The organism is Streptomyces sp. NPDC088147 (assembly GCF_044741565.1).
In the GTDB taxonomy this organism is placed as follows: Bacteria; Actinomycetota; Actinomycetes; order Streptomycetales; family Streptomycetaceae; genus Streptomyces.
The window spans coordinates 1-115,343 of the sequence record NZ_JBIUSY010000010.1; the positions used below are offsets into that span (position 1 = coordinate 1).

Annotated in this window: 95 protein-coding genes, 1 rRNA gene and 3 pseudogenes; 63 read left to right on the top strand and 36 right to left on the bottom strand. The window is 71.8% G+C overall.

Annotated elements, in window-relative coordinates:
- The 3 genes from rrf to ACIOGX_RS31055 all read left to right on the top strand — a co-directional run.
- Positions 1-92 (top strand): 5S ribosomal RNA (gene rrf / locus ACIOGX_RS31045); the annotation flags it as partial.
- A 223-nt stretch (positions 93-315) separates the two neighbouring features.
- Positions 316-1,509 (top strand): hypothetical protein, encoded by a 1,194-nt coding sequence (locus ACIOGX_RS31050; RefSeq protein ID WP_401917975.1) that lies wholly within the window; start codon positions 316-318, stop codon positions 1,507-1,509.
- Positions 1,509-2,330, top strand: a complete 822-nt coding sequence (locus ACIOGX_RS31055) for a hypothetical protein (RefSeq protein ID WP_401917977.1) — start codon at positions 1,509-1,511, stop codon at positions 2,328-2,330. The genes ACIOGX_RS31050 and ACIOGX_RS31055 overlap by 1 nt, the downstream gene beginning before the upstream one ends.
- 89 nt (positions 2,331-2,419) lie before the next feature.
- Here the strand turns inward: ACIOGX_RS31055 and ACIOGX_RS31060 are convergent, their stop codons facing one another.
- Positions 2,420-3,697 carry a DUF1015 family protein gene (locus ACIOGX_RS31060; RefSeq protein WP_401917979.1) on the bottom strand — a complete coding sequence of 426 codons (1,278 nt, stop codon included), beginning with the start codon at positions 3,695-3,697 and terminating at the stop codon, positions 2,420-2,422.
- A 71-nt stretch (positions 3,698-3,768) separates the two neighbouring features.
- Between ACIOGX_RS31060 and ACIOGX_RS31065 the strand changes: the two genes are divergently transcribed.
- Complete coding sequence (locus tag ACIOGX_RS31065) at positions 3,769-4,839, top strand: HAD-IIA family hydrolase (protein ID WP_401917981.1); 1,071 nt, start codon at positions 3,769-3,771, stop codon at positions 4,837-4,839.
- Positions 4,840-4,905: 66 nt separating this feature from the next.
- Here ACIOGX_RS31065 and ACIOGX_RS31070 read toward each other — a convergent pair whose 3' ends face one another.
- Positions 4,906-5,832: a siderophore-interacting protein gene (locus tag ACIOGX_RS31070; RefSeq protein ID WP_401917983.1), complete on the bottom strand. Its 927-nt coding sequence runs from the start codon at positions 5,830-5,832 to the stop codon at positions 4,906-4,908.
- 65 nt (positions 5,833-5,897) lie between these two features.
- Between ACIOGX_RS31070 and ACIOGX_RS31075 the strand changes: the two genes are divergently transcribed.
- On the top strand, positions 5,898-6,818 hold the full coding sequence (locus ACIOGX_RS31075; protein WP_401918296.1) for an ATP-binding cassette domain-containing protein: 921 nt from the start codon (positions 5,898-5,900) through the stop codon (positions 6,816-6,818).
- A gap of 40 nt (positions 6,819-6,858) precedes the next feature.
- Here ACIOGX_RS31075 and ACIOGX_RS31080 read toward each other — a convergent pair whose 3' ends face one another.
- Positions 6,859-7,206, bottom strand: coding sequence for an SCP2 sterol-binding domain-containing protein (locus ACIOGX_RS31080; protein ID WP_356518614.1), 348 nt, complete (start codon positions 7,204-7,206; stop codon positions 6,859-6,861).
- A 105-nt stretch (positions 7,207-7,311) separates the two neighbouring features.
- Between ACIOGX_RS31080 and ACIOGX_RS31085 the strand changes: the two genes are divergently transcribed.
- The 5 genes from ACIOGX_RS31085 to ACIOGX_RS31105 all read left to right on the top strand — a co-directional run bounded on the left by ACIOGX_RS31085 (position 7,312) and on the right by ACIOGX_RS31105 (position 13,322).
- A complete protein-coding gene (locus ACIOGX_RS31085; protein ID WP_401918298.1) occupies positions 7,312-7,722 on the top strand; it encodes a hypothetical protein in 411 nt (136 codons plus the stop codon).
- 36 nt (positions 7,723-7,758) lie between these two features.
- On the top strand, positions 7,759-8,574 hold the full coding sequence (locus tag ACIOGX_RS31090) for a TlyA family RNA methyltransferase (protein WP_356518613.1): 816 nt from the start codon (positions 7,759-7,761) through the stop codon (positions 8,572-8,574).
- Complete coding sequence (locus ACIOGX_RS31095) at positions 8,571-9,476, top strand: NAD kinase (RefSeq protein ID WP_129770131.1); 906 nt, start codon at positions 8,571-8,573, stop codon at positions 9,474-9,476. The genes ACIOGX_RS31090 and ACIOGX_RS31095 overlap by 4 nt, the downstream gene beginning before the upstream one ends.
- A gap of 173 nt (positions 9,477-9,649) precedes the next feature.
- Positions 9,650-11,404, top strand: a complete 1,755-nt coding sequence (gene recN, locus ACIOGX_RS31100; RefSeq protein ID WP_401917986.1) for a DNA repair protein RecN — start codon at positions 9,650-9,652, stop codon at positions 11,402-11,404.
- Positions 11,405-12,230: 826 nt separating this feature from the next.
- The gene (locus ACIOGX_RS31105; protein WP_401917988.1) at positions 12,231-13,322 is read left to right on the top strand and encodes a glycosyltransferase family 4 protein; all 1,092 of its coding nucleotides are present in this window, start codon (positions 12,231-12,233) and stop codon (positions 13,320-13,322) included.
- Between the two features lie 102 nt (positions 13,323-13,424).
- Here the strand turns inward: ACIOGX_RS31105 and ACIOGX_RS31110 are convergent, their stop codons facing one another.
- On the bottom strand, positions 13,425-15,053 hold the full coding sequence (locus ACIOGX_RS31110; RefSeq protein ID WP_356518610.1) for a PucR family transcriptional regulator: 1,629 nt from the start codon (positions 15,051-15,053) through the stop codon (positions 13,425-13,427).
- A gap of 80 nt (positions 15,054-15,133) precedes the next feature.
- Positions 15,134-16,960, bottom strand: a complete 1,827-nt coding sequence (locus ACIOGX_RS31115) for a glycoside hydrolase family 15 protein (protein WP_240045728.1) — start codon at positions 16,958-16,960, stop codon at positions 15,134-15,136.
- Positions 16,961-17,376: 416 nt separating this feature from the next.
- Between ACIOGX_RS31115 and ACIOGX_RS31120 the strand changes: the two genes are divergently transcribed.
- From ACIOGX_RS31120 to ACIOGX_RS31170, 11 genes are all read left to right on the top strand, one after another.
- Positions 17,377-19,095 (top strand): CTP synthase, encoded by a 1,719-nt coding sequence (locus ACIOGX_RS31120; protein WP_401917990.1) that lies wholly within the window; start codon positions 17,377-17,379, stop codon positions 19,093-19,095.
- A gap of 98 nt (positions 19,096-19,193) precedes the next feature.
- Entirely contained in the window at positions 19,194-19,820 is a 627-nt protein-coding gene (locus ACIOGX_RS31125; RefSeq protein ID WP_356518608.1) for an NUDIX hydrolase, read from the top strand.
- 857 nt (positions 19,821-20,677) lie between these two features.
- Positions 20,678-22,681, top strand: a complete 2,004-nt coding sequence (locus tag ACIOGX_RS31130; RefSeq protein WP_401918300.1) for a tetratricopeptide repeat protein — start codon at positions 20,678-20,680, stop codon at positions 22,679-22,681.
- 174 nt (positions 22,682-22,855) lie between these two features.
- A complete protein-coding gene (gene ald / locus ACIOGX_RS31135) occupies positions 22,856-23,971 on the top strand; it encodes an alanine dehydrogenase (protein ID WP_401917993.1) in 1,116 nt (371 codons plus the stop codon).
- Between the two features lie 382 nt (positions 23,972-24,353).
- A complete protein-coding gene (locus ACIOGX_RS31140; protein WP_030354916.1) occupies positions 24,354-25,475 on the top strand; it encodes a ParA family protein in 1,122 nt (373 codons plus the stop codon).
- Positions 25,472-26,074, top strand: coding sequence for a hypothetical protein (locus ACIOGX_RS31145; RefSeq protein WP_401918302.1), 603 nt, complete (start codon positions 25,472-25,474; stop codon positions 26,072-26,074). The genes ACIOGX_RS31140 and ACIOGX_RS31145 overlap by 4 nt, the downstream gene beginning before the upstream one ends.
- Positions 26,075-26,121: 47 nt before the next feature.
- Positions 26,122-27,264 carry a segregation and condensation protein A gene (locus tag ACIOGX_RS31150; RefSeq protein WP_401917995.1) on the top strand — a complete coding sequence of 381 codons (1,143 nt, stop codon included), beginning with the start codon at positions 26,122-26,124 and terminating at the stop codon, positions 27,262-27,264.
- Positions 27,265-27,386: 122 nt separating this feature from the next.
- Positions 27,387-27,953 (top strand): SMC-Scp complex subunit ScpB, encoded by a 567-nt coding sequence (scpB, locus tag ACIOGX_RS31155; protein WP_384769637.1) that lies wholly within the window; start codon positions 27,387-27,389, stop codon positions 27,951-27,953.
- Complete coding sequence (locus tag ACIOGX_RS31160; protein WP_129770123.1) at positions 27,953-29,158, top strand: pseudouridine synthase; 1,206 nt, start codon at positions 27,953-27,955, stop codon at positions 29,156-29,158. Before scpB ends, ACIOGX_RS31160 begins: the two co-directional genes overlap by 1 nt.
- A gap of 303 nt (positions 29,159-29,461) precedes the next feature.
- Complete coding sequence (locus ACIOGX_RS31165; RefSeq protein WP_356518606.1) at positions 29,462-30,202, top strand: NUDIX domain-containing protein; 741 nt, start codon at positions 29,462-29,464, stop codon at positions 30,200-30,202.
- Positions 30,199-31,221 (top strand): ADP-ribosylglycohydrolase family protein, encoded by a 1,023-nt coding sequence (locus tag ACIOGX_RS31170; RefSeq protein ID WP_356518605.1) that lies wholly within the window; start codon positions 30,199-30,201, stop codon positions 31,219-31,221. Before ACIOGX_RS31165 ends, ACIOGX_RS31170 begins: the two co-directional genes overlap by 4 nt.
- A 130-nt stretch (positions 31,222-31,351) precedes the next feature.
- On the opposite strand, the gene ACIOGX_RS31175 is transcribed toward ACIOGX_RS31170, so the two are convergent.
- On the bottom strand, positions 31,352-32,035 hold the full coding sequence (locus ACIOGX_RS31175) for a DNA polymerase beta superfamily protein (RefSeq protein WP_401917998.1): 684 nt from the start codon (positions 32,033-32,035) through the stop codon (positions 31,352-31,354).
- Positions 32,036-32,210: 175 nt separating this feature from the next.
- Between ACIOGX_RS31175 and aroH the strand changes: the two genes are divergently transcribed.
- From aroH to der, 5 genes are all read left to right on the top strand, one after another.
- A complete protein-coding gene (gene aroH, locus ACIOGX_RS31180; RefSeq protein WP_356518603.1) occupies positions 32,211-32,573 on the top strand; it encodes a chorismate mutase in 363 nt (120 codons plus the stop codon).
- Positions 32,570-33,655: a prephenate dehydrogenase gene (locus tag ACIOGX_RS31185; protein WP_356518602.1), complete on the top strand. Its 1,086-nt coding sequence runs from the start codon at positions 32,570-32,572 to the stop codon at positions 33,653-33,655. The genes aroH and ACIOGX_RS31185 overlap by 4 nt, the downstream gene beginning before the upstream one ends.
- Before the next feature lie 151 nt (positions 33,656-33,806).
- A complete protein-coding gene (gene cmk / locus ACIOGX_RS31190) occupies positions 33,807-34,520 on the top strand; it encodes a (d)CMP kinase (RefSeq protein WP_401918000.1) in 714 nt (237 codons plus the stop codon).
- Between the two features lie 107 nt (positions 34,521-34,627).
- The gene (locus ACIOGX_RS31195; protein ID WP_401765058.1) at positions 34,628-35,215 is read left to right on the top strand and encodes a lysophospholipid acyltransferase family protein; all 588 of its coding nucleotides are present in this window, start codon (positions 34,628-34,630) and stop codon (positions 35,213-35,215) included.
- Between the two features lie 73 nt (positions 35,216-35,288).
- Positions 35,289-36,749 (top strand): ribosome biogenesis GTPase Der, encoded by a 1,461-nt coding sequence (gene der, locus ACIOGX_RS31200; protein ID WP_356518600.1) that lies wholly within the window; start codon positions 35,289-35,291, stop codon positions 36,747-36,749.
- An 87-nt stretch (positions 36,750-36,836) separates the two neighbouring features.
- On the opposite strand, the gene ACIOGX_RS31205 is transcribed toward der, so the two are convergent.
- The gene (locus ACIOGX_RS31205; protein WP_401918002.1) at positions 36,837-37,295 is read right to left on the bottom strand and encodes a hypothetical protein; all 459 of its coding nucleotides are present in this window, start codon (positions 37,293-37,295) and stop codon (positions 36,837-36,839) included.
- Entirely contained in the window at positions 37,292-38,086 is a 795-nt protein-coding gene (locus ACIOGX_RS31210) for a hypothetical protein (protein WP_356518439.1), read from the bottom strand. The genes ACIOGX_RS31205 and ACIOGX_RS31210 overlap by 4 nt, the downstream gene beginning before the upstream one ends.
- A 638-nt stretch (positions 38,087-38,724) precedes the next feature.
- Between ACIOGX_RS31210 and ACIOGX_RS31215 the strand changes: the two genes are divergently transcribed.
- From ACIOGX_RS31215 to ACIOGX_RS31225, 3 genes and pseudogenes are all read left to right on the top strand, one after another.
- Positions 38,725-39,699 (top strand): hypothetical protein, encoded by a 975-nt coding sequence (locus ACIOGX_RS31215; protein ID WP_401918004.1) that lies wholly within the window; start codon positions 38,725-38,727, stop codon positions 39,697-39,699.
- A gap of 126 nt (positions 39,700-39,825) precedes the next feature.
- Positions 39,826-40,779: pseudogene (locus ACIOGX_RS31220) on the top strand (helix-turn-helix transcriptional regulator); the annotation flags it as partial.
- 348 nt (positions 40,780-41,127) lie between these two features.
- The gene (locus ACIOGX_RS31225) at positions 41,128-41,343 is read left to right on the top strand and encodes an I78 family peptidase inhibitor (protein ID WP_356518437.1); all 216 of its coding nucleotides are present in this window, start codon (positions 41,128-41,130) and stop codon (positions 41,341-41,343) included.
- 168 nt (positions 41,344-41,511) lie between these two features.
- Here ACIOGX_RS31225 and ACIOGX_RS31230 read toward each other — a convergent pair whose 3' ends face one another.
- The gene (locus tag ACIOGX_RS31230; RefSeq protein WP_356518436.1) at positions 41,512-42,513 is read right to left on the bottom strand and encodes a phosphatase PAP2 family protein; all 1,002 of its coding nucleotides are present in this window, start codon (positions 42,511-42,513) and stop codon (positions 41,512-41,514) included.
- 424 nt (positions 42,514-42,937) lie between these two features.
- Between ACIOGX_RS31230 and ACIOGX_RS31235 the strand changes: the two genes are divergently transcribed.
- Both ACIOGX_RS31235 and ACIOGX_RS31240 read left to right on the top strand, forming a co-directional pair.
- Complete coding sequence (locus ACIOGX_RS31235) at positions 42,938-44,674, top strand: MFS transporter (protein ID WP_401918007.1); 1,737 nt, start codon at positions 42,938-42,940, stop codon at positions 44,672-44,674.
- A gap of 214 nt (positions 44,675-44,888) precedes the next feature.
- Positions 44,889-46,130: an acyl-CoA dehydrogenase family protein gene (locus ACIOGX_RS31240; RefSeq protein WP_401918009.1), complete on the top strand. Its 1,242-nt coding sequence runs from the start codon at positions 44,889-44,891 to the stop codon at positions 46,128-46,130.
- Positions 46,131-46,166: 36 nt separating this feature from the next.
- Here the strand turns inward: ACIOGX_RS31240 and ACIOGX_RS31245 are convergent, their stop codons facing one another.
- Positions 46,167-46,601, bottom strand: coding sequence for a cell division protein SepF (locus tag ACIOGX_RS31245; protein ID WP_129770108.1), 435 nt, complete (start codon positions 46,599-46,601; stop codon positions 46,167-46,169).
- Positions 46,602-46,838: 237 nt separating this feature from the next.
- Between ACIOGX_RS31245 and ACIOGX_RS31250 the strand changes: the two genes are divergently transcribed.
- The 9 genes from ACIOGX_RS31250 (at position 46,839) to ACIOGX_RS31290 (ending at position 61,272) form a co-directional block, all read left to right on the top strand.
- On the top strand, positions 46,839-48,032 hold the full coding sequence (locus tag ACIOGX_RS31250; RefSeq protein ID WP_401918011.1) for a DUF5685 family protein: 1,194 nt from the start codon (positions 46,839-46,841) through the stop codon (positions 48,030-48,032).
- Positions 48,033-48,417: 385 nt separating this feature from the next.
- A complete protein-coding gene (locus tag ACIOGX_RS31255) occupies positions 48,418-50,628 on the top strand; it encodes an FAD/NAD(P)-binding protein (protein ID WP_401918013.1) in 2,211 nt (736 codons plus the stop codon).
- 15 nt (positions 50,629-50,643) lie between these two features.
- Complete coding sequence (locus ACIOGX_RS31260; protein WP_401918015.1) at positions 50,644-51,789, top strand: LLM class flavin-dependent oxidoreductase; 1,146 nt, start codon at positions 50,644-50,646, stop codon at positions 51,787-51,789.
- Positions 51,786-53,129, top strand: coding sequence for an NtaA/DmoA family FMN-dependent monooxygenase (locus ACIOGX_RS31265; protein WP_401918017.1), 1,344 nt, complete (start codon positions 51,786-51,788; stop codon positions 53,127-53,129). The genes ACIOGX_RS31260 and ACIOGX_RS31265 overlap by 4 nt, the downstream gene beginning before the upstream one ends.
- Complete coding sequence (locus tag ACIOGX_RS31270; protein ID WP_401918019.1) at positions 53,126-54,013, top strand: DUF1684 domain-containing protein; 888 nt, start codon at positions 53,126-53,128, stop codon at positions 54,011-54,013. Before ACIOGX_RS31265 ends, ACIOGX_RS31270 begins: the two co-directional genes overlap by 4 nt.
- Before the next feature lie 225 nt (positions 54,014-54,238).
- Complete coding sequence (locus ACIOGX_RS31275; RefSeq protein ID WP_401764954.1) at positions 54,239-55,321, top strand: S1 family peptidase; 1,083 nt, start codon at positions 54,239-54,241, stop codon at positions 55,319-55,321.
- 240 nt (positions 55,322-55,561) lie between these two features.
- A complete protein-coding gene (locus ACIOGX_RS31280) occupies positions 55,562-59,125 on the top strand; it encodes a DNA polymerase III subunit alpha (RefSeq protein ID WP_401918021.1) in 3,564 nt (1,187 codons plus the stop codon).
- The gene (locus tag ACIOGX_RS31285) at positions 59,122-60,162 is read left to right on the top strand and encodes a DNA polymerase thumb domain-containing protein (protein WP_401764948.1); all 1,041 of its coding nucleotides are present in this window, start codon (positions 59,122-59,124) and stop codon (positions 60,160-60,162) included. The genes ACIOGX_RS31280 and ACIOGX_RS31285 overlap by 4 nt, the downstream gene beginning before the upstream one ends.
- 204 nt (positions 60,163-60,366) lie before the next feature.
- On the top strand, positions 60,367-61,272 hold the full coding sequence (locus ACIOGX_RS31290) for an alpha/beta fold hydrolase (RefSeq protein ID WP_356518426.1): 906 nt from the start codon (positions 60,367-60,369) through the stop codon (positions 61,270-61,272).
- Between the two features lie 94 nt (positions 61,273-61,366).
- On the opposite strand, the gene ACIOGX_RS31295 is transcribed toward ACIOGX_RS31290, so the two are convergent.
- Positions 61,367-62,437, bottom strand: coding sequence for a lytic polysaccharide monooxygenase (locus ACIOGX_RS31295; protein WP_356518425.1), 1,071 nt, complete (start codon positions 62,435-62,437; stop codon positions 61,367-61,369).
- Between the two features lie 484 nt (positions 62,438-62,921).
- Here ACIOGX_RS31295 and ACIOGX_RS31300 point away from each other — a divergent pair, with 484 nt between their 5' ends.
- The gene (locus ACIOGX_RS31300; protein ID WP_401918024.1) at positions 62,922-63,716 is read left to right on the top strand and encodes a putative protein N(5)-glutamine methyltransferase; all 795 of its coding nucleotides are present in this window, start codon (positions 62,922-62,924) and stop codon (positions 63,714-63,716) included.
- A gap of 26 nt (positions 63,717-63,742) precedes the next feature.
- Here ACIOGX_RS31300 and ACIOGX_RS31305 read toward each other — a convergent pair whose 3' ends face one another.
- The 10 genes and pseudogenes from ACIOGX_RS31305 to ACIOGX_RS31350 form a co-directional block, all read right to left on the bottom strand.
- Entirely contained in the window at positions 63,743-65,062 is a 1,320-nt protein-coding gene (locus tag ACIOGX_RS31305; protein WP_401918026.1) for a polysaccharide lyase family 1 protein, read from the bottom strand.
- 18 nt (positions 65,063-65,080) lie between these two features.
- The gene (locus ACIOGX_RS31310; protein ID WP_401918028.1) at positions 65,081-66,418 is read right to left on the bottom strand and encodes an ABC transporter substrate-binding protein; all 1,338 of its coding nucleotides are present in this window, start codon (positions 66,416-66,418) and stop codon (positions 65,081-65,083) included.
- 37 nt (positions 66,419-66,455) lie between these two features.
- Positions 66,456-67,460 (bottom strand): annotated as a pseudogene (locus ACIOGX_RS31315) (pectinesterase family protein); the annotation flags it as partial.
- Positions 67,461-67,683: 223 nt separating this feature from the next.
- The gene (locus ACIOGX_RS31320; RefSeq protein ID WP_401918030.1) at positions 67,684-68,556 is read right to left on the bottom strand and encodes a PmoA family protein; all 873 of its coding nucleotides are present in this window, start codon (positions 68,554-68,556) and stop codon (positions 67,684-67,686) included.
- The gene (locus ACIOGX_RS31325; protein ID WP_401918032.1) at positions 68,553-69,749 is read right to left on the bottom strand and encodes a Gfo/Idh/MocA family protein; all 1,197 of its coding nucleotides are present in this window, start codon (positions 69,747-69,749) and stop codon (positions 68,553-68,555) included. Before ACIOGX_RS31325 ends, ACIOGX_RS31320 begins: the two co-directional genes overlap by 4 nt.
- Positions 69,746-70,648, bottom strand: coding sequence for a carbohydrate ABC transporter permease (locus tag ACIOGX_RS31330; protein WP_387012156.1), 903 nt, complete (start codon positions 70,646-70,648; stop codon positions 69,746-69,748). Before ACIOGX_RS31330 ends, ACIOGX_RS31325 begins: the two co-directional genes overlap by 4 nt.
- An 8-nt stretch (positions 70,649-70,656) precedes the next feature.
- Positions 70,657-71,628: a carbohydrate ABC transporter permease gene (locus tag ACIOGX_RS31335; protein WP_401764925.1), complete on the bottom strand. Its 972-nt coding sequence runs from the start codon at positions 71,626-71,628 to the stop codon at positions 70,657-70,659.
- 162 nt (positions 71,629-71,790) lie between these two features.
- A complete protein-coding gene (araD, locus tag ACIOGX_RS31340) occupies positions 71,791-73,680 on the bottom strand; it encodes an L-arabinonate dehydratase (RefSeq protein ID WP_401918034.1) in 1,890 nt (629 codons plus the stop codon).
- The gene (locus tag ACIOGX_RS31345; RefSeq protein ID WP_129772518.1) at positions 73,677-74,591 is read right to left on the bottom strand and encodes a dihydrodipicolinate synthase family protein; all 915 of its coding nucleotides are present in this window, start codon (positions 74,589-74,591) and stop codon (positions 73,677-73,679) included. Before ACIOGX_RS31345 ends, araD begins: the two co-directional genes overlap by 4 nt.
- Positions 74,588-75,232 carry a GntR family transcriptional regulator gene (locus ACIOGX_RS31350; protein ID WP_356518417.1) on the bottom strand — a complete coding sequence of 215 codons (645 nt, stop codon included), beginning with the start codon at positions 75,230-75,232 and terminating at the stop codon, positions 74,588-74,590. The genes ACIOGX_RS31345 and ACIOGX_RS31350 overlap by 4 nt, the downstream gene beginning before the upstream one ends.
- Before the next feature lie 191 nt (positions 75,233-75,423).
- Between ACIOGX_RS31350 and ACIOGX_RS31355 the strand changes: the two genes are divergently transcribed.
- Entirely contained in the window at positions 75,424-76,062 is a 639-nt protein-coding gene (locus tag ACIOGX_RS31355) for a LysE family translocator (protein ID WP_401918037.1), read from the top strand.
- A gap of 64 nt (positions 76,063-76,126) precedes the next feature.
- On the opposite strand, the gene ACIOGX_RS31360 is transcribed toward ACIOGX_RS31355, so the two are convergent.
- Complete coding sequence (locus ACIOGX_RS31360; RefSeq protein ID WP_193564147.1) at positions 76,127-76,810, bottom strand: response regulator; 684 nt, start codon at positions 76,808-76,810, stop codon at positions 76,127-76,129.
- 149 nt (positions 76,811-76,959) lie between these two features.
- Here ACIOGX_RS31360 and ACIOGX_RS31365 point away from each other — a divergent pair, with 149 nt between their 5' ends.
- From ACIOGX_RS31365 to ACIOGX_RS31385, 5 genes are all read left to right on the top strand, one after another.
- Positions 76,960-77,943 carry a tripartite tricarboxylate transporter substrate binding protein gene (locus ACIOGX_RS31365; protein ID WP_129772522.1) on the top strand — a complete coding sequence of 328 codons (984 nt, stop codon included), beginning with the start codon at positions 76,960-76,962 and terminating at the stop codon, positions 77,941-77,943.
- Complete coding sequence (locus tag ACIOGX_RS31370) at positions 77,943-78,524, top strand: tripartite tricarboxylate transporter TctB family protein (protein WP_356518409.1); 582 nt, start codon at positions 77,943-77,945, stop codon at positions 78,522-78,524. The genes ACIOGX_RS31365 and ACIOGX_RS31370 overlap by 1 nt, the downstream gene beginning before the upstream one ends.
- 3 nt (positions 78,525-78,527) lie before the next feature.
- Positions 78,528-80,060 carry a tripartite tricarboxylate transporter permease gene (locus ACIOGX_RS31375; protein WP_401918039.1) on the top strand — a complete coding sequence of 511 codons (1,533 nt, stop codon included), beginning with the start codon at positions 78,528-78,530 and terminating at the stop codon, positions 80,058-80,060.
- Between the two features lie 129 nt (positions 80,061-80,189).
- Entirely contained in the window at positions 80,190-81,401 is a 1,212-nt protein-coding gene (locus ACIOGX_RS31380; protein ID WP_401918041.1) for a methyltransferase domain-containing protein, read from the top strand.
- Between the two features lie 108 nt (positions 81,402-81,509).
- The gene (locus ACIOGX_RS31385) at positions 81,510-81,884 is read left to right on the top strand and encodes a GntR family transcriptional regulator (protein WP_356518406.1); all 375 of its coding nucleotides are present in this window, start codon (positions 81,510-81,512) and stop codon (positions 81,882-81,884) included.
- Between the two features lie 66 nt (positions 81,885-81,950).
- Here ACIOGX_RS31385 and ACIOGX_RS31390 read toward each other — a convergent pair whose 3' ends face one another.
- A complete protein-coding gene (locus ACIOGX_RS31390) occupies positions 81,951-83,060 on the bottom strand; it encodes a DUF5925 domain-containing protein (RefSeq protein WP_356518405.1) in 1,110 nt (369 codons plus the stop codon).
- Between the two features lie 479 nt (positions 83,061-83,539).
- Here ACIOGX_RS31390 and ACIOGX_RS31395 point away from each other — a divergent pair, with 479 nt between their 5' ends.
- Positions 83,540-84,349 (top strand): SGNH/GDSL hydrolase family protein, encoded by an 810-nt coding sequence (locus tag ACIOGX_RS31395; protein ID WP_356518404.1) that lies wholly within the window; start codon positions 83,540-83,542, stop codon positions 84,347-84,349.
- A gap of 245 nt (positions 84,350-84,594) precedes the next feature.
- Positions 84,595-84,858, top strand: a complete 264-nt coding sequence (locus tag ACIOGX_RS31400; protein WP_356518403.1) for a hypothetical protein — start codon at positions 84,595-84,597, stop codon at positions 84,856-84,858.
- A 333-nt stretch (positions 84,859-85,191) separates the two neighbouring features.
- Here the strand turns inward: ACIOGX_RS31400 and ACIOGX_RS31405 are convergent, their stop codons facing one another.
- Positions 85,192-85,974: an ABC transporter permease gene (locus ACIOGX_RS31405; RefSeq protein WP_401918044.1), complete on the bottom strand. Its 783-nt coding sequence runs from the start codon at positions 85,972-85,974 to the stop codon at positions 85,192-85,194.
- Positions 85,971-87,038: an ATP-binding cassette domain-containing protein gene (locus ACIOGX_RS31410; RefSeq protein WP_401918046.1), complete on the bottom strand. Its 1,068-nt coding sequence runs from the start codon at positions 87,036-87,038 to the stop codon at positions 85,971-85,973. Before ACIOGX_RS31410 ends, ACIOGX_RS31405 begins: the two co-directional genes overlap by 4 nt.
- A 64-nt stretch (positions 87,039-87,102) precedes the next feature.
- Between ACIOGX_RS31410 and ACIOGX_RS31415 the strand changes: the two genes are divergently transcribed.
- Positions 87,103-87,849 (top strand): TetR/AcrR family transcriptional regulator, encoded by a 747-nt coding sequence (locus ACIOGX_RS31415; protein WP_401918048.1) that lies wholly within the window; start codon positions 87,103-87,105, stop codon positions 87,847-87,849.
- Positions 87,850-87,874: 25 nt separating this feature from the next.
- Here ACIOGX_RS31415 and ACIOGX_RS31420 read toward each other — a convergent pair whose 3' ends face one another.
- The 3 genes from ACIOGX_RS31420 to hmgA all read right to left on the bottom strand — a co-directional run bounded on the left by ACIOGX_RS31420 (position 87,875) and on the right by hmgA (position 91,428).
- Positions 87,875-89,086 (bottom strand): type ISP restriction/modification enzyme, encoded by a 1,212-nt coding sequence (locus tag ACIOGX_RS31420; protein ID WP_401918050.1) that lies wholly within the window; start codon positions 89,084-89,086, stop codon positions 87,875-87,877.
- 181 nt (positions 89,087-89,267) lie between these two features.
- Positions 89,268-90,026, bottom strand: coding sequence for a GntR family transcriptional regulator (locus ACIOGX_RS31425; protein WP_356518398.1), 759 nt, complete (start codon positions 90,024-90,026; stop codon positions 89,268-89,270).
- A gap of 70 nt (positions 90,027-90,096) precedes the next feature.
- Positions 90,097-91,428, bottom strand: a complete 1,332-nt coding sequence (hmgA, locus tag ACIOGX_RS31430; protein ID WP_401918052.1) for a homogentisate 1,2-dioxygenase — start codon at positions 91,426-91,428, stop codon at positions 90,097-90,099.
- Between the two features lie 252 nt (positions 91,429-91,680).
- Between hmgA and ACIOGX_RS31435 the strand changes: the two genes are divergently transcribed.
- From ACIOGX_RS31435 to ACIOGX_RS31460, 6 genes are all read left to right on the top strand, one after another.
- Positions 91,681-92,295 (top strand): TetR/AcrR family transcriptional regulator, encoded by a 615-nt coding sequence (locus ACIOGX_RS31435; protein ID WP_356518441.1) that lies wholly within the window; start codon positions 91,681-91,683, stop codon positions 92,293-92,295.
- Positions 92,296-92,457: 162 nt separating this feature from the next.
- Entirely contained in the window at positions 92,458-94,758 is a 2,301-nt protein-coding gene (locus tag ACIOGX_RS31440; RefSeq protein ID WP_401918054.1) for a molybdopterin oxidoreductase family protein, read from the top strand.
- Between the two features lie 147 nt (positions 94,759-94,905).
- A complete protein-coding gene (locus tag ACIOGX_RS31445) occupies positions 94,906-96,366 on the top strand; it encodes a CitMHS family transporter (RefSeq protein ID WP_401918306.1) in 1,461 nt (486 codons plus the stop codon).
- Positions 96,366-97,760: an MFS transporter gene (locus ACIOGX_RS31450; RefSeq protein ID WP_401918056.1), complete on the top strand. Its 1,395-nt coding sequence runs from the start codon at positions 96,366-96,368 to the stop codon at positions 97,758-97,760. The genes ACIOGX_RS31445 and ACIOGX_RS31450 overlap by 1 nt, the downstream gene beginning before the upstream one ends.
- Positions 97,761-97,903: 143 nt before the next feature.
- Complete coding sequence (locus ACIOGX_RS31455) at positions 97,904-99,250, top strand: ABC transporter ATP-binding protein (protein ID WP_356518394.1); 1,347 nt, start codon at positions 97,904-97,906, stop codon at positions 99,248-99,250.
- A 67-nt stretch (positions 99,251-99,317) separates the two neighbouring features.
- On the top strand, positions 99,318-100,397 hold the full coding sequence (locus ACIOGX_RS31460; RefSeq protein WP_401918058.1) for a Zn-dependent alcohol dehydrogenase: 1,080 nt from the start codon (positions 99,318-99,320) through the stop codon (positions 100,395-100,397).
- 13 nt (positions 100,398-100,410) lie between these two features.
- Here the strand turns inward: ACIOGX_RS31460 and ACIOGX_RS31465 are convergent, their stop codons facing one another.
- The 3 genes from ACIOGX_RS31465 to ACIOGX_RS31475 are packed head-to-tail and all read right to left on the bottom strand — an operon-like array spanning position 100,411 to position 102,900.
- On the bottom strand, positions 100,411-101,430 hold the full coding sequence (locus ACIOGX_RS31465) for a DMT family transporter (protein ID WP_401918060.1): 1,020 nt from the start codon (positions 101,428-101,430) through the stop codon (positions 100,411-100,413).
- Between the two features lie 32 nt (positions 101,431-101,462).
- Positions 101,463-102,197: an ArsR/SmtB family transcription factor gene (locus ACIOGX_RS31470; RefSeq protein WP_401918062.1), complete on the bottom strand. Its 735-nt coding sequence runs from the start codon at positions 102,195-102,197 to the stop codon at positions 101,463-101,465.
- Between the two features lie 49 nt (positions 102,198-102,246).
- Entirely contained in the window at positions 102,247-102,900 is a 654-nt protein-coding gene (locus ACIOGX_RS31475; RefSeq protein ID WP_401918308.1) for a TetR/AcrR family transcriptional regulator, read from the bottom strand.
- Positions 102,901-102,970: 70 nt separating this feature from the next.
- On the opposite strand from ACIOGX_RS31475, the gene ACIOGX_RS31480 reads away from it, so the two are divergent.
- Together ACIOGX_RS31480 and ACIOGX_RS31485 are read left to right on the top strand one after the other, a co-directional pair.
- A complete protein-coding gene (locus tag ACIOGX_RS31480; protein WP_356518389.1) occupies positions 102,971-104,122 on the top strand; it encodes an acyl-CoA dehydrogenase family protein in 1,152 nt (383 codons plus the stop codon).
- Between the two features lie 59 nt (positions 104,123-104,181).
- Entirely contained in the window at positions 104,182-104,469 is a 288-nt protein-coding gene (locus ACIOGX_RS31485) for a YiaA/YiaB family inner membrane protein (RefSeq protein WP_356518388.1), read from the top strand.
- A gap of 99 nt (positions 104,470-104,568) precedes the next feature.
- On the opposite strand, the pseudogene ACIOGX_RS31490 reads toward ACIOGX_RS31485, so the two are convergent.
- A pseudogene (locus ACIOGX_RS31490) lies at positions 104,569-104,706 on the bottom strand (Lrp/AsnC ligand binding domain-containing protein); the annotation flags it as partial.
- A 156-nt stretch (positions 104,707-104,862) separates the two neighbouring features.
- On the opposite strand from ACIOGX_RS31490, the gene ACIOGX_RS31495 reads away from it, so the two are divergent.
- On the top strand, positions 104,863-105,489 hold the full coding sequence (locus ACIOGX_RS31495) for a TetR/AcrR family transcriptional regulator (protein ID WP_129772549.1): 627 nt from the start codon (positions 104,863-104,865) through the stop codon (positions 105,487-105,489).
- 67 nt (positions 105,490-105,556) lie between these two features.
- On the opposite strand, the gene ACIOGX_RS31500 is transcribed toward ACIOGX_RS31495, so the two are convergent.
- Positions 105,557-106,018: a MaoC family dehydratase gene (locus ACIOGX_RS31500; RefSeq protein WP_129772550.1), complete on the bottom strand. Its 462-nt coding sequence runs from the start codon at positions 106,016-106,018 to the stop codon at positions 105,557-105,559.
- Positions 106,019-106,203: 185 nt separating this feature from the next.
- Between ACIOGX_RS31500 and soxR the strand changes: the two genes are divergently transcribed.
- Positions 106,204-106,686, top strand: coding sequence for a redox-sensitive transcriptional activator SoxR (gene soxR, locus ACIOGX_RS31505; protein WP_356518387.1), 483 nt, complete (start codon positions 106,204-106,206; stop codon positions 106,684-106,686).
- A 151-nt stretch (positions 106,687-106,837) separates the two neighbouring features.
- Here the strand turns inward: soxR and ACIOGX_RS31510 are convergent, their stop codons facing one another.
- Positions 106,838-107,449, bottom strand: coding sequence for a hypothetical protein (locus ACIOGX_RS31510; protein ID WP_129772552.1), 612 nt, complete (start codon positions 107,447-107,449; stop codon positions 106,838-106,840).
- Between the two features lie 241 nt (positions 107,450-107,690).
- Here ACIOGX_RS31510 and ACIOGX_RS31515 point away from each other — a divergent pair, with 241 nt between their 5' ends.
- The gene (locus ACIOGX_RS31515) at positions 107,691-110,537 is read left to right on the top strand and encodes a penicillin acylase family protein (protein ID WP_401764855.1); all 2,847 of its coding nucleotides are present in this window, start codon (positions 107,691-107,693) and stop codon (positions 110,535-110,537) included.
- A 157-nt stretch (positions 110,538-110,694) separates the two neighbouring features.
- On the opposite strand, the gene ACIOGX_RS31520 is transcribed toward ACIOGX_RS31515, so the two are convergent.
- Together ACIOGX_RS31520 and ACIOGX_RS31525 are read right to left on the bottom strand one after the other, a co-directional pair.
- Positions 110,695-112,014, bottom strand: a complete 1,320-nt coding sequence (locus ACIOGX_RS31520; protein ID WP_401918310.1) for an MFS transporter — start codon at positions 112,012-112,014, stop codon at positions 110,695-110,697.
- 99 nt (positions 112,015-112,113) lie between these two features.
- Positions 112,114-113,433 carry an exo-beta-N-acetylmuramidase NamZ domain-containing protein gene (locus ACIOGX_RS31525; RefSeq protein ID WP_401918064.1) on the bottom strand — a complete coding sequence of 440 codons (1,320 nt, stop codon included), beginning with the start codon at positions 113,431-113,433 and terminating at the stop codon, positions 112,114-112,116.
- Positions 113,434-113,664: 231 nt separating this feature from the next.
- Between ACIOGX_RS31525 and ACIOGX_RS31530 the strand changes: the two genes are divergently transcribed.
- Positions 113,665-114,447 carry an SDR family oxidoreductase gene (locus ACIOGX_RS31530; RefSeq protein WP_401918066.1) on the top strand — a complete coding sequence of 261 codons (783 nt, stop codon included), beginning with the start codon at positions 113,665-113,667 and terminating at the stop codon, positions 114,445-114,447.
- 200 nt (positions 114,448-114,647) lie between these two features.
- A complete protein-coding gene (locus ACIOGX_RS31535) occupies positions 114,648-115,241 on the top strand; it encodes a TetR/AcrR family transcriptional regulator (RefSeq protein WP_129772556.1) in 594 nt (197 codons plus the stop codon).
- The last annotated feature ends 102 nt before the right edge of the window (positions 115,242-115,343 follow it).

The window sequence follows — 115,343 nt, forward strand, 5'->3', positions numbered from 1 at the left end:
CGCCCGGTTACATTCCGAACCCGGAAGCTAAGCCTCACAGCGCCGATGGTACTGCAGGGGGGACCCTGTGGGAGAGTAGGACGCCGCCGAACAATCTTTCATGGACCCGTGGTCCAGCGTTCACGCTGGATCACGGGTCTTTTTTTGTTTCCACCCCTTTTTGCCCGAAGCGCATCGGAAGGCCGACTGCGCGAGAATGACTGCGGTACCCGAAGACAGGAGCCCAACCGATGTCCCCCAACTCCTCCGACGACCGTCCTGAGCGCGACCAGCGCCGCAGGGACAGCGGTGACCGGGGCGGCTTCCGCGGAGGTCGTGACGACCGCGAGCGCGGACCGCGGCGTGATGATCGGGACCGTGGTGGTTTCCGTCGTGATGACAACAACCGCCGTGATGACAATCGCGGTGGCGGGTTCCGTGGTGCGCGTGACGACCGGCCGAGCGGCCCCCGTCGTGATGACCGCCCCGGCGGTCCGCGTCGTGAGGACGACCGTGGCGGTCGCCCCAATTCCGGTTTCAGCGGCGGCGGTTACGGCCGCCGGGACGACAGCCGCGGTGGCCGGCCTGCCGGTGGCGGTGGGCGGCCGACCGGTGGTGCCGGCGGCGGTGGATACGGGCGTCGTGACGACCGTCCGAGCACTCCGCGTCGTTCTGACGACCGTGGCGGCTTCGGGCGTCGGGATGACCGGCCTGCCGGTCCTCGTCGTGATGACCGGCGTGACGACCGTCCCACGTTCCGTCGTGACGATCGGCGTGATGACCGTTCGTCGGGTCCGCGTCGGGATGACCGTCGTGATGACCGGCCGGGTGGTTTCCGTCGTGACGACCGTCCCAGTGGTCCGCGTCGGGACAACGACCGTGGCGGATACCGGGGGCGTGACGACCGTCGCGACGACCGGTCTGCTGGTCCTCGTCGTGATGACCGGCGTGATGACCGTCCCACGTTCCGTCGTGATGACCGGGGTGACGACCGTCCCACGTTCCGTCGTGATGACCGGCGTGATGACCGTCCCACGTTCCGTCGTGACGATCGGCGTGATGACCGTCCGTCGGGTCCGCGTCGGGATGACCGTCGTGATGACCGGCCGGGTGGTTTCCGTCGTGACGACCGTCCCAGTGGTCCGCGCCGGGACAACGACCGTGGCGGATACCGGGGCCGCTACGACCGTCGCGACGACCGGCCCGGCGGCTTCCGTCGGGATGAACGTTCCGCCGCACCTCGCCGTGACGACAATCGCGGCGGCGGCGGTTACGGGCGCCGGGACGAGCGGCCCAGCGGCCCGCGCCGTGATGACCGGGGCGGGCGTCCCAGCGGTGGCGGTGGCGGCTACGGGCGTCGCGACGACCGGGGCGGGGACCGCGGCGGATACCGGGGCCGTGACGACAACCGCGGTGGCGGTTACGAGCGCCGGGACGACCGGGACCGCGACCGCGAGCCCATCAAGCGGCTGCCCATCCCCGAGGACGTCACGGGTGACGAGATCGACAAGAGCGTCCGGCAGGAGCTGATGAGCCTGCCCAAGACGCTCGCCGAGGACGTCGCCAGAAACCTCGTCATGGTCGCGAAGCTGATCGACGAGGACCCCGAGCAGGCTTACGCGTACTCGCGTATCGCGCTGCGGCTCGCCTCCAGGGTCGCCGCCGTACGTGAGGCCGCCGGCTTCGCCGCGTACGCGACGCAGAAGTACGCCGAGGCGCTGGCCGAGTTCCGGGCGGCGCGGCGGATGACCGGCGGTGTCGACCTGTGGCCCGTCATGGCGGACTGCGAGCGCGGTCTCGGCCGTCCCGAGCGTGCGATGGCGATGGCCGGTGAGCCCGAGGTGCAGAAGCTCGACAAGGCCGGCCAGGTCGAGATGCGACTCGTCGCGGCCGGTGCGCGCAGGGACATGGGGCAGATCGAGGCCGCCATCGTGACGCTTCAGAGCCCCGAACTGGCCTCGAACTCCGTACAGCCGTGGACCGCGCGGCTGCGGTACGCGTACGCCGACGCCCTGCTGTCGGCCGGGCGCGAGGACGAGGCGCGGGAGTGGTTCGGCAAGACGATCGAGGCGGACAAGGACGGGGCGACGGATGCCTCGGACCGTCTCGCCGAGCTGGACGGCGTCGAGTTCGTCGATGCCATGGGTGAGGACGAGGACGAGCCCGGCACGCCGGTCGATGCCGACGCCGAGGCCGACGTTGATGTCGACGACGACATCGAGGCGGACGTCGAGGCCGATGTCGACGACGACATCATCGACGAAGGCGAAGGCGAAGGCGCAGCCGAGGCCGCGACCGAGGCCGAGGCCGACGACAAGAACAGCGACAAGAACAGCCACGACAAAGGCTGAGTGACGAGACGAGTGGGCGGCACCCGGACCAGGGTGCCGCCCACTCGTATGTCGGCCCAGGGCCGGCCCCGGGAAGGCCGAGGCCCGGGTCAGCCGAGAGCCAGGCTCCGCAGCACCAGCCCCGTCGCCGGCTTCGGGCCGAAGGACGTCGACTTGCGTGGCATCGTGACGCCTTGGAGCGCCAGCTCCCGTACGACGTCCTCGTGCACCGGATGCATCAGGACCGCCGTGCTGCCGTCCTGTTCCGCCTTGCTGACGGCCGCCTCCGTGTCATGGATGTAGGCGATGTGCTCCGGGGTGTCCGGGATCCGCCAGATGTGGTCGAGCAGCGTGGCGTGGAGGACCGTCGCGTCCAGGCTCCGCCAGGGCGCCGGCCGGTCGGCCGGGACCGTACGCGCCAGCAGATCCCGGTCCGGCCGGTCGACCAGCTGGAACCGGCCGTCCCCGGCGAGCAGGAACGCGTTGCCCGAGGCAGCGGCGTCGGCCAGCGCGTCGAGTGCCTCCGGGAGCGGCCCGTCGACCGTACGGATCCGGAAGGAGCCCGCCAGGGCCGCCACCGCCCGGTCGACGGGCAGCCCGTGCAGCAGCCGGTGGATGGAGCGGACCTGGAGCGGGTAGCGGGCCGTGTCGATCAGGAGCACCAGACCGTAGCCCCAGGGCCCCGGCGCCGAGTGCTCGTCCCGCAGCCGCAGATACGTCGCCCAGCGGTGATGACCGTCCGCGATCAGAGCCTGGTGGTGGGCGAGGTCATCGGTGATCTCCGCGAGGTCGCCGGGGGCGGTGACCGACCACAGCCGGTGGCCGAACCCGTCCTCCGTGGTCGTCGCCAGGAGCGGGGAGCGGCGGATGACGCGTTCGATCACAGCTGCCGCGCCGCCCGTCTCGTCCCCCTTCCGGTATGTCAGCAGCAGCGGTTCCAGATTCGCCGCGGTCGTCCGCATCAGGGCCGCGCGGTCCGCCACGACATCCGGCATCACGTCCTCGTGCGGCAGCACGATGCCGTCCGCCGGGGCGGAGAGGGCCAGGGCCCCGATGACCCCGCGCTGGAGCAGCTCGCCCTTGCGCTGCTCGTACACGTACAGCGCGGGCTCCGGATCCGGGGCGAGGATGCCCTCCGACAGCCACTGTTCCAGCGTCGTCGCCGCCTGGCGGTGACGGTCCTCGGGGGTGGCGGCCTGCGGCAGGATCAGCCGGACGATGTTGTGCGGATCCGCCGACTCCAGATGGTGCAGCCCGTCCGGCCTGACGACCACGTCGTACGGCGGCGAGGTCACCGCGGAGAGACTGCCGACCCGCTCAGGGACGTAGCGGAGTCCGCGGAACGGAATCAGCCGCAGCCCCTTGTCCGCAGGACCTGTTGTGTTCATTCGGGCATCGTATGTGCGGTACGGGGATGAGCGATGATCGGGGGACAACCCGAGCGAGGAGCGTAAGACGGATGAGCCAGCAGAGCAGGACCAGGCCGAGCGGGAGCACGACCGCGCTGAACGAGGCGTACGACACTGCTCTGCTCGATCTCGACGGGGTCGTGTACGCGGGCGGGGAGGCCATCGCGTACGCGGTCGAGTCGCTCAACACGGCCCGGGACAACGGGATGCGCCTCGCCTACGTCACCAACAACGCGCTCCGTCCGCCGGACACCGTCGCCGCGCATCTGACGGAACTCGGTGTGCCCGCCGACCCCGCCGATGTGATCACCTCGGCGCAGGCGGTGTCCCGGCTGATCGCCGAGCAGCTGCCGCGGGGGTCCAAGGTGCTGGTCATCGGTGGCGAGGGGCTGCGGATCGCGCTCCGCGAGCGCGGTCTCGAACCGGTGGAATCGGCCGACGACGACCCGGCCGCCGTGGTGCAGGGGTACGGGGGGCCCGACCTGGCCTGGGGCCGGTTCGCCGAGGCGTGCTACGCGATCAACCACGGAGTGCCGTGGTTCGCGTCCAATACGGATCTGACGATTCCGAGCGCGCGGGGGATCATGCCGGGCAATGGCGCGGCGGTCGAGGTCGTACGGATCGCGACGGGCGCCGAGCCGCAGGTCGCGGGCAAGCCGCTGCCCCCGATGCACCGGGAGACGATCCTGCGGACCGGGGCCGAGCACGCGCTGGTGGTCGGGGACCGGCTGGACACCGACATCGAAGGGGCGTTCAACGGAGGGGTGGACTCGCTGCTCGTCCTGACGGGTGTGACGGACGCGGCGGAGCTGCTGACCGCCGAACCCCGGCACCGGCCGACCTATGTGGACCTGGATCTGCGCGGGCTGCTGACCGGCCAGCCCGAAGTCACCGATGTCGCCCACGCCCAGGCCGCCGATGTATCCGAGGCCGGCGAAACCACGGGAGCCTTCGGGTGCGGGGGCTGGACCGCGTACGTCGGCGCCGGCGCGCTGGTGCTCGACGGGGAGGGCGCGGCGCTGGACGGGCTGCGCGCGCTGTGCGCGGCGGCCTGGACGGACGCGGGTGACGGCTCCTGTGCGCGGGACGCGGGCAAGGCGCTGGCGAAGCTCGGTCTGTAGCAGGCCCGCAGCGGGGCCCAGGCTCCGTAACGGCTCCGTAGGGGGCCGCGGGGCGGGCGGGATGGGTCACGCCTCCTCCGCGGCGGCCAGCAGATGGTCCTCGGACGCACCCCGGCGCCAGTAGCCGCTGAACTTGACGGCCTTGCGGTCGAAGCCGCGTTCTCCGACGAGATGGCGGCGTACGGCCTTCACCGTCGCCGACTCACCGGCGATCCAGGCGTACGGGGTGCCCCCGGGCAGAGTGGCGGCGCGGATCGCGTCCGCCGAGGCCGACGGCGTGTGGTGGCCGTGGGTCAGCCAGACGATCTCGGCGTCGGCCTTGGTGGGGAGTTCCTGGCGGTCGGCCGGGTCATGGACCTCGATCCAGACCCGGGCGGGCATGCCGGGCGGCAGGGACTCCAGGATCCCGGCGACGGCGGGCAGGGCCGACTCGTCGGCGGTCAGCAGGATCCAGCCGGTGCCGGCCGGGGGCCGGAATTCATAGCCGGCGTTCTCCTCGTCGACCGGTGCCAGGATGGCTATCCGGGCGCCGGGCCGGGCCGCTCGCGCCCAGCGGGTGGCGGGTCCTGACGCGGCGTCCACGGCCGTGCCTCCACAACTGCCGCCGCCTTCCCCGCCCTTGGCCTCGTCCCCGCTGCCGGGCTCGCCCTTGTCCTTGTCCTCGCCGTTGCCCTCCGTGGAGTGCAGGGCGAAGTCGATGACCAACTCGTGCGGGTCGCGGCGCAGTTCGCGCACGGTGTATGTACGCATGACGCCGCGTACCCCGGGGTCGAGCTCGCGCCAGGCGTCGTACCAGTCGGCCCGCGCCATGTCCGGCATGACCGGTTCGCGCTGGCCCGGCCGTGGCAGGAACAGCTTGACGCGCTGGTCGCGTCCGGCCGTGGCCATCCGGGCCAGGTCCGGTCCGCCGAGGACGACCCGCGCCATCGACGGGGTGACGCGCTCCGTGCGGAGCACCTCGACGGTGAAGAACTGGAAGGGGGCGTCGGTCATGGGGCCTCTTCGCCTTTCCCGCAGCGAGATCGATTGCGAGGGTAGGCTAACCTAACTTGATGACCATGCAGCGCCTCACCGCGGAATCGGTGACCCTCGGCTACGACCAGCGGATCATCGCCAGTGATCTGTCGGTCGAGATCCCCGACCAGTCCTTCACGGTGATCGTGGGGCCGAACGCCTGCGGCAAGTCGACTTTGCTGCGCGCGCTTTCGCGGATGCTCAAACCGTCCGGCGGGCGCGTCCTGCTCGACGGCACGGCCATCCACTCCCTGCCCGCCAAGAAGGTCGCCAGGACCCTGGGGCTGCTGCCGCAGTCGTCCATCGCGCCCGACGGGATCACGGTCGCGGATCTGGTGGCGCGCGGTCGCTATCCGCACCAGGGGCTGCTGCGTCAGTGGTCGCCGGAGGACGAGCGGATTGTCGAGGAATCGATGGCGGCGACCGGCGTCGGTGAGCTCGCCGGTCGCTATGTCGACGAACTGTCCGGCGGTCAGCGCCAGCGGGTCTGGATCGCGATGGCCCTCGCCCAGCAGACGCCGCTCCTGCTGCTGGACGAGCCGACCACCTTTCTCGACATCCAGCACCAGATCGATGTGCTCGACCTCTGCGCCGAACTGCACGAGACACAGGGCCGTACGCTCGTCGCCGTCCTGCACGACCTCAACCACGCGGCCCGGTACGCCACCCACCTCATCGCGATGCGCGACGGGCGGATCGTGGCCGAGGGCACTCCGGCGGACGTCGTCACGGCGGAGCGGGTGGAGGAGGTGTTCGGGCTGCGCTGCCAGGTCATCGACGATCCGGAGACCGGTACGCCGCTGGTGGTCCCGGCGGGGCGGCGGGCGCGACGGCCCGTATCCGTGCCGCCGCGATCCGCGGTGCAGCGATCCGTGCCGCGCGAATCCGTACTACCGGAATCCGTGCCGCGCGAATCCGTGCCGCGCGAATCCGTGCCGCCGCAATCCGTACCGTCGGGGAAGTGAGCCGGAGCGCGCCCGCCCACCGGGCCCCGACGGCGCGCCCTCAGAGCAGCGACCTCAGCCGCAGCAGATCGCGGAAACCGGCCTCCAGCCTGACCCGGCCCGAGCCCCAGGCGCGGGCGAAGTTCAGTTCACCGTCAACCAGCGCCACCAGGTCGTCGCCCGTCATGGCGAGTCTGATCTCGGCCTTCTCCGGTGGTGGACCCTCCACGGTGTCGGTCACCACGATCCGGCCGTTCACCAGACGTCCGGTGAACGTGACATCGAGATCCGTGATGTGGCAGCTCAGCGAGCGGTCGAAGCCGGCCGCCGTGCGGACCTTTCCGTCCGCCTGCGCCAGATTGTCAGAGAGCTTGTCGAGTGCGTCGCGGCACTCCTCCATCGTCGCCATCGCGATCGACGGTACCGCAGGGCTTCGCGGTAGCGTCTGGGCATGAGCGACTCGATGGCGGGCCCGGCCGGGCGAGGGTCCGGGCAGCGGCCCGTGGAACGGCCCGTGGGACGGCCCGGGGCACGGCCTGGGGAATGGGCCGGGGAGCGGCCCGAGCGGGAGACGGAACGGGGGACGGAGCGGGGGACGGAACCGGGGACGGAACAGGAGCCCGCAGGGGAGACGGCACGGGAGACCGGGGCCGCCGGACCCGCCGCCCACGACCCCGCGGCGCCCCTGCCCCTCGGCCTGGAGCGGATCCCGACCGGCGACGCCGAGGTGGACGCGCTGCTGACCCGGCTCGCCGACGCCGACCACCTCCCTGCGGACGGCCATGTCGAGGTGTACGAGGATGTACACCGGGGCCTGCGCGACGCACTGACCGCGCTCGACACACGTCCGGCACCTCAGGGCGTCCCAGGACCCCAGGGGTTTCCACCCCCTCAGGGGCCCCGGGGGCAGCCGACGCCCCGCTGACTTCTCCCGCGTACGACCACAGGAGCTGAACCGAACGTGGCTGGACTGGCACGCCGCCGTCTCGATGCCGAGCTGGTACGCCGTAACCTCGCGCGCTCGCGTGAGCACGCGAGCCAGCTGATCGCCGCGGGCCGGGTGACCGTCGGCGGCACCACCGCGACCAAACCCGCCACCCAGGTGGAGACCAGCGCCGCCGTCGTCGTGACCGAGGACGACGGCGATCCCGACTACGTCTCGCGCGGCGGGCACAAACTCGCCGGGGCGCTGGCGGCCTTCGTGCCGCTCGGACTTGAGGTCGCCGGCCGCCGGGCGCTCGACGCCGGCGCGTCCACCGGCGGTTTCACGGATGTCCTGCTGCGGGCCGGTGTCGGCCATGTCGTCGCGGTGGACGTCGGTTACGGCCAACTCGCCTGGTCGCTGCGGAGTGATGAACGCGTCACCGTCAAGGATCGTACGAACGTACGTGAGTTGACGCTCGAAGCGATCGAAGGGGAGCCCGTGGATCTGATCGTGGGGGATCTGTCGTTCATCCCGCTGGGGGTGGTGCTGCCCGCGCTGGTGAACTGCGCCGCCCCGGACGCCGATCTCGTACTGATGGTGAAGCCGCAGTTCGAGGTCGGCAAGGAGCGACTGGGCAGCGGAGGGGTCGTGCGCAGCCCGGAACTCCGGGCAGAGGCCGTACGGACCGTGGCGCGGCGCGCGGGTGAACTCGGCCTCGGGGTAAGGGGAGTCACCGCCAGTCCGCTGCCGGGACCCTCCGGAAATGTTGAGTATTTTCTGTGGCTCAGGGCCGGAGCCCCCGAACTGGACCCGGCCGATGTCGACCGTGCAGTGGCGGAGGGACCCCGTTGACGTCGAACGCAGAACGCACCGTATTCCTGCTGGCCCACACCGGCAGACCCGCGGCGATCCGCAGCGCGGAACTGGTCGTGAACGGACTGGTACGCAGCGGTCTCGGCGTACGGGTCCTGGCGGCGGAGGCGGTCGACCTGCCGCTGCCGGAGTCCGTGGAGACGGTCCCGGACGCCACCCCGGCCGCGCTCGACGGCTGTGAGCTGCTCATCGTGCTCGGCGGGGACGGCACGCTGCTGCGCGGCGCCGCGTTCGCGCGGGCCTCGGGCGTCCCGATGCTCGGGGTCAATCTGGGCAGGGTCGGCTTCCTCGCCGAGGCGGAACGTGACGATCTGGACAAGGTCGTCAACCGCGTCGTCACTCGTTCCTACGAGGTCGAGGAGCGGATGACCATCGATGTCGTCGTGCGCAGCAACGGCGATGTGGTCCACCGGGACTGGGCGCTCAACGAGGCCGCCGTGCAGAAGGTCTCACCGGAACGGATGCTCGAAGTCGTCCTGGAGATCGACGGACGGCCGGTCACCGCGTTCGGCTGCGACGGGATCGTCTGTGCCACCCCCACGGGGTCGACGGCGTACGCCTTCTCGGCCGGCGGGCCGGTCGTCTGGCCGGAGGTCGAGGCGCTGCTGATGGTGCCGATCAGCGCGCACGCGCTCTTCGCGAAGCCGCTGGTGACCTCGCCGACCACGGTGCTGGCGGTGGAGGTGCAGGCGAACACCCCGCACGGGGTGCTGTGGTGCGACGGGCGCAGGACCGTGGAACTGCCGCCGGGAGCGAGGGTGGAGGTACGGCGCGGAGCCGTCCCGGTACGGCTGGCGCGGCTGCATCACGCGTCGTTCACCGACCGGCTGGTGGCCAAGTTCGCGCTGCCGGTGTCCGGCTGGCGCGGGGCGCCGCACTGACCGGACCCGCCGGTGGCGTGCCCGACAGCCGGTGACATGACCGACAGGACGTAGGGGTGTTTCCGGGTGGATTCGGTACGTAACGCTCAGGCCGCGCACCACCCGGACACTGCCCGGTCGAGGGAATCGGGGGTGGGGTCCGTCGCGCGGGGGCTCCCGGACCTCGTATGGTCATGACCGTGTTGGAGGAGATGCGGATACGGTCGCTCGGAGTCATCGACGACGCGGTCGTCGAGCTGTCACCCGGCTTCACGGCGGTGACCGGTGAGACGGGCGCGGGCAAGACCATGGTCGTCACCAGTCTCGGACTGCTGCTCGGCGGACGCGCCGATCCCGCCCTGGTGCGGATCGGCGCGAAGTCGGCGGTCGTGGAGGGGCGGATCACGCTCGCCCCCGGTGCCCCGGCGACCCTGCGTGCCGAGGAGGCGGGGGCGGAGCTGGACGACGGAACCCTGCTCATCAGCAGAACCGTCTCCGCGGAGGGACGCTCGCGCGCCCATCTCGGCGGGCGCTCCGTGCCCGTGGGCGTGCTGGCCGAGCTGGCGGACGACCTGGTCGCGGTGCACGGCCAGACCGACCAGCAGGGGCTGCTGCGGCCCGCGCGGCAGCGCAAGGCGCTCGACCGGTACGCGGGTGACGCGGTCGCCGTTCCGTACGCCGCCTACACCGAGGCGTACCGCAGGCTGCGCACCGTCGCCGCGGAGCTGGACGAACTGACCACCCGGGCCCGTGAGCGGGCCCAGGAAGCCGATCTGCTGCGCTTCGGGCTGGACGAGATCGGGGCGGTCGAGCCGAGGGCGGGCGAGGACATCGAACTCGCCGCGGAGGCCGAGCGCCTCGGCCACGCGGAGGCGCTCGCGTCCGCCGCGTCCGTCGCGCACGCTGCGCTGGCCGGCAACCCCGAGGACCCGGAGGGCGTCGACGCGACGACCCTGGTCGGGGGCGCGGGCCGGGCGCTGGAGGCCGTACGGTCCCATGACCCCGCGCTCGCCGGGCTCGCCGAGCGCATGGGCGAGATCTCCATCCTGCTGGCCGATGTGGCCGGTGAACTCGCCGGATACGCGGACAATCTGGACGCCGATCCGCTGCGGCTGGCCGCCGTGGAGGAGCGCAGGGCCGCGCTCACCGGGCTGACCCGTAAGTACGGCGAGGACATCACCACCGTCCTGGCCTGGGCCGAGGAGAGCAGCGCGCGGCTCACCGAGCTGGAGGGCGACGACGAACGGATCGGCGAGCTGACGGCCGAGCGGGACGCCCTGCGGTCCGAGCTGTCCGCGCTCGCGCAGACGCTGACCGACGCGCGTACGGCGGCGGCGGCACTCTTCGCGCAGGCCGTCACGGCCGAGCTGGCCTCGCTCGCCATGCCGCACGCGCGCGTCTCGTTCGACATCCGCCAGACCGAGTCCGCCGACGAGGCGGACGGCGTCGAGGTCGGCGGACGCGCGGTCGTGTACGGGCCGCACGGCGTCGACGAGGTCGAACTGCTGCTGGCACCCCACCCGGGCGCCCAGCCCCGGCCGATCGCCAAGGGCGCGTCCGGTGGTGAGCTGTCGCGGGTGATGCTCGCGGTGGAGGTGGTCTTCGCGGGCTCGGATCCGGTGCCGACCTATCTCTTCGACGAGGTGGACGCGGGCGTCGGCGGCAAAGCGGCGGTCGAGGTGGGCCGTCGGCTGGCGAAACTGGCCGCGTCGGCGCAGGTGGTCGTGGTCACGCACCTTCCGCAGGTCGCGGCCTTCGCCGACCGGCAGCTGCTGGTCGAGAAGACGGTGGACGGCTCGGTGACGCGCTCCGGGGTGACGGTCCTGGAGGGCGAGGACCGGGTACGGGAGTTGTCGCGGATGCTGGCGGGCCAGGAGGACTCGGAAACGGCGCGGGCGCACGCGGAGGAACTGCTGGCCACGGCGCGGGGTGCCGCCTCCGGCGGCTAGGGCGTGTTGCGAAGGTCCCGCCTGGCCCGCGACGCCCGGCACGCACGCTCGCGGCGTTGTCGGGATCACCCCAGTACGTCCAGTACTGGGGCGACCCTCCGCCTTGCGATCGCCGCTCGGCATCCGAAGAAGGAATCAGGCGCCGAGACGGAGAGAGCGCAGCGAACGGAGTGCACCGGACGCCGCAGGGCGGGGCCTGCGCCCGCTGCGGCAGCGGCACGATGTCGCGGGCGGCGCGTGCGGTCGCACGGCGGAGGATCGTCCTCGTACTGGACGTACGTGGACGACTCCGACGACGCGGCGAGCGTGCGTGCCGGGCGGCGCGGGCCCGAGATCGACCGGACCGGGCCCGGGGCCGGACCGGGCCCGGACATACGGGGGTGTCGCCCCGGCCGCCCCTGCGCTGCCGGCGGCCGGAGGCGGCCCGCCGCCGCGTCCGTCACCGCGCAGGGGATCGCGCGCCGTATACGACGTGCTCCGTGAACAGGCCGCCGGAGGCGCGGAGTCCGGGTGCCGACTACGCCGGGCGCGGGCCGGATCCGGGCGCGGGCGCCGCGTCGGCCGGGCCGGGCCGGCCCTTCGCGCACTGGGAGTTGTCGCCGTGACGGCGTACGGTGACCGGGTCGGCCGACGCGCGTCCTCACCCATGTGAGTGATCCGGGCGCCGAGTTGAGGGGCCGGACACACGAACGACGCCCCGGCGGTGCCGGAACGTGCGTACGGACTGGCATCCTTGGCGCAGCGACTTTCGGGCCCCGCGCCGCGCCGTTTTGGGCACCCCGGCCGTCCATCCGTCACCCCATCCCGAGCCAGGAGCCTTGACCACGTGACACCACTGCGTACGGTCCAGGTACTTGGCGGCGGCAGTGCGGGCAGCAGCGCGCATGTGCGCTCACTGGCGGCCGGTCTGGCCGCCAGGGGAGTGCGGGTGACGGTGTGCGCCCCCGCCGAACTCGACCGCGCCTACGACTTCCGGGGCTCGGGGGCGTATCACGTACCCGTGCCCCGGCGCAGTGATCCGGCGGCCGTCGCGGCCCTGCGGGCGGCGTGCGTCGGCGCGGACGTGGTGCACGCCCACGGTGTGCACGCCGCCGTACGGACCGCGATCGCGCTCGGCGGGATGCGCGTGCCGCTCGTCGTCACCTGGCACACCCGTGCGCACGCCGAAGGACCGCGCGGCCGGCTGCTGCGGCTGATGGAGCGAAGAGCCGCCAGGGCGGCGGCCGTTGTGCTCGGCACCTCCTCGGAGCTGGTCGACCGGGCCCGCGAGCGCGGGGCGCGCGACGCCCGTCTCGCGTCGGTCGCGCTGCCCGCGCCCCGCCGGACCGCCGACGACGATCCCGAGAACAAGTCGCGCGCCGAACTCGGCGCCGTCGACCGGCCGTTGCTGATGGCCGTCGGCAGCCTCGTCCCCGACAAGGGATACGACACGCTGCTGGACGCGGCCAGGACCTGGCGTCACCTCGACCCCATGCCGCTGGTCGTCATCGCGGGCGAGGGGCGGGAGCGCGCCGGACTCCAGCGCCGCATCGAGGACGCCGAGTTGCCCGTACAGCTCATCGGCCGCCGCGACGATGTCTCCGAACTCCTCGCCGCCGCCGATGTGGCCCTGCTGCCCAGCCGCTGGGAGGGCCGCTCGGTCCTCGCTCAGGAGGCGCTGCGGCTCGGCGTCCCGCTGGTCGCCACGGCCGTCGGCGCCGTCCCCGAACTGGTCGGCGACGCGGCGGAACTCGTACCGTACGGGGACGCGGCGGCTCTCGCCGACGCCGTGATACGTCTCCTCGGCGATCCCGAGCGCTGCCGGGAACTCGCCGCGACGGGCCTGGCGCAGGCGGCGAGCTGGCCGACGGAGGACGAGACCATCGCGCAAGTGCTCAGCGTGTACGACGAGTTGACGCAGCCCCAGCGGTCCCACTGACCGACCGACCCACTGACGGACCGCTCCACTGACGGACCGCTTCACTGACGGACCGACGACCCACTGACCCACCCACCGGCCGGCCGACCGCGGCGCCGTCGGTCAGAGCGTGTGGCGTCTCGCCCGCAGTGCCAGGCTCAGGGCCAGCACCGTCTGCGGATCGTCCAGGTCCGTGCCGAGCAGCTCCGCGATCCGTGCCAGCCGGTTGTAGAGCGTCTGGCGGTTCAGATGCAGCTCGCGCGCCGTCTCCGCCTTGCGGCCCGCGTGGGCCAGATAGACCTCCAGGGTGGGCAGCAGCGCGGGGCGTGAGGTCCGGTCGTGCGCGCGCAGCGGGCCGATCGCGCGGTCCACGAAGGCCGCCAGATCGGGGTGTTCACGCAGCCGCCACAGCAGTAGGTCGATATCCAGCCTGCGGGCGTCGTACCAGGCGCGGTCCGGCAGTCCCTGGGCCGCCGTCGCGGTCTCAGCCGCGTGCCGCAGCCCCGCGCTCGCCGCCGCCCAGCCGCCCGCGACGCCGACGACCACCACCGGCGGCTGTGTTCCGGGACGCTCCAGCCCGGCCCGTTCCACGCCCGCGCGCAGCGCGGTCGCGACCCGGTCGGCCACCGCCGTGCGCTCGGACTCGGTGCGCAGCCCCAGTAGCAGCGGAACCCGCCCCTCCACCGGCCGTACGCCCAGCAGCACCGGCACCCCCACCGACGACAGCTCCTCCAGCACGGCCCTGGCGAGCAGCGCCCAGTTGCCGGCCGGGGCCGACTCGGGCGCCAGCCGCATCACCACCGGCAGCAGGGGCCCCTCGCCCGGCTTGAAACCCAGCACCTTCGCCTGCGCGGGCGCGTCCTCGGCGAGGATCCGGCCCTCCGCGAGATCTGTCAGGAAGTCGCCACGGCCTCGGGCCGCGAGTTCCTCCTCCTGCCGGGCCTGCATCAGGACGACCGCCAGGATGTCCGCCGCGCGCTCGGCCGCCAGCCGGTGCACCGGCAGCGGCGGCGCGGATACGGCGGGCAGCACCAGCCGTGCCCGTACCGCCCCGGTGCCGTGCCCGCCGCCGGGTACGTCCACCAGCACCGCCCCGGCCGGCGGCCCCGCCGCGCGCGCCGCCCGCTGGCCGCGCAGCCCCTCCCAGATCTGGAGCGGATCGGCGGCGGCCGGACCGGCGCCGGGGGCCGCCGCGTACAGCAGACGTCCCTCGGCCGTCTCCAGGAAGACCGGATTGCCCGCGAAATCCGCGAGGATACGGAGCACCTGCGGCACCCCGCCCCCGTCGAGCAGCGCCTCCGTGCACCGCCGGTGCACCTCCTCGGCCTGCCGCAGCAGCGCGTAGTGGCCGTTCACGATCTCGGTGTGCACCTCTTCGGTCACCGAGACGAACGGCACCTCGCGGTGCAGCTGCACCAGCGGCAGCCCGGCGGCCCGAGCCGTCTCCACGACCGTCGTGGGAAGACGGTCGAACCGGGATCCCAGCTCCACCACCAGTGCCGCGATCCCGCGCTCGGCGAGCCTGCGGACGAAGACCCGCTGCTCGGCCGGGCGGCTGCCCAGCCCGAGCCCCGTGGTGAGAAGCAGCTCGCCGCCCTTGAGCAGGGACGCGATGTACGGCACCTCACCCGCGTGCACCCAGCGCACCGTACGGTCCAGCCGGTCCGCGCAGGCGACGACCTCGGGCAGACCGGCGCGGAGTCCCGGCAGCTCAAGGGCCCGCCGCACGGTGATTCCGCCCTGACTGTCCATGACGCCGGAGGCTACTGGAAAAGCACGCGGGACCGCCCCGGCCGTACGCGGTGGCGACGGCCGGGGCTCACTTCCGGCCGTCAGCCGCCGTACGCCCCCGAGGCCGTCAGCCTCAGCGCCGTGTCGATCAGCGGGACATGGCTGAACGCCTGCGGGAAGTTCCCCACTTGGCGCTGGAGCCGGGAGTCCCACTCCTCCGCCAGCAGCCCCAGATCGTTACGGAGCGCGAGCAGCTTCTCGAAGAGCTTCCTGGCCTCGTCCACCCGCCCGATCATCGCGAGATCGTCGGCGAGCCAGAACGAGCAGGCCAGGAACGCGCCCTCGTCGCCCTCCAGACCGTCCACTCCGGCGTCCTCGCCCGAGGTCGGGTACCGCATGATGAAGCCGTCCTCCGTGGACAGCTCCCGCTGGATCGCCTCGATCGTGCCGATGACCCGCTTGTCGTCCGGCGGCAGGAAGCCCATCTGCGGAATGAGCAGCAGCGACGCGTCCAGCTCCTTGGAGCCGTAGGACTGCGTGAAGGTGTTCCGCTCCTTGTCGTACCCCTTCTCGCAGACATCGCGGTGGATGTCGTCCCGCATCTCGCGCCAGCGGTCCAGCGGCCCGTCGGCGTCGCCCGACTCGATCAGCTTGATCGTGCGGTCGACCGCGACCCAGGCCATCACCTTCGAGTGCACGAAGTGCCGGCGCGGACCGCGCACCTCCCAGATGCCCTCGTCCGGCTGGTCCCAGTGCTTCTCCAGATACCGGATCAGCTTGAGCTGGAGCACCGAGGCGTAGTCATTGCGGGCGAGACCGGTCATATGCGCCAGATGCAGCGCTTCGGTGACCTCGCCGTACACATCCAGCTGGAGCTGGTGCGCGGCGCCGTTGCCGACCCGGACGGGGCCCGAGCGCTCATAGCCGGGCAGCCAGTCGAGCTCCGCCTCGCCCAGCTCGCGCTCGCCCGCGATGCCGTACATGATCTGCAGGTTCTCGGGGTCGCCCGCGACCGCGCGCAGCAGCCACTCGCGCCAGGCGCGGGCCTCCTCGCGGTAGCCGGTGCGCAGCAGCGAGGAGAGCGTGATCGCCGCGTCGCGCAGCCAGGTGTAGCGGTAGTCCCAGTTCCGTACGCCGCCGATCTCCTCCGGCAGCGAGGTCGTCGGCGCCGCCACGATCCCGCCCGTCGGCGCGTAGGTCAGCGCCTTGAGCGTGATCAGCGAACGGACCACCGCCTCCCGGTAGGGGCCGTGGTACGTGCAGTGCTCGACCCATTCACGCCAGAAGTCGGAGGTCGCCTCCAGCGACCCCTCGGGGTCGGGCAGCGCGGGCGGCTGCCGGTGCGAGGGCTGCCAGCTGATCGTGAACGCGATCCGGTCTCCCGGCGCCACCGTGAAGTCGGAGTACGTCGTGAGGTCCTTGCCGTATGTCTCGGCGTCCGTATCCAGCCAGACCGAGTCGGGCCCGGCGACGGCGACCGTGCGGTTGTCCACCTTGTGGACCCAGGGCACGACCCGCCCGTAACTGAACCGCATCCGCAGCGCGGACCGCATGGGCACGCGTCCGCTGATGCCCTCCACGATCCGGATCACCTGCGGAGCGCCGTCACGCGGGGGCATGAAATCGGTCACTCTGACGGTGCCGCGCGGGGTGTCCCACTCCGATTCGAGAATCAGTGAGTCTCCGCGGTAGCGGCGCCGTGTGGCCCGTGGCGGCACGGAGCCCGCGGGATGCGCGGGTCCCAGTCGCCAGAAACCATGCTCATCGGTGCCGAGCAGTGCCGCGAACACGGCGTGCGAGTCGAAGCGGGGCAGGCACAGCCAGTCGACTGTGCCGTCCCGGCAGACCAGGGCAGCGGTCTGCATGTCTCCGATGAGTGCGTAATCCTCGATGCGCCCGGCCACGTGCATCTCCAGTCGAACGGCCATGTCCGCCCCGTGGGGCGCGTACTTCGGTCAAGGGTCGTTGACGAGCTCTATTTCCGGGAAATCGGGCGGGGATGGTGCCGTTTGCCGGCCGGACTCGGCAGCGAATGTTTGAGCAGGATACGACGCACCACGGGGCTCTGCGCCACGGTCCCGACAACATCGGTCCGCCGAACGGGTAGGCCAAGGGTGACTGGGGGGAAAAAGTCTGACTCGGGGGAAAGGCTCATCGGATGCGCGGGACGGCGCGTGGCCGGAAGCACCCTCCCTTCGGCGCTGATACCCTGGTAGCCCGTGGACCGGTGGACTCCCTGCAACGCAACGGGGCCCCGTACCCGCAGCGACGGAAGTCCCTTCAGTCTTCGACCGGGACACCGGCACGCACCTCAGACCGCGACCACGGGAGCCCCCTCTTGGCCATGCCGAACCGATCCTCGACATCCTCGACGACCAAGCACATCTTCGTCACCGGGGGTGTTGCCTCCTCCCTCGGCAAGGGCCTGACCGCCTCCAGTCTGGGTGCGCTGCTCAAGGCGCGTGGTCTGCGGGTCACCATGCAGAAGCTCGACCCGTATCTGAACGTCGACCCGGGGACGATGAACCCGTTCCAGCACGGTGAGGTATTCGTCACGAACGACGGAGCCGAGACCGACCTGGACATCGGCCACTACGAGCGCTTCCTCGATGTGGACCTCGACGGCTCGGCCAATGTCACCACCGGCCAGGTCTACTCGCAGGTCATCGCGAAGGAGCGGCGCGGTGAGTACCTGGGCGACACGGTTCAGGTCATTCCGCACATCACCAACGAGATCAAGCACCGCATCCGGCGCATGGCGGCCGACGACGTCGATGTCGTCATCACGGAGGTCGGCGGCACGGTCGGCGACATCGAGTCGCTGCCGTTCCTGGAGACCGTCCGCCAGGTGCGCCACGAGGTGGGCCGCGACAATGTCTTCGTCGTGCACATCTCGCTGCTGCCGTACATCGGCCCCTCCGGCGAGCTGAAGACCAAGCCGACCCAGCACTCGGTCGCGGCGCTGCGCAACATCGGCATCCAGCCGGACGCGATCGTGCTCCGCGCCGACCGCGACGTCCCGACCGCCATCAAGCGCAAGATCTCGCTGATGTGCGATGTCGACGAATCGGCCGTGGTGGCGTGCGTGGACGCCAAGTCGATCTATGACATCCCCAAGGTGCTGCACACCGAGGGCCTGGACGCCTATGTCGTGCGCAAGCTGGATCTGCCGTTCCGCGATGTGGACTGGACGGTCTGGGACGATCTGCTGGACCGCGTCCACAACCCCGACCACGAGGTCACCGTCGCGCTGGTCGGCAAGTACATCGACCTCCCGGACGCCTATCTCTCGGTGACCGAGGCGATCCGCGCCGGGGGCTTCGCGAACAGGGCGCGCGTCAAGGTCAAGTGGGTCACCTCGGACGACTGCAAGACCCCGGCCGGCGCCGCCAGGCAGCTGGCCGACGTCGACGGGATCCTGATCCCCGGCGGCTTCGGCGAGCGCGGCGTCACCGGCAAGGTCGGCGCCATCCAGTACGCCAGAGAGCACAAGGTCCCGCTGCTGGGGCTCTGTCTGGGCCTCCAGTGCATCGTCATCGAGGCCGCGCGCAATGTCGCCGGGATCCCCGACGCCAACTCCACGGAGTTCGACTCCGGCACCGCCCACCCGGTGATCTCCACGATGGAGGAGCAGCTCGCCTACGTGGAGGGCGCCGGAGACCTGGGCGGCACGATGCGGCTCGGTCTCTACCCGGCGAAGCTCGCCGAGGGCTCGATCGTGCGCGAGGTCTATGACGACCAGCCGTATGTGGAGGAGCGCCACCGCCACCGCTACGAGGTCAACAACGCGTACCGCGCGGAGCTGGAGAAGAAGGCCGGTCTGGTCTTCTCGGGCACGTCCCCGGACAACAAGCTGGTCGAGTACGTCGAGTACGCGCGCGCCACGCACCCCTATCTGGTCGCCACCCAGGCCCACCCGGAGCTGCGGTCCCGGCCGACCAGGCCGCATCCGCTCTTCGCCGGTCTCGTGAAGGCCGCGGTGGAGCGTCGGCTGGCCGCGCGCGAGGGCGCGGGCCAGGGCGGACAGCGGACGCCGGTGGAGCCGGTGGCCGCCCAGTCCTGAGCGGTCCGCCAAGCGATACGGTGGGAGCCGGGGCACGGGTCTTTCGGGACCTGTGCCCCGGTTTCCGCTTGTGCGCCACTGTGTGGGAGGACGGTTTCATGACGATCAAGGACGCCCCCGAGGAGTGGCGGGTCACCGCGACCTCGACGCCCTTCCGCGGCAACAAGACCAGTGTCCGTACGGATGACGTGGTCATGCCCGACGGTACGGTCGTGTCGCGCGACTACCAGGTCCACCCCGGATCCGTGGCGATCCTCGCGCTGGACGACATGGGCCGGGTCCTCGTACTGCGCCAGTACCGGCACCCCGTCCGCCAGAAGCTGTGGGAGATCCCGGCCGGTCTGCTCGACGTGCCGGGCGAGAACCCGCTGCACGCGGCCCAGCGCGAGCTGTACGAGGAGGCCCACGTCAAGGCCGAGGACTGGCGGGTGCTGACGGACGTCTACACCACGCCGGGCGGCTGCGACGAGGCGGTACGGATCTTCCTGGCCCGCGGTCTGTCGGAGGCGGAGGGCGAGCGCTTCGAAGTCTCCGAGGAGGAGGCGGACATGGAGCTGGCCCGGGTGGAGACGGCGGAGCTGGTTCGGGGCGTGCTCGCCGGTGAACTGCACAACAACTGCCTGGCGGTGGGGGTGCTCGCGCTCACCGCGGCGCTGGCGGGCGACGGCATCGAGTCGCTCCGGCCGGCCGAGGCACCGTGGCCCGCGCGCCCGTTCGAGTCCTGAACAGGAATCCTTGCGTTTCGGCTGTCCGATCATTCTCCAGTCTGAAAAAATGCTGATCCGATTGGGGGACATATCGGCCACGCTCCCTCGGTCTCGTCGCTGAGAGTGAACTACGCTCGGACCGCCCGTGCGGAGACCCGCCGGGCTCGGCTCGTGCGCAGGCGGACGGAGCGTGGCCCGTGACGGATCAGGCGGTGGATGTGAGTGGCCCCGGCCGTCCGGGCGCCGGGGGAAAGCGCGGCAGCACGCGGAGCGGGAAGCCAACCGCCGCGGGAACGAACGAAACTGACGGGCCGTCGGGCAAACGGCGGAGCCGTTCCACATCGGCCGCCAAGAAGCCGTCGACAGCGGGTTCCGAGACGAAAGGTACGGCCCGGGTGAGTATCCCGGAAGGTCCCGAGGACGCGACCGACGCCGTGAACGCGAGCGGCACGGAGAGGCCGGCGCCGGACGGCGTGACGGAGCGTGGTGACACGCGGCAGGCGCCGCGCGAGGGCACGGCCGCGGACGAATCGGACCCGGTGGACGGATCGGCCGGACCCGACGGGCCCGTCGGACTCGCCGATCCGGCTCCGGCGGAGGCCGGCCCCGGCGGTGGCGCTCCACGGTCCGTGCCGGGGGACCCGGCGTCCGGTGCCGACGATCCGACGTCCGGGGCGAAGGACCCGGTGTCCGGGGCGGGCGGTCCGGAGTCCGGGGCGAAGGATCCGGCGTCCGGGGCGGGCGGGCTGCCGTCAGGGCCCGGAGCCGGCTGCCTCGCCCCGGTCGTTCCCGCCGACCCGGCCGTCCCCCCTCCGGATCTCTCGCGGCCCGTCCCGTCGCCGCCCTCCTCCGCCCGGACGGGTTCCGCCGGACGGCTGTCCGACGCGCGCGCCCCGCACCCGGGGCGGCCCGCGCACGACGGGGAGTTCTTCGGCAGGCAGCGGGAGATCAAGGCGCTGCGCGGAGACATCGAGCGGGCCGGGCTCAACACGCTCTCCGGCCGCAAGGAGCCGCGCGCCCGGGTGCTGCTGATCGCGGGCCGGCCCGGCTCGGGGCGCACCGCGCTGGCCGAGGAGCTGACCCGGCAGCTGCGCGACGGTTATCCGGACGGTGTCGTACGGACCCGGCTCACCGAGCCCGGCGGCGAGCCGGTGCCCACCGAGCGGACCGCGCGCGAGATCCTCGACGCGTTCGGCCTCGCCACCCCGCCGGGCGCGGGCGAGGACGAGCTGTCCGAGATGGTGCGCGAGACGCTCTCCGCGCGGCGGGTGCTGCTGCTCCTCGACGACGCCGTCGACGCCGAGCAGGTCGATCCGCTGGTGCCCGACAACCCCGGCTGTCTGGTGGTCGCGGTGGCGCAGGGCCCGCTGACCGGGATCCCCGACGTCCGGCCGTGCACGCTCGGCGGGATGGACGCCAAGTCCGCCATCGAGCTTCTCGGCACGTTCACCGGCGCCGTCCGGATCACCGTCGACCCGCAGGCCGCGGAGTCGCTCGCCGAGGAGTGCGGCGGCCAGCCCGCCGCGCTGGTGCTCGCCGGCGGGTGGCTCGCCGCCCGGCCCACCGCGTCCGTCGCCGATGTGACCAAACAGCTGCGGGCCCTGCCGCACGACTGGGACCGGCCCGTCGGCGACCGGCCGCTCGCGCGCGCCTTCCATCTCGTCTACGAGACGCTGCCGTCGCCCGCCGCCCGGATACTGCGACTGCTCGCGCTCGCGCCCGCGGGGCTCGCCGACGCGCACACCGCGTCCGCGCTTGCCGGCTGCTCGGTCTCGGCCGCCAGGACCACACTGGACGACTTCGCCGTACGGGGACTGCTCCGGGCGGTCGACGCCGAGCAGTACGAGGTGCCCGGCTGTCTGGTCCCGCTGCTGCGGCGCGTCATGGAGGAGCACGACCGGCCCGCCGAGGTGCAGCTGGCCCGCGCGCGGATGCTGGAGCGGAGCGTACGGCTGCTCTCCTCCTGCCGCGCCGTCACCGAACCCGACGGCTCCCCGGCGCGCAAGAAGCTGGCCGCGCTGCCCCGCGCGCTGCGCTTCCCGAACGCCGCGGCGGCGGCCGGATGGCTGGGCGCGCGACAGCCCGCGCTGCTCGCCTCCGCGCGGCTCGCGGTCGCCGACGGCGAGCTGGACACGCTGGCGAGGCGGCTGGTGGCCGCGCTGGTCAGGGCGCTCGCCGCGCACCGGGGCACCGAGGCCGCGGCGCCCGAGCTGTACGGGCTCCATCAGCTGGTGCTGGACATCGCCGAGCGGCGCGAGCTGCACCGCGAACAGGCCGCCGCGCTGCTGAACATCGGCGATCTGGACGCCAGGACCGGCCGTACGCAGGACGCGCTGGCCCGCTACCGCGCCGCGCTGGACGCCGGAAGGGCCGCGAACGATCTCTACGCGACCGGCCGCGCGATGGAATCCGTAGGCGGCGCCTACCAGGATCTGCGCGACTGGCAGCGGGCCGCCGACTGGTACGGCAGGGCGCTCGCCCAGCGGCTGAGCCGGGGCGAGCGGGCCGACGAGGCCCGGCTGTACGGCCGCCTCGGCACCGTCTTCACCTACGCGGGGCTGTACGGCGAGGCGCTGCGCAACTGGCGGGCCGCCGTGGCGGGCTACCGCAGGCTGCGCGATCTCCCGGGCCAGGCAAGGGCGTTGAGCGAGGCGGCCCGGGTCCAGGAGTACGCGGGCCGGCCGCAGGAGTCGCTGCGCACCTGCCAGGAGGCGGTCGAGTGGGCGCGGCTGGCCGGGGACGAACGGCTCCAGGCCGCGCTCCAGCTCAGGCTGGCCGACACCCTGGACCGGCTCGGCGACCCGACCGCGGCGAGGCTGCACCGGACCACGGCCGATCGTCTGCTGGAAACGGAGGGAAAACACCTACGAAATCCGTAGTGCTTCCACTGGTGATTGATGCTTTGCAAGGCTAGACACCGAGAAATCCTTCATTAGACTGGCTACGCCGCACCCCACCGCGGCGTCTTCCCGTGCGCCGTGTGCGCCCGGGTATGTATGGGATCGCCCCTGGACATCCCCGGACATCCCCTGAGCCAAGGACCGTGATCTGCCGTGTTGGTCGGTATCCCCCGTGAGGTCAAGAACAACGAGTTCCGGGTGGCCATCACCCCGGCCGGCGTCCATGAGCTGGTGCGCCAGGGGCATCAGGTCGTCATCGAGCGGAACGCGGGAGCGGGCTCCTCGATCACGGACGAGGAGTTCGCCGCGGCCGGTGCCCGGATACTGGCCACCGCCGACGAGGTCTGGGCCGCCGCCGATCTGCTGCTGAAGGTCAAGGAGCCGATCGCCGAGGAGTACCACCGGCTGCGCAAGGGCCAGACGCTCTTCACGTATCTGCATCTCGCCGCCTCCCGCGCGTGCACGGACGCCCTCCTGGACTCCGGCACCACCGCCATCGCGTACGAGACCGTCGAGACCGCGAACCGCGCGCTGCCGCTGCTCGCCCCGATGTCCGAGGTCGCGGGCCGGCTGGCGCCGCAGGTCGGCGCGTACCACCTGATGCGCTCGGCCGGCGGCCGGGGTGTGCTGCCGGGCGGCGTGCCCGGTACGGCGGCCGGCCGGGCCGTCGTCATCGGCGGCGGTGTCTCGGGGTGGAACGCCACGCAGATCGCCGTCGGCATGGGCTTCCACGTGACGCTGCTCGACCGGGACATCAACAAGCTGCGCGAGGCCGACCGGATCTTCGGCACGAAGGTCCAGACCATCGTCTCCAACGCCTTCGAACTGGAGAAGGCGGTCGTCGAGGCGGACCTCGTCGTCGGGGCCGTTCTCATCCCCGGCGCGAAGGCGCCGAAGCTGGTCACCAACGACCTCGTCGCCAAGATGAAGCCCGGAAGTGTACTTGTCGACATTGCGATTGATCAGGGTGGCTGCTTCGAGGATTCGCGGCCGACGACGCACGCCGAGCCGACGTTCCGGGTCCATGACTCGGTCTTCTACTGCGTGGCCAACATGCCGGGCGCCGTACCGCACACCTCCACGTACGCGCTGACCAACGCCACGCTGCCGTACATCGTGGAGCTGGCGAACCGCGGCTGGCTCGACGCGCTGCGCCGGGACCCGGCCCTCGCCAAGGGGCTCAACACCCATGAGGGCCAGGTCATTTACCGCGAGGTCGCCGAGGCCCATGGGCTGGATCACGCCGAATTGGCCGCGCTTCTGGGCTGATGTGTCAACTCGTCTCGTCAACATCGCGCCAGCGGCCGGATCTCGCGGAGCGAGGTCCGGCCGTACGCGTGTCCGGTGGCTGCCGAACGGCGGGTCAACGCGCCTCGAACATAACGCTTTCAACCGTTTCGCGCGTCGGCGGAACAGGCCGGGCATGCCTTGGTGAGAGGCTTGTGCGCCCTTGACAGAGAGGTGTTCCGTTGCCGACACATCGGGCCGGGTCCGGCGGATTGTGTTGCTGCGAAGCGGTGACACGCCATAGAGTCGCCAACCGTCGGCATGGTGCCACGCTGACCTATCGATAAGTTTCCTGGTCCCGTCCAAGGAGGTAAGACGACTTGTGAATGAGTCGACATTTACTCCCGGGGGTGGTCAACCAGGAATGCCTGTGAGGAGCCAGAGCCCGTCGTCCGGGCTCAAGGCTGTCGGCTCCGTAGCGGTCCGCACCTTCGCCACCCACCAGCACATGACGACAGCCCACCAGATGATGGACGGCCAACACGTGAACGCCATGGCCGGCAACGAGGGTGGCCGAGAGTCCACTCCATTCGCCGACTACGACGAAGTGCCCGAGGGGCACTTCTACGACCCCGACGCCGAGTACGAGCCCGACCCCGAGTACGCGGCCACCCTCGCCCCCGACGCGGCCCGCCAGCGTCGCGAGCGGATCGGCCCGACCGGGCGTCCCCTGCCGTACTTCCCGATCCCGGGCCCGCTCACCGACCACGGCCCCGCGAAGATCATCGCGATGTGCAACCAGAAGGGCGGCGTCGGCAAGACGACGTCGACCATCAACCTGGGTGCCGCGCTCGCGGAGTACGGCCGGCGTGTGCTGCTCGTCGACTTCGACCCGCAGGGAGCCCTGTCGGTCGGTCTCGGCGTGAACCCGATGGAGCTGGACCTCACCGTCTACAACCTGCTCATGGAGCGGGGCATGGCGGCCGACGAGGTGCTGCTGAAGACCGCCGTGCCCAACATGGACCTGCTGCCGAGCAACATCGACCTCTCGGCCGCGGAAGTGCAGTTGGTGAGCGAGGTGGCGCGCGAGTCCACGCTCCAGCGGGCGCTGAAGCCCCTGATGCAGGACTACGACTACATCGTGATCGACTGTCAGCCCTCGCTCGGTCTGCTGACCGTGAACGCGCTGACCGCCGCGCACAAGGTGATCGTGCCGCTGGAGTGCGAGTTCTTCGCGCTGCGCGGGGTGGCGCTGCTGACGGAGACCATCGAGAAGGTCCAGGAGCGGCTCAACCCCGAGCTGGAGCTCGACGGCATCCTCGCCACCATGTACGACTCCCGTACGGTGCACAGCCGTGAGGTCCTCGCGCGCGTGGTCGAGGCCTTCGACGATCACGTCTACCACACCGTGATCGGACGGACCGTGCGCTTCCCGGAGACCACGGTCGCCGGTGAGCCGATCACCACGTACGCCTCGAACTCCGTCGGCGCCGCCGCGTATCGCCAGCTCGCCAGGGAGGTGCTCGCCCGGTGTCACGCCGAGTGAGTCTGCCCGGGGCCGACGAGCTGTTCCGTACGACCGGCGGCATGGCGTTGCAGTCCTCCCCGCCGGCGGACCGGCGCAGGAACGCCAACGGCGAGCCCCGGGTGCCCGCTCCGGCGGGGGAGAGCGATCCTTCCGGCGAACCGGCGGGCGCCTCCTCCTCCACCGCGGTGGAGGAGCACTCCGCCGCCGGTACGGACGCCCAGGAGCCGTCCCGGAGCAGGACCGCCGACGCCGAGCAGGCGGCCTCCTCCGTGAAGGGGCGACGGCCGCAGGAGGCCGCCTCAGCGGCCTCCGCGGGCCAGGGGCAGGCACCGGGCCAGACGCAGTCCGCCGGGCCGCAGGGCGGGCAGCAGCGCCGCCGGGGACGTGGCGCCAACCGCCGCCCCAGCGGGCGCGAACGGCACGACGAGAAGATCACGGTCTATGTCTCGGCCGAGGAACTGATGGACCTCGAACACGCGCGGCTCGTGCTGCGCGGTGAGCACGGACTCGCCGTGGACCGCGGCCGGATCGTCCGCGAGGCCGTCGCCGTGGTGCTCGCCGACCTCGAATCGCGCGGCGACGCGAGCATCCTCGTACGGCGCCTGCGCGGGCGCTGAGGATAGCCTGCGCGGGCCGTCCCTCCGCTCCCGCACCCAGGACCTCGATGCCGCCCCCGCCCCCCGGTCTTCACCGCCCGTCCCGCCGCACTCTGGGCCGCGGGCCAGGGGCGTCGGCGCCCGAGCCGGTTTCCGGACCCGCTCCCGTATCCGTGCCCGTGCCGGTACCGGAGCCCGCACCGGAGCCGCCGCCGGAGCCCGCTGTCGCACCGGAGCCGCCGCCGGTGTCCGAGCCGGTGGCCGAGACTGCCTCCGCGCCGGAACCGGAGCCGGAGCCTTCGCCCGGGGCGGAGCCGGAGCCGGCGCCTTCGTCGGAGTCCGCGTCCGAGTCCGCGCCCGGTGACGGGCGGTTCACCGTACGGCTGGTGAACTTCGAGGGCCCCTTCGACCTGCTGCTCCAGCTCATCTCCAAGCACAAGCTGGATGTGACCGAGGTCGCGCTGTCGAAGGTTACCGACGAGTTCATGGCGCACATCCGTGCCATGGGACCGGACTGGGACCTCGACCAGACCACCGAGTTCCTGGTCGTCGCGGCGACCCTGCTGGATCTGAAGGCCGCCCGGCTGCTGCCCGCCGCCGAGGTCGAGGACGAGGCCGATCTCGCGCTGCTCGAAGCGCGGGACCTGCTCTTCGCCCGGCTCCTCCAGTACCGCGCGTACAAACAGGTCGCGGAGATCTTCAGCGAGCGCCTGGACGCCGAGGCCCGGCGCTACCCCCGTACCGTCGGGCTGGAGCCGCACCACGCCGCGCTGCTCCCCGAGGTCATCATCAGCATCGGGCCCGAGGGCTTCGCCCGGCTCGCCGTGAAGGCGATGCAGCCCAAGCCCAGGCCGCAGGTGTACGTGGAGCACATCCACGCGCCCCTGGTGTCGGTACGGGAACAGGCGGGGATCGTCGTCGCACGGCTGCGGGAGCGCGGCGAGATCAGTTTCCAGGCGCTCACCGAGGACGCCGCGGACACCCTCACCGTCGTGGCGCGCTTCCTGGCGCTGCTGGAGCTCTACCGGGAGCGGGCCGTCGCCCTGGACCAGGAGGAGGCGCTCGGCTCGCTCATGGTCCGCTGGACGGGCGGGGACGGTGACGTGGAGGCCGCCGTCACGGACGAGTTCGACCGTGAGTCCGGGCCGGCCGACGGAGCGGCCGAAGGAGCGGGCGAGGGAACGGACGAGAAGAAGAAGGTGACGGTGTGAGCGAGAGGGTGCGGGAACGGGAGCGGGAACGGGAGCGGGAACAGGCCAGGGCGCGGGCGGCGGAGCGGTCGTCGGGCGCGGTCGCGGACCTGGACCTCAAGCCCGCGCTGGAGGCGGTCCTCATGGTCGTCGACGAGCCCGCCACCGAGGACCATCTCGCCAAGGTCCTCGACCGTCCCCGGCGGGCCGTCGCCGACGCGCTGCGCGAGCTGGCCGACGAGTACACCGTGCAGGGGCGGGGCTTCGAGCTGCGGCTGATCGCCGGCGGCTGGCGCTTCTACACCCGGCCCGAGTACGCCGACGCCGTGGAGGCGTTCGTCCTCGACGGCCAGCAGGCCCGGCTCACCCAGGCCGCGCTGGAGACGCTGGCGGTCGTCGCGTACCGCCAGCCCGTGAGCCGTTCCCGGGTCTCCGCGGTGCGCGGAGTGAACTGTGACGGCGTCATGCGCACCCTGCTCCAGCGCGGGCTGGTGGAGGAGGCGGGCGCGGAACCCGAAACAGGTGCGATCCTGTACAGGACGACGAACTACTTTTTGGAGCGGATGGGCCTGCGGGGCCTGGACGAGCTCCCGGAGCTCGCGCCCTTCCTCCCCGAGGCGGACGCGATCGAGGCCGAGAGCCAGGAAGGCGTTCCGTCGTTCGATCCGGACGCCCCGGATACCCACGCAGACGACAAGACGGAACTTTGATGCGAAGCAACGGCAGGAACAGCGGCAGCGGCAACAGGAGCGGCGGAGGCGGGAGCGGCGGCGACCGGGACAACCGGGGAGCCGGCAGCGGGCGTGACGACGAGCGGAAGCGGCCGTCCCGACCCCGCCCCGAGGAGCGCCGTTACGACGTCGGCCGCTCCGGCCCCACCGGTGGTTCCGGCGCGTCCGGGGCACCTGCGGGCGCGCGCCGTTCCGGTGGCTCCGGGGGTTCCGGCGGTTCCGGGGGTTCCGCGGGCGGCTCCTCCGGCGGGGGCTCCCGCCAGGGCGGTGCCCGTGGCGCGGCGGCACGCGGCGGTGCCAAGGGCGGCCCCAAGCCTTCGCAGAGCGGTGGCCGCGGCGGTCCGCGGCGCGGTGCCCCGTCCCGTCCGCGCGAGCTGGACGCCAAGATCGAGCAGCGCAACCGCGACCGGTACGCGGACCGGCCCTCGGTCAAGACGCCCAGGACCAACCCGGGCGCCGAGCAGGAGGGCGAGCGGCTTCAGAAGATCCTCGCCCGCGCCGGCATGGGCTCGCGCCGCGCCTGCGAGGAGCTGATCGAGCAGGCCAGGGTCGAGGTGAACGGCGAGATCGTCCTCGAACAGGGCATGCGCGTGGACCCGGACCGCGACGAGATCAAGGTCGACGGGCTGACCGTCGCCGCGCAGTCGCATCTCTTCTTCGCGCTGAACAAGCCGGCCGGGGTGGTCTCCACGATGGGGGACCCCGACGGGCGGCAGAACCTCGGCGACTACGTCACCAATCGCGAGACCCGGCTCTTCCATGTCGGCCGGCTCGACACGGAGACCGAGGGCATCATCCTGCTCACCAACCACGGTGAGCTGGCCCACCGCCTCACGCACCCCAAGTACGGCGTCAAGAAGATCTATCTCGCCGCGATCCAGGGCCCGTTGCCGCGCGATCTGGGCAAGCGGCTGAAGGACGGCATCCAGCTGGAGGACGGCTACGCCAAGGCCGACCACTTCCGGGTCGTCGAGAACACCGGCAAGAACTATCTGGTGGAGGTCACCCTCCACGAGGGCCGCAAGCACATCGTGCGCCGGATGCTCGCCGAGGCGGGCTTCCCGGTCGACCGGCTCGTCCGGACGTCCTTCGGCCCGATCCCGCTGGGCGACCAGAAGTCCGGCTGGCTGCGCCGCCTCACCAACACCGAGGTCGGCATGCTGATGAAGGAAGTCGGGCTGTAACACACGCCCACGGCGTCTTCCCCGGACACGCCGGACATCGCGAAGCCCGCGGCCTGATGGCCGCGGGCTTCTCCCTTGTGCGTACGGCCTTCTCCCTTGTGCGTACGGCGCGTTCAGTTTTATAGTCAGCATGACCATTAAGGAGGTGGCCGTGCGTCGCGCGATCACGAGTCGGACGGCCGTGCGCGGGTACGGCCGGTGGACCTGGACCCACGGGGGTGGCCCAGGCTCCAGGCCCTGTCCGGTCGGCCTTCACGGGCCTGTGAGGACCGACCGGACAGGACCTCGGCCTCCGGAGCGGTCATGACGGCTCGGGGGCGGGTGCCGGGGGGCTACGACCCCGCCGCCTTCGAGCCGTTCGCGGTCACCGTCGATCTCGCCGTCTTCACCGTGCGCCTCGGCCGGCTGCACGTACTCCTCATCGAGCGGGGCGAGGAACCGTACCGGGGCGACTGGGCGCTGCCCGGTGGTTTCGTACGGCCGAGGGAGTCCGCCGGACAGGCCGCCCGCCGTGAACTCGCCGAGGAGACGGGCCTGTCGGCGCCGACCGCGGGCGCGCTCCATCTGGAGCAGCTGCGCACCTACAGCGATCCGGACCGCGACCCCAGGATGCGGGTGGTGTCCGTGGCGTACACCGCGCTCGTCCCCGACCTGCCCGAGCCGCGCGGCGGCGGGGACGCCGCACGCGCCCAGTGGGTGGAGTTCGGCGCCCGCGGGCCGCTCGCGTTCGACCACGAACACATCCTCGCCGACGCCTACGACCGGGTCGGCGCCAAGCTCGAATACACCTGTCTCGCCACGGCCTTCTGCCCGCCCGAGTTCACGCTCGGGGAACTGCGGCAGGTGTACGAGACGGTCTGGGGCGTGGAGCTCGACCGCCCCAACTTCCGGCGCAAGGTCCTCACCACGCCGGACTTCGTACGGACGGTGGAGGGGCCGCCGCGCCGGACGGGTGGCCGGGGGAAACCGGCGGCGCTGTACCGCGCGGGCCCCGCCACCACGCTGCACCCACCTCTGCTGCGACCGGAAGGACGGAAGGCATGATCATCGCGAGGGCCCAGACCAAACAGGCTGCCACGGGCTCGCTGATCGGGCTCGCGCTCGGTGACGCGCTGGGCTTCCCCACCGAGTTCAACGATGTGCCGTCGATCCTCGCCAAAAGCGGTCCCTGGCGCGAGATGGCGCTGCCGGAGCCCGCGTTCGTCACGGACGACACCCAGATGACGCTGGCGTTCGCGCGCGGGATCAGGACGGCGATGGACCGGGGCGTGCTCGGTCCGCTGCGGCTGGAGCGGCCGGTGCGCGACGAGTTCGTCCGCTGGTACCACTCCCCGGACAACAACCGCGCCCCGGGCAACACCTGTCTGACCGCCTGCCGGCTCCTCGACAGCGACCGCCCCTGGCAGCGGGCCAGCCAGACGCACTCCAAGGGCTGCGGCGCCAATATGCGGGTCGCGCCGATCGGACTCGTCCCCGGCCTCAGCGACGAACAGCGCGGCGGCGCCGCGCAGTTGCAGGCGGCGCTCACCCACGGCCATCCGACGGCGCTCGCCGCCTCCGACCTGACGGCCCGCGCGGTCTGTCTGCTGGCGCACGGCGGCGAGCCGCAGGCGCTGGTGGGCCAGCTGCGCTCGTACGCGTACGAGAACCGCGAGCGCTACTACCACCGCTGGCTCGGCGACCTCTGGACGCTCGCCGGCGATCCCACGCCCGAGACCTTCATCGCCCGGGGCTGGGACGAGTGCCTGGAGGCCCTGGAACGCCTCCAGGAGGCCCTGCGCGCCCCTTCCCCGGAGACCGATCCCTGTCTGGCCACCGGAGACGGCTGGATCGCCGAGGAAGCCCTCGCCACCGGCCTGCTCTGCTTCCTCCTCTTCCCCCAGGACCCGGTCACCGCCCTGCGCCGCGCCGCCTGCACACGAGGTGACTCCGACTCCCTCGCCTGCCTCGCGGGCGCGTTCGCGGGCGCCCATCTGGGCGCGGGAGCGTGGCCCCGGGAGTGGGCGGAGCGGATCGAATACCACGGCGATCTGATGGCGCTGGGAGCGCTCTGGGACTCCTGAGCCGCGTCCGTGGACCACACGTGTTCCGGGCGCCGTGCTTCAGGGCTCCGGTGTTCCGGAGCACTGTGTTCCGGAGAGCTGTGTTCCAGAGCGCTGTGTTTCGGAGGGCCGTGTTTCAGAGCGCTGTGTTTCAGAGCGCCGAGGCGCGGCGCACGCGGGTCAGGAAGTCCTCCACGCGCGCGTGGTCCGGGTCGGCCGGCAGCGGGGAGCGGGACACCGCCTCGTCGGCCTCGGCGACGAGGCGGGTCAGCCGGCGCTCCACCTCCGGCCACGGGACCTCGCCCCGCTTGACCGCCAGCAGGTGGTCCCGGTTCCGGCCGACGTCGACCACCAGGGTGCCCGTACGCAGCAGATCCCGGCAGGAGGCGAGCAGCCGCAGCAGATGCATGGCGTGCTTCCAGCGCGGGGCGCCGTGCACGCGTACGTCCGCCTCCAGCTTCCGGCGCTGGCCCTCGGCGTAGCGGACGAACGTCCGGTGGGCCCGCCGGGACAGGAACGCGTCGCGCAGGGCGAGCAGTTCACGGCCGGTGTCGTCGATCCGTTCGACGAGCGGGGAGTGCAGACACTCCAGGATATTCGGGTTGGTGCGCAGGGCGAGGGAGCAGAAGCGCTCCAGCTCCCAGGAGAACTGTTCCGGGGCCGGGCCCTCGACATGGGCCGGCGGTTTCCCGAAGCGCCAGAAGAGCGGGGTCGGGGCGAGGAAGACACCGCGCCGGTCGGTGTCGCTGTCCTCCGTCGCGAGTCCGAAGGCGCGCGAGCCCATCACACACGCGTAGACGGTGTGTTCACGGACGAGCGCTTCCGGCGAGGTCATGGGGGAGAGGCTACGGGGGCACCGGGCAGGGGGCCGAGTGGTTTTCCGGCGTCCCGGCGGGCCCGCTCGCGCCGGGGCCCGGTGGCCCGCCCGCGCCGGTGGGAAAGGTCGCCGCGCCCCCGTTCCGCGCGGCTGACTACCCTGGGACGAGCACTCGATCACTGAGGAGAACGTCGTGGCGGTACGAGCGGTGCGCGGAGCGGTCCAGCTGGAGCGGGACGAGGCCGGGCACATGGACGACCAGGTCAGGCAGCTCCTCACGGCGATCCTGGAGCGCAACGCGCTCACCGCGGACGATCTGATCAGCATCTGGTTCACGGCCACGCCCGATCTGCACAGCGACTTCCCGGCCGCCGCGGCCCGCGGGCTCGGCATAGTCGACGTCCCGCTGATCTGCGCTCAGGAGCTGGCCATCGAGGGCGCCCTGCCGCGCGTCGTCCGTATCCTCGCCCATATCGAGTCCGACCTGCCCAGGGCCGAGATCGCTCACGTCTACCTCGGCGCCGCGGCCACCCTCCGCAAGGACATCGCCCAGTGAGAACCGCCGTCGTCATCGGTACGGGCCTGATCGGCACCTCGGCGGCGCTGGCCCTGGCCGGCCGCGGGGTCACCGTCCATCTCAGCGACCACGACCCCGCCCGCGCCAGGACCGCCGCGGCGCTCGGCGCGGGGACGGACGAGGCGCCCGAGGGCCCCGTCGACCTCGCGATCATCGCCGTACCGCCCACGCATGTCGCCGCCACGCTCTCCTCGGCGATGCGGAACGGCATGGCCCGCGGCTATCTGGACGTGGCCAGCGTGAAGGGCGGCCCCCGCCGCGAGCTGGAGGCGCTCGGCCTCGATCTCACCGCGTACATCGGTACGCACCCCATGGCCGGCAAGGAGCGTTCGGGACCGCTGGCCGCGACCGCCGATCTCTTCGACGGGCGCCCCTGGGTGCTGACCCCGACCCGGGACACCGACACCGAGGTGCTGAACCTCGCCCTGGAACTGGTCGCGCTGTGCCGGGCCGTGCCGGTGGTGATGGACGCCGACGCGCACGACCGCGCGGTCGCCCTCGTCTCGCACACCCCGCAGCTGATCTCGTCGATGGTCGCCGCCCGTCTGGAGGAGGCCGACGAGACGGCCGTACGCCTCTGCGGCCAGGGCATCCGCGATGTCACCCGGATCGCGGCCTCCGACCCCGGGATGTGGGTCGAGATCCTCTCCGCCAACCCGGGCCCCGTCGCCGACGTACTGGCCGGGGTCGCCGCCGACCTCGGTGAGACGGTCGAGGCGCTGCGCGCGCTCCAGTCCTCGGACGCGGAGAAGCGGCGCGGCGGGGCCGCCGGGATCGAGGACGTCCTGCGGCGCGGCAACGCGGGACGGGTGCGGGTGCCCGGGAAGCACGGCGCCGCCCCCGCGACGTACGAGGTCGTGGCCGTCCTCATCAGCGACCAGCCGGGCGAACTGGCCCGTATCTTCGCGGACGCGAGCCGCGCCGGGGTCAACGTGGAGGACGTACGGATCGATCACGCGACCGGGCAGCAGGCGGGTCTGGTGCAGCTGATGGTGGAGCCGTCGGCGGCCCCGGTGCTCTCGGCGGCCCTGCGGGAACGCGGCTGGTCGATCCGGCAGTAGTCCGACAGCAGTCCGGCGGCGGTCACGCGAGGTGGCCCGCGTCCCGCCGAACGGGTGCATTCGGGGTCCTGAGTACTCGGTAACCTTGTGCGGGGGCGTATGTGCGTCCCCGCACATCCACCCCCATGAACCAGGAAGGTGTCCGACCCCCGTGGACAACGGAGCAACCCCCGCCCGGACCGCACCGGCCGCTGTGATCGTCGCCATCGACGGGCCCTCCGGCACGGGCAAGTCGAGCACCTCCAAGGCCGTGGCCGCCCAGCTCGGGCTGAGCTACCTCGACACCGGCGCGCAGTACCGTGCGATGACCTGGTGGATGATCACCAACGGTGTCGACGTGTCGGACGGCGCCGCCGTCGCGACCGCCGCGGACAAGCCCGTACTGGTCTCCGGGACGGACCCGGCCGCCCCCACGATCACCGTGGACGGGGCGGACGCCTCCGGTCCGATCCGTACCCAGGAGGTCACCTCCAAGGTGAGCGCGGTCAGTGCCGTGCCCGAGGTGCGGACCCTCGTCACCGAGCTCCAGCGATCCATCGCCGCGGCGGCCGGGAACGGGATCGTGGTCGAGGGCCGTGACATCGGTACGACCGTGCTGCCGGACGCCGACGTCAAGATCTTCCTCACCGCGTCCCCGGAGGCCCGCGCGGCCCGGCGCAGCGGTGAGCTGAAGGGCAAGGAGGCGACCGATGTCGCCGCCACCAAGGACGCCCTGGTCAAGCGGGACGCGGCCGACTCCAGCCGTAAGGCGTCCCCGCTCGCGAAGGCCGCCGACGCGGTCGAGGTGGACACCACGGAGCTCACGCTCCAGCAGGTCATCGAGTGCGTCGTGACCCTGGTCGAGGAGAAGCGGGCCGCGAAGTGAGCACACCGTCAGCGCCGGCGGCCAGAGCCGCGTCACCGAAGGACGCGGCCCCGGCCCCGGCCTCGGAGAAGGGCGCGGCGGTCGGGCGCGGCATCGGCATCGGGCTGATGTACGGCCTGTGGCGCCCGCGGGTGCTGGGCGCGTGGCGGGTTCCGGCGGACGGCCCCGTCATCCTCGCCGTCAACCACGCGCACAACATCGACGGCCCGATGCTGATGGGCACCGCGCCCCGTCCGGTGCACTTCCTGATCAAGAAGGAAGCCTTCATCGGCCCGCTCGACCCGTTCCTGCGGGCCATCGGGCAGCTGAAGGTGGACCGCACGGTCGCCGACCGCACCGCGATCACCGACGCGCTCGGGGTGCTCAGGGGCGGCGGCGTGCTGGGGATATTCCCCGAGGGCACCCGGGGCGAGGGAGACTTCGCCTCACTGCGCGCCGGGCTGGCGTACTTCGCCGTACGGTCCGGGGCGCCGATCGTGCCGGTGGCGGTCCTGGGCAGTACGGAGCGCCGGGGCCGGCTGATACCGGCGCTGCCCCCCTTGCGCAGCCGCGTGGATGTCGTCTTCGGCGACGCCTTCGAGGCGGGGGACGGCACCGGACGGCGGACCCGCAAGGCGCTGGACGACGCCACCGCCCGGATCCAGGAGCGGCTGACCGTCCACCTGGAAAACGCCAGGCGCCTGACCGGGCGCTAGCGAACAGCTGAGTACTTGAGTAGTGCGCCGCGGCATGCGGCGCACCGATCACGATGAACGAGGTACGGACTTCATGAACGACCAGATCGACTCCGCCGACGAGCACGGAGAGCTCGGCGATGCCGAGTACGCGGACTTCATGGAGCTTGCCGCTCACGAGGGCTTCGAAGCCGAGGAGGTGGAGGGCGCGATCGATGAGGCCGGTCACGGACCGCTGCCCGTCCTCGCCGTCGTCGGCCGCCCCAATGTCGGCAAATCCACTCTCGTGAACCGGATCATCGGCCGCCGTGAGGCGGTCGTCGAGGACAAGCCCGGCGTCACCCGCGACCGGGTCACCTACGAGGCCGAGTGGGCGGGCCGCCGCTTCAAGATCGTCGACACCGGCGGCTGGGAGCAGGACGTCCTCGGCATCGACGCCTCCGTCGCCGCCCAGGCCGAGTACGCGATCGAGGCCGCCGACGCGGTCGTCTTCGTCGTGGACTCCACGGTCGGCGCGACCGACACCGACGCCGCCGTGGTCCGGCTGCTGCGCAAGGCGGGCAAGCCCGTCGTGCTCTGCGCCAACAAGGTCGACGGACCGAGCGGCGAGTCCGACGCCACGGCGCTCTGGTCGCTCGGACTCGGCGAGCCCCACCCGGTCTCCTCGCTGCACGGCAGGGGCACCGGCGACATGCTCGACGCGGTGCTCGAAGCGCTGCCCGAGGCCCCGGCGCAGACGTTCGGCACCGCCCTCGGCGGCCCCCGCCGTATCGCGCTCATCGGCCGCCCGAATGTCGGCAAGTCGTCCCTGCTGAACAAGGTCGCGGGCCAGGACCGCGTCGTCGTCAACGAGATCGCGGGCACCACCCGTGACCCGGTCGACGAGCTGATCGAGCTGGGCGGCGTCGTCTGGAAGTTCATCGACACCGCCGGTATCCGCCGCCGGGTCCATCTCCAGGAGGGCGCGGACTACTACGCCTCGCTGCGTACCGCCGCCGCCGTCGAGAAGGCCGAGGTGGCGGTCGTACTGATCGACACCAGCGAGTCCATCAGCGTCCAGGACCAGCGGATCATCACGATGGCCGTCGAGGCGGGCCGCGCCCTGGTCATCGCGTACAACAAGTGGGACACCCTCGACGAAGAGCGCCGCTACTACCTGGAGCGGGAGATCGAGACGGAGCTGGCACAGGTCGCCTGGGCCCCCCGGGTGAATGTCTCGGCGCGCACCGGCCGCCATATGGAGAAGCTGGTCCCGGCGATCGAGACGGCCCTCGCGGGCTGGGAGACCCGGGTCCCGACGGGCAGGCTCAACGCGTTCCTCGGTGAGCTGGTCGCCGCGCATCCGCACCCGATCCGGGGCGGCAAGCAGCCCCGCATCCTGTTCGGTACGCAGGCGGGCACGAAGCCGCCGCGCTTCGTGCTCTTCGCCTCGGGCTTCATCGAGGCCGGCTACCGGCGCTTCGTGGAGCGCCGGCTGCGCGAGGAGTTCGGCTTCGAGGGCACCCCGATCCATATCTCCGTGCGGGTGCGCGAGAAGCGCGGCCGCAAGAAGTAGGCGGACAGAACCCGGCGTACAGCACGCCGAAAGCGGTGGGGCCCGGCACGGAATCATCCGTGCCGGGCCCCACCGCTCTCGGCGTGGTCATCTGCCCCGGCGGGGGCCCGGGGGAAGGGCGGGGGGAAGCGCCGCCTGGGCCGGCCGTCCCGCATGCTGCCGGGGATCACGCTGCCAGGAACCGGGGTACGGCGTGTGCCCGAGTCCGGAGTGGGCGCCGTACCCGCCACGCGCGGCGTGCAGCCCGGTGCCGAAGGCCGTGAAGCCGAGGTTCTCCTCATTGCTGCGGTCACCGGGCAGTGCCCTGAAGGACCGGCGGAATTCGGAGTACAGCGCGTCGTAGATCGGGGTCGTGGAGAACCCGTCCGCGACATCCTGCGCGGGGCGCATGGAAGGGATATGGCTCTGGTACTGCTGGCGGGTGGGGTCGTATGAGTGCACGTACGTGCCAACGACCTCGTCGCCCGTCGGATGCGGGCTGCCCTGGGAATTCGCCGTCGCCGGGAAGCGGAGCGGCGGGCGGGCGCGGCGCGTGGCCTCGGTCACGTGCCGGCCAGCGGCATCGCCGCGGCGACCAGCTTGCCGTTGGCCGCGGCCTTCTCCAGGGCGTCGCGCAGCAGGTCCTCGCGGGGCTGCTGGCCGATGGAGCCGACCGGCGCGGCGAAGACCAGGACGGTGTGCGACTTGTTGGCGGCGGTCCGCCAGCCCTCGGTCACCTGGAGCGGCTGATGGGCCTGCCACCACGCGGTCGGGGTACCGCCGCCGGTGCCCGGCTGGAGCACGGCGTGCAGCTGACCCATCGCGAGCAGCACCGACCAGCCGGGCAGCGGGGCGGGCACCTGGTTCAGATCACCGAGCGGCTGGAACCCCTGCTCGATGAGGAGCGGCAGGAACTCGTCGATGGTGGAGTCCGAGCCGGGCCGGACGATCGGGGCGGTCGGCTCGACGACCAGCGCGGGGTGCAGATCGCCCTCGATCAGCACCAGACCGCTGGTGACCCCGAGCACGGCCTGGTTGGAGCCCGCGGCGGGGACTCCCCGCGCTCCCTCGGGCTGGGGTTCGCCGCCGGTGATCGACCGGACCGCCCCCTGGAGCTGGTCCTCGGCGACCTGGACGACCTGGGAGGGAATGCAGGTGGCGTGGGCGAAGGCGAGAACGGCGGTCTCCTCGCCGACGAACAGCACGGTGCTGGTCCGCTCCTGTTCGGAGTCGCCGGGGGTCCGGCAGGACGTGCAGTCGTAGCTGCCCGGGGAGTTCTCGCCGGAGAGCAGCCGATCGGCTTCTTCGTCGCCGATCTCGGCGCGTACGTCCTCGCTGACATCGAGCATGCGCGGCACGGGTGGCTCCTCGAACTCGGTGCGTGGGCCGGGCTGTTCCCGGCTCGTACAGAAGACAACGGGCGAGCCGTCGCCCGGGTCACGCGCGAAGGGGAACGGAATCGAACCATCCCGGGCGGGGCGTCGGCCATCGGCCGGAACGGCCCGGTGCGGCCCAACATCTGCCGGGTAAAGGGAAGTTGATCCGGTACGCCGACGCGCGGATCCGCACGCGAACAGATGGACAGGTCGACAAATCGGGAAATCAGCGAATCAATGGGGTGGCTGAATCTCATTGCTCCCTTCGGGGATCTCGGCGCCCGGTCCGGGCGGCGTGCGTGTGGCGTCCGGGGTGTGTCCACGCGGTTCGCCGGTGCCGTATCGGCGTATGAACGTACGAATCTGCTCCGACTCGGCACCATGTGGGTCATTTCCGCGTCTACCCAGTCGGCATCTGCCCAGTCGGCCCGGACCAGGGACCGGCCGAAACCGCACGGACCAGGGAGGCCCGGCACGCCATGTATCTCTCGGTCCTCCCGGGGGCGTCCGGGGGCGCGAAGCCCCGCGACGCGCTGTGCCGCGGCGCCGGCGCCTTACCCGGCGGCGCGTTCACCGTCGGGGGACAAGGCCGCAGACGCGATCCGAAAGGGCAGAACCGTATGACCAGCAGACCCAGCGGGCGGCGGGCGTCGCCCGCCGTGTGCACCGCCGACTGCATCGCCGACTCGGCGGGGGGAATCACCTTCGACATCACGGGCGCGGCCCGCCCGGACGCGACGCTGGTGCTGCGCCGCCGGGCGGGCCACGACGACGGGGTGCCCGGCGGCGAGGCGCGGGGTGGCGAGGCGCGGGGTGGCGGCGACGAGGTACGGCTGCCGCTGACCGGTCCCGCCGTCACCGGAGCCGGGCGGTCGCGGCTGCGCGCCGTCCTGCCCAGCACCGTCGAACTGGCCGAAGGGCACTGGGACGTCTTCACGGGCGCCTCGGGCGGCCTGCCCGTGCGGCCCGGGATCAGGGACGTACGGGCGCTGATCGACCGGGTGCCCGGGGCGGGCCCGGTCGCCGCCCGTGTCCCGTACCCCACCGCCGACGGCCGGCTCGCCCTCAGGACCTGGCTCCGCGCACCGCACGCCGAGGCCGGGACGGTCCGCTGCGAGCCGGCCGGGATGTCGGTCGAGGGCGTGCTGTACGGAGCCGAGCTGGGGGAGCACGCGCGGGCCGAGGCCCGGCTGCGCGGCGGCGGCCGTACGCACCGGGTGGCCGTGACCGGCCGGGGCGGGGTGTTCGCCTTCACCCTGCCGTACGGACCGCTGGCCGCGATCGAGCCTGGCGAACGGAGCGGGCTGGGCGAACGGAGCGGGCCGGGCGAGCAAGGGGGGCCGGGCCGGGACCGCAGGCACTGGGATCTGTGGCTGCTGCCCGCGCCCGGCGCCGCCGGCATACGGGTCTCCCGCATCCTCGACGACATCTGGGACAAGCGGGCGATCCATGTGTATCCGGCACACGGCGTCTCCGCCCCGCACGGCACGGACGGCTGGCTGGCCGCCCCCGGCTACACCCATGACAACGACTTCTGCGTACGGCTGGACCCCGCGCCCGTGCCCGCCGCGCCCGTGCCGACGTCGACGCGCTGACCGGAGCGGACCCGCGGGCGGACCGCGCGGGCGGTCGGCGTCCGGCGGCGCTTGAGGGCTTGCGGACTTGTGGACTTACGGACTTGAGGACAGAAGCTGTCCGCGAGTGCGGGCAGACTCGGGCCCATGTTGGAGACCTCGGCACGACTGCTGCGCCTGCTCTCACTGCTCCAGGCCCACCGCGAGTGGTCCGGCGCCGACCTCGCGGACCGGCTCGGCGTCACCCCGCGCACCGTACGGCGCGATGTCGACCGGCTGCGCGAACTCGGCTACCCGGTCAACGCCAGCCCCGGCACGGGCGGCGGCTACCAGCTCGGCGCGGGGGCCGAGCTGCCGCCGCTGCTGCTGGACGACGAGGAGGCCGTCGCCGTCGCCGTCGGCCTGCGCACCGCCGCGGGCAACGGCGTGGAGGGCATGGGCGAGACCTCCGTACGCGCCCTGGCGAAGCTGGAGCAGGTGCTCCCGAACCGGCTGCGGCGCCGGGTGAGCGCCCTCAACTCCTTCACCGTGCCGATGCTGCGCGGGCCGCGGGGGTCCATGGCCGACCCCGGCGTCCTCACGGAGCTGGCCAACGCCTGCCGGGACGGCGAGCGGCTGCGCTTCGCCTACCGCGACCACGAGGACTCCGTCACCCGCCGCGTCGTCGAGCCGCACCGTCTGGTGTGCACCGAACGCCGCTGGTATCTGGTCGCCTGGGACCTGGACCGTGCCGACTGGCGTACGTTCCGGGTGGACCGGATCACCCCCACACCGCCGCACGGACCGCGCTTCACCCCGCGTACCCCGCCCGCCGAGGACCTCGCCGCGTATGTCTCGCGGGGCGTCTCCACCCGGGCCTACGCCACGGCTGCCGTGATCCGGCTGCACGCGTCCGCCGAGGAGGCGGCCCAGGACGTGTCACCGTCCACAGGCGTTCTGGAGGCGGTCGACGAGCACAGCTGTCTGCTGCGGACCGGGGCGGCGAGCCTGGACGTGATGGCGATCCATCTGGCGCTGCTCGGCTTCGACTTCGAGGTGATCGAGCCCCCGGAGCTGACCGACCACCTCAGGGCCCTGCGGGACCGGCTGTCCCGCGCCCTGGGCTGACACGCCCGCGCGGACGGGAACGTACGGGCAGGGGTACGTGTCGGCGGGCGGCGGATTGTGCGGGGGACTCGTGAATTCCTCGACGGTCCATCAATTGATTTCCGCGGTCGGCCGGAAAACGACTGTCGCGGGCGGTCGAATTCCGGGTGGGCTATTTATGTGATCTTCGAGGTATGGAATTTCTAAGAAGTCGGGTGTGAAGGGGCCGTAAGAGTGACGCGGTTCGCATCCGGAGCGCGTCGGAACCTGTGACACAAGTGTGACCGCGGGGGGACGAGAAGCATACGGGTGAGGTATCCGTTCGCCTTCCTTCGGCCGTCCCCGGCGCCTACGGTGAGTGGTATGTCACCGATACCGACTCCACCCCGACAGCCCGACGACGCCCCCGAGTCCTATGTCGGACTCGACTCCGAGAGCGCCGGACGCCGCGCCCGCGAGCGCGGCTGGACCACCGTCAGGGCGCTGCCCCCGGGCTCGATCATCACCATGGAGTTCGTGGCGGGCCGGCTCAACTTCGAGGTCGACGCGGGCCGGGTCATCCGCTGCTGGCTCGGCTGACCGGGCGGCCCCGCCCCGGGCTCACGACGGGCTCCCGACGGGCTCCTGACGCCCTTCCGGCGGGCCCCTGGCACGCACCCGTACGCACGAAGGCCCCGGCCGGAGCCGGGGCCTTCGTGCGTACGCGGGTGGGGCTGTGCGTACCGCCCCCGCGGTCCCTGGGGGCGGTCAGCCGCCCGTCATGGGCCGCGAGTGCCCCGGACGACGGCTGCCGGCCGGGGTGATCGGCGTACGCTCCGAGCGCGCCGTGTGCGGCTTCGTCTGGGTGAGCTGACCCGTACCCGCGACGGTGCCGGCGGTACGGCCGGCACCGGGGTGACCGCCGTGACCTGCTCCGATGGGCCCGCACGGCGGCTCGTCGCCCAGCCCGGACGCCTCCTGCGGGACCGCCGCGGGCCGCGGGCCGCCGGAGGCGACCGGGGTCGACGGCGTGGTCCTGCGGCGCGCGCGCCACCGCTCGCGGACCGCGAAGATCGCCAGCTCGGCCCGGCCGATCAGCGGCTCGAAGAAGGGCAGCGCCAGCAGGATCAGCAGCCCCGCGGCCCAGCCGAGCAGCACATCGCTCAGCCAGTGCGTACCGAGGTAGACGGTCGTCGCACCGACCCCCAGGGCGACCACGGCCGACATGACCGACAGATAGCGCCTGGCCCGGGGAGTGGTGGCCAGATAGGCCAGGATTCCCCAGGTCACCACGGCGTTGGCGGTGTGTCCCGAAGGAAATATATCGCCGCCCGCGAAGAGCTCGGCCGAGCCGATCTGCGTCGCGTAGTGGGGGCCGAGGCGGCCCAGGCCGAGCTTGACCGCCCCGACGGTCACGTTGAGCAGCAGCAACGCCGTGCCGAGCGCCAGCAGCGGCCGGAGCGTGTGCTGCCGCCAGGAGCGCCAGCCCAGCCAGGCCGCGATCATCACGGCCGTGGGGCCGCGCTGCCCCAGCACCACGAAGTAGTCGAGGAAAGGATGCAGTTCCGGCCATTGCTGATAGGGCCGGAAGAGCATGACCTTCCAGTCGAGGATCACCAGCGAGGACGAGACGAGCACGGCAACGACGATGGCGAGATAGAACGCCAGCGTCCCGCCGAAGAGAGCCTTGCGGGTGCGGCTCATCCGCGGGATCTCTATCTTCGGCGGTTCCGGCTCCCGGTCCAGACGGGCAAAGATGTCGGTACGCACCCAATCGACGTTACAGCGAGTGAGCGAGTGAACCGGTCGATCCGGTCTCTTTGTGATGACGATGTGATGTGGAGTGCGTCTCGGAGAGTGGTTTATCAGGGGGCGTTCCGGAAATCGAAGGGACCTTCGGCCCTATTAATCGACGCGCCGTTCCAGGAACCGTCTTTGTGCGGAACAGAATTAGTTCACCGTGGCGTCGCACGGAATTTCCCTCCCGCTCGTGCGCGCCCGGAGTCCCGGCCCTGGCGGGCGGGAGTGGCGTACGCCACACTCGTCGGCCGGAAGGGTGAGAGATGCGCCACGCGGCGCGCGCGTTCACTCGCGTACGCTGGCGGCTCACTCGCCCGTCGATGCCGGGCCGCTCCGAGGGACCCGTGTCCCCGTTGGCCCGCCGAGCGCGAGGGACGCATTGGGAGGTACTCAGATGTCCGGGAGCACCACGGCCGGCGCACGGCTGCGCGTGGCCGGGGTCCGCGGGGGTGCCAACCGCTGGGTCGTCCTGGTCGTCCTCTGCGTGAGCCTGCTGCTGGTCGCGCTCGACGCGACCGTGCTGCATGTCGCCGTCCCGGCGGTCACCGCCGACCTCAGGCCCAGCGGTGTCGAGCTGCTCTGGATCGTGGACGCGTATCCACTGGTCTGCGCCGCGCTGCTGATCCTCTTCGGCACGCTGGGCGACCGCATCGGGAGACGCCGGGTCCTGCTCATCGGATACGCGCTCTTCGGGGCGGCCTCGGCCGTCGCGGCCCTCGCCGATACGCCGCTGGTGCTGATCGTGGCGCGCGCCCTGCTGGGGGTCGGCGGCGCGATGATCATGCCCGCGACGCTCTCCATCCTGCGCGACGTCTTTCCCGACCGGCGCGAGCGCGCCATGGCCATCGGCGTCTGGACGGCGGTCGCCGCCATCGGGGCGGCCCTCGGCCCGGTGCTCGGCGGCTTCCTGGTCGAGCACTTCTGGTGGGGCTCGGTCTTCCTGATCAATCTCCCGCTGCTGGCGCTCCTGCTGCCGCTCGGCCGGCTGGTGCTGCCCGAGTCGAAGGGCTGCGGCGACGGGCCCTGGGACGTGCTCGGCGCGCTGATGGCCGCGGCCGGGGTGCTCGGGGTGGTCTTCGGGGTGAAGCGGCTCGGCGCCGGGGAGGGGCCCCTCGGCCCCGAGACCCTCGGCCCGCTCTGCGTCGGCGCGGCCCTCCTCGTCCTCTTCGTCCGCAGACAGCGGCGCAGGGCGCATCCGCTGATCGACATGCGGATGTTCGCCAGGCCCACGTTCTCCGTCTCCGTCGGCTGCATCGTCCTCGCCATGCTGGCCCTGGTCGGCCTGGAGCTGATCGCCGTCCAGTACCTCCAGCTGGTGCTGGAACTCAGTCCGCTGGAGACCGGACTGCGGCTGCTGCCGCTCACCTTCGCCGCCATGGCCGCGGGGGTCACCGGCTCGGCCACGCTGCGCCGGGTGGGGCCGCGCCGGATGGTGGCCTGGGGCTTCGTACTGACCGCGGGCGCCGTGCTGCTGCTGGTGCTGATGGGCCAGCACGACCGGCCGGGGCTGCTGACCACGGGGTTCGTCCTGCTCGGTTTCGGGCTTCAGACCACGCTCTTCGGCGCGTACGAGTCGATGCTCAGCGAGGCTCCGGCGGACCAGGCGGGCGGCGCCGCGGCCATCGGCGAGACCTCGTACCAGCTGGGTGCGGGCATGGGGATCGCCCTGCTCGGCAGCGTGATGAACGCGGTGTACGCGCCCGCGCTGATGTCGGTGAGGGGTGTCCCCGCGTCGGCGGGTTCGGCGGCGTCCGACTCGCTCGGTGAGGCCTACGAGGTGGCTGCCCGGCTCGGCGGACCGGCGGGGGAGACTCTGCGTGCCGCCGCGCGCCACTCGTTCGTGCACGGTCTGCACGTCACGCTGTTCGTCAGCGCGGGGCTGCTGCTGCTCGGCGCGCTGGCCGCGCTGCGGCTGCCGAGGATCATGGAGTGCCCGCCCCCGGAGGCGCGCGAGGCGACGGGTGAGGCGCGCGAAGAGGCGCGCGAAGAAGCGGCCGAAGAGGCGCCGGAGCCCGGGGAGGCGCGGCCGTCCCGTGCGCGGGAGCCACGGCCGCCCCAGCCGCGCAGAGCGCCGACGGCGGCACGTGAGTCCTCGGAGGCGGCGGTCCCGGCGGGCCGCGGCTCCCGATAGGCGTACCGGCGCCCCGCGTGCCGACGTCCCCGCGTACCGGTGCCCCGCGTACCGACCACCTCGCGCCGGCCCCGCGGGACCGCTGACGCGCGGACGCGGCGACCGGGGTGCGTCTGGACGCGCGGCACACCGCGTCGTACCGTCGTCACCGAGCTGTGACTAGCACCGCTAGTTACAGCTCGTCAGAGCCGTGCGAGCCGCCGGAGGCCGTCCCATGTCCGCACCGTCCTCACCGACCGCGCCGTCCGCGTCGCCGGTCGCCAAACCCCCGCCCTTCGACCCCGGCGACCCCCTCGGCCTCGACGATCTGCTCGAACCGGAGGACCTGGCGATCCGGGAGACCGTACGGACCTGGGCCGCCGACCGGGTCCTGCCGCATATCGCCGAGTGGTACGAGCGCGGCGAACTGCCCGTCATCCGTGAACTGGCCCGCGAACTCGGCGGACTCGGCGCGCTCGGGATGTCCCTGACCGGATACGGCTGCGCGGGTGCCACCGCCGTCCAGTACGGACTCGCCTGTCTGGAGCTGGAGGCCGCCGACTCCGGGATCCGCTCCCTCGTCTCCGTACAGGGCTCGCTCGCCATGTACGCGATCCACCGTTTCGGCTCCGAGGAGCAGAGACAGCGCTGGCTGCCCGGCATGGCCGCCGGCGAGATCATCGGCTGCTTCGGACTCACCGAGCCCGACCACGGCTCCGACCCGGCCGGAATGCGCACCCACGCCAAGCGGGACGGCACGGACTGGGTGCTCAACGGCCGCAAGATGTGGATCACCAACGGGTCGGTGGCGGGCGTCGCCGTCGTCTGGGCGCGGACCGACGAGTCCAGCGCCGCCGGCCCCTCCATTCGCGGCTTTCTGGTCCCGGCGGGCACCCCCGGCTTCTCGGCCCCGGAGATCACCCACAAGTGGTCACTGCGTGCGTCGGTCACGAGTGAACTGGTCCTCGACGACGTACGGCTGCCCGCCGACGCCGTCCTCCCGGAGGCCATGGGACTGCGCGGTCCGCTCAGCTGTCTGAGCCACGCGCGGTACGGAATCGTCTGGGGTTCGATGGGCGCGGCGCGCGCCAGTTTCGAGGCGGCGCTTCAGTACGCCAGGACCCGGGAGCAGTTCGGCCGGCCGATCGGCGGCTTCCAGCTCACCCAGGCCAAGCTGGCCGACATGGCCCTCGAACTGCACAAGGGCATCCTGCTCGCCCACCATCTGGGGCGGCGCATGGACGCGGGCCGGCTCCGCGCCGAGCAGATCAGCTTCGGCAAGCTCAACAACGTGCGGGAGGCGATCGAGATCTGCCGCACCTCGCGGACCATCCTCGGCGCCAACGGGATCTCGCTGGAGTATCCCGTGATGCGCCACGCGACGAATCTGGAGTCGGTGCTCACGTACGAGGGCACCGTCGAGATGCATCAGCTCGTGCTGGGCAAGGCGCTCACCGGCCTCGACGCCTTCCGGTGACCCCGTCGGTACCGGGCGAACCGGTGAGCGCCCTGCTCAGCTCTGGTTGAAGAAGCCGTCCTTGCCGTGGCCCGCGGCCTCACCGGTGACGATCTCGGTGTCGGCGGGGCTCAGCAGGAAGACCCGGGTGGCCACGCGGTCGATCGAGCCGCGCAGCCCGAAGATCAGCCCGGCGGCGAAGTCCACCACGCGCTTGGCGTCGGCGGGCTCCATGGCCGTGAGGTTCATGATGACCGGGGTGCCGGCCCGGAAGAGCTCGCCGATGGTCCGGGCGTCCCGGAAGCTGTCCGGGGACACGGTGGCGATTCTGCGGTCCTGCTCCGGGGCGGCCTCGGCGACGACCCGTACGCGCGGGTCGGTCCGCCAGTTGTCGCCGTTCTCCGCACCCTCGGCGTACTCGTCGTCGTAGTAACGCTCGTCGTTGTCCTCAACGAGGCCCAGCCAGGCACTCGCCTTGCGCACCGATCCCATGGACGCCTCCTTTCACCGCGGTCACATGACGTTCCCTATCCCTATGGTCGACCATCATGCGGATCGCGCGCCAAGGGGATAGTCGGCGCGCAGATGATTCGTGACGGTACTGGTGCAGAAGATGTGGCGGTTCGTCAAGGTTCTTCCAGCGTACAGGGCCTGAGTCGGTACAAAATAGTACGTTCGGGCCAGATGGGTGAGGCTGGGGACGTACGGGTGAACCGTTCGCTCGGTACGATGCGTCACGCACTTGTGAACGACTCTCGGGGGACTGTCGTGTTCGGAATCGTCAGACCATGCGCGCACCGGCTCGCCGACGGGCTCAGAACCGAGTGGATGGCCCATCTCTGCGGGCTCTGTCTGGCACTTCGCGCGGACCACGGGCAGTTCTCCCGGGTCGTCACCAACTACGACGGGCTGATCGTCTCGGTTCTGACGGAGGCTCAGACCGAACGCGCCGCGCGCCAGCGGCGTACCGCGGGCCCCTGCCCGCTGCGCGGCATGCGTACGGCGCCGATAGCCAGGGGCGAGGGCGCGCGGCTCGCCGCCTCCGTGTCACTGGTGCTCGCCTCGGCGAAGATCCGGGACCACGTCGCGGACGGGGACGGGCTGTTGGGGCGCCGGCCGCTGGCCGCCGCCGCGCGCCGGGTCGCCCACGGCTGGGACAGGGCGGGCGCGCGCACCGGCGCGGAGCTGGGGTTCGACACGGCCGTCCTGGTCGACGCCGTCGAGCGGCAGCAGGAGATCGAGATGCTGGCCGGTCCCGGTACTCCGCTGCTCGCCGTCACCGAGCCGACCGAGACGGCGACCGCCGCCGCCTTCGCGTACACCGCCGTGCTGGCGGGCCGGCCGGGCAACAGCGCCCCGCTGGCCGAGGCCGGGCGGCTCTTCGGGCGGCTCGCGCATCTGCTGGACGCCGTGGAGGACCAGCCGGCTGACGCCGCGTCGGGTGCGTGGAACCCGCTCACCGCGACCGGTACCTCCCGGGCGGAGGCGCGGCGGCTCGCCGACGACGCGGTGCACGGCATCCGGCTCGCGCTGCGGGACGCGGAGTTCACCGACGGCAGGCTGGCGCATGTGCTGCTGACGCACGAACTGGGGGCCTCCGTCGACCGCGCTTTCGGCACGACGGCCTGCGCGCACGAAGGGCACGGCGGCTCGGGCACCCTTGGCGGCCCGGCCCGTCAGGACGGAGGGCTGCCGCCCGGCTTCGGGCAGCAGCCGCCGCCGAGGCCGGGCAAGCGCGGTTTCCTGGCCGGCTGCGCGGTCTTCGTCGGACTGTGCTGCACCTGCAGAATCTGTTGTGCGGACGAGTACGAGGGCCCGTGGTCACGCAAGAAGCGTGAGGGCTGCTGCGACCGGTCCGATGCCTGCGACTGTTGCGAGAACTGCGACTGTTGTGACGGCTGTAGTTGCTGCGACTGCGGCTGACGGGTGGTCGAACGAGGGGAGGGGGAAGCGTGACGCTCTGCGTGTGAAGGCACGCGGGAAACGGCGCGCGAGCGCCGGACGTACGGGAGGCCGTGCAGGGCGTCAGCTCAACAGGAAGAGGACCACACGCGACCGAAGTCGATGTGGGAGCGCGTGACCAGCCACTGCTGCGAATACATGAGCCAAGTGGAACAGGCATCCGTTTCCGCGTCAACCGAGCCGAGACGGTCGGCTCACAGTACGGACAGGCTTGACAACCCGCCGTACACACCACTTAGCCTCGTGGGGACAAGTGGACCGTGCTGAGGGGCCGGTCCGCCTGCGTTTTCCGCGTTGTCCGTGAAGGCACTCCCGTGTTCGATCGCTGTATCCACGGAGCCTTCGTATGCCTGTGTCCTCGGTCACCGTCCGCACCCCATCCGTGACCCCGGCTGTCGTCGTGGTCGGAACCGGCCCGCGCGGCACCGGTTTTCTGGAGCGGATCGCGGCCAACGCGCGCTCCCTGTACGACGGTCTGCCGCTGGACATCCATCTCGTGGACCCGCATCCGCCGGGTGCCGGGCGGGTCTGGCGCCGTGATCAGTCGCCGCTGCTCTGGATGAACTCCATGGCCGCGGACGTGACCATGTTCACCGATGACACGGTGGACCTGGCCGGTCCCGTACGGCACGGACCCGCGCTGCACGAGTGGGCGCGGGACATCAGGGAGGGCAGGGCGCGGCTCTCCGCCGAGTCGGAGGCGGCCGAGGCGGCCGAGGAGGCGCTCACTCCGTCCGGGTCCGGGTCCGGGTCCGGGCTCCGCGCCGAGATCGCCGCTCTCACCGGCCAGACCTTCCCCAGCCGCCGGGTGCAGAGCGCCTATCTGAGCTGGGTGTACGAACAGACCGTCGCCGCCCTGCCGCCCGGTGTCACCGTCCACCAGCACCGCACCGACGCCGTGCGCGTCACCGGGCCGCGCGGCGGCCGACAGCGCGTCTGGCTGGCGGACCGTACCGAACCGCTCCTCGCCGACCTCGTCGTGCTGACCCTCGGCCATCTCGACGCCGAACCGGACGCGGAACAGGTGGAGTTGAGCCGGTTCGCCGAAGAGCACGGACTGATCCACCTGCCGCCCGACTTCACCGCCGACAGCGATCTGTCGGCCCTGCCCGCCGGTGAACCCGTCCTCGTCCGCGGCTTCGGACTCGCCTTCGTCGATCTGATGGTGCTCGTCACCGAAGGGCGCGGCGGACGCTACTCGGGCAGCGCAGGCCACGACGACGGGGAGCTGGTCTACCACCCCTCGGGACGCGAACCGGTCCTGTACGTCGGGTCGCGGCGCGGTGTCCCGTACCACTCCAAGATCGGCTACGGGCTGGACGGTGAACGACCCCCGCTGCCCCGCTTCCTCGGGCCCGAGCAGATCGACGCGCTGCTGAGCCGGCCGGTGCCGCCCGACTTCCGGCGCGATGTCCGGCCGCTGATCGACAAGGAGCTCGGCTTCGCGTACTACCACCGCCTCTTCACCGCGCACCCCGAGCGCACCCGCGTCGACTGGACCGACTTCGAGGAGAAGTACGCCGCCGCCGACCCCGGCGGCCCCGAGCTGGACGCGCTGGTCGGCGCGGCCGTACCCGACCCCGCCGACCGGCTCGATCTCGCCGCCCTCGACCGGCCGCTGGACGGGCTGCGCTTCCCCTCGTACGACGCGCTCCAGGACGGGCTGCGCGACTACATCCGCGCGGATCTCGGCCGAAGACACGACCCGGCCCACAGCGCGGACCTCGCCGTCTTCTTCGGGCTGCTCTCCGTCTACGGCCAGCTGATCCGCCTCGGCGACCTCGGTGACTCCGGCGGCAGCTGGCACGGCTTCTTCAGCTATGTCGCCTCCGGCCCGCCGGGACCCCGGCTGCGCCAGCTGCTCGCGCTCTCCCGGGCCGGGGTCGTCCGCTTCCTGGGCGCGGACATGTCGGTCGAGGCCGACGGGCGGCGGGGGATCTTCCGGGCGGGCAGCGCCGTCGTACCGGGGGAGTACGTCGAGGCGCGCGCACTCGTCGAGGCCCGGCTGCCCGATCCCTCGCCCGAACGCACCCGGAGCCCGCTGCTGCGCGCGCTGTACGAGGAGGGGGCCGCGGCGGTCTCGGCGGGGCTGGTCCTGGTCGATCCCGACGACGGGCGGCTGCTGGAGCGCGACGGCACCCCGCATCCCCGCCGCTTCGCGCTCGGTCCGAACACCACCGCCCGGTCCAGCGGCGCCTTCACCCGGCCGCGTACGGGAGGTCCCGCGTTCCGGCAGAACGACGCCACCGCGCGGGCCGCGCTCACCCTGCTCGCCGGCCTCGCGCGGCCCCCGGCCGCGGCCACAGCGCCCGCGGCCACAGCGCCCGCGGCCACAGCGCCCGCGGCCACAGCGCCCGCGGCCACAGCGCCCGCGGGCTCACCGCCTGCGGCCACAGCGCCTGCGGCCACAGCGCCTGCGGCCACAGCGCCCGCGGGCTCACCGCCTGCGGCCACAGCGCCCGCGGCCACACCGCCTCCGGCCACACCGCCCGCGGGCTCACCGTCCACGACCGTTTCGGCTCCCCGACCACCGGACGGGCAGCCCGTCCGAAGCTGAAAGGCAAGGCCCGCCATGCCCGCCACCCGGCCCCCGCACCGACCTCAGCGCACCCCGCGACACACCCCGCAGCACCGCCCGCCGTATCGCCCGTCACACCGGCCGCTGTATCTCGCCGCCGAGATCGGCGGTCAGCGGGCCTACGACGCCGCGTGGTACGTCGGACTCGCCCGGCTCGCCGAGCGGGGCGCGCTCGACTTCGTCACGCTCCAGGACTCCTTCGCGCGCCCCGGCCTCGACGCGCTCGCCGTGCTCTCCCGGGTCGCGCCCGCGACCGAACGCATCGGGCTCGTGCCCACCGTCACCACCACCCACACCGAGCCGTTCCATGTCTCGGCGGCCGTCGCCACCCTGGACTGGGTGAGCCGTGGCCGGGCCGGCTGGCTGGTCGAGGTGTCCAGCACCCCGGCGGAGGCCCGGCTGTTCGGCCGCCGCCCGGCCGCTCCCGCCCCCGCCCTGTGGCAGGAGGCGGGCGAGGTGGCCGACGTGGCCGCCCGGCTCTGGGACAGCTGGGAGGACGACGCCGAGATCCGCGACATATCGACAGGACGCTTCATCGACCGCGACAAGCTGCACTACGTCGACTTCGAGGGGGCCACGTTCACCGTCCGCGGCCCGTCCATCGTGCCGCGCCCGCCGCAGGGCCATCCCGTCACCGTGATCGACGCGACCGAGGGGCACAGCGGGGAGACCGCCGCGCGCCACGCGGATGTCGTCCTGGTCCGGGCCGGCCGGCCCGAAGAGGCGGCGGCGATACGGGAGAGGCTCCGGTCACGGGCCGCCGGTCACGGCCGTGACCCCGACACGCTGCGGGTGCTCGCCGCGCTCACCGTCGATCTCGGCGGCGGCGAACGTCCGGGGGAGCCCGGTCCGGAGAGCGCGCCGCGCATCACCGCGGGCGACACCGGACCGCACTACCGCGGCGGCCCCGTCGATCTCGCCGGCCTGATCACCACCTGGCACGGCACCGGCGCCGTGGACGGCTTCCACCTCACCCCCGCCGAGCCGCGGCGCGATCTCGAACGGCTCGTCAACGGGACGGTGGCGCTGCTCCAGCACCGCAGTCTGTTCCGCACCTTCCATCCGGGCGGCACGCTCCGCGAGCATCTGAGCCTCGCACGCCCGGCCAACCAGTACGCGTCCGCCGGGGGAACCTCATGACGACCGACACCTCCCGTACCGCCCGCAGACGGATCCATCTCGCCGCGCACTTCCCCGGGGTCAACAGCACCACCGTATGGACCGATCCCCGTTCCCGGTCCCAGATCGACTTCTCCTCCTTCGAGGCGCTGGCCCGTACGGCGGAGCGCGGGAAGTTCGACTTCTTCTTCCTGGCCGAGGGGCTGCGGCTGCGCGAGCACAAGGGCCTCGTCCACGATCTGGACGTGGTCGGCCGCCCCGAGTCCCTCACCGTGCTGAACGCGCTGGCCGCCGTCACCGACCGGCTCGGTCTCGCCGCCACCGTGAACGCCACCTTCAACGAGCCCTACGAACTGGCCCGCAGGCTCGCCACCCTCGACCATCTCAGCGCGGGCCGCGCGGCCTGGAACGTGGTGACGTCCTCGGACGCCTTCACCGGGGAGAACTTCCGGCGCGGCGGCTATCTCGACCGCGCCGACCGCTACACCAGGGCCGCCGAGTTCGTCGCGACCGCGCGGGAACTGTGGGACTCCTGGACGCCGCCGGCGCCCGGCCTCCCGTACGGCACACCGCGCCCGTTCGCCCACTCCGGGCGGCAGTTCGAGATCGAGGGGGAGTTCACCGTCCCGCGCTCCCCGCAGGGGCACCCGGTGATCATCCAGGCGGGCGACTCGGAGGAGGGCCGGGAGTTCGCCGCCTCCGCCGCGGATGTCATCTTCACCCGCCACGGCACCCTGGAGGCGGGCCGCGCGTTCTACGCCGACACCAAGTCCCGGCTGGCGAAGTACGGCAGGCACCCGGACGACCTCAAGATCATGCCGGGGGTCACCTGCGTCCTCGGCGACAGTGACGCGGAGGCGCGGGAGCGGGCCGTCGAGATCCGCGGACAGCAGGTCTCCCCGCAGAACGCGATCCTCGCCCTGGAGCAGGTCTGGGGGCGGGACCTCTCGGCGTACGACCCGGACGGTCCGCTGCCCGGGATCGATCCGGACCCGGACTCCTCGCTGGTCCAGGGCCGGGTGAGGACCGGTGATCCGCTCGCGGTCGCCGCCAAGTGGCGGGCGCTGTCCGAGGCCAAGGGGCTTTCCATCCGGCAGACCGTCATCGAGACCACCGCGCGGCAGTCCTTCATCGGCACCCCGGAGAGCGTCGCCGAGAGCCTCGACACCTTCGTCGGGACCGGGGCGGCGGACGGTTTCATTCTCGTGCCGCATCTGACCCCGGGCGGTCTGGACGACTTCGTGGACCGGGTCGTACCGCTTCTCCAGGAGCGCGGGGTCTTCCGTACGGAATACGAGGGCGCCACCCTGCGCTCACATCTCGGGCTTCCCGTACCCGAATGGAAGGGTTCAGCAGCATGAGCACGGATGTATCCCCTGTATCCCCGGTATCCCCCGTATCCCCCGTATCCCCGGTGTCCCCTGGATCCGCGGTGTCCGCCACCGCCGCGCAGGACTGGGAGAGCTGGCGCGAGCGCCGTACGGCCACGGTCTCGGCGCCGTACGGACCGCTCTCGCTCACCGGCACGTACTGGCTCGCCGACCATCCGGAAGGTCAACTCCCGGGAATTCCCGGGGTATGGCGCGCGGACGAGGACGCTGACGAGGTGGTGCTGACGGCGGCGGACGGAGACGGTCCGACCGCCGACGGCCGGCCGCTCGCCGGGGAGATCCGGCTGACGGCGGACAGCGGTCCGTTGGAGGAGTCCCGGATCGCGGCCGGCGGGCGCAGATTCGTCGTGCTGCGCCGCGAAGGGCTCTGGGCCGTCCGCGCGTTCGACCCGGAGTCCGCCGCGCGGCGCGCGTTCCGGGGCATCGAGGCCACGCCCTACGACCGGGACTGGACGCTGCCGGGCCGCTTCCGTCCGTACGACACGAGCCGCACGGTCCGGGTCGAGAACGCCGACGGGAGGGAACGGGGCCTCGGGCTCGGCGGCGAGATCGCCTTCACCGTCGACGGTACGGAACACACCCTCCAGGTCGCGATCGAGCCGGACGGCTCGCTCTGGGCGGTCTTCGCCGATGCCACGAGCGGGAAGGGGAGTTACCGCTTCCGCTTCCTGCGGCCCGCCGCCCCGGCGGCGGACGGGACGGTGACGGTCGACTTCAACCGCTCCCTGCTGCCGCCGTGCGCCTTCGCGGATCACTTCATCTGCCCGTTCCCGCCGCCCGGCAACACCCTCCCGATCGCCGTACCGGCGGGTGAGCGCGATCTGCTTCCAGGGGCGATTTCAAGACAGGACTAGTCCTCACCCGCTGATGACGGGGTGATCGCACCGGGTGTTCGCATATGGAACTTCCCTTGCGGTGGGGCGGCCGGCCGGTGACGCGGCGTACCGGGGGCGCCGCGAGTGTCCGTCCTGAAGTCGACCTTGTGTGTTACTGGTCAGTCTCGGAATAGTGGGCGCCTCAACCTCCGTGTCAGGTACACCCCACATGGCCTGACGCGGTCCCCCCACAGGAGGCTGACGTTGAATCATCGGCGTATATCCAAGAAGCGAGTGACGATGGCGGGAGGTGCCGCGGTCGCTCTGGTGCTCGCGGGTGTCACCTTCCAGACTGCGAACGCCAGTGAGAGCACACCCCAGTTCACGGTGAAGTCGCTGACCGCCACGGCGGCCGGAACTCTCGCGTCCACCCTGGACGACAGCCTGGGCGCCGACGCGGCCGGCACGTACTACGACGCCAAGTCGAAGGCGCTCGTGGTCAATGTCGTCGACGAGCAGGCGGCCGAGACCGTGCGCCAGGCCGGTGCCAAGGCCAGACTGGTTCAGAACTCCCTGGCCGAGCTGAAGAGCGCCCGGCAGACCCTCGCGGACCGGGCGACCATCCCGGGCACGTCGTGGGCCGTCAACCCGGTGACCAACAAGGTGGTCGTCACGGCCGACCGTACGGTCAAGGGCGCGTCCTGGGACAAGCTCAGCGGCGTGGTGAAGGCGCTCGGCGACAAGGCCGAACTGAAGAAGACGGCCGGGGAGTTCAAGCCCTTCGTCTCCGGCGGTGACGCCATCACGGGCGGCGGCGGGCGCTGCTCGCTCGGCTTCAACGTGGTCAAGGACGGCGCGCCGTACTTCCTGACCGCCGGGCACTGCACGGAGTCCATCCAGACCTGGTCGGACGCGCAGGGCACCGAGATCGGGACGAACGAGGGCTCCAGCTTCCCGGACAACGACTACGGCCTGGTCAAGTACACCGCCGAGGTGGAGCACCCGAGCGAGGTGAACCTCTACGACGGCAGCACGCAGGCGATCACGCAGGCCGGTGACGCGACCGTCGGCCAGCAGGTGACCCGCAGCGGTTCCACCACCCAGGTGCACGACGGTGAGGTCACCGGGCTCGACGCCACCGTGAACTACGGCGGCGGCGACATCGTCAACGGGCTCATCCAGACCTCGGTCTGCGCCGAGCCGGGCGACAGCGGCGGCTCGCTCTTCTCGGGCGACACCGCGCTCGGGCTGACCTCGGGCGGCAGCGGTGACTGCTCCTCGGGCGGTGAGACGTTCTTCCAGCCGGTGCCGGAGGCGCTCGCCGCGTACGGCGCCGAGATCGGCTGACCGAACCCGCTGAGAGGAGGGGCCCGGTCCACCACACCTGTGGTGGACCGGGCCCCTCCGGGCGTTCACGGCGCCGCTTCCCCTTGGTGTCGGCGCAGGTGGGAAGGGTTCGCGCGGCTGATCGGGCGGCCGGTGCCCGGCCCTCGCGGCGGCATCGTACGTACGTTCGAAACTTGGTCTATGGTGGAGAGGCGGGGGAGGTGTGAGCGGACTGAGAACGGACTGATCCAGGAGGTGCGGATGCCCGGCTTCACGCATCTGCACACCGTCTCCGGGTACTCCCTGCGGTACGGGGCCTCCCACCCGGAGCGGCTGGCCGCGCGCGCCGCCGAGCGGGACATGGACGCCCTCGCCCTGACCGACCGCGACACCCTCGCGGGCACGGTCCGCTTCGCCAAGGCGTGCGCCGCGGAGGGGATACGGCCGCTCTTCGGGGTGGAGCTGGCGGTGGGCGAGCGGGCGCGGGAACCGGGCCCGGCCGGACGCAGGCGTACGCCCGTGCGCGGCGGCGCCTTCATCGACGAGTCCGCGCCCCGCGCGGTCTTCCTCGCCCGCGACGGCGCGCGGGGCTGGGCGGAGCTGTGCCGGCTCGTCTCCACCGCGCACGCCTCGGCGGACACCGCGCACGCCTCGGGGAGCGGCGCGCACGCCCTGGGCGGCGGCGGTCCGCTGCTGCCCTGGCGGGACAACTTCGGCACGGGCCTCACCGTGCTGCTCGGACCCGGCTCCGAGATCGGCCGCGCCCTCGCGGCGGGCCGCCCCGACCGGGCCGCCCGGCTGCTCGCGCCCTGGCGGGAGATCTACGGCGACGCGCTCCGGCTGGAAGTCGTGCACCACGGGCGTACGGGCACGGGCCCCGGCTCGCTGCGGCACGCCGCCCGTACCCTCGGCTTCGCCACCGAGCAGGGCGTACGCGCGGTGCTCAGCAACGCCGTGCGCTACGCCGACGCCGGGCAGGGCCCGGTCGCCGATGTCCTCGACGCGGCCCGCAGGCTGGTCCCCATCGACCCCCGCCGGGGGCTGGACAGCGGGGAGCGCTGGCTCAAGGACCCGGCGGGGATGGCGCGTACCGCCGAGCTGGTCGCCGAGGCCGCCGGATTCCGCCGCGACACCGCGCACCGGCTGCTCGCCCTGACCGAGGAGACCGCCGCCGCCTGTCTGGTCGACCCCGAGGACGATCTGGGTCTCGGTACCGTCCACTTCCCCGAACCGCGGCTGGTCGGCGCGGACCGCCGTACCGCCGGGCGGGTGCTGCGCTCGCGCTGCGCCGCCGGGATGGTGCTGCGCGGCTACGACCGGCGCCGCGACCACCGGACGTACTGGGCCCGGATGGACGCCGAGCTGCGCACGATCGAGGAGCTCGGCTTCGCCTCCTACTTCCTCACGGTCGCCCAGGTCGTCGACGACGTACGGGGCATGGGTGTCCGGGTCGCCGCGCGCGGCTCGGGCGCGGGCTCCCTGGTCAACCATCTGCTGGGGATCGCCCACGCCGACCCGGTCGCGCACGGACTGCTGATGGAACGTTTCCTCTCCACCCGGCGGCGCGGGCTCCCGGACATCGACATCGATGTGGAGTCCGCGCGACGGCTGGAGGTCTACCGGGCGATCCTCGACCGCTTCGGCCCCGAACGGGTCGCGGCCGTCGCCATGCCCGAGACCTACCGGGTGCGTCATGCCGTACGGGACGTGGGCGCCGCACTCTCCATGGACCCGGCCGAGATCGACCGGATCGCCAAGTCCTTCCCGCACATCCGGGCCAGGGACGCCCGCGCCGCGATGGAGGAGCTGCCCGAACTGCGGGAACTGGCCGGGGAGCTGCGGCGGGACGGGACGAAGCACGGCCGGCTGTGGGAGCTGGTGGAGGCGCTGGACGCGCTGCCGCGCGGGGTCGCCATGCACCCGTGCGGAGTGCTGCTCTCGGACGCCTCGCTGCTGCGCCGTACCCCGGTGATGCCGACCAGCGGCGAGCACTTCCCCATGTCGCAGTTCGACAAGGAGGACGTCGAGGCGCTGGGGCTGCTCAAACTCGATGTACTGGGCGTACGGATGCAGTCGGCGATGGCGCACGCCGTCGGGGAGATCGAACGGGCCACCGGCGAACGGCTGGACATCGACGACCCGGAACAGGTGCCGGAGGGCGACCCCGAGACCTACCGGCTGATCCAGTCCGCCGAGACCCTGGGCTGCTTCCAGATCGAGTCGCCCGGCCAGCGCGATCTGGTCGGCAGGCTCCAGCCCGCCACCTTCCACGATCTGGTGGTCGACATCTCGCTCTTCCGGCCGGGACCGGTGGCCGCCGACATGGTGCGGCCGTTCATCGAGGCCAGACACGGCCGCGCGCCCGTCCGCCATCCCCATCCCGACCTGGAGGAACCGCTGCGCGAGACCTATGGCGTGGTCGTCTTCCACGAGCAGATCATCCGGATGGTGGACATCATGACCGGCTGCGGCCGGGAGGAGGCGGACAAGGTGCGGCGAGGGCTGTCCGATCCCGGGTCGGGGGCCCGGATCCGCGCCTGGTTCGAGCGGCGGACGCGGCGCAGGGGATACACGCCCGAGGTCATCGCGCGGACCTGGGAGATCATCGAGGCGTTCGGCTCGTACGGCTTCTGCAAGGCGCACGCCGTCGCGTTCGCCGTACCGACCTATCAGTCGGCCTGGCTCAAGGCGCACCATCCGGCCGCCTTCTACGCCGGGCTGCTCACCCATGATCCGGGGATGTATCCGAAGCGGCTGCTGCTCGCGGACGCGCGGCGGCGGGGGGTGCCGGTGCTGCCGTTGGATGTGAACCGTTCGACGGTCGCTCATAGAATCGAACTGGTGTCTGATGGTGGGGTGTCGGGGACCGGTGCGGCCGGAGGAGTCTGGGGGGTACGGCTGGCGCTCTCCGACGTTCATGGCATCAGCGAGGCGGAAGCGGCCCGGATCGAGGCGGGACAGCCGTACTCCTCGCTGCTGGACTTCTGGCAGCGGGCCAGACCGGCCCGGCCGGTGGCCGAACGGCTCGCGCAGGTGGGCGCGTTGGACAGGTTCGGCGCCAACCGGCGCGATCTGCTGCTGCATCTGTCCGAACTGCACGGAGCGCAGCGGAGAGCGGGCGCGTACGGAGACCAGCTCCCGCTGGAGGGCGGGCGGCGCACCGCCCCCGCCGGGCTGCCCGACCTGGGTGACGCGGAGCGTCTCAGCGCCGAGCTCGGTGTGCTCGGCATGGACGCCTCCCGCCATCTGATGGGAGACCACTACGCGTTCCTGAAGGAGCTGGGGGTGATGTCGGCCAAGCGGCTGCGGGAGGTGCCGCACGGCAGGACCGTACTGGTCGCGGGCGCCAAGGTGGCGACCCAGACCCCGCCGATCCGGTCCGGCAGGCGGGTCATCTTCACGACGCTGGACGACGGTACGGGCCTGGTCGATCTGGCCTTCTTCGACGACAGCCACGAGGCGTGCGCGCATACCGTCTTCCACTCCTGGCTGCTGCTGGTGCGCGGGGTGGTGCAGCGGCGCGGTCCACGGAGTCTGAGCGTGGTGGGCGCGGCGGCCTGGAACCTGGCGGAGCTGGTGGAACTGCGCGAGAAGGGCGGGCTGGACGCGGTCGCGGCCGCGCTGGACGCGCCCTCGGCGTCCGCGGCCCCGGCGTCGCCTTCCGGCGGTCCTCAGGGTCCTCAGGGTCCTCAGGGGGACGACGGCCGGCGCATCCATCTGCCCACGGGCTATGAGATGAACCCCTGGGCGGACCTCAAGCCGCCCGGCGAAGGGCTGCCGACCGGACGGAAACTGTGGCACTCCAGCCCGGGGAGCGCGGGATGATCCTCTGTATTACGTTCCACTCCGGCCCGGAACTCCGGGGAAGGCCGGAAGCCCGGGGACCGGAATTCCGGGGAAGGCCGGAACCGCGGGGCGGGGGCGGGTCCGAGGCGACGCTGCCCGCGCTGGTCGGGCTGATCGAGGACATCAGCCCCGCCGTCCAGGCACTGCCGCCGGACACCGCGCTCGTCGATGTGCGCGGTGCGGAACGGTACTTCGGACAGGACGCCGCCGGGATCGCCTCCGTACTGCGGGTCCGCGCGCTCGCGCACCTCGGCACCGGCTGCACGATCGGTGTGGCCCCCACCCCGATGCTGGCGCGGATGGCCGCGCGCCGGGCCGCGCCGGGCACGACGCTCGTGGTGGCGGACGACGAGCGCGCGATCGAACGGTTCCTGGAGCCCGGCCGGGTCGGCGAACTGCCCGGCATCGGCGCCGCGACGGCCCGCGCGCTGCGCGCGTACGGACTCGACACCATCGGGAGGACCGCGGCCGTGCCGCTGTCGACGCTCCAGCGGATCACCGGGGTGCGGATGGGGCGCGAACTGTACGAGAAGGCCCACGGCGTGGACCGTACGGGAGTCGCCCCCAACGCCGCCGCCCGCTCGCTCGCCGCCGAACGGACCTTCTCCCGCGACGAGCTGGACCAGGAGCGGCACCGGCGCGCGCTGCTCTCGATCACCGAGGAACTGGGCGTCCGGATGCGCGGCACGGACCAGGTGTGCCGCTCGCTGACACTCACCGTGCGGTACGCGGACCGCTCCACCACCACCCGTACGCGCGCGCTGCGCGAGCCGACCGCCCACTCGGCGGCGCTCGCCGGCGTCGCGTACCGGATCCATGAGTCGCTCGGGCTGCAACGGGCACGGGTACGGGCTCTCTCGGTACGGGCCGAGGGGCTGGTCCCGGCTGGACAGGCCACCCATCAGCTGACGTTCGACCCGGTGGACGACCGGGCCCGCCGGATCGAGGCGGTGGCCGACCGGGCCCGCGCGAAGTTCGGCCCGCGCGCGATCGTGCCGGGGTCGCTGGCCGCGTAGCGCCGTCACCTGTCCCGGGCCGCTCCCGGGCCGTTCTCCGGCCTCCTAGCAACGGACGGCATCACGCGTCGCACTTTTTACCGACGCGTAACTTCCCTTCTTCACCTTACTCATGCGTAACTTCATAGCGGAAGCATCTTTGTGGTCCGGGCCACAGGGCTGACAGACATCGCCAATTCCCTTGAGCCGCAAGGAGATCACACGATGCTGCCCTGGAAGCGCGCGCTCGGACCGCTGACCGCGCTGCTGCTGGCCGCTACATCCCTGGCCACCCCCGCCGTCGCCGCGACCCCCACCGCGGCCCCCACCACCCCCACGTCCGTGTCCGCCCCCGCTGTCTCCACGTCGTCGAGCAGCGGCTGGAACGACTACTCCTGCAAGCCCTCCGCCGCCCATCCCCGCCCCGTCGTCCTCGTCCACGGCACCCTCGGGAACGCCATCGACAACTGGCTGGGCCTCGCCCCGTATCTGGTGAACCGCGGATACTGCGTCTTCTCCCTCGACTACGGGCAGCTTCCCGGCGTCCCGTTCTTCCACGGCCTCGGCCCCATCGACGCCTCGGCCGGGCAGCTCGCCACCTATGTCGACAAGGTGCTCGCGGCCACCGGCGCCGCGAAGGTCGATGTCGTCGGCCACTCCCAGGGCGGCATGATGCCGCGCTACTACCTGAAGTTCCTCGGCGGGGCGGCGAAGGTGAACGCCCTGGTCGGCCTCGCCCCCTCCAACCGCGGCAGCACCCTGCTCGGGCTCTCCCGGCTGCTGCCGTACTTCCCCGGGGCGGGCGATCTGCTGAACGAGAAGACCCCCGGGCTCGCCGACCAGGTGGCCGGATCCGCCTTCCTCACCAAGCTCAACGCGGGCGGCGACACCGTGCCCGGGGTGCGCTACACCGTGATAGCCACCCGGTACGACGAGGTGGTCACCCCGTACCGGTCACAGTTCCTGACCGGCCCCGGCGTACGCAATGTGCTGCTCCAGGATCTGTGCCCGGTCGATCTCTCCGAGCACGTGGCGATCGGGACGATCGACAGGATCGCCTTCCACGAGGTGAACAACGCGCTCGATCCCGCCCGTGCCACCCCGACCACCTGCGCCTCGGTGATCGGCTGACCCGTACCCGTACCCTCCGCGGACACACGACTGCCTTCCGCCACCGGGGAATCACCGGTGACGGAAGGCAGTGCGCGGTGCCGTACGGCGGGGGTCAGCGGCTGTGACGCCCGGCCGACACGGCCTTGCGGCGAGCGGTTCCGAAGGCCACCGCGGCACCGATGGCGAGCGCCGCCGCGCCGCCCATCGCGAGGTAGGAGGTGGCGCTGTCGCCGCCGGTCTCCGCGAGGGTGTCCTGACCGTCGGCGCCCTTCGCCTCAAGGGAGTTGGCCTCGGCTCCGGCTTCCGCCTCGGCTTCGGCTCCGGCTCCGGCATCAGCGTCGGAGTAGGCGTCCGTGCCGGTGTCCGGCTGCTTCTCCGGGGTGGCCGGGGTGGCCGTGGCCGGGGTGTCCTTCGCCGCGACCTTCGTCGCGTCGGTACCGAGGTCACCATGGCCGTTGTGCTCGACGGTGGACTTCTCCGTACCTTCCGCGATCTTCTCGTCGGTGGGCGCGGAGGCGGCCGGCGCGGCGCCGCCCGCACCCCCGTTGTCCTGCCCGAAGACCACGTCGGAGCAGGTGTAGAAGGCCTCGGGGCTGTCCGAGCGCTGCCAGATGGAGTAGATCAGATGACGGCCCGACTTGTTCGGGACGACGCCGTCGAAGACATAGGCCCCGCTCTCCAGCTTCGGGTCGGTGACCTTGAGGAAGGGCTTCTCCTCCAGATCCGCCCACGTCAGCGGCTTGCCCGGGTCGTAGCCGTCCTTGGTGACATACAGCTCGAAGGAGCCGCGGTGCGGCGCGGTCGCCTTGTAGCGGAAGGTGCGGTTGCCCGGTGCCAGCTCGGACGAGGGCCAGTCGCCGCGCGCCAGATCGAGCCCCTTGTACTTGTCCCTGCCCGCGCTGCACAGCTTGCCGTCCGGGATCAACTGCCGGTGGTTCCCAGCGGCGTTGGCGATGTTGACCTCGTTCCAGTCGTAGAGCGCCTGCGTTCCGCCGGCCGCGACCGCCGCCTTGCACGCCGCCGACCGCGGGCTCTCCGGTCCCTCGGCGAAACACGCGGCGACCCGGCTGACCGGATCGGTCATCGAACCATGGGCGGCGGCCGGCACGGCGGCGAGCCCGGCCAGCGCGAGCGGGGCGAGGCCGAGGACGACGATCCCGGTGGCCGTACGTCGAACGGACATGAACTGGTTCTCCTTCGGAGCGGCGGCACGGGGAGGGGGACAGCCGGAGCGGCAGGTGACCTCCCCGTCGCCGTACCGCCCCAGCGATCAGCAAACTAGCCGCCCGGAACCGTGAAATCGGCTGCTGGGAGGGGGTGATGGCGATCCTTATGCTCCGCTTAAGCACGCGCTAAGAGACCGCTCAGGAAGCCCCCCCGGAAGCCCCCCGGAAGCCCCTCGGAAGTCGCTCGGAAGCCGCTCGGTAAGTCCCCGGCACGTTCCGGAAAGCCCCGCGGGCCGAGCCGTCCCCCACGCGTCCGCTGCCCGCGGCCCGGCTCGGGTAGGGTGACCAGCGCAGTACGAGCCGCGGACGTATCCACCGAAGGAGGCGAGACCCATCACCGCTGTATCAGGTCGGGTGCTCCCCTCTCACGGCCGCGCGGTCCCTCAGGCATAGCTGACCGCCGGGAGTGCCCATCGGCATCCCGAAAGGCTCCCCCCTCTCATGTCAGCTCCTTCTTCCGAGTCCGTCATCGTCTCCAGGCTCCGCGCCGCCGGCTGTGTCTTCGCCGAGGACGAGGCACGGCTGCTCATCTCCACGGCGGCGACGCCGGACGATCTCGCCGCCATGGTGGACCGGCGCGCCGGCGGTCTGCCCCTTGAACACGTCCTCGGCTGGGCGGAGTTCTGCGGGCTGCGGATCGCCGTGGACCCGGGGGTCTTCGTACCCCGCCGCCGTACCGAGTTCCTCGTGCGGCGGGCCGCCGCCGTCGCCACCGGCCTCGGCCGGCCGGCTGTCGTGGTCGACCTGTGCTGCGGCTCGGGCGCGCTGGGCGCGGCGCTGGCCGGGATCCTGGACAGGGCCGAGCTGTACGCCGCCGATATCGACCCGGCCGCAGTGCGCTGTGCCCGGCGCAATGTCGCCGCCGTCGGTGGCCGGGTGTACGAGGGCGACCTGTACGAACCGCTGCCCGCCGTGCTGCGGGGCCGCGTGGACGTCCTGCTCGCCAATGTGCCGTACGTCCCGACCGAGGAGGTCGGACTGCTGCCCCCCGAGGCCCGTATCCATGAGGCGCGGGTGGCGCTCGACGGCGGTGCGGACGGGCTCGACGTCCTGCGGCGGGTGGCCGAGGGGGCGCCGCGCTGGCTGGCCCCGGGCGGCAGCCTGCTGGTCGAGACGAGCGAGCACCAGGCGGCGCGCGCCGTCGGGACCGTCGCCGGGAGCGGGCTGATCCCGAGGGTGGCGAGCTGCGAGGAGCTGTACGCCACCGTCGTCGTGGGAACCATGCCCGCCCCCTGAGCTGTCCGGTCGGCGGAGCCTTCCGGTCAGCGGAGCCGTCCGGCGCCCGCTGCGCCGTCGACCAGGCGCGGGACCGCGCGCGGGTCGTCGACCTTGGTGCGGAGCGTCGGCGTCCAGCCCGCGTCCGGTCGCAGTGCCTCCCCGGGGACCTCCGCGTTGTGGACGGCGAGCAGATCGACGCGCTTCCCGTTGACGTGGTTGTCCGCGGTGGTGACCGGCGAGTCGTTCCACTTCTTCAGGATCCGCCCGGGGCTCACGCCCGCCGGCATCGTGAACGCGTTCTTCTCCGCGACCAGCTGGGATTCGGCGCCGATGCCGAAGGAGTATCCGTAGCCGGACGGCTGGACGACGTAGTGGTTGTTGTACGTGTCGACCCGGCCGAAGCGGACCCGGGGCGCCCGCTCGACGAGGTTCTCGAACCGGTTGTGGTGCAGGGTGACCCGCAGTTTGCCGCGGTCGGTGGCGCCCGCGCCGTCGCTGTTGCCGATCAGCATGGTCTTGTCGTGGTCGGCGAGGACGTTCCAGGAGACGGTGACCAGATCGGAGCCCCGGACGATGTCCAGTTCCCCGTCGTGCTGCTGGTACAACCGCCCGTAGTGGTAGGGCTGTTCACTGTCCGGGCGGCGGCCGTCGGTGAAGGTGTTGTGATCCACCCACACGTGCGTGGCACCGGACAGCACCAGGTTGTCGTACTCGGAGTTCCAGTTGCCGAGTTCGGTGTCCGTCGGGTCCCACTGCGGGAAGCAGTCGAAGGTGTCCTCGAAGGTGAGGTTGCGGATGATGACGTTGTCGGCGTCCTTCACCTGGAGGCTGCCGCCGAGGATACGGGCGTCCCGGCCCACGCCGACGATGGTCGTGTCGGCCGGGACATACGCCTTGATCTGCGCGTCCTGGTTCCTGGCCGAAGCGGCGCGCAGATCCTCCTGTTCGCCGCTGACCGGGGTCTCGCGGCCCCAGACCGCCGGATCGTACGCGGCGAGGTACGCGGCGAAGGAGTAGCCGTCCGCCGCGTAGTCGTCGCAGGTGAGGGGCGTTCCCCTGGGGTCGCTGAGCGCGTCCAGGGTGCCTTTGACCCGGATGACCGACGGGCTCCCGGCGGCATCGGACAGTGCCTCCCTGAACCCGGCCCAGGTGGTGACGGTGTAGATGTGCGCGGGGCCGGCGGCGCTGCCCCCGGTGGTGCCGCCGTCGGCCGAGGCCCAGCCGTCGTCCGGGGCGAGGACGGCCCGTTCGAGGGAGGGCCGTGCCGGTGCCGGTGCCGGTGCCGCCTGGGCGGCCGGGGGCAGCGCCAGCGCGCACGCCAGCCCCGTCGCCGCGATGAGTGCGTGATGTCTCCGTCTGCGCATGACTCCTCCTCCGTCGGGTCAGCTCTTGGTCTGTTCGTTCCACTCCGCCTGGGCGTCGTTCAGCTCCTTGGCGATCTTGTCCGCGAACTCCTTCGCGGACATGTCGCCGAGCAGTACCTTCTGGAAGTTCGGCTCGTTGCCGGACTTGCTGATGGTGTTCCAGTCGGGCAGGTAGTACGGCAGATTGACGATCTTCGTCGAGCCGTCGCTGAGCGCCTTCATCGCGGCCGCGGTCGGCTCCGCCCGCTGGATCCACGCGTCGGCGGCGGCGTCGGTGTTCGCCGGAATGGACCCCGCCGACTCGTTCCACGCGCTGTTCGACGTGTGGGAGGCGGCGAACTCGATGAGCTTCCAGGCCGCCGCCTTGTTCTGGCTGTTCCTGAACAGGCCGAGACCGTCCACCGGGTTGGAGACCTGGACGCGGGTGCCGTTCTCCTGGGCCGGGTAGGGGAGGCCCTTGAACTTCTCCTCCCCCAACGCCTTCACATGGTCCTGGTACGAGGCGAGGTTGTGGGTCAGCATGCCGATGGTGCCGTTGTCCCACTGGGCGACCATCTTGATGAAGTCATTGTTGACGTCGGCGGACGGCGTCACCTTCTTGTACAGGGCGACGTACTTCTCCAGCGCCGCGACGTTCCTGGGATCGTTGACGGTCGTCCTGTCACCGTCCCAGAACGACGTGATGCCGGACTGGCCGTACATCGCGTCCATCGCCGGGGCGATGGAACCCGCGCCGCCCCTGATGGTGTAACCGAACTGGTCCGTCCCCGCCTTGGTGAGCTTCTCGGCCGCCGCGTAGAACGTCGACCAGGTGGTGGGCGGTTCGAGCCCGGCCCGCGCGAACAAGTCCGTGCGATACCAGAGCGTGCCGTTGTTGGTGGAGGTCGGCACCGAGTACATGGTGTCCCCCCGGCCGCCCGCCGCCTTGACGCTGTCCACCAGCGCCGGCACGAGCTTGCCCTTGAGCGCGCCCGCGTCGATACGGTCGTCGAGCGGCTCCAGGACGTCCCGTATCACCAGGTTGGAGAGATAGGCGGTACCGACGCCGCCGACGTCCGGCAGCCCGCCGCCTTCGATCGCCGTGTCGTACTTCGCCTGGACCTGGTCGATGGGGAGACCGACGTACTTGACCTTGATGTCCGGGTTCTGCTTCTCGAAGTCCTTGATGATCCGGGCCCAGATCTCCCTGCGCTCGCCCGTGTTGTTGTCCCAGAGGGTGATCTCCCCCTTGCCGGAGCCCTCGCCGCCGCTCCCGCCGCTTCCGTCGTCACCGCACGCGGTCGCCGTCAGGGCGAGTACCGCCGTCAGGGAGACGGCCGCGACCGCCCGCCCTCTGTATGTCCTGGAGATCCTCATGGTCGGCTCTTCTCTCTCGGTGGGTTCTCTGCTGCGTTCATCGGTGCGGCGCCCAGCCATCCGTGCCCGTCAGATAGTTCGACACCTGGTGAACGGCGGCGTCCGCGTCCGTCATCTGCGGACGGTCGGGCGTCACGGCCGCCCCGGGGCCGTACGTCCGGTACTCGGCGAAGCGCGCCTCACGCCACGGGAAGCCGCTCATGTCGGTCCACGGCGAGGACTTGACGGCCGCGGGCAGCTCGGTGTTCCGGAACAGCACCTGTCCGATCGCGTCCGGTTCGCCGCCCGGATGCCAGGGCCTGCCGAGGTGGAAGGAGCGCGCGGGGGCGTCGCTGGTGACCCGGCTGTCGGTGATCAGGAAGCCGTACGGGTTGCCCTTCCAGGTCGAGGCCGCCGTGATGTAGCCGTTGTTGGTGGCGGAGCCACGGCTGAGCGCCCTGATGACGGAGCGGTCGATGACGGTGGTCGCCCGCCCGTAGACGAAGTCGACGTCACCCTCGATGTACGAGTCCCGGACATAGACCCTGCTGATCCGGGTCAGCGCGGGGCTGTCGGTCATCAGCGTGTCCTGGTTGGCCTTGAAGGCGGTGTTCTCGAAGACGATCCGGTCACCGGTCGTCTTCATCGCCAGCGCCTGTTCGTTGGCCAGCTCGTGGGCCGCCTCGTCGAAGTCGTTGACGAAGGTCAGATTGCGGGCGGTGACATCGTCCGCCGCGATCAGGACGGTGGCACTGCCGCTCGAACCGCCGTACTCGTTCGGGGTGTCGTGGACGATGACCGACTTCGACCGGTCGCTTCCCGTGCCCTGGAAGACCAGATGGGGCTTGTTCGCCGGTACCCGGACCTGTTCCCGGTACGTACCGGGCGCGATGGCGATGGTCACCGGGCCGGTGTTGCCCGCGGGTACGGCGTCCACGGCGGCCTGAACGGTGCGGTACGCGGCCGGGACGTTCAGCACGGTGCCAGTGCCAGTGCCAGTGCCAGTGCCAGTGTCATTGCCGGTGCCGGTGCCCGGCCGCGGCCCCGGTGCGGCGGCGGCGGGCATCGCGGCGAGGACCGCGAGCAGGGTGGCCAGAGCGGTCAGGCAGGCGGCGGCTCTGGTCCGAAAGCGCTTGCTGAGCAGGTGCGGGTGCGGCGGGTGCGTCATGCGGCTCTCCTCACAGGCGTGCGTCAGTCGGTGCTGGGCAAGTCGTCGAAGTCGTCGAAGGGCTCGAAGGCGGCCGTCCCGGCGCGGCCCTCTCCCTCGCCCTCTCCCCGGTCGGCACTCATACCGCCACCGCCTTCCGCGCGAGCGCGGCGGCGGCCTGCCGGTCGAGCCGGCCGTCCGCGACGACCGTCACCACGCGCCGGGAGACGCTCCCGCCCGCCGGCAGCGGCAGCCGCTGCCGCCAGGCCAGCGCGGAGCCGACCCCCGGGTACTGGGCGGTACGGACGAACCAGGGGTCCTCGCGGGTCTCCCGGTTCGCCCCGGCGAAGATCAGGGTCCAGTCCCGCCCCGCCAGCGCCAGCCACGGCGCGGTGCGCCCGTGCACCGCGCTCTCGCCCGACGCGTCCTCGGTGAAGGCGTCCGGCGCCGGGTCCGCCGCGCCGCCCTTGGGCGCACGCCAGAAGAATCCCCCGTACCCCGCCCCCGTACGGCCGTTGGTGGCCGGACTGCCGAACGACAGCTCCCCGCCCGACACATTGGTCAGCGACGAGGTGAAGTCGAGGACCCACGCGTCACCGGAGAGCGCCAGAGCGCTGATCGTGCGGCGCTCCGTGAGCAGTTGGCGGTCGCCCTGTGTCCAGCACAGCTCCTGCACACAGCCGTCGGGGTCCCGCAGCAGCCAGCCCGTGTGCCGCTGCGTGCCGTGGTTGGCCAGCCATACGGGGCCCTCGTCGCGTACATAGGTCCGCCCGCCCCAGAAGTTGGCACCGGCGACGTCCGGCACCGCCATGGAGACGCCCAGGTGGTGTGCGTGGTCGGCGGGCCCCAGCTCCGTGACCGTGACACCGCCGAGGGTCCGTACGGGATGCAGATACGGCCGCGGCGACAGGGTCCCGGGCAGCCGGGGCCGGTGTACGTACTCGGCCACGGGACCGACGTCACAGCGCAGTACCGTCACCTCTTCCGCCCGGGAGAGCCGTGCCCCGCTCACCGCGGAAGCACCCGCGCCGGCGGCACGCCCCAGTCCGCGCCCAGCTCGGAGAAGGTGGCGAGGGATTCGGCGGCGGCCTCGGCCAGCGCGTCGACACCCTTGACGATCCGGCGCGGCGCCTTCTCTCCCGGCGCGCTGTACCAGGCGTCCGGGGGCAGCGGCTCGGGCAGCGGTCCGGTCCTGATGGCTTCGACGATCCGCATGAAGGCGCCCGTACGGCGGGGCGGTACGAGCAGACCGCTGCCGTCGCGCAGATGCGCGACCAGGTTCTCCAGCAGGTCGGTACGGGGGTGGACGGTCTCGACCGGGCCCGCGCCCGTACGCTCCACCAGCACCCGGTCCTGCTTGTACCAGAAGGTGATCCGGCCCCTCGTCCCGTGGACCAGGACGTACGGCTCGGCGTTCCGCTCCGCGCACAGCGTGACGGCGACCGTGATCCGGGTCCCCCTCGCTGTCCGCACCCGCAGACAACTGGTGTCGTCGGCCTCGATGTCATGGGCCCGGTACTGTTCGAGCTCCGCCTCCGCGAGATCCCCGGCCAGGTCGCTGCCGTCGATGCGCAGGGCGGTTGCCACCGCGTGCGCGAGCGGGTTGGTGAGCACCCCGTCCACGACGTCCCGCCCGTCCAGGGTCCGGCGTCCGGCCCAGGGGACCCGCCGGAAGTACGCCTCGTCGCGTACCCACGCCCCGGCGGCGCCGATCCCGCGCAGCGGCCCGATCGCGCCGTCCGCGACCAGCTCCCTGATCGCGTCGACCGCGTGGGAGCCGAGCGACTGGAACCCGACCTGACAGGCCGTGCCCTTCTCGTCGAGTCCGGCGAGCAGCCGTGCGTACTCCGGGTATGAAGCCGTGGTCGGCTTCTCCAGCAGCGTGTGCACACCATGGGCGGCGGCGGTGAGCGCGAGCCCGGTGTGGGTGTGGATGGGCGTGCAGATGACGGCGATCCGTGCGCCGGTCCGCTCCAGCAGCGCGCCGAGATCGGCGGACTGCGCGGGCCCGGGAGCACCGTGACCGGCGGACCGCGTCGGCCCGGGAGCGCCGTAACCGGCGTCGGCCAGCTCGCGCGGGCTCAGTGGCTCCAGCTCGCAGATGCCCACGAGCCGTGCCTGTCCGGTGTGTTCGAGACGGCGGATGTTGCGCAGATGCGTACGGCCGTGACCGCGCGCCCCTGCCAGCACGACGGGGAGGCTCATCCCTTCACCGCCCCCGCGCTGAAGCCGGTGATCAGCCACTTCTGGATGAACGCGAAGACGATGACGACCGGCACGGCGGAGATCACACCGCCCGCCGCGAGCGCCCCGAAGTCCACACTGTCCGCCCCGATGAGCGTGGACAGGCCGACCGGGATCGTCTGCTTGTCCTGGTCCATCAGGAACATCAGCGCGAAGAGGAAGTGGTTCCAGCTGTGGACGAAGGCGAAGGAGCCGACGGCGATCAGACCGGGCCGCAGCATGGGCAGGACGACGATACGGAACGCCTGGAACCGTGAGCAGCCGTCCACCCAGGCCGCCTCCTCCAGGGAGTACGGCACGTTCTTGATGAAGCCGCTGATCAGGATGATCGACAGCGGCAGCTGGAAGACCGTCTCCGCGATGACCACGCTCAGCGGGGAGTTGATCAGCGACAGATTCTTGAAGATCTGGAAGAGCGGGACGAGCATCAGCGCGCCCGGGATGAACTGCGAGCACAGCAGCGCCAGCATGAAGCCCTGCTTGATCCGGAAGTCGAAGCGCGCCAGGGCGTAGCCGCCGGCCAGCGCGACCCCCGTCGTACAGATCAGGGTGAAGACCCCGATCAGCGCGCTGTTCTGGAAGAAGACCGAGAAACTGCGTTCGTTCCAGACCTTCTCGAAGTGGTCGAAGGTGACCGGCCATGGCACCAGCGAGGTGGAGCCGGCGGGCCGCAGCGAGAAGAGCAGCATCCAGTAGAAGGGGACGAGCGTGAAGAGCAGATAGAGGCCGAGCGGCAGATAGATCTGCCACCGGGGGACCTCGTCGAAGGCCCGCTCGCGCCGCCCGCGCCGCCTCCGCCGCGGGGGCGGGGCCTTCCGGCCGCCGTCCGCGGGCGCGGCGGGCAGGCCCTTCTCGGTGATGACAGCGGTCACTTGTGGTCGCCTCCGAACTTGCTCAGGCGGAGATAGAGGATCGAGCAGAAGAGGAGGATCGCGAAGGCGACGGTCGTCAGCGCGGTCGCGTAGCCGAAGTCATGTGCCTCGAAGCCGGTGACGGCCACATACAGCGGCAGTGTGGTGGTGACACCGGCGGGGCCGCCCTCGGTGAGCGTCAGCAGCAGATCGACGTTGTTGAACTCCCACACGGCGCGCAGCAGCGTGGAGAGGATGATCGCGTCCCTGAGGTGGGGGAGTGTGATGTGGAAGAACTGCCGGAACCTGTTCGCCCCGTCGACCGAGGCCGCCTCGTAGAGATCGCCGGGGATGGACTGGAGATCGGCGAGGATGAGGATCGCGAAGAACGGCACCCCGCGCCAGAGTTCGGCCAGTACGGCGGCCCAGAACACGGTGCCGGTGTCGGAGAGCACGGAGGAGCCGTACTCACCGATGCCCGCGTCCGCGAGATAGCGGCCGACGCCCGTGGACGGGTTGTAGAGCAGCAGCCAGATGGTCGTTGTCAGTACGCCGGAGACGGCCCAGGGCGAGAAGACCAGGGCACGGGCCGCGGCGCGGCCCACGAAGGTCTGGTTGACGAGCAGCGCCAGCACCAGTCCCAGGGCCAGTTGGAGCGTGACCTCCGTGACGACCCATTTACCGCTGAAGACGAGGCTGTCCCAGAACAGCGGATCGTCGGTGAGGATCCGCCGGAAGTTGTCGAGTCCGGCGAAGCCGTTCCGCCAGGGCTTGGTGACGTTGTAGTTCTGGAGGCTGTAGTAGAAGACGCTGAGCATCGGATAGGCGATGAAGCCCAGCATCAGCAGTCCGGCGGGGGCGATCAGCAGATACGGGAGACGGCGTGGTGTGGCTCCCGTACGGCGCCCCGGCTTCCCGGGCTTCCCCGGCTTCCCGGGGGTCAGGGGCGGTGGAGCCCCTGGTGGGTCCTGCGCCACAGCTGAGGCCATGACTGCTTCTCCGTTCCGTTGGTGAAGCGCTTCGCAGACGGTGTTCGACATGTCGAACCGGTGGATCGGGTGAATGAGAGGGGAGGGGATGGGGGAGGGGACGATGAGGTTGCGGACGAGGAATGGGCGGTCGTGCGACGGGCGGTCGTGCGCGGGGCCGTCTCAGCCCACGTACGGGTCGGGCACCTCGCCGGGCTTCGCCAGGAAGGCGAAGTCGCAGCCGGTGTCGGCCTGGGTGATCTGTTCGTTGTAGAGCGCGCCGTAACCGCGCTGGTAGCGCTCGGGCGGCGGTGTCCACGCGCTGCGCCGCCGCGCCAACTCCTCCTCCGACAGGTGGAGATGGAGACTGCGGGCGCCGACGTCGAGCGTGATCGTGTCGCCGGTGCGCACGAGCGCGAGCGGCCCGCCGACATAGGACTCGGGCGCGATGTGCAGGACGCACGCGCCGTAACTCGTGCCGCTCATCCGGGCGTCGGAGATCCGGACCATGTCGCGCACCCCCTGTTTGAGGAGATAGTCCGGGATCGGCAGCATCCCGTACTCCGGCATGCCGGGGCCGCCCTTGGGGCCCGCGTTGCGCAGCACCAGCACGTGATCGGGGGTGATGCCGAGCTGCGGGTCGTTGATGGTCCGCTGCATCGTCCGGTAGTCGTCGAAGACCACGGCGGGACCGGTGTGTTCGAGCAGGCGCGGTTCGGCGGCGATGTGCTTGATGACCGCGCCGTCGGGACAGAGATTGCCGCGCAGGACCGCCACCCCGCCCTCCGGTGCGAGCGGGTTGTCGCGCGGCCGGATCACCTCCGGATCGTGGACGAGCGCGCCGTCGAGCTGTTCCCGCAGGGTGGCGTGCGCGACGGTCGGCCGGTCCAGGTGCAGGACGTCCGTCAACCGCCCCAGGAACGCGGGCAGTCCGCCGGCGAAGTGGAAGTCCTCCATCAGATACCGGCCGCCGGGACGGAGGTTCGCCAGCACCGGCACCGTACGCGCGGTCCTGTCGAAGTCGTCGAGGGTGAGCCGGATGCCCGACCGTCCCGCCATCGCGATCAGATGGATCACCGCGTTCGTCGAGCCGCCCAGCGCGAGGACGGTGGCCACCGCGTCCTCGTACGCCTCCCGGGTCAGGATCTTCGAGAGCCGCAGATCATGGCGTACCAGCTCCACCACGCGTCGGCCGGACGCCGCGGCCATCCGGTCGTGCCCGGAGTCCACGGCCGGGATCGAGGAGGCCCCGGGCATGGTGACGCCCAGCGCCTCGGCGGCGGCGGTGAGCGTGGAGGCGGTGCCCATGGTCATGCAGTGGCCGGGTGACCGGGCCAGACCGTTCTCCAGCTCGGCCATCTCGGCGTCGCCGATCAGCCCGGCGCGCTTGTCGTCCCAGTACTTCCACATGTCCGTGCCCGAGCCGAGCACTTCGTTGCGCCAGTGCCCCGGCAGCATGGGCCCGGCGGGTACGAAGACGGCGGGCAGATCGACGCTCGCCGCGCCCATCAGCAGCGCCGGAGTCGTCTTGTCGCAGCCGCCCATCAGCACCGCGCCGTCGACCGGATAGGAGCGGAGCAGTTCCTCCGTCTCCATCGCCAGCAGATTGCGGTAGAGCATGGGCGTGGGCTTCTGGAACGTCTCGGAGAGCGTGGAGACGGGGAACTCCAGCGGGAATCCGCCGGCCTGCCACACCCCTCGCTTCACCGCCTGCGCGCGCTCCCGCAGGTGGACATGGCAGGGGTTGATGTCGGACCAGGTATTGAGGATCGCGATGACCGGCTTGCCCAGATGCTCCTCGGGGAGATAGCCGAGCTGGCGGGTGCGGGCGCGGTGGCTGAAGGAGCGGAGGCCGGTCGATCCGTCGCCGCCGTACCAGCGATGACTGCGCAGGTCCTCGGGGCGTACGGCGGGGCCCTCGGGCTCCGCGCCGCTGTCGGGCTCCGTACCGCTGCGGGTCTCCGCGCCGCTGCCGGGCTCCGTACCGCTGCCGGGGCGGTGTGCCGTCCCGCCCGGGGGTCGTGCCGTCCCGTCGGCCGGCCGTCCGGCCGCGCCCTCTCGCCGTACGGTCATATCGCCCACCCCGCCACCATCGCGGCCACCTCGGCGCGCCGCTCCTCGGGCAGGGCGCGGCTCGGCGGCCGGATGTCGCGCCGGCACAGACCGAGCGCGGCCAGCGCCTCCTTGACCACCGTCACGTTGTCGGCGGACTGCCGCGCGGCCCGCAGCTCCTCGAACGGCCTGATCTGCTCCCACACCTTCATGGCCGCCGCGTAGTCCCCGGCCCGCAGCGCCTCCAGCATCCCCAGCGAGACGGCCGGTGCGACATTGACGAGGCCCGACGTGAAGCCGGTGGCCCCGCCCGCGAAGTACGAGGGCGCGTACAGCTCGGCGAGCCCCGCGACCCAGACGAACCGCTCCAGACCCGCGTCCCGCGCGAAGGCCGCGAAGCCCGCGGCGTCCGGTACGGCGTACTTCGCCCCGATGACATTGGGGCACAGCTCCCCGAGCGCCGCGAGGCCCGCACCGCTCAGCTGCGGATTGCGGATGTACGGGACGACGCCCAGCTCGGGCACCGCGTCCGCGATGGTGCGGTGGTAGTCGATCCAGCCGGCCTGCGAGACATAGGGATGGACGGGCTGATGGACCATCACCATCCCGGCTCCGGCCTCGCGGGCATGCCTCGCCGCGGCCACCGCCGTCGGCAGGTCGAGGCCGATGCCGACCAGCACGGAGGCCCGGCCCGCCGCCTCCTCGATGGTCAGCTCGGTGACGACGCGGCGCTCGTCGGGGCTGAGCGCGTAGTACTCACCGGTGTTGCCGTTCGGGGTGAGGGTGCGGACGCCGCCGTCGAGCAGCCGGCGCAGCAGGGCGCGATGGGCGGTGATGTCGAGCGTGTCGTCGTCGCCGAACGGGGTGACGGGGATCGCCACGACATCGGCGAGCGCGTCCCGCGAGGAGGCGAGATCGGGGCTGGTCGTCATGCGTGGTCTCCCTCGGGGAACGCCCGCTGTACGAACGAGGCGATGTGGTCGTGCAGGGCACGTGCGGCGCCGTCGGCGTCACCGGCGAGCGCGAGCCGCAGGATCTCCCGGTGCTCCCCGGCCTCCTGCTCCCAGGACGGGACGGCGGCCCACGCGACGGTCGAGACGAGGGCCGCCTGGTCCCGTACCTCGTCGAGCATCCGGGCCAGCAGCGGATTGCCGCAGGGGAGATACAGCGCCCGGTGGAACTCCCTGTTGGCGAGGGAGCGTTCGGCCCGGTCCGCCGCTTCGTCGGCCTTGACCAGGGCTTCCCTGGCGGGCTCCAGCGAGGCGCGAAGGGCCAGCGAGCGGCGGAGCGCCTCCGGCTCCAGCAACAGCCGTACGTCGTACACCTCGTGGGCCATCGCCGCGTCGACCGCACGGACGGTGACACCCTTGAACTGGCTCATGACGACGAGGCCGGTGCCCGCCAGGGTCTTCAGCGCCTCCCGCACCGGAGTCTTCGACACCCCGAATTGTGCGGCCAGTTCGGTCTCGACCAGGGCCTGACCGGGGCTGAGACCGCCGGTGAGGATGCCGTGTTTGATCGCTTCCAGAACGTACTGGGTGCGGGAGGGGATCGGACTCGGGGCGAAGGCCATGGGCGCTCTCACATCTCGTGTCTCATATATGACGTACGAAGTACGACGCGATGAAGCTAGAGCCGGTCCCGATGTTTCGTCAATGCTTCGCGCAGAAGTTGGGTGAAGCGCTTTCTACGAAGTGCGGGGCGCGATCCGGCGTGCGGAAAAGGGCTGCGGGCGCGAGCCGTCCCCGTGCTTGCATGTGCCTCATGGTGTCCACCGACCGACTGCTGGCGTTCGCGGCCATGTCGTTCCTGCTGATCGTGATCCCCGGCCCCAGCGTGCTGTTCGTGATCGGACGGGCCCTGGCACAGGGGCGCCGGGCCGCGCTGACCACGGTCGTGGGGAACACGCTCGGAGCCTGCGTGCTCGTCGTGGCCGTGGCCCTCGGGGTCGGCGCCGTCGTGGAGCGCTCGGTGCTCGTCTTCACGACGCTGAAGCTCGTGGGCGCCGCGTACGTGGTGTACCTCGGCGTCAAGGCCGTACGGCAACGCGGCTCGATGCGCGCCGCGTTCGCCGGCGAGGGCCCCGCGCACAGCGGCCTGCGCACGGTGTGGGAGGGGTTCGCGGTAGGCGTGGCGAACCCCAAGACCATGGTGTTCTTCGCGGCCGTACTGCCCCAGTTCGTCGACCGCGAGCGGGGGCACGCCACGGTTCAGATGCTCTTGCTCGGGCTGGTCTTCAATGTCATCGCACTGGCCTGCGACAGCGTATGGGGACTGGTCGCGGACACCACACGGAGCTGGTTCGCCCGCTCACCCCGGCGGCTCTCCCTGGTCGGCGGGGCCGGCGGGCTCACGATGATCGGCCTCGGCGTCACGGTCGCCACGACGGGCCACAAGGAGTAGGCGCTGTCCCGTGCTCCGTGGTGGGCCGGCGGCGAAGACGTAACCCTGGAGGCCCGTTACGTGTTCAGGCCCGCCAGCGGTAGCGGCGTTCCGGGCGGCCCGTGCCGCCGTAGCGGAGGGTGATCTCCGCTCGGCCCGTGGTCGCGAAGTACTCCAGATAGCGGCGGGCGCTCACCCGAGACAGGGCGCCCGCCTCCGCGCACTCCGTGGCCGAGAGGCCGTCCGCGTGCTCGCGCAGGACGCGTTCGACCAGGTCGGCGGTGTGCGGGGCCAGGCCCTTCGGGAGGCCGCGGCTGCCGGGCGGGCGCGTGCCGAAGATGTGGTCCACGTCTTCCTGGCGCGCCTCGCCCAGGCCGGCCAGGCGCGAGCGGAGGGAGGCGACGTGGCGCAGCTGCTCCTGGAGCGCCGCCTGGTTGAAGGGCTTGATCAGATAGTGCAGGGCGCCGGCCCGCAGCGCCGCCCTGATCACGCCCGCGTCCCGCGCGGCCGTGATGAACAGGGCGTCGACGCTGTTGGGTCTTCGGTCCCGTTCCTCCGCCGCCCGCAGCTCGCGCAGTACGGCGATCCCGTCCATATCGGGCAGATAGATGTCGAGCAGGACCAGGTCGGGCCACAGCCGCTCGGCGGCGCGCAGCGCCTCGGCACCGCTGTGGGCCACCCCGACGACCGAAAACCCGTCCATCGCGGACACATAGCGGCTGTGCAGCTTCGCGACCATGAAGTCGTCGTCCACCACCAGCACTTTCATCACGCCGACACGCTAGGCGGCGACCACAACGACCACAACGTCCGTTGATTCCGGAAGAGAGACAGCTTGTTAACGCGAAGGCAACATGTGGCCCACTTCACAGCTTTTCGCGCACCTCTGCGCGCAGAGCACTCCGAAAGGCGGCACACGTGCGATCGCGCACCCCCCTGGCCCTGCTCGGGTCGGCGCTGCTGGTGCTGGTGGGGCCGCCGCTGCTCTCCTCGGGCAGTGGCGCCGACACCGGTACGCAGATCCCCGGCCTGCGCTTCATGGTCCCCAACACCCCCGGCGGCGGCTACGACATCACGGCCCGCACCCTGGCCAAGAACGCCGAGGACGCCGAACTGACCCACAACATCGAGGTCTTCAACCTGCCCGGGGCCGGCGGCACCGTCGGGCTCACCCGGCTCGTCGGCGAGCACGGCAACGGCAAGCTCGCGATGTCCATGGGGCTCGGGGTGGTCGGCGCCGTCCACACCAACAAGTCGCCCAAGACCCTCGCCGACACGACCCCGATCGCCCGGATCACCGAGGAATCGGACATCGTCGTCGTCGGCAAGGACTCCCCGTTCAAGACCATCGACGACCTGCTGACAGCCTGGAAGGCCAACCCGGCCAAGGTGCCGGTCGGCGGCGGATCGGCGCCCGGCGGGCCCGACCATCTCGCCCCCATGCTGATGGCGGACGCCGCGGGCATCGCCCCGAAGACGGTCAACTACATCCCGTTCGACGGCGGCGGTGAACTCCTCGCCTCGATCCTCGGCAACAAGGTCGCCTTCGGAGTCTCCGGCCTCGGCGAGTACCTCGACCAGATCGAATCGGGTGAGCTGCGGCTCCTCGCGGTCACCGGCCCCGAGCGGATCCCCGGCCTGGACGCCCCCACCCTGCGCGAGTCCGGCCTCGACACCGACTTCACCAACTGGCGCGGCATCGTCGCCCCGCCGGGCATCTCCGACGCCGAACGCACCAAGCTTCTCGCCTTCTTCGAGAAGCTCCACGACTCGCCCCAGTGGCGGGACTCCCTCAAGAAGAACGGCTGGGACGACGCGTTCCTGACCGGCGAGAAGTTCGGCGACTTCCTCGCCGAGGAAGACCGCCGCGTGGACTCGGTCCTGAAGGAGCTGGGACTGTGATGTCACCCACCGGCACGCCGGAAACACCGAACAAGCCGCACCCGGCGACCGCACCGCGGGCAGCCTCCGGAACACCGGACTCCGGCGCCCGCTCCTGGCTGCGCGAGCACTCCGAGATCGGCGTCGGACTCCTCCTGCTCGTCCTCGGTGTCCTCGTCCTCACCGACGCGCTCACCATGAACGTCGACATCGCCCAGCGCGGCCCCGTCGGCCCCAAGACCGTCCCGGTCGTCGTCGGCGTCGGCCTGATCGTCGTCGCCGTACTGCTCACCCTCGACGTCCTGCGCGGCGGCCGGGGCGAGGCGGAGGGCGGCGAGGACATCGACCTCGCGGAGCCCAGCGACTGGCGGACCGTCCTGCTGCTCGCCGGTGTCTTCCTCGGCAACGCCGTCCTCATCGGCCCGCTCGGCTTCCCGATCTCCGGCGCCCTGCTCTTCTGGGGCTCGGCGTACGCGCTCGGCAGCCGCCACTACCACCGTGACCCGCTCATCGCCGCGGGCCTCGCGCTGGTCACCTACTTCGTCTTCAACAACCTGCTCGGTGTCCCCCTCCCCGGTGGCCCGCTGATGGGGGTGCTGTAACCGATGGACTCCCTGAACTCGCTCATCGACGGCTTCGGTACGGCGCTCACGCCGATGAATCTGCTCTGGGCCGCGATAGGCGTGCTGCTCGGCACGGCCATCGGGGTCCTGCCCGGCATCGGCCCCGCCATGGCCGTCGCACTGCTGCTCCCCGTGACGTACGGGCTCGAACCGACCGGCGCATTCATCATGTTCGCCGGTATCTACTACGGCGCGATGTTCGGCGGCTCGACCACCTCGATCCTGCTCAACACCCCCGGTGAGAGCGCCGCCGTGGTGGCCGCCATCGAGGGCAACCCGATGGCCAAGGCCGGACGGGGAGCGCAGGCGCTCGCCGCGGCGGCCGGCGGACACTTCGCCGGCGGCATGATCGGCACGATCCTGCTGGTGGTCCTCGCGCCCACCGTCGCCTCGCTCGCGGTGGACATCGGCGCCCCCGACTACTTCGCGATCATGGTGCTGGCGTTCATCGCCGTCACCTCCGTCCTCGGCTCCTCCCGGATCCGCGGACTCGCCTCGCTGCTCATCGGACTCACCCTCGGTCTGGTCGGCCTCGACCAGATGACCGGCCAGCAGCGGCTGACCTTCGGCTCGCTCCAGCTCGCCGACGGCATCGACGTCGTCATCGTCGCGGTCGGGCTCTTCGCGATCGGCGAGGCCCTCTGGGTCGCCGCGCACCTGCGGCGCTCCACGGGCGAGGCCATTCCGGTCGGCCGCCCCTGGCTCGGCAAGAAGGACGTCAGCCGCACCTGGCGGCCCTGGCTGCGCGGCCCGGTCATCGGCTTCCCGTTCGGCGCGATCCCGGCCGGCGGCGCGGAGATCCCCACGTTCCTCTCGTACGTCACGGAGAAGCGGCTCTCCAAGCACAAGGACGAGTTCGGCAAGGGCGCCATCGAGGGCGTGGCGGGACCCGAGTCCGCGGCCTCCGCCTCGGCGGCCGGGACGCTGGTCTCGATGCTGACCCTCGGACTGCCCACGACGGCCGTCGCCGCCGTGATGCTGGCCGCCTTCCAGCAGTACGGCATCCAGCCGGGACCGCTGCTCTTCGAACGCGAACCCGATCTGGTCTGGGGCCTGATCGCCTCGCTCTTCGTCGGCATGGTGCTGCTGCTCGCGCTCAACCTGCCGCTCGCACCGGTCTGGGCCAAGCTGCTGCGCATCCCGCGCCCCTATCTCTACGCGGGGATCCTCTTCTTCGCGGCCGTCGGCGCGTACGCGGTCGGCGGGGAGGCGCTGGACCTGGTCATCCTGCTGATCATCGGTCTGATCGGCTTCGGTATGCGGCGCTACGGACTGCCGGTGCTGCCGGCCGTGATCGGCGTCATCCTGGGCCCGGCCGCCGAACAGCAGCTGCGGCGCGCGCTCCAGATCAGCGACGGAAGCGTGTCAGGACTGGTCAACACGCCGTTCTCCGTGACGGTGTACGCGGTGATCGTGCTGCTGCTCGCCTGGCCTGGGGTGAAGAAGCTGATCGCGCTGCGCCGCGAGCGCCGCGACCGTAGTGACCGCGGCGACCGTGGTGATGTGACGGTGTGACCGGCGACGACTGACGCACGGCCGCACCCTTCTCCGCCCCGCGACCGCCACTCCGGTGGTCGCGGGGCGGCGGCACGTGGTCGGCAGGAGGTCAGGGGCGTTGTCAGTGGTGGGTGCCACCATCGGAGCATGACGACGATCGACTGGGACTCCCTCGCCGACTCCTTCGACCAGGAGCCCGATCACGGGCTGCTGGACCCCGGCGTCCGCGCCGCCTGGGCCGCCCGGCTGGCGGACTGGCTGCCCGGGGCTCCTTCCCGGGTGCTCGACCTCGGATGCGGTACGGGGAGCCTGGCCCTGCTCGCCGCCGAGCGGGGCCATCGGGTCACGGCCGTCGATCTCTCGCCCCGCATGGTGGCTCTGGCCAGATCCAAGCTCGCGGGTACGGACGCGGAGGTGCTGGTCGGCGACGCGGGACGGCCGCCGGTGGGGGAGCGGACGTTCGACGTGGTCCTGGCCCGCCATGTGGTGTGGATGCTGCCGGATCCCGAAGAGGCGCTGCGGCACTGGGCGTCGCTGCTGCGACCGGGTGGCCGGCTGGTGCTGATCGAGGGGGTCTGGTCCGGTACGGGCGGCCTGCCCGCCGCGCGGCTCACCGCCGCCCTGGCCCCGCTCGGCGAACGGGTCCACCATGAGTGGCTCTCCGCCGACCCCGCCCTCTGGGGCCGCCCGGTGGACGATGAACGGTACGCGCTGATCGCCCGGTCGGCCCCGCCCGAGCGCCATACCGAGGTGGTCGATGTCCATCTGATCCTGCGCAGGGGCGACGAGGTCCTGCTCGCCCGCCGCTCCGGCACGGGATACGGGGACGGCCTGCTCAACGGGCCCTCAGGACATGTCGAGCCGGGCGAGGACGTCCGTACGGCCATGATCCGTGAGGCGCGCGAGGAGATCGGCGTCGAGCTGACCCCCGCCGATCTGCGCGTCGCGCTGGTCATGCAGCACCGGGGACCGGCCGGACAGCCCCGGATCGGCTGGTTCTTCGAGGCGGGGTACGGCGCCGGGGGCGAGCCGTACAACCGCGAGCCGGAGAAGTGCTCCGGCCTCTCCTGGCATCCGCTGTCCGCGCTCCCGGACGATCTGGTCGCCTTCTGCCGCGCGGGACTCGACGCCTATCGCGCCGGCGAACGCTTCGTCATCCACTGGCACGAGGACGACGATCCGATCGCCCACACCCCGGGCACCCCGGACCGTTCGGTCATCCTGCCGGCCACCGCCACCGCCACCGCTGCCGCCTCCGCCTCCGCTGCCGATACCGGCACAGGCACAGGCACCGGCACAGGCACCGGCTCGGTCACTGACACGGCCATCTCCGGGAGCACGGAAGCGCAGGACCGTTGACGGGGTACCACCGGGGCGCCGCCCCTTACGCGCCCCGCTCCCGTCGCGTTCCGGCCACCCCTGCCGTGTACCGCACGGTGGCGGTGGGTCGTGGGGGAGAATCGATTCGTGACCTTGAAGATCGTGATCGACCCGGCCGCCACGACCCCACCGTACGAACAACTGCGTACCCAGATCTCCGCGAAGGCGCGGTCAGGCGCGCTGCCGGTCGGGTACAGACTCCCGACCGTACGGGGGCTCGCCGAGGAGCTGGGGCTGGCCGCCAACACCGTCGCCAAGGCATATCGCGCGCTGGAGACCGACGGGGTGATCGAGACCCGGGGCAGAAACGGTACGTTCGTCGCCGCCGCGGGGGAGGCCGCCGAGCGGGAGACCGCGGCGGCCGCGCGGGCCTACGCGGAGCGCGCCCAGCGACTGGGGCTCGGCCGGGCCGCCGCGCTCGCCGCGGTGGAGGAAGCGGTACGGGCCGTCTACGCCAGATGACCGGAAACGGCACGGCCGGCTGCCGGGCCGGCGGGTGACGGGCCATCGGGCGCCGGACGCGGGGCGTCAGAGGTAGAGGCCCGCGTCCTCGCCCGTGTGCTGGGCCGGGACCGACGCCGGGCCGGTGCCGCGGCGCAGCGCGTACAGCTCCGCCAGCGTCGCTCCCTCGCGGCCGACCGCCGTCTCCCAGTCGCCGTCCTCCCTGCTCAGCCAGGACAGCGCCTCCGGACGGGTCAGTGAGCCGACCTCGATCCTGGCCAGACAGCGTCCCGGCCTGACCACCGCCGGATGCAGCCGCTCCAGGTCCTCGTTGGTCGTCACCCCCACCAGTACGTTCCTGCCCTGGCCGAGCAGTCCGTCGGTGAGGTTCAGCAGCCGCGAGAGCGCCTGTCCCGCCGTGTGCTTGGCCTCGCCGCGGATCAGCTCGTCGCAGTCCTCCAGGAGCAGCAGCCGCCAGCGGCCCTTCGCCGAGCCGTCGTCCTCGCCGATCGCGATGTCCATCAGATAGCCGACATCGTTGAAGAGCCGCTCGGGGTCGAGCACACAGTCCACCTGGCACCAGTCGCGCCACGAACGGGCCAGCGTGCGCAGCGCGGACGTCTTGCCGGTGCCGGGCGGGCCGTGCAGCAGGAGCAGCCGGCCCGCGATGTCGTCCGGGGTCACCTTCATCAGCCGGTCCATCGCGTCGGCCACCGGCGCGGTGTAGTTGGGCCTGACCTCGTCCCACGTACCGGCCGCGATCTGCCGGGTGGTGCGGTGCGGGCCGCGGCGCGGTGAGACGTACCAGAAGCCCATGGTCACGTTCTCGGGCTGCGGTTCCGGTTCGTCCTGCGCGCCGTCGGTCACCTGGTGGTGGATCTTCTCGGCCAGTTCCGAGCTGACCGCCGTCACCGTGACATCGGCGCCGCGGTTCCAGCGGGACACCAGCAGCGTCCAGCCGGCGCCCTCGGCGAGCGTCGCGCTGCGGTCGTCGTCGCGGGCCGAGCGCAGCACGGTCGCGTCCGGCGGCAGCAGCGTCACCCCCGATCTGACCCGGTCGATCGTGGAGCTGTGGGAGTGCGGCTGCTCGCCCGTGGCGAAGCGGCCGAGGAACAGCGCGTCGACCACATCCGAGGGCGAGTCGCTGTCGTCGACGTTGAGCCGGATCGGCAGGGCGTCCTGAGGCTTGGCAGACATGTCGCCCATGATCCGGCACAGGCGCGGCCGATGCACGGTGTTTTGCCCTGTGGCGGCGACCGGACAGGGCCTGGTGACCGAACGCGCCGGAGCTCGCTCCGCGCGCCCGCACCCATGGCCGTCACCCCCGGACGGCCGCGTTCGTACGGCTCACCTCCCCACTGGAGGTCAACGCGACTCCTGGGCGCTCCCCTTGAGCCACACGTGCGACGGACCGGCGCGGGTGGAGGCACGCCGGTATGGGTGAGGGGGGTCCCGTTGGCAACACCTGGAACGTCGGTACGCTTTTCGCTTCTTTGGCCGTACATCGCCGGTCGATTCCATTACCTCTTCGATCAGATCTATTCGAATAGGGGCGAAGCATGCGCTTCTGATGCTCCGGCCGGAAGCCTCGTGGAATGTTCTTGGCATGAACACTTCCAGTGAAGTGAACTGCCTGGTAACTAAGTTGAGGCAGCAATCCCGCTAGGAGAGGTCTTATGAAACTGTCCCGCATCACAGCGTTCTCGTCCTCGCTCCTTCTCGGCGCCGTGCTCGCTCTCACCGGAGCCGCCACGGCCCAGGCCGCGGACTCGGCGGCAGCCGTCGACTATGTGGCGCTCGGCGACTCGTACTCCTCGGGCGTCGGTTCCGGCAGCTACGACAGCGGGAGCGGCAGTTGCAAACGCACCCCCAAGGCGTTCCCCGCGCTCTGGGCTGCCGCGAACGCACCCGCCTCGTTCGCGTTCACCGCCTGTTCCGGCGCCCGTACGGGTGATGTGACCGCCAGTCAGCTGGGCCCGGTCAACTCGGGAACCGATCTCGTCAGCATCAGCATCGGCGGGAACGACGCCGGTTTCGCCGACGTGATGACCACCTGCGTGCTCCAGTCGGAGGCCACCTGCCTCAACCGGGTCGCGACGGCGCGCGCGTTCGTCGACAACACCCTGCCCGGAAACCTCGACTCGGTGTACACGGCGATCAGATCCAAGGCGCCGTCGGCCCGGGTGGTCGTCCTCGGGTATCCGCGCTTCTACCAGCTCAACGGCACCTGCACCTCAGGGCTGAGCGAGAACGAGCGCGCCGCGATCAACAGCGCCGCCGACTACCTCAACACGGCGACCGCCAAGCGGGCGGCCGACCACGGCTTCACCTTCGCCGATGTCGCCGGGGCCTTCACCGGACATGAGATCTGCTCCGGCTCGGCGTGGCTGCACAGCGTGAACTGGCTCAACATCGGTGAGTCGTACCACCCCACCGCCGCCGGTCAGTCGGGCGGCTATCTGCCGGCCTTCCGCTCGGCGGCCTGACGCCCGGATGACGAGCGCGGGGCCGGTCGCCGGGGCCTGGAGAGACCCGGAACCGGCCCCGCCGCACGCTGTGGTCCCCGATGCGGCGAAGTGTCCAACTCGCCCTGAAATAAGATGGATCGGGCGGTGGGGGTCGCTACCCGTACGGGTGTGGTCCGTCGCAAAGGCGGTATACACGGGTGTCCCGGTGGGGCGATAGGGTTAACCTGCCCGGGCCGGGTGCCCTCGTACGGGTGGGGAGTGAAATGGAACAGATAACGGTGCACAGCAGGGCGCGAGTCCCTGCGATCACATGCGGGAGCGGCGCGTCCAGTTCGCGTCTCGACCGACATCTCTCGGTGCTCGGCGGACCCGCCGTGCCACAGCGGGAGACGGCCGAGGCGACGCTGCTGATGCGCGAGCTGACATCGCGTGATCGCTCGGAGGCACAGAGAAGCAAGGGCGCGCGTGTCTCGCTCTTCGCGCCGCTGCGGCGGCTGCGCCGCTCGCTGTTCGGCAGCCGCCGCTGATCCTCACGGCTCCATGGCGCCGGCGCGCCAACACCGTGAGCGCGTGACCGCCTCACGGCGTTATGGCATGCCTGAGCGCGTCCGGGTTTTCCCGAACGCGCTCGGGTGATCACGCCGTCCGGCGCAGTGCTGCACTCCACTCGTCCGTCATCCCCAGCGGGCCCGCAGCAGTGCGCCGGAGCGTTCGCCTGGTGCGTGACCCTTCCTCACCTCACCTCTCACCTCTCTTCTGCCTCTCTTCACCTCTTCCTCGTAGCTCCTCGAAGCGGTGGCCCCGGCCGGTGCTCCACTCCCCGACACCGGTCCGGGCCGGCCGCCCCGGCCTTCTTCGTCTCAGGCGTCGCTCCGGGCGTACCGCCGGACCGCGAGCGGTACGAACAGGGCGAGGAGCAGCAGCGACCAGAACAGCGATCCGGCCACCGGATGGGCCACCGGCCAGGCAGCGTCCGCGGCCGGCGCGGCATTGCCGCAGAGAGCGCGGACCGCCGCCGCGAGCGCGCTGATCGGGTTCCACTCCGCGACCCCACGCAGCCAGCCGGGCAGCCCCTCGGCCGGGATGTACGCGTTGGAGAGCAGCGGCAGAACGAATGTCGCGGCGCCGAGCTGACCGGCCGCCTCCTCATTTCGGATGAGCAGCCCGAGATACGTACCGACCCAGTTGGCCGCGAACCGGAAGAGCAGCAGCAGCCCGAGGGCGCCGAGCGCGCCGAGGGCGCCGCCCTCGATCCGCCACCCCACCGCGAGCCCCACCAGCAGCAGCGGCACCATCCCCGCGGCCGTGGTCAGCAGATCCGCCGTGGTCTGCCCCAGCGGTACGGCGACCCTGCTCATCGGCAGCGTCAGAAACCGGTCCATGACCCCGCGCTGCACGTCCTGCGACGCCTGGAACATCCCGGTCATGACGCCGCCCGCGGCCGTCGCGGCGAGCAGCCCCGGCACGAGATAGGCGCGGTACTGCTCACCCGGCATCGCGAGTGCGCTGCCGAAGACGTAGCCGAAGAACAGCAGCATGTTGACCGGCATGGCCTGGGTGAGGATCACCACGCCCGGCGCGTGCCTGATGCGCTGGAGGTGGCGTCCGAGGACGGCACCGCTGTCGTACGCGAGGGTGCTCATGCGGCGTGCTCCTTGTCGTATCGCCCGTCGTGCCGCCCGTGCTCGTCGTGCCGCTCGTCCCGCCGGGCGGACGGCTCGTCGTGCCGGTGGGGCGCCCGGGGGTCCGTACGGTCGGTCAGCCGCAGGAACACCTCGTCGAGCGTCGGCGGACGCAGACTGGCGTCGGCCACCGGCACCCCCGCCGCGTCCAGCTCCCGGACGAGCCGGGGCAGGGTCAGCGCCGGGTCCTTCGCCACGGCCCCCGCGGTGCGGCGCTCCCGGTCGAGCGCGGGCTCGGCACCGGTCAGCCGGTCGAGTACGGCCGCCGCCGCGAGGATCGCCGTCTCCGCCGCCGTCTCCGTGGGCTCCTCGGCGAGGACGACCTCCGCGTACGAGCCGATGAGCGCCTTGAGTTCGGCCGGGGTGCCGCGATGCGCGGCCCGGCCCCGGTCGATCAGCACGATGTCGTCGGCCAGCCGGTCGGCCTCCTCCAGGTACTGCGTGGTCAGCAGGATCGTGGTGCCCAGGCCGGCGAGTTCGCGTACGGCCCGCCAGATCTGGTTGCGGCTGTGCGGGTCGAGCCCGGTGGTCGGCTCGTCCAGGAAGAGCACCTGGGGGCGGGTCAGCAGACTGGCGGCCAGATCGAGCCGCCGCCGCATCCCCCCGGAGTAGGTCCGTGCCGGCCGGTCCGCCGCGTCCGTCAGTTCGAACCGCTCCAGGAGCTCATCGGCACGGGCCCGGCCCGCGGCGCCCCTGAGACGGAGCAGCTTCGCGAAGAGCCGGAGGTTCTCCCGGCCCGTCAGCTCGCCGTCCACGGAGGCGTACTGGCCGGCGACCCCGATCGACCGGCGTACCGCGCGCGGATCGGCGAGGACATCGTGCCCGGCGACGAGCGCCGTGCCCGCGTCGGGGGCGGTGAGGGTGGTCAGGATCCGTACGGCGGTGGTCTTGCCCGCGCCGTTCGGCCCGAGCACCCCGCAGACCGTGCCCTCCGCGACGGCCAGATCCAGGCCGCGAAGGGCGTACACATCGGCCCCGTAGCGTTTCTCCAGACCTTCACTAAGTACAGCGTACGTAGTTGTCATGCGGTCCACCGTAGCGCACTACGTACGTTGTACGTAACTAAGATGGTGGACGAGGTGATGATCGATGGCGGGGCGACCTGCTGAACCCGAAGTGATCTGGGCACGTCCCGAGCGGTCAGGACGCGGTCCCAAGCCGGCCTTCAGCCGCGCCGATATCGCGGCGGCGGCCTGCCGTCTCGCCGACACGGGCGGCCTGGACGCCGTCACCATGCGCCATGTCGCCGCCGAACTGGGCTGCGGCACGATGTCGCTCTACAACTACGTGCCGCGCAAGGAGGATCTGTACGAGCTGATGGTCGACCGGGTCTCGGGCGAGTACGACCTGCCCGAGAAGCCGTCCGGTGACTGGCGGGCCGATCTGACCGACCTCGCGCACCGCGCCCGCGCGATCATGCACACGCACCCCTGGATGGCGCGGCTGATGTCGGCGGTCTACGGATTCAGCCCGAACACGATGCGGTACCTCGAATACAGCCTGACCTGCCTGGACGCCATCGACGCGCCCTACGGCGAGAAGATGGAGCTGGTGGCGATGGTCAACGGTGTCGTGACCACGTACGTCGCCAACGAGCTCCAGACGGCCGAGCGCACCAGATCCCTGCCGTGGTCCGCCGAGCGGGAGCACGCCATACGCATGGCCTACCTGGGCCGGGAGATCGCGTCGGGCCGCTATCCGCGCATGGCGGCGGCGTTCGCGGAGGACTCGGGGCCGATCGACATGGAAGCCGTGTTCGACCGGGCGCTCGCACGGGTCCTGGACGCCTTCGACACCCGGCGGCCGGAGACGTCCCGGCGGCCGGAAGCCCCCTGAAGCGGGCCGCCGACAGTCCCGAAGGTCAGAGCAGCGCGAACTGGCCTTCCGGCCCCTCCTCGTGGTGGTCCAGTACGGAGGCCGGCCGCCGCGCCGCCGCCGGGACCGGCAGGACGCCCGCGGCGCGCAGCTCCGCCGTACCGATCGCCGGACCGGCCCCGGGCAACTCCGCCTGGAGCGGCCGGAGTTCCGCCAGGAGCGCGAGGACCGTGATCAGTTCGAGCAGCTCGGAGGTCCACTCGCGCGGCCACTCCGACGGGCCGACCGCCGCCAGCGTGCCCGGCTCCGGACGCGCGGTACGGCGCTCGAACCACAGCTCCAGCGTCCGTACGCCGCCCACCGTGAAGTCCCATGCCCCGGCCGGTACGGGCGAGATGCGGCCCGAGCCGAGCCGGAGCACCTCCTCCGCCGGGTCGTAGCCGATGTCCTCCGGCCGGGCCGGAACGGCGGCCCGTACATAGGGGCGGCGGCCACCGGGCAGCCGGGGCCGCTCACCGCCGTGTGCCCCGCGCAGCTGGATCCGGACCATCCGCCGCCCCAGCTCGACCCCGGAGGCCCAGACGGCGGGATCGGCGGTCAGCGGCACCGCGCAGCCGGCCGGGGTCCCCACGGCGACCGCCACGGCCCAGGCGAGCAGCTCCTCGGAGGTGACCTCATGGCCGTACCGCGCGGCCAGCAGGGCGGTCAGCCCCGGGGCCAGATTGGGTTCCGTGCCACCGGGCCTGCGGTAGAGCGGCCGGATCCTGCCGGGCCGCCCGGCCGGCGAACGGCCGTCCGGGAGCACCGCGCCGACCAGCAGCGCGGGCCCCGCGGCCCCCGGTACGTAGCCCTGCTCCACGGCGAAGACCTGGTGGTCGTCGGCGACCCGCCACAGCTCGGGGCGGGCCGCGTCGATCAGCCGGTGGTCCGGGATCAGCCACTGTTCGTCGAACGGTCCATGGAGCACCCGCACCGGCTCGGGGCAGCGCCCCGACTCCCGCGCGAACCGCCCGGTGCCGGTGGCCCGGCCAGGCAGCGCGGCGACCGCGCTGTTCGGCGTACGCGCCCGGGTCGGCCCGAACAGCGCCTCGCGCTCGGCGCCCTCGGCCCGTACGAGCCGGTCCCAGCGGGCGGTGAGCGAGGGCCGGTCGGGGGCGAGGACCCACTCCCTGCCGAACCGCAGCGGGGGCGTCGACCACGGCATGAGATCGCTCAGCAGCGGGCTCTCGTCCGTCGCCCCGGACCGCGTCGCCGTCATGCGGACCGCCCCTCCCGTCGGTCTGTGCGCCCTGGGCCCTGTCGGCCGGGGCCCGGACGAGTAAGTCCGAGCCGCATGCTATCGGCCACGGCGAGGGGTCCGCCGAGGGAGGCTTCGGGGCACTTTGGACGCACCTGTCTCCCGGCCAGGTGCTGCCCTGGCGGGACGTTCGCCACACGGTCTAGGCCCTGAGGTCCGGCTCCACCGTGACCGAGAAGGAGAACCGGTCCCCCCGGTAGTGGATCCGCGCCACGTCCGCGACCCGGCCGCTCTCGTCGTACGTCACCCCCGTGTAGTGCAGGATCGGGCTCAGCAGCGGCACCCGCAGCAGCTCGGCCGTGGCCGGGTCCGCGAGCCGGGCCTCCACCGTGTCCGTGATCCGGCTGATCCGCACCCCGACCAGGTCGCGCAGCACCTTCGTCATCGGCCAGCGCTCCAGATCCGTCACGTCGATACCGGCCGCGATATCCGGACGGACCGCGTTCTCCGCCCAGTTGACGGGCTCGCCGCTCTCGCCGTCGCAGCGCAGCCGGCGGTAGGTGATCACCTCGTCCGCCCCGGGGAAGTACTCCGCGAGCGCGCCGGGCACCGGGGCCGGGCCATGGCCGAGGAGTGTGGTCAGCTCACCGGACTGCTGGGCGACGATCGCGTCGATCGAGCCGAGCAGCCGGCGCGGCGCCCCGCGCCGGGCGCCCGGTTCGATGAAGGTGCCGCGCCGCCGGTGCCGGCTGATCAGGCCCTCCTCCTCCAGTTCCTTGAGCGCCTGACGCATCGTCAGCACGCTGACGCCGTAGTGCGTGGCGAGCTGCTCCTCGGTCGGCAGCCGCAGCGGATCGTGCGGCCGGCGGCCCAGTATCGAGGCGCGCAGCGACTGGGAGACCTGGTACCAGAGTGGAAGCTTGCGGTTCAGGATCAGTGAGTCCGGGGCGAAGGAGGTCACCGGCGACTCCCCGGCTGTGGCGACTCCAAAACGGGTGGCACCTCCACGACTGTGTGTCCGAAACTCCGGGTCATGGCCTGAAGTGGCGCTCCAGACCTTGCCATACGTTGTCGTAACCGCGCTGGAGATGGCCGGCACCGGCCGCCTGCGCGGTCGCCGTCACCGGCCAGCGGGTCTCGAACATGAAGGCCAGGCCGTCGTCGATCTTCTGCGGCTTCAGCTCGGCGGCGCTCGCCCGGTCGAAGGTCTGCCGGTCGGGGCCGTGTGCCGACATCATGTTGTGCAGCGAGCCGCCGCCGGGGACGAAGCCGCCCTCGCCGGCCGTCTTCGCGTCGTACGCGCCCTCGATCAGGCCCATGTACTCGCTCATCACATTGCGGTGGAAGTACGGCGGCCGGAACGTGTCCTCGCCGACCAGCCAGCGCGGGGCGAAGACGACGAAGTCGACTCCGGCGAGGCCCGGGGTCTCGGACGGCGATGTCAGCACCGTGAAGATCGACGGGTCGGGGTGGTCGTAGCTGATGGTCCCCATGACGTTGAAGCGGCGCAGATCGTAGACGTACGGCACATGGTTGCCGTGCCAGGCCACCACATCGAGCGGGGAGTGGTCGTAGGTGGCGGCCCAGAGGTTGCCGCAGAACTTGTTGACCACCTGGGTCGGCCGCTCGATGTCCTCGTACGCGGCGACCGGAGCGCGGAAGTCACGCGCGTTGGCGAGGCCGTTGGCGCCGATCGGTCCGAGGTCGGGCAGGACGAAGGGCCGGCCGTGGTTCTCGCAGACATAGCCGCGTGCCGTCTCGTCCAGCGGCTCCACCCGGAAGCGCACGCCACGGGGTATCAGCACCACCTCGCCCGGACGGGCGGCGAGCAGGCCCAGTTCGGTACGGATCAGCAGACCGCCGTGTTCGGGAACGATCAGCAGTTCGCCGTCCGCGTCGCTGAACACCCGGTCCCTCATGGGGGAGTTGGCGTAGTAGAGATGAATCGCCATTCCCGTGCGCCGGGTCGCGTCCCCGTTGCCGCCCAGCGTCCACAGACCGGCCAGGAAGTCGGTGCCGGGGGCGGGCTCGGGCAGCGGGTCCCAGCGCAGCCGGTTGGGATCGGGGTCGGTCTCCGTGAACGGGGCCCCGCGCAGCGAGCCGTTGTCGATACGGGCGAACGGCGGATGCGCGGCCGACGGCCGGATCCGGTACAGCCAGGTCCGCCGGTTGTGCGCGCGGGGTTCGGTGAACGCGCTGCCGCTCAGCTGCTCCGCGTAGAGACCGAGCGGCGCGCGCTGGGGTGTGTTGCGGCCGACCGGCAGTGCTCCCGGCACGGCCTCGGAGCTGTGCTCGTTGCCGAAGCCGGAGGAGTGGTCCAAGGCCCCGGCCGTCTTCCGCGCCTGCTCGATGTCGTTCGTCATCCGCGTCCGCTCCTCGGTCAAGGAATCCCGGAAGGCTAATCCTATGGACAACCGTAGGATTAGTGGTGCGCTTCGTCAACGGGGCCGAGCGGCATCATGGATCCCGTGTCACGCGACCGTACGCATACCAAGCCCGATGCCGAGCCCCAGGCCGGCGCCGAACCCGAGCCCGAGCCCGACTCCGTCCCCGACGCCGATCCCGGGGCGGACGCGGAGGCCGACGAAGAGTCCGAGGTCGGAGGGCTCCGCAGAGTGCCTGTGCAGCAGCGCAGCACGGAGCGGCTGGCCCGGATCCTCGACGCCTGCGGGGCGCTTCTCGACGAGGCCGGGTACGAGCAGCTGTCCACCCGGGCCGTCGCCGCCCGCGCGGGCGTTCCCATCGGCTCGGTCTACCGCTTCTTCGTCAACAAGCGGGCCATGGCGGACGCACTCGGAAGGCGCAATCTCGACAGCTATACCGAGGGCATCGCGGACCGGCTCGCGACGCTCGACCCGAATGACTGGCGGGGCGCCATCGACGCCGTACTGGACGAGTACCTCTCCATGAAGCGCACCGTGCCCGGCTTCTCGCTCGTGGACTTCGGCGCCCAGCTCCCGCTCGGTACCCGGCCCCAGGCCCTCGACCGTATCCCCGTCGACCCGGCGACCGATCCCAACCACCGGGTCGCCAGACGCCTCGCGGGACTGCTCTCCAGTCATCTGGGCCGGGCCCCCGACCCGGCGTTGCAGCGCACGGTCCTGGTCGCCGTCGAGGCCGCCGACGCGCTGCTCCAGCTGGCGTTCCGTACGGATCCGGCGGGTGATCCCTGGATCGTGGGGGAGACCAGGAAGCTGCTGCGCGCCTATCTCGCGAGGACATTCGACTGACGCGGGCGTCCGGCCGGGCTTCTCGCGCCCCCTTTCCCCGTCCCTCCTCCCGTCCCCCCTCCCTTCCCTCCTGCCGCTTTCCCTCTTTCCCCTGGCGTTGTCCGTACCGGTCGGTATGCTCGGGGTGCTCGCGCGTCACCGCTGCCGCCGCCCGGAGGGCCCATGCACCCCGAAGACGCACCACGCACCCCGGAGGCGGGGCGGACCCGTACCGCCCCGCGCATCTGCCCCTTCTGCGAGGCCACCTGCGGACTGACCCTCACCATCGAGGGGACCAGGGTCACCGGTGCCAGGGGCGACCGCGACGATGTCTTCAGCCGGGGCTTCATCTGCCCCAAGGGAGCGTCCTTCGGCGAGCTGGACGCCGACCCCGACCGGCTGCGCGTCCCGCTCGTCCGCGTCGACGGGGAGCTGCGGGAGGCGAGCTGGCAGGAGGCGTTCGCGCTGACAGCCGCCCGGATACGGCCACTCGTCGAGGAGTACGGGCCGCAGTCCGTCGGCGTCGTCCTCGGCAACCCCAATGTCCACACGATGGCCGGGGCCCTCTATCCGCAGCTCCTCCTGGGCGCGCTCGGCACCCGCAACCTCTTCACGGCCAGCACCCTCGACCAGATGCCCAAGCATGTCTCCAGCGGGCTGCTCTTCGGGGACGCGTTCGCCATCCCCGTACCCGATCTGGACCGTACGGACCATCTGCTGCTCCTGGGCGCCAACCCGCTGGACTCCAACGGCAGTCTCTGCACCGCGCCCGACTTCCCCGGCAAGCTGAAGGCGCTGCGCCGGCGCGGCGGCACGCTCACCGTCGTCGACCCGCGCCGCACCCGCACGGCACGGCTCGCCGACCGGCACGTCCCCATCAGGCCCGGTACGGACGCCCTGCTGCTCGCCGCCCTCGCCCACGTCCTCTTCGAGGAGCGGCTCACCGACCTCGGACCGCTCGCCGGCCAGGTCGAAGGCGTCGGCGAACTGCGGGACGCGATACGGGACTTCACCCCCGAGGCGGTCGCCCCGGCCTGCGACATGGCCGCCGGGGAGATCCGTACGATCGCCCGGGAGCTGGCCGCCGCACCCACCGCCGCCGTCTACGGCCGGGTCGGCAGCTGCACCGTCGAGTACGGCACGCTCGCCAGCTGGCTGGTCGACGTGCTGAACATCCTCACCGGCAATCTGGACCGGCCCGGCGGCGCGCTCTTCCCGCTCTCCGCCACCGACCGGCCGCCCCGGATCCCCGCCCCCGGCAAGGGGTTCAGGCTCGGCCGCTGGACGAGCAGGGTGGGCGGACATCCGGAGGCCAAGGGCGAACTGCCCCTCGTCGCGCTCGCCGAGGAGATCGAGACGCCGGGGGAGGGCCGGATCCGCGCGGTGATCGCCCTCGCCGCCAACCCCGTGCTGTCCGCGCCCGACGGCGACCGGCTCGACCGGGCGCTGGCCGGCCTCGACTTCATGGTCAGCGTCGATCCGTATCTCAACGAGACCTCGCGCCACGCGGATGTCGTCCTGCCGCCACCGCCGCCCGCGCAGAGCGCCCACTTCGACTTCGCCTTCAATGGCTTCGCCGTACGGAACCAGGTCCGCTACACCCGCGCCGCCGTCCCGCTGGAGGAGGGCCGGCTCGACGAGAGCGAGATCCTGGCCCGGCTGGTCCTCGCGGTCAGCGGCATGGACGGCGTGTCCCCCTCGGCCGTGGACGAGACGGCCATCGACCGTACGCTCGCCAGGGCCGTGACCGACCCGCACTCGCCCGTGCACGGCCGCGACCCCGGAGAGCTGTCCGCGCTGCTCACCGGCGTGAGCGGACCTGAGCGACAGCTCGACCTGAAGCTGCGGCTCGGCCCGTACGGCGACGGATTCGCCACCGGGACGGGCGATGTCCCGGAGGGCTCCGGCGTCCCGGGGCTCCGGCTCGAACGGCTGCTGGAACACCCCCACGGCATCGATCTGGGCCCCCTGCGCCCCCGGCTCCCCGAGCCGCTGAAGACCCGCAGCGGGCGGATCGAGCTGCTGCCCGCGCCCCTCGCCGCCGATCTGCCCCGGCTGCGCGCCGCCCTCGCCGAGCGGCCCGCCGCCCTGGTGCTCGTCGGCCGCCGCCATCTGCGCTCCAACAACAGCTGGATGCACAACCTCCCCGCGCTGAACGGCGGTTCGAACCGCTGCACCCTCCAGATCCATCCGGACGACGCGGCCCGGCTCGGTCTCAAGGACGGCGGGGCGGTCCGTATCACCGCCGACGGGGGCGCGCTGGAGGCGCCGGTGGAGATCACCGACACCGTGCGGACAGGGGTGGTGAGCCTGCCGCACGGCTGGGGCCACGACCGTCCGGGCACCCGCACCTCGGTGGCGAGCGCCCGGCCCGGCGTCAATGTCAATCAGCTGCTCGACGGCTCGCGGCTCGACCCGCTCTCGGGCACGGCGGTGCTCAACGGATTCCCCGTCGAGCTGTCGCCGGCCACCCCACTCCTTTAGCCCTCCTTTACCACCACCGCCGTGACCTGGGCTTTTGCTCGTATTGCTCGCGTGTCAACATCTTGTTAACGGCTGGAGGCCAGACCTAACGTCATCCGAACCGCCGCCCCCGGCGGGAGTTCAAAGGTGAACGTGAGAGGCCTCCTAATGCTGACCATCCTCGGCTTCGTCATGATCGCCACCTTCCTGGTGCTGATCATGATGAAGAAGATGTCGCCGATCGCGGCGCTGGTACTCATCCCAGCACTCTTCTGCGTCCTCGTAGGGCAGGGCGGACAACTGGGTGACTACGTCATCAAGGGGGTCGGCGAACTCGCGCCCACCGCCGCCATGCTGATGTTCGCCATCGTCTACTTCGGCGTGATGATCGACGTAGGGCTCTTCGATCCGATCGTCCGGGGCATCCTGCGCTTCTGCAAGGCCGACCCGATGCGGATCGTCGTCGGTACGGCCGTGCTCGCCGCGATCGTCTCGCTGGACGGCGACGGCTCCACCACCTTCATGATCACCGTCTCCGCGATGTACCCGCTCTACAAGCGGCTCGGGATGAGCCGGATCGTGATGACCGGCGTCGCCGCCACCGCGAACGGCGTGATGAACACCCTGCCCTGGGGCGGTCCGACGGCCCGCGCGGCCACCGCGCTCAAGGTCGACGCCGGCGATGTGTTCGTCCCGATGATCCCGGCGCTCGGGGTCGGACTGCTCGCCGTGTTCCTCCTCGCCTACGTCCTGGGCCTCCGGGAGCGCAAGCGGCTGGGCGTCCTCACCCTCGACGAGGCGCTGGAGAGCGAGACCACGAGCGGGACCGTACTGGTCAAGGCCGGCGGCGGTACGAGCGCGACGGCCGACGGCACCGGCTCCGGCAAGGGCGGTAGTGCTACGGGCAAGGCCACCGGCGGTACCACCGGCACCGGCGGCAGCGGCACCGGCGCCGCCGACCACGACGAGACGTCCGACGACGACGGCTTCCAGGGGCTCGACCCCCACCGCGCGACCCTGCGCCCCCGGCTCTACTGGTTCAACGCCGCGCTGACAGTCGCCCTGCTCGCCGCGATGATCCTGGAACTGATGCCGATCCCGGTCCTCTTCCTCCTCGGCGCGGCCCTGGCCCTCACCGTCAACTACCCGAACATGACGGAGCAGAAGGCCCGGATCGCGGCCCACGCCGACAACGTCCTGAACGTCTCCGGCATGGTCTTCGCCGCCGCCGTCTTCACCGGCGTCCTCACCGGCACCGGTATGGTCAAGCACATGGCCGACTGGCTCGTCGGCGCCATTCCGGACGGCATGGGCCCGCACATGGCCATCGTCACCGGGGTGCTGAGCCTGCCGCTCACCTACTTCATGTCCAACGACGGCTTCTACTTCGGAGTCCTGCCCGTGCTCGCAGAGGCCGGCGCCGCCCATGGCGTCTCCCCGCTGGAGATAGCCCGCGCCTCCCTCGTCGGCCAGCCGCTGCACATGTCGAGCCCGCTCGTGCCCGCCGTCTACGTCCTCGTCGGCATGGCCAAGGTCGAGTTCGGCGACCACACCAAGTTCACGGTCAAGTGGGCCGCGCTCACCTCGCTCGTGGTGCTCGCCGCCGGGATCCTCTTCGGCATCATCTGATGGGCCCCGCGCAGGCTCCGCTCGGGGCGCCCGTTGGGAGGGGCTGGCTCCTCCGTCTGGTCATCGCCTTCAGTTTCACGCAGGGCGCGGTATCGATGGCGCGCCCCGCGGTCTCCTACCGGGCACTGTCCGTGGGCGCGGACGAGCGCGCGATCGGGGTGATCACGGCGGTCTACGCGCTGCTGCCGCTCTTCGCCGCCGTACCGCTCGGCCGCAGGACCGACCACGGACGGTGCGCCCCCCTGCTGGTGGCCGGTGTGGTCCTCATCTCCGCCGGCTGCGCGCTCAGCGGTACGTCGGGCTCCCTGCCCGAACTGGCCGCCTGGAGCGGGGTGATGGGCCTCGGCCATCTCTGCTTCGTCATCGGCGCCCAGTCGATCGTCGCCCGCCGCAGCGCCCCGGACGAACAGGACCGCAACTTCGGCCACTTCACCATCGGCGCCTCCCTCGGGCAGCTGACAGGACCGGTCGCCGCCGGGCTGCTGGTCTCCGGCCAGGGCGGCGAGATGGCCCGTACGAGCGGCCTCGCGCTGCTCGTCTCGGCCGCCGCCGCGGCCGTGTCCTTCGTCTCCCTGTGGCGGCTGGAGGCGCGTACGGCCCGCGGCGCGTCCGCCGCCCGGCGCTCCGCCAAGGTTCCCGTCCACCGCATCCTGCGGACCAGGGGCGTACCGGCGGGCATCTTCATCAGCCTGGCCGTGCTCTCCGCGACCGACATCCTCACCGCCTACCTTCCGGTCATCGGCGAGGAGCGGGGGATCACGCCCACCGTGATCGGGCTCCTGCTCAGCCTGCGCGCCGCGGCCACCATCGCCTGCCGGCTCGTGATGACCCCGATGATCCGGTGGCTGGGCCGTACGGTCCTGCTCACCGTCACCTGTCTGCTCGGCGGCCTGCTGTGCGCGGGCATCGCGCTGCCCGTACCGGTGTGGGGGCTCGCCCTGATGCTCGCGGCGCTCGGGTTCTGTCTGGGCGTCGGCCAGCCGCTGTCCATGACGACCGTCGTACGGGCCGCCCCCGACGGAGCCCGCTCCACCGCCCTCGCGCTGCGGCTCACCGGCAACCGGCTCGGACAGGTCGCCGCCCCGGCCTCCGCCGGTCTGGTCGCGGGGGTCGCGGGCACGGCCGCGCCGTTCCTGATGCTCGGCGGGCTGCTGGTGGGCGCGGCCGGACTCGGCCTGCGCGCGTCGGGAGGGAAGCCCGCGGATCCATCACCCGAGACGCCCGCGGATCCGTCATCCGGGACGCCCGCGGATCCCTCACGCGGGACGCCCGCGGACCCACCGGCCGCCGGGACGCCCGTGGACCCGGCGCCCACCGGGACACCCGCCGGCCCGGTGCCCGGGACCGCCGCCGAGCCCGGCCGCCGCCCGGCCCCGGCCCGCGACACCTCCTGAGGCGGGGGCCCGGTCCCCGCGAGCGTCCCTGAGCGCCTCAAGGTCACTCAACCTTCTCGCAGGTCATTCCCTGACAGCGCGTAGTCGGCTAACTTCAGGCGTCGCACCCGCTCCACTTTTCTTCCTCCCGGGCGGAACCATTCATGACTCGCGCCATCTCATTGCACAGCGTCAGCAAGGTGTACGGACGCTCCACGCGCGCCGTCGACCGCTTCTCGATCGATATCGCACCAGGCGAGTTCGTGGTGCTCCTCGGCCCCTCGGGATGCGGTAAATCGACCGTGCTGCGCATGATCGCCGGGCTTGAGCACATCACCGACGGCGAACTCCTCCTGGACGGCGAGCTGTCCAACGACGCCCCGCCGCGCGAACGCGACATGGCGATGGTGTTCCAGAACTTCGCGCTCTACCCGAACATGACCAACCGCGACAACATCGGGTTCCCCCTCATGCTGGAGAATCCGCGCGAGGACCGCACCCAACGAGTCGACGCCACCGCCCGGATGCTCGGTATCGAGAGCGTGCTCGACCGCTATCCGAGCCAGCTCTCCGGCGGCGAACGCCAGCGTGTCGCGATGGGCCGGGCCATCTCCCGGCGGCCCTCCACCTTTCTGATGGACGAACCGCTCTCCAATCTCGACTCGAAGCTGCGCAGCCATCTGCGCGCCGAGATAGCCCAGCTCACCGCCGAACTGGGCGTCACCACCGTCTATGTGACTCACGATCAGGGCGAGGCGATGTCGCTCGGCGACCGGGTCGCGGTGATGCGCGGCGGAGTGCTCCAGCAGGTGAGCTCGCCGCGCGAGGTGTACGCGCTGCCGGAGAACGTGTTCGTGGCCGCGTTCATCGGCACCCCACGGATCAACCTCCTCCAGGCCGTGGTGTTCGCGCCGCTGGACGGACGGATGTCCATCGACCTCGGCAAACAACGCCTCCCGCTGCCCGAACCCCTCAGCTCCGACCACCAGTTGCTCCGTATCCAGCAGGGCAGGCAGATCATCGTCGGGCTGCGCTCCGAGGCGGCCCGTATCGCCCCGCCGAGCCAGGCCCGCTCCGGTGAGGTGGCGCTGAGCGGCATCGTCGAGCACATGGAGTACCAGGGCCACGAGGCGCTGGTGCATCTCGACATCGGCTCCCGGCCCGCGGTGGTGGCCGATCTCGAATCCCCGCGGCCCAGGTCGCCCGTCCGGCGCCGCGGCAGGAGCGGCCCCGGAATGCTGGAGCGGCTCAAGGAGCGCACGATCGGCCGGATCAGCGGTCCCGTCGTGGCGCTCGACGATCCGGAACCGCCGCGCCCGGCCACGTACAGTCCGGAGCGTGCCGCCATCTCGGCCAGCGATCTGGTCGTCCGTACCGGCCCCGACATGCGGCTGCGGACGGGCGCGCAGGTGCCGATCCTCGTCGATCTCGCGCATCTCTATGTCTTCGACGACTACGGCCGCCGGATCTGCCCGGCGCCGCGGGACATGCCGGGCCTGGTGGACATGTGACACCCGGACGCCCGCGGTGCCCCGCGCCGCAACACTCGCATCGCCTCTGAACCGGGAGAGAACCCTCGTGATCCGCGCCGCCATCCTGCCCGCCGTCGGAGCCCCGCTGGAGATCGCGGGGATCGAGCTGCCCGAACCCGGTCCCGGCCGGGTACGGGTCCGTCTCGCCGCCGCCGGTGTCTGTCACTCCGATCTGTCCCTGTCCAACGGCACGATGCGCATCCCGCTCCCCGCGGTCCTCGGCCACGAGGGCGCCGGTACGGTCGTCTCCGTCGGCGAGGGCGTCACGCATGTCGCGCCCGGCGACGGTGTCGTCCTCAACTGGGCCCCGTCCTGCGGGACCTGCCCGGCCTGCGCCATCGGCGAGGTCTGGCTCTGCGACAGCGCGCTCGCGGGCGCGGCGGGCGTCCACGCCCGTACCGCCGACGGCACGGACCTCCACCCCGGCCTGAACGTCGGGGCGTTCGCCGAGGAGACCGTCGTCGCCGCCAACTGTGTCCTGCCGCTCCCGGCCGGGGTACCGCTCACCGACGCCGCCCTCCTGGGCTGCGCCGTCCTCACCGGCTACGGCGCGGTCCACCACGCGGCGCGCGTCCGCGAGGGCGAGTCCGTCGTGGTCCTCGGCGTCGGCGGGGTCGGTCTCGCCGTCCTCCAGTCCGCCCGGATCGCCGGCGCGGGGCCGGTCGTCGCCGTCGACGTCTCCCCGGAGAAGGAGGCGCTGGCGCGCGCGGCCGGAGCCACCGAGTACGTCGTCGCCTCCGACACCACCGCCAAGGACATCCGCCGGCTCACCGGCGGCCGGGGAGCCGATGTGGCCGTCGAGTGCGTCGGCCGCGCCACGACCATCCGTACCGCCTGGGACTCCACCCGGCGCGGCGGCCGTACGACGGTCGTCGGCATCGGCGGCAAGGACCAGCAGGTCACCTTCAACGCGCTGGAACTGTTCCACTGGGGCCGTACGCTCTCCGGCTGCGTCTACGGCAACAGCGACCCGTCGAGGGACCTGCCGGTGCTCGCGGAGCACATCCGCGCGGGCCGGTTCGACCTGAGCACGCTGGTCACCGAACGGATCGGGCTGGACGGCATCCCGGCGGCGTTCGAGAACATGCTCGCGGGCCGGGGAGGCCGGGCCCTGGTCGTCTTCTAGGGCCGGGACCCTTTCAGTGCCGGGAGGGCCCCTGGGGTTCGTGGCGCGTGCCCGTCGGCGCGGGCGCCGGTTCGCCCCCGCCCGCGCGTTCGCCGGCTTCGCCGGCCTCGCCGTCGTGCCGCGCGATCACGGCGCCACGACGGGGACGCGAGCGTGACACCGCCACCCCCGCCAGGCACAGCGCACCGCCCGCCAGGGTGAACAGGCCCGGGATCTCGTCCAGGAACAGCCAGGACATCAGGACGACCAGCGCCGGGACCGCGTACGTCGTCGCGCCCATCCGGCCCGCCGTCGTACGGGCCAGCGCGTAGGCCCAGGTCGTGAACGCCAGCGCGGTCGGGAAGACGCCCAGGTAGACCATGTTGAGCGTGGCCGACAGCGGGGCGCTCGCGGCCTCGTCGAGCAGTTGTCCGGCGAACGGCAGACAGGCGACCGCGCCGACCAGACAGCCGAAGGTGGTCACCTGGAGCGCGCTCGCCGTCGCCAGCGCGGGCTTCTGCGCCACCACGCCGCCCGCGTAGGCCACCGCCGCCAGCAGGCACAGCAGCACGCCGAGCACCGAGGCGTGGCCCTCGCCGGACATCGACAGCCCCACGGCCACCGCGCCCGCGAACGACACCGCCATGCCCGCCACCAGCCGGGGCGGAAGCGTCTCGCCCAGCAGCCGGGCGCCGAGCAGGGCGATGAGGATCGGGCCTATGTTCACGACCATCGCGGCCGTGCCCGCGTCGACCTCCTGCTCACCCCAGTTGAGCACCACCATGTAGACGCCGAACCAGAGCAGACCCGACACCGCGATCCCGGGCCAGGCGGCCCGCGGCGGGGGCCCCTCGCGCCGTATGAGCCAGACCGCGCCGAGGACGACCGCGCCCGCGAGCAGCCGGCCGAGGGCCAGCGCCCCCGGCGAGTAGGCGGCGCCGGCGCTGCGGATGGAGACGAAGGCGGAGGCCCAGAGCACGACCGTCACAGCCGCCGCGGCCACGGGCAGCCAGGTCGCGGGGGCGGGACGGGCGGAGGTCGTCGAGTGCGTCATACGGTGAAGGTACGCGGACAACACTTCGGCCCTCACCGCAATATCCCGGGCTCGATCCCCAGCCTCTCGTACAGCTCCCGCTCCCCGTCCTCGGTCACCTTCACCGCGCGCTCCGAGCCGATCCGTACGCACCATCCGGTGTCCAGCGCGTGGCGGCACAGCGCCGCGCCCGCCACCCCGGCCAGATGCGGCTTGCGCTCGGTCCAGTCGAGACATGACCGTACGAGCGGCCGGCGGCCGGAGCGCTCCAGCCCGATGCCCTGCTCCCGGAACCAGGCCACGCCCCGGTCGGTGAGGGCGAAACCGGTGTCCTGGCGGAGCAGTCCGCGTACGGTCAGCGCGTCCGTGATCGCCAGTCCGAGGCGCCCGGCGAGATGGTCGTAGCAGGTGCGCCCCCGGGCCATGGCGCTGTTCGCCCCGGCCGCGCGCAGCGTGCGCGGCGGCTCCTTCGGGGGCGTGGTGTGCGCGGCCAGATCCTCCACCAGATGGGCGGCGCGCGGGTCGGCGAACCGTACATAGCGGTGCCGGCCCTGCCGCTCCTCCGCGAGCAGTCCGCCCGCGATCAGCTTTCCCAGATGTTCGCTGGCGGTCGACGGAGCGACGCCGGCGTACCGCGCCAGCTCGCCCGCCGTCCACGCCCGGCCGTCCAGCAGGGCGAGACAGAAGACGGCGCGGGTGTCGTCGGCGAGCAGCGCGGCCAGGGCGGCGAGCCGGGGCCCGGACCGCCCTGACGGTCCGGCGTGACGGGGGTGCTCGGTGCGTGCCATCTCTCCAGGGTGCGTCAGGGACGCTTCGGCGCGGGCCGAAGTGTGGTGGCTAGCCCGACGCGTACCGCTCGTACTGGAGCGAGAGACCGTCGAGCAGCGCCCGCAGCCCGGTCTCGAAGGCGCCCTCGTCCACCTGCTGCTGCCGTTCGGCGAGCAGATGGGCCTGGCCGAGGTGCGGATAGTCGGCCGGGTCGTACGCCGTCGCGTCGTCGACGAAGCCGCGGGCGAACGAGCCGAGCGCCGAGCCGGTGATGAAGTACCGCATCAGCGCGCCGATATGGGTGGCCTGCGCGGGCGGCCAGCCGGCCCGGACCATCGCGCCGAAGACGGCGTCGGCGACCCGGAGTCCGGCCGGCCGGCGGCCGGGGCCGACGGCGAGTACCGGCACGAGATGCGGGTGGTCGGCCAGGGCCGTGCGGTAGGAGACGGCCCAGTCGTGCAGCGCGGTGCGCCAGTCGCGGCCGTCGGTCTCCCCGAACATCGACAGATCGACCCGCGCGCTGACCGCGTCGGCGACGGCTTCGAGGATCTCGTCCTTGGTGCGGAAGTGGTTGTAGAGGGAGGGCCCGCTCACCCCCAGCTCGGCGGCGAGCCGCCGGGTGGAGACCGCTTCCAGGCCCTCGGCGTCCACCAGCGCGCCCGCCGTCGCGACGATGCGTTCTCTGCTGAGCAGGGGCTTGCGCGGTCTGGCCATGGCGCACATAGTAGGGCCTGCCAACCAGAAACTAGCAGTGCTAAGTAACTGCGGTGCTGATCAACTGTGGAGTGCGCCGGTGGATCTGGAGCTGAGCGAGGAGCACGAGGCGGTGCGCGAACTCGCCGCGGACTTCGTCGACCGCGACATCGCCCCGTACGCCGCCGACTGGGACCGGCGCGAGAGCGTCGACCGGGGGATCGTCGCGAAGCTCGGCGCGCTGGGCTTCCTCGGCCTGACCGTGCCCGAGGAGTACGGCGGCTCGGGCGGCGACCACTTCGCGTACTGCCTGGTCACGGAGGAGCTGGGCCGGGGCGACTCGTCGGTGCGCGGCATCGTCTCCGTATCGCTCGGTCTCGTCGCCAAGTCCATCGCGGCCTGGGGCGACGAGGAGCAGAAACGCGCGTGGCTGCCGGGGCTCGCCTCCGGCCGTACGCTCGGCTGTTTCGGGCTCACCGAGTCCGGCACGGGCTCAGACGCGGCCAGTCTCGCGACCCGGGCCGTGCGGGACGGCGGTGACTGGCGCATCAACGGTTCCAAGATGTTCATCACCAACGGCACCTGGGCCGATGTCGTCCTGCTGTTCGCCCGTACCAACGACGCCCCCGGACACCGGGGCCTCTCCGCCTTCCTCGTACCGGCCGACAGCCCCGGGCTCACCCGGCGCGAGCTGCACGGCAAGCTCGGACTGCGCGGCCAGGCCACCGCCGAACTGACCCTGGAGGACGTACGGGTCCCGGCCACCGCGCTGCTCGGACCCGAGGGCAAGGGCTTCTCCCTCGCCATGTCCGCGCTCGCCAAGGGCCGGATGTCCGTCGCCGCGGGCTGCGTCGGGATCGCGCGGGCCGCGCTCGAAGCGGCGGTCGGGTACGCGGGGGAGCGTGAGCAGTTCGGCAGGTCCATCGCCCACTACCAGCTGGTCCAGGAGCTGATCAGCGACATCGCGGTCGATGTGGACGCGGCCCGGCTGCTGACCTGGCGGGTCGCCGATCTGATCGACCGGGGCGAGGAGTTCGCCACCGCCGCCTCCAAGGCCAAGCTCTTCGCCTCCGAGGCCGCCGTGCGCGCCGCCAACAACGCCCTCCAGGTCTTCGGCGGATACGGCTACATCGATGAGTACCCGGTCGGCAAACTCCTGCGCGACGCCCGGGTGATGACGCTCTACGAGGGCACCAGCCAGATCCAGAAACTGATCATCGGCCGGGCGCTGACGGGCGTGTCGGCCTTCTGAGTACCGGCTGAGTACGGATACGGATGTGGCGCCCGCCACAGCCCCCGATGCTGACCGTTATGACTGAGACTCCCGTCAAGCAGCAGAACACCGCGGCCTTCTACGGTCAGGCCGTCCTCTCCTTCGGCCTCGCGCTGGCGGCCGTGACCATCGGCATCATCAAGCTCGAAGCCAGCGCGTGGGTGCGCGGCTTCCTCGGTATCGCCGTCCTCTATCTGACGACCTCGGCGTTCACGCTGGCCAAGGTCGTCAGAGACCGGCAGGAGGCCGGGCAGATCGTCAGCCGGGTCGACCAGGCGAGACTGGAGAAGATCCTCGCCGAACACGATCCCTTCCAGAAGCTCTGAGCGTGTCGGCCCGGCCGGCACCTGTCGCCGTACGAGAACAGGGCCGAGCCGGGCGATCCGGTCGGTCGCCGTCGTTCGGTCGTCGAGGGCGGCGGCGGTGATGGCGCGGTCCTTCAAGGGGCTGGAGCAGACGATGGTGGTGGTGACGGACCCGAGGCCGGCGATGCGGCCGGTGGTCTGTTCGAGGTGGCGCATGGAGCGGGCGACGACCTTGAGGATGCAGCGGTCGTCGCCGGTCCGCCTTGCGATCCACCGCGCCAGACGTCCCGGGCTGATCCACGAAGATCGACCGGACAGGACCTAAGCGCTTGCTCACCCTCGGGGTATGGTGTTCGTCCCGCCCGATGGGCCGGGCGGGACGGGTGAGCCGGACGGAACGGGACGAGGTGAGCGATGCGCGCGGCGGAGCGGACGGCGGACGGCGAGAACGCGCCGTGGGGTGAGGTCACCCCGGAGGCGGCCAGGAAACTGCTGGTCGCCGCGGTCGAGGCGTTCGCCGAGCGTGGGTACCACGCCACCACCACCCGCGATATCGCCGGCCGCGCGGGGATGAGTCCCGCGGCGCTCTACATCCACTACAAGACCAAGGAAGAGCTGCTCCACCGGATCAGCCGGATCGGCCACGACAAGGCCCTGGCGCTGCTGACGGCCGCTGCCGACGGTGAGGGCACGGCGGCGCAGCGGCTCGCCGAGGCTGTCCACTCCTTCGTACGCTGGCACGCCGAGGGGCACACCACGGCGCGGGTCGTGCAGTACGAGCTGGACGCGCTCGGTCCTGAGCACCGCGCCGAGATCGTCGAACTGCGGCGGCTCAGTTCGGCGGCGGTGCGGCGCATCCTGGTCGACGGGGTACGGGACGGGGAGTTCGACGTCCCCGATGTGCGGGGCACCACGCTCGCGGTGCTGTCGCTCTGTATCGACGTGGCGCGCTGGTTCAACGCGGCGGGGGCCAGGACCCCCGACGAGGTCGGCGCGCTCTATGCCGACCTCGTCCTGCGCATGGTCGCCGTCCAGAAGTAGCACCCGCCCGGAAGCGGAACGTGCGGAAGCAGCGCGCGCGGAATCGGGTCGCGCGGAAACGGAACGCTCAGAAGTAGAACCGGGACACGGACTCCGCCACACAGGCCGGCTTCTCGCCGCCCTCGCGCTCGACCGTGACGAGCGTGGTGAGCTGCACCCCGCCGCCCGCCTCCGCCACGTCCGTCAGCACCGCCGACGCGCGCAGCCGCGAGCCGACCGGTACGGGGGAGGGGAAACGGACCTTGTTGGTCCCGTAGTTGATGCCCATCTGCACGTTCTCGACCCGCAGAATCTGCGGCACGAACACCGGCAGCAGCGACAGCGTGAGATAGCCGTGCGCGATCGTCGTACCGAACGGCCCCGCCGCGGCCCGCTCGGGGTCGACATGGATCCACTGGTGATCACCGGTGGCCTCGGCGAAGAGGTCGATCCGCTTCTGGTCGATCTCCAGCCACTCGCTGTGCCCCAACTGCTCGCCGATCCCGGCGCGCAGCTCCTCGGCGGAGGTGAAGATCCTCGGCTCGGCCATGTCCCTGCTCCCTGCCTCTCAAGCCCGTGAAGCCCGTCAAGCGCTCCTGTCTAAGCGCTTGCTCAGCATGTTGGGCGGGCGCGCTCCTGTCAACGCGGACACAGGGGGCATCCAGGGCGGACGATGGGGTCGTCCACGGTGGACGCAGGGGCACCGCCCGGACGAGAGGCCCTAGGGTGGGCGGAGTGTCACAGGTTCCCGAGAAGATCCACGAGCTGACCGTCGGTCAGCTGTCGGCGCGCAGCGGCGCCGCCGTGTCCGCCCTGCACTTCTACGAGTCCAAGGGGCTCATCCGCAGCCGCAGGACCAGCGGCAACCAACGCCGCTACGGGCGCGACGCACTGCGCCGCGTGGCGTTCGTCCGCGCCGCCCAGCGCGTGGGCATCCCGCTCGCGACGATCAGGGACGCCCTGGCCGAACTCCCCGAGGAGCGCACCCCCAACCGGGACGACTGGGCCCGGCTCTCCGAGGCATGGCGCGCGGAGCTGGACGAGCGCATCACGCAACTCGGGCGGCTCCGTGATCACTTGACCGACTGCATCGGCTGCGGCTGCCTGTCTCTGGAAACCTGTGTGCTGTCCAACCCTGACGACGTCTTCGGTGAGCGCATGACGGGATCGCGCCTGCTCCCGGAGCGCCGGGCCCCGAAGAACCCCGAGTGCTCCTGACCTCCGCGCGCGGCCGTAACGGCACATGACGCGCCGCCGCAACGGCACATGAGCGGATCACCCTCGTGCGGATCACCGTCGCACGGGTCACCTCGCACCGGTCATCGATACCGCGGGGGCGCGCCGTCTCCGCAGTCCGCCCCCGCAGACCTCAGGCCACCGACGCCAGATCCGTGAACCGCGCCCGCTTCGCCCGGTCGAGCGCATCGGACGTGAGGACGGGCAGCGGTACGACGATGCCGCAGCCCGTACAGACCGGTCCCGACCAGGGTTCGCCCTCCAGGTCGGGGCGCCAGACGATGTCACGGTCCGCGCAGACCGGGCAGTTCGCCCCCGGGCCCGTCTCCAGTCCGGAGATCAGCCGGCGCAGCACCTCGGCCAGTGACTCGGACGGATGGGCGGCCGGGTCGTCGCACCGGGCGACGCCGTTACCGCCCCAGGTCCGCCGGTGCCAGTCGTCGAAGCTCTTGGGGCGCCGCAGCCCGTCGTGCTTCTCGCGCCTGCGCCGTTCGGCGAACTCCCTCTCGTACGCGAGCCATACGGCCCGCGCCTCCTCCAACTCGTCCAGCGCGGCCATCAGCCGCACCGGATCGGGCGCCCTGTCCTCGGGCTCGATACTGTGCCTCGCACACAGGTGATCCCAGGTCGCCCGGTGCCCATAAGGGGCAAACCGTTCCAAGCACTTGCGCAGTGAGTACCGTCGCAAGGCCAGATCGCATCGCGGGTCGCGCACCTGTCTCGCAAGACTCCGGAATCCGGCCATCGCATGCCACCTCCGTCGCTTCATCGGCGTTGAGGAATGGACGTACGTCTGCCCCATTCGGCTCCATCAAAAAACAGATGGCACCCATGGATTCCGACATTCCGGTTGTTATCGAGCTGAATTCGATAACGATTCACAGGAACCGGCATATGACGGTTCGGGAAAGGTGACTGATGTTCACCTTACCGATCGGTCATACCGTCGGTAACCTCCGGCGCACCGTCCTCCCCGAGGAGCACCCATGCGACGACGCACCGGAAGACTCACCAGCGCCACCGCCGCGGCGGTGTTCGCGCTGGGCGCGGCCCTGCTGACCCCGCTGCCGCAGGCCGCCGCCGAACCCGCGCGGGCACCCGCCTCCGCGGCGGACGCCCGCGGCGCGGCGGCCGACCCCGTCACCGATCACTGCCAGGGCCAGTGCGCCGACATCCTGCCGCCCGGCCAGAACGGCAACGCCACCCTCGCCGATATCCTCGGCAACCGTCTGTTCGGCACCTTCCCGGCCCACGCCTCCGACCAACTCGCCCGGTACGACGCGCTGGTGGCCGGTCACGGCGGACTCACCGACGCGAAGCTCACCGACTTCTTCAACGACGCCTCCTTCGGGGTGCCCGCGAACCAGGTCGAATCCGTCACCGCCCCGCGCGACGACGTCACGATCACCCGCGACAAGAAGACCGGCGTCCCGCACATCAAGGGCACCACCCGCTACGGCACCGAGTTCGGCGCCGGCTACGCGGCGGCGCAGGACCGGCTGTGGATGATGGACCTGTTCCGTCACATCGGCCGCGGTGAGCTGACGTCCTTCGCGGGCGGCGCCCTCGCCAACCAGGGCCTTGAGCAGCAGTTCTGGCCCTCGGCGCCGTACACCGAAGCGGAGTACGAGGCCCAGATCGAGCGGATCAGGACCACCGAGGGCGAGCGCGGCGAGCTGGCCATGGCGGACGCGCAGGCGTATGTCGACGGCATCAACGCCTACCGCCAGAAGTCCAAGGACGGCCGCTACTTCCCCGGCGAGTACGTACTCACCGGCAAGATCGACTCGATCACCAACGTCGGCGAGATCCAGCCCTTCAAGCTCACCGATCTGATCTCCATCGCGTCCGTCGTCGGCGGCCAGTTCGGCGGCGGGGGCGGCGGCGAGGTACAGGCGGCGCTCTCGCTCCTCGCCGCCCAGCAGAAGTACGGCGTCGTCAAGGGCACCGAGGTCTGGGAGTCGTTCCGCCAGCGCGACGACCCCGAGGCCGTGCTCACCGTCCACGACGGCACCCGCTTCCCGTACGCGCGCAAGCCCGCCCAGCCGCGCGGCACGGCCCTGCCCGACGCCGGCTCGGTCCAGGCCGAACAGCTGGTGTACGACAGGACTGGCTCGGCCGTGACGAACGCCAAGGCCCCGGTCGCCGCCCCGGAGAAACTCAAGCCGCTCCAGGGCCTCTTCGACGACGGTGTCGTCCCGCCGGGCTCGCTCTCCGCCAAGCGCGGGATGTCCAACGCGCTGCTCGTCTCGGGCCGGCACACCGCGAGCGGAAATCCCGTGGCCGTCTTCGGCCCGCAGACCGGCTATTTCGCGCCACAGCTCATGATGCTCCAGGAACTCCAGGGCCCCGGCATCAGCGCCCGCGGCGTCGCCTTCGCCGGAGTCGGCATGTACGTCCAGATGGGCCGCGGCCAGGACTACGCCTGGAGCGCCACCTCGGCGGGCCAGGACATCACCGACACGTACGCCGTCGAGCTGTGTGAACCCAACGGCTCGCCCGCCACCAAGGCGTCCACGCACTACCTCTACCGCTCCGTCTGCACCCCGATGGAGAAGATGGAGCGCAGCAACTCCTGGAAGCCGACCGTCGCCGACTCCACCGCCGCCGGCTCCTACCGGCTCCAGGTCTGGCGTACCAAGTACGGCATGGTCACCCACCGTGCGACCATCGGCGGCAAACCCGTCGCGTACACCTCGCTGCGGACCACCTACCGGCACGAAGCCGAGTCGATCATCGGCTTCCAGATGCTCAACGACCCCGCGTACACCAAGGACGCGGCCTCCTTCCAGCAGGCCGCGCACCGCATCGGCTACGCCTTCAACTGGTTCTACGCGGACTCGCGCACGGCCGCCTTCTTCAACAGCGGCTCGAACCCGGTGCGCGCGGCGGGTGTCGATCCGGCGCTGCCGGTCAAGGCCGAGCAGGCGTACGAGTGGCAGGGCTTCGACCCGGGGCCCAACACCGCCGCGTACACGCCGTTCGCCCAGCATCCGCAGTCGGTCGGACAGGACTACTACATCTCCTGGAACAACCGGCAGGCGAAGGAGTACGACACGGCGGGCTTCGGCTTCGGCGCCGTGCACCGGGGCGATCTGCTGGACGACCGCGTCAAGAAGCTGGTCGCGGACGGCGGGGTCACCCGCGCCTCCCTCACCCGGGCGATGGCCGAGGCGGCCGTGACCGATCTGCGCGGCGAGCAGGTACTGCCCGAACTGCTGAAGGTGCTGCGCTCGGCGCCCGTCACGGATCCCCAGCTCAGCACCGCCGTACAACAGTTGGAAGCCTGGCGCGCGGCGGGCTCCCCGCGCAAGGAGACCGCACAGGGCTCGCACACATACGGGAACGCCGACGCCGTACGGATCATGGACGCGTGGTGGCCGAGGCTGGTCGAGGCCGCGTTCAAGCCGGGTCTCGGCGACGGTCTCTACCAGGCGCTCACCGCCTCGCTCCCGACCGACGAGTCCCCGGCCTCCAGCCATGGCCCGACGGGCGCGCACAGCGGCTCCGCGTTCCAGTACGGCTGGTGGGGATATGTCGACAAGGACCTCCGGCAGGTCCTGGGCGACCCGGTCCAGGCCCCGACACCGGACACGTACTGCGGGGGCGGCTCCCTGAGCGCCTGCCGTGACGCGCTGCTCACCACCCTCAAGACAGCGGCGGCGGCGCCGGCCGGTGCGGTCTACCCGGGCGACGACAACTGCGCGGCCGGCGACCAGTGGTGCACGGACACGATCATCCACCGGGCGCTGGGCGGCATCAGCCACCCCAAGGTCAACTGGCAGAACAGGCCGACGTACCAGCAGGTGGTGGAGTTCCCGAGCCACCGGTAGAGGCCGGTTCCGGCACGCGTCCGGGCGCGCGGGTGTGCACGGCACACGCGCGTGTGCCCGGCGCGTGCGGAGGACCATGGCGGTTGTGGTGGACGCGGGCGCCGCGGCCTGCCCCGGGCGGCGGCACCGCCCGGGGACGGGGCCGCGGCGTCTCGCGTCAGCCCAGTTCGCGTTCCCTGGTCTCCGGCAGCGCCCGCACGCACAGCAGGGAGACCACGGCCATCCCGCAGACGTACCAGCCCACCGACGCCGAGCCGAAGCCGGACTGGAGGCGCGGCACGACCAAGGGGGAGACCGCGCCGCCCAGGACGCCGCCCAGGTTGTACGCGAGTGACGCGCCCGAGTAGCGGACGCGCGCGGGGAACAGCTCCGGCAGGTAGGCGCCCATCGGACCGGACGTCACGCCCAGACAGAACAGCGCGCCGCCGAGGGCCAGCGCCATCAGCACCGGCCGCCCGGTGTCGAGCAGCGGGAACAGCAACAGGCTCCAGACCGCGGCCAGTCCGCCCCCCGTCAGGACCAGTCTCCGCCGGCCGGCCGTGTCGGAGCGGGTGGCCGAGAACCAGATACCGGCCGCCAGGAAGAGACAGGCGACCAGGGACAGCGCCAGCATCGTCTCGCGCGGCACGCCCAGGGTGGTCGTGGTGTACGACAGGCCGTAGGTCATCGAGGTGTAGAAGAGGGCGTACACGACGGCCATCGAGCCCGCGCCGAGCAGCAGTTCACGCGTATGGCACCGCAGCAGCTCCATCAGCGGTGCCCTGCTCGCGGCCCGTTCCGCCACGGACCGCGCGAAGACCGGGGTCTCGCTGATCTTCAGCCGTACGACCAGTCCGACGGCGACCAGCAGGAAGGACAGCAGGAACGGAATACGCCAGCCCCAGCCGGCGAAGGCCGCCTCGTCGAGCGACGCGGACACCAGCCAGAAGACGCCGGTGGCGGCGGAGAAGCCGACGGGCGGGCCGAGTTGGGGGAACGCCGCGTACAGCCCGCGCCGTCCGCGTGGCGCGTGCTCCACGGCCAGGAGCACCGCGCCGCCCCACTCGCCGCCGATCCCGATGCCCTGGAGGAAACGGAGCGTGACGAGCAGCAGGGGCGCCCAACTGCCCAGGGTGGCGTAGCCGGGCAGCAGCCCCACCAGCGCCGTGGACAGACCCATCAGCAGCAGCGAGGTGACCAGAACGGATTTGCGGCCGACGCGGTCACCGAAATGGCCGAAGACGATTGAGCCGATCGGGCGAGCCAGAAAGGCCACCGCGTACGTGGAGAAGGACGCGAGCGTGGCGTTGAGCGGGGAGAGGTTGGGGAAGAAGACGTCGTCGAGGACCAGCGCCGCCGCCATGCCGTAGATGAAGAAGTCGTAGAGCTCGATGGTGTTGCCGATGAAGCTCGCCACGGCCACCCGGCGCGGACCCTCCCGGTGTTCCGGAGTGTCCGCGGCGGGCGCCGTGGGAGTGGGGGACAGAGTTTCGTCGATCACGACAGGCACTTTCACGGCCGGTGAACGGCACGGTCAACGGCACCTGTTGGGCACTCTGCGAAATCGTCGGACTACCGACTGTTATCGGCCGCGCGGTCACCGGTAGAGCAGATATCCCCGCCGTACGGCACGGAACGCGGCCAGTTCGCTCCGCCACGCGCCGGTCACCTCGTCCGTGTCCGCGCCCGCGTCGATCAGCGTGCGCACCTTCGCCGACCCGGTCAGCTTGTCGATCCAGTGGTCGGCGCGCCAGGCGAACCCGCTCCACGACCGCTTCGCCGTCACCAGCAGCGCGACACCCGTGCGGACCGGATCGAAGGACTCCCGGTCGTGGACGTGGAGTTGCACCCCGCCGATCGTCCTGCCCTGGAACTTGGAGAAGGTCGGCGCGAAGTACGCCTCACGGAAGCGCACCCCCGGCAGCTCCAGCGCGTTGGCCGCCGCGGCCCATTCGGGGCCGATGCCCTCCGCGCCCAGCAGCTCGAACGGCCGTGTCGTGCCCCGCCCCTCCGACAGGTTCGTCCCCTCGAAGAGGCACGTCCCCGCGTACACCAGCGCGGTCTCCGGTGTGGGCATGTTGGGGCTCGGCGGCACCCAGGGCAGGCCCGTCGCGTCGAAGAAGTCACCGCGCCGCCAGCCCGCCATCGTGACGACGTCCAGCTCCACCGGTTTCGACGTGAGGAACTCGCCGTTGAACAGCCGCGCCAGCTCGGTGACGGTCATGCCGTGCGCCTGCGAGATCGGCTGACGCCCCACGAAGGTCGCGAACTCCCGCTGGAGGACGGGCCCCAGGGCCGCCCGCCCGGTCACCGGATTGGGCCGGTCGAGCACCACGAACCGCTTGCCCGCGAGCGCCGCCGCCTCCATGCAGTCGTACAGCGTCCAGATGTACGTGTAGAAGCGGGCGCCCGCGTCCTGGATGTCGAAGACGACGGTGTCGACCCCGGACGCGGTGAAGATGTCCGCGAGGGGCTGACCGCTCTTCAGATACGTGTCGTAGACGGGCAGTCCGGTGGCCGGGTCGTCGTAGCGGCCCTCGGAGCCGCCGGCCTGCGCCGTACCGCGGAAGCCGTGCTCCGGGCCGAAGACGGCGACCAGCTTCACGCGCGCGTCGGCGTGCATGACATCCACGATGTGGCGTACGTCGGAGGTGACGCCGGTCGGGTTGGTGACCACGCCGACCTTCTCCCCGGCGAGGAGCCGGTAGCCGTCGGCGGCCAGCCGGTCGAAGCCGGTACGGACCCGCGCGCCGCCGCCGGGGTGCCGGGCGCCGGTCGCGTCTCCCGAACGCGCGGCGGCCGGGACCGGCCCCGCGGCCTGCGCACGCGCCGCGCCCGCCGTACCGGCCGCGCCCGCCGCACCCACGGCGCCCATCGCGCCGCCGGCGGCCAGCAATCCCCGTCTGGACAGGCTCATTCCGCTACCTCCGCGCACTCGGACTCGGTCGTCTGCCATGGCCACGCACGCTAGCGCTCCCTGTAGCCGCACGGAACGCGTCCGACCACATCGCCGCGTCGCCGCCCCCGTCCCGTTCCTCCCCTTCCACCGTCACATACCGACCGGTTAGTCTGTCGGGGGCGACGAGGTCGTCGAGAGCGCCGACGCGGCCGTCGGCGAGGAACCGGAACGCCGGAAAGGCAGGTCCCGATGAGTTCGGTGCACGGTGCGGGAGTTGTGGTGACAGGAGCCGGCGGCGGCATCGGCGCCGCGCTGGCCCGCCGGTTCGCCGCCGAGGGCGCCCGGGTGGTGGTCAACGACCTCGACGCGGAGAAGGCCGCGTCCGTCGCCGCGGAGATCGGCGCCGTCGCGGTCCCCGGCGACGCCTCCCTGATCGTGGACGACGCCCGCGAGGCGCTCGGCGGCACCGTCGACATCTACTGCGCCAACGCCGGACTCGGCTCCGCCGGTGACGCGCTCTCCGGCGAGGACGTCTGGTCGGACGCCTGGGACGTCAACGTCATGGCGCACGTACGGGCCAGCAGGGCGCTGCTGCCGGACTGGCTGGAGCGCGGAAGCGGCAGGTTCGTCTCCACCGTCTCCGCCGCCGGACTGCTCACCATGATCGGCGCGGCCCCGTACAGCGTCACCAAGCACGGTGCGCTGGCCTACGCGGAGTGGCTCTCGCTGACGTACCGGCACCGCGGGCTCAAGGTGCACGCCATCTGTCCGCAGGGTGTGCGTACGGACATGCTCGCCGCGACCGGAACCGCCGGCGACCTCGTGCTCACCCCCACCGCCATCGAGCCGCCCGCCGTGGCCGACGCGCTGTTCACGGCGATGGCGGAGGACCGGTTCCTCGTCCTGCCGCATCCCGAGGTGGCGGGCTTCTACCAGGCGCGCGCCGGTGACCCCGACCGCTGGCTCGCCACGATGAACCGCGTCCAGCAGAAGTGGGAAGCGATCGGACCGGGCGAGTCCGCGGCGCGGTGACCGGGCGGGCCCGCGCGGACGGCGGTCCCGGGCAGGATCGCGGCGCCGCGATCCTGCCCGAGCCGCCCGGGGCGGCGGATGGGAAGATCCTCGGGCGGGAACCGCGTTCCCCGTCGTGAGCGTCACCGTGGGCGCCGCGGACCGGGGACGGCACGGGGTCGGTACGGGGACGGCACGGAGCGAAAGGCAGGTGACGGCAGATGGCCAGAACGACGGACGGGGACGGTACCCCCGTGCCTCAGCGACTGCTGGCCGCCGCTACCCGGCTCTTCGCCGAGCGCGGCTACGACCGCACCTCGGTCCAGGAGATCGTCGAGGCGGCGGGTGTCACCAAGGGCGCGCTCTACCACTACTTCGGCTCCAAGGAAGACCTGCTCCAGGAGGTCTACGCCCGCGTCCTCCGCCTCCAGCAGGAACGTCTCGACGCCTACGCGGACGCGGACGAGCCGGTGGAGCGGCGACTGCGGGCCGCCGCCGCCGACGTGGTCGTGACGACGATCGACAACCTGGACGACGCCGCGATCTTCTTCCGCTCCATGCACCATCTGAGCCCGGAGAAGAACAAGCAGGTACGGGCCGAGCGCCGCCGCTATCACGAGCGGTTCCGCGCGCTGATCGAGGAGGGCCAGCGGAGCGGGGTCTTCTCCACCGCGACCCCGGCCGATCTGGTGGTGGACTACCACTTCGGCTCGGTCCACCATCTCTCCACCTGGTACCGCCCGGACGGCCCGCTCGCCCCGCAGCAGGTCGCGGACCACCTCGCGGATCTGCTGCTGCGGGCGCTGCGTCCTTAGGCCGGCGCCCCAACGCCCCCCGCACCGGCGGCAGTTGCACGCCCATACGTACTTGTACGCATTGCGGGCGATCCACGCCATGGTCACTATGAGTGTCGTTCG

Bases quoted from the DNA above. Each gene is read 5' to 3' on its own strand.
- ACIOGX_RS31055 (WP_401917977.1), top strand. From the start codon at position 1,509: ATGAGCCTGCCCAAGACGCTCGCCGAGGACGTCGCCAGAAACCTCGTC.
- ACIOGX_RS31060 (WP_401917979.1), bottom strand. From the start codon at position 3,697: ATGAACACAACAGGTCCTGCGGACAAGGGGCTGCGGCTGATTCCGTTC.
- ACIOGX_RS31065 (WP_401917981.1), top strand. From the start codon at position 3,769: ATGAGCCAGCAGAGCAGGACCAGGCCGAGCGGGAGCACGACCGCGCTG.
- ACIOGX_RS31070 (WP_401917983.1), bottom strand. From the start codon at position 5,832: ATGACCGACGCCCCCTTCCAGTTCTTCACCGTCGAGGTGCTCCGCACG.
- ACIOGX_RS31075 (WP_401918296.1), top strand. From the start codon at position 5,898: ATGCAGCGCCTCACCGCGGAATCGGTGACCCTCGGCTACGACCAGCGG.
- ACIOGX_RS31080 (WP_356518614.1), bottom strand. From the start codon at position 7,206: ATGGCGACGATGGAGGAGTGCCGCGACGCACTCGACAAGCTCTCTGAC.
- recN (WP_401917986.1), top strand. From the start codon at position 9,650: ATGACCGTGTTGGAGGAGATGCGGATACGGTCGCTCGGAGTCATCGAC.
- ACIOGX_RS31110 (WP_356518610.1), bottom strand. From the start codon at position 15,053: ATGGACAGTCAGGGCGGAATCACCGTGCGGCGGGCCCTTGAGCTGCCG.
- ACIOGX_RS31115 (WP_240045728.1), bottom strand. From the start codon at position 16,960: ATGGCCGTTCGACTGGAGATGCACGTGGCCGGGCGCATCGAGGATTAC.
- ACIOGX_RS31120 (WP_401917990.1), top strand. From the start codon at position 17,377: ATGCCGAACCGATCCTCGACATCCTCGACGACCAAGCACATCTTCGTC.
- ACIOGX_RS31125 (WP_356518608.1), top strand. From the start codon at position 19,194: ATGACGATCAAGGACGCCCCCGAGGAGTGGCGGGTCACCGCGACCTCG.
- ACIOGX_RS31140 (WP_030354916.1), top strand. From the start codon at position 24,354: ATGCCTGTGAGGAGCCAGAGCCCGTCGTCCGGGCTCAAGGCTGTCGGC.
- ACIOGX_RS31150 (WP_401917995.1), top strand. From the start codon at position 26,122: ATGCCGCCCCCGCCCCCCGGTCTTCACCGCCCGTCCCGCCGCACTCTG.
- scpB (WP_384769637.1), top strand. From the start codon at position 27,387: ATGGTCGTCGACGAGCCCGCCACCGAGGACCATCTCGCCAAGGTCCTC.
- ACIOGX_RS31160 (WP_129770123.1), top strand. From the start codon at position 27,953: ATGCGAAGCAACGGCAGGAACAGCGGCAGCGGCAACAGGAGCGGCGGA.
- ACIOGX_RS31165 (WP_356518606.1), top strand. From the start codon at position 29,462: ATGACGGCTCGGGGGCGGGTGCCGGGGGGCTACGACCCCGCCGCCTTC.
- ACIOGX_RS31170 (WP_356518605.1), top strand. From the start codon at position 30,199: ATGATCATCGCGAGGGCCCAGACCAAACAGGCTGCCACGGGCTCGCTG.
- ACIOGX_RS31175 (WP_401917998.1), bottom strand. From the start codon at position 32,035: ATGACCTCGCCGGAAGCGCTCGTCCGTGAACACACCGTCTACGCGTGT.
- ACIOGX_RS31195 (WP_401765058.1), top strand. From the start codon at position 34,628: ATGTACGGCCTGTGGCGCCCGCGGGTGCTGGGCGCGTGGCGGGTTCCG.
- der (WP_356518600.1), top strand. From the start codon at position 35,289: ATGAACGACCAGATCGACTCCGCCGACGAGCACGGAGAGCTCGGCGAT.
- ACIOGX_RS31215 (WP_401918004.1), top strand. From the start codon at position 38,725: ATGACCAGCAGACCCAGCGGGCGGCGGGCGTCGCCCGCCGTGTGCACC.
- ACIOGX_RS31225 (WP_356518437.1), top strand. From the start codon at position 41,128: ATGTCACCGATACCGACTCCACCCCGACAGCCCGACGACGCCCCCGAG.
- ACIOGX_RS31235 (WP_401918007.1), top strand. From the start codon at position 42,938: ATGTCCGGGAGCACCACGGCCGGCGCACGGCTGCGCGTGGCCGGGGTC.
- ACIOGX_RS31240 (WP_401918009.1), top strand. From the start codon at position 44,889: ATGTCCGCACCGTCCTCACCGACCGCGCCGTCCGCGTCGCCGGTCGCC.
- ACIOGX_RS31245 (WP_129770108.1), bottom strand. From the start codon at position 46,601: ATGGGATCGGTGCGCAAGGCGAGTGCCTGGCTGGGCCTCGTTGAGGAC.
- ACIOGX_RS31250 (WP_401918011.1), top strand. From the start codon at position 46,839: ATGCGTCACGCACTTGTGAACGACTCTCGGGGGACTGTCGTGTTCGGA.
- ACIOGX_RS31255 (WP_401918013.1), top strand. From the start codon at position 48,418: ATGCCTGTGTCCTCGGTCACCGTCCGCACCCCATCCGTGACCCCGGCT.
- ACIOGX_RS31260 (WP_401918015.1), top strand. From the start codon at position 50,644: ATGCCCGCCACCCGGCCCCCGCACCGACCTCAGCGCACCCCGCGACAC.
- ACIOGX_RS31265 (WP_401918017.1), top strand. From the start codon at position 51,786: ATGACGACCGACACCTCCCGTACCGCCCGCAGACGGATCCATCTCGCC.
- ACIOGX_RS31270 (WP_401918019.1), top strand. From the start codon at position 53,126: ATGAGCACGGATGTATCCCCTGTATCCCCGGTATCCCCCGTATCCCCC.
- ACIOGX_RS31280 (WP_401918021.1), top strand. From the start codon at position 55,562: ATGCCCGGCTTCACGCATCTGCACACCGTCTCCGGGTACTCCCTGCGG.
- ACIOGX_RS31285 (WP_401764948.1), top strand. From the start codon at position 59,122: ATGATCCTCTGTATTACGTTCCACTCCGGCCCGGAACTCCGGGGAAGG.
- ACIOGX_RS31290 (WP_356518426.1), top strand. From the start codon at position 60,367: ATGCTGCCCTGGAAGCGCGCGCTCGGACCGCTGACCGCGCTGCTGCTG.
- ACIOGX_RS31295 (WP_356518425.1), bottom strand. From the start codon at position 62,437: ATGTCCGTTCGACGTACGGCCACCGGGATCGTCGTCCTCGGCCTCGCC.
- ACIOGX_RS31300 (WP_401918024.1), top strand. From the start codon at position 62,922: ATGTCAGCTCCTTCTTCCGAGTCCGTCATCGTCTCCAGGCTCCGCGCC.
- ACIOGX_RS31305 (WP_401918026.1), bottom strand. From the start codon at position 65,062: ATGCGCAGACGGAGACATCACGCACTCATCGCGGCGACGGGGCTGGCG.
- ACIOGX_RS31310 (WP_401918028.1), bottom strand. From the start codon at position 66,418: ATGAGGATCTCCAGGACATACAGAGGGCGGGCGGTCGCGGCCGTCTCC.
- ACIOGX_RS31325 (WP_401918032.1), bottom strand. From the start codon at position 69,749: ATGAGCCTCCCCGTCGTGCTGGCAGGGGCGCGCGGTCACGGCCGTACG.
- ACIOGX_RS31335 (WP_401764925.1), bottom strand. From the start codon at position 71,628: ATGGCCTCAGCTGTGGCGCAGGACCCACCAGGGGCTCCACCGCCCCTG.
- araD (WP_401918034.1), bottom strand. From the start codon at position 73,680: ATGACCGTACGGCGAGAGGGCGCGGCCGGACGGCCGGCCGACGGGACG.
- ACIOGX_RS31345 (WP_129772518.1), bottom strand. From the start codon at position 74,591: ATGACGACCAGCCCCGATCTCGCCTCCTCGCGGGACGCGCTCGCCGAT.
- ACIOGX_RS31350 (WP_356518417.1), bottom strand. From the start codon at position 75,232: ATGGCCTTCGCCCCGAGTCCGATCCCCTCCCGCACCCAGTACGTTCTG.
- ACIOGX_RS31355 (WP_401918037.1), top strand. From the start codon at position 75,424: ATGGTGTCCACCGACCGACTGCTGGCGTTCGCGGCCATGTCGTTCCTG.
- ACIOGX_RS31360 (WP_193564147.1), bottom strand. From the start codon at position 76,810: ATGAAAGTGCTGGTGGTGGACGACGACTTCATGGTCGCGAAGCTGCAC.
- ACIOGX_RS31370 (WP_356518409.1), top strand. From the start codon at position 77,943: ATGTCACCCACCGGCACGCCGGAAACACCGAACAAGCCGCACCCGGCG.
- ACIOGX_RS31375 (WP_401918039.1), top strand. From the start codon at position 78,528: ATGGACTCCCTGAACTCGCTCATCGACGGCTTCGGTACGGCGCTCACG.
- ACIOGX_RS31380 (WP_401918041.1), top strand. From the start codon at position 80,190: ATGACGACGATCGACTGGGACTCCCTCGCCGACTCCTTCGACCAGGAG.
- ACIOGX_RS31390 (WP_356518405.1), bottom strand. From the start codon at position 83,060: ATGTCTGCCAAGCCTCAGGACGCCCTGCCGATCCGGCTCAACGTCGAC.
- ACIOGX_RS31395 (WP_356518404.1), top strand. From the start codon at position 83,540: ATGAAACTGTCCCGCATCACAGCGTTCTCGTCCTCGCTCCTTCTCGGC.
- ACIOGX_RS31400 (WP_356518403.1), top strand. From the start codon at position 84,595: ATGGAACAGATAACGGTGCACAGCAGGGCGCGAGTCCCTGCGATCACA.
- ACIOGX_RS31405 (WP_401918044.1), bottom strand. From the start codon at position 85,974: ATGAGCACCCTCGCGTACGACAGCGGTGCCGTCCTCGGACGCCACCTC.
- ACIOGX_RS31410 (WP_401918046.1), bottom strand. From the start codon at position 87,038: ATGACAACTACGTACGCTGTACTTAGTGAAGGTCTGGAGAAACGCTAC.
- ACIOGX_RS31415 (WP_401918048.1), top strand. From the start codon at position 87,103: ATGGCGGGGCGACCTGCTGAACCCGAAGTGATCTGGGCACGTCCCGAG.
- ACIOGX_RS31420 (WP_401918050.1), bottom strand. From the start codon at position 89,086: ATGACGGCGACGCGGTCCGGGGCGACGGACGAGAGCCCGCTGCTGAGC.
- hmgA (WP_401918052.1), bottom strand. From the start codon at position 91,428: ATGACGAACGACATCGAGCAGGCGCGGAAGACGGCCGGGGCCTTGGAC.
- ACIOGX_RS31440 (WP_401918054.1), top strand. From the start codon at position 92,458: ATGCACCCCGAAGACGCACCACGCACCCCGGAGGCGGGGCGGACCCGT.
- ACIOGX_RS31445 (WP_401918306.1), top strand. From the start codon at position 94,906: ATGCTGACCATCCTCGGCTTCGTCATGATCGCCACCTTCCTGGTGCTG.
- ACIOGX_RS31450 (WP_401918056.1), top strand. From the start codon at position 96,366: ATGGGCCCCGCGCAGGCTCCGCTCGGGGCGCCCGTTGGGAGGGGCTGG.
- ACIOGX_RS31455 (WP_356518394.1), top strand. From the start codon at position 97,904: ATGACTCGCGCCATCTCATTGCACAGCGTCAGCAAGGTGTACGGACGC.
- ACIOGX_RS31465 (WP_401918060.1), bottom strand. From the start codon at position 101,430: ATGACGCACTCGACGACCTCCGCCCGTCCCGCCCCCGCGACCTGGCTG.
- ACIOGX_RS31470 (WP_401918062.1), bottom strand. From the start codon at position 102,197: ATGGCACGCACCGAGCACCCCCGTCACGCCGGACCGTCAGGGCGGTCC.
- ACIOGX_RS31475 (WP_401918308.1), bottom strand. From the start codon at position 102,900: ATGTGCGCCATGGCCAGACCGCGCAAGCCCCTGCTCAGCAGAGAACGC.
- ACIOGX_RS31485 (WP_356518388.1), top strand. From the start codon at position 104,182: ATGACTGAGACTCCCGTCAAGCAGCAGAACACCGCGGCCTTCTACGGT.
- ACIOGX_RS31495 (WP_129772549.1), top strand. From the start codon at position 104,863: ATGCGCGCGGCGGAGCGGACGGCGGACGGCGAGAACGCGCCGTGGGGT.
- ACIOGX_RS31500 (WP_129772550.1), bottom strand. From the start codon at position 106,018: ATGGCCGAGCCGAGGATCTTCACCTCCGCCGAGGAGCTGCGCGCCGGG.
- ACIOGX_RS31510 (WP_129772552.1), bottom strand. From the start codon at position 107,449: ATGGCCGGATTCCGGAGTCTTGCGAGACAGGTGCGCGACCCGCGATGC.
- ACIOGX_RS31515 (WP_401764855.1), top strand. From the start codon at position 107,691: ATGCGACGACGCACCGGAAGACTCACCAGCGCCACCGCCGCGGCGGTG.
- ACIOGX_RS31525 (WP_401918064.1), bottom strand. From the start codon at position 113,433: ATGAGCCTGTCCAGACGGGGATTGCTGGCCGCCGGCGGCGCGATGGGC.
- ACIOGX_RS31530 (WP_401918066.1), top strand. From the start codon at position 113,665: ATGAGTTCGGTGCACGGTGCGGGAGTTGTGGTGACAGGAGCCGGCGGC.
- ACIOGX_RS31535 (WP_129772556.1), top strand. From the start codon at position 114,648: ATGGCCAGAACGACGGACGGGGACGGTACCCCCGTGCCTCAGCGACTG.